General features: G+C 69.2%; 102 protein-coding genes, 1 pseudogene, 1 CRISPR repeat array and 1 riboswitch (1 of these 105 only partly in view). Of the genes and pseudogenes, 41 read left to right on the plus strand and 62 right to left on the minus strand.

What is annotated here, in order from left to right; translation table 11 throughout:
• Positions 1-538: 538 nt before the first annotated feature.
• A complete protein-coding gene (locus QC818_RS08250) occupies positions 539-1753 on the minus strand; it encodes an ABC transporter substrate-binding protein (RefSeq protein ID WP_309652555.1) in 1215 nt (404 codons plus the stop codon).
• Positions 1754-1976: 223 nt separating this feature from the next.
• Between QC818_RS08250 and QC818_RS08255 the strand changes: the two genes are divergently transcribed.
• The 3 genes from QC818_RS08255 (at position 1977) to QC818_RS08265 (ending at position 5222) form a co-directional block, all read left to right on the plus strand.
• Positions 1977-2714, plus strand: a complete 738-nt coding sequence (locus tag QC818_RS08255; protein WP_309652368.1) for a dienelactone hydrolase family protein — start codon at positions 1977-1979, stop codon at positions 2712-2714.
• Between the two features lie 118 nt (positions 2715-2832).
• Positions 2833-4089, plus strand: a complete 1257-nt coding sequence (locus QC818_RS08260) for a dicarboxylate/amino acid:cation symporter (RefSeq protein WP_309652369.1) — start codon at positions 2833-2835, stop codon at positions 4087-4089.
• A gap of 77 nt (positions 4090-4166) precedes the next feature.
• Positions 4167-5222 (plus strand): C45 family peptidase, encoded by a 1056-nt coding sequence (locus tag QC818_RS08265; protein ID WP_309652370.1) that lies wholly within the window; start codon positions 4167-4169, stop codon positions 5220-5222.
• On the opposite strand, the gene QC818_RS08270 is transcribed toward QC818_RS08265, so the two are convergent.
• Positions 5193-5468 (minus strand): hypothetical protein, encoded by a 276-nt coding sequence (locus tag QC818_RS08270; RefSeq protein ID WP_309652371.1) that lies wholly within the window; start codon positions 5466-5468, stop codon positions 5193-5195. The two genes, QC818_RS08265 and QC818_RS08270, sit on opposite strands and share 30 nt — an antisense overlap.
• A 219-nt stretch (positions 5469-5687) precedes the next feature.
• Between QC818_RS08270 and QC818_RS08275 the strand changes: the two genes are divergently transcribed.
• Positions 5688-6056 carry a DUF6746 family protein gene (locus QC818_RS08275; protein ID WP_309652372.1) on the plus strand — a complete coding sequence of 123 codons (369 nt, stop codon included), beginning with the start codon at positions 5688-5690 and terminating at the stop codon, positions 6054-6056.
• A gap of 39 nt (positions 6057-6095) precedes the next feature.
• Here QC818_RS08275 and QC818_RS08280 read toward each other — a convergent pair whose 3' ends face one another.
• Positions 6096-6689, minus strand: a complete 594-nt coding sequence (locus tag QC818_RS08280) for a DUF4202 domain-containing protein (protein WP_309652373.1) — start codon at positions 6687-6689, stop codon at positions 6096-6098.
• A gap of 148 nt (positions 6690-6837) precedes the next feature.
• On the opposite strand from QC818_RS08280, the gene QC818_RS08285 reads away from it, so the two are divergent.
• On the plus strand, positions 6838-7764 hold the full coding sequence (locus QC818_RS08285) for a glycerophosphodiester phosphodiesterase (RefSeq protein ID WP_309652374.1): 927 nt from the start codon (positions 6838-6840) through the stop codon (positions 7762-7764).
• Positions 7765-7937: 173 nt separating this feature from the next.
• A CRISPR array of direct repeats spans positions 7938-10965; the repeat unit is 28 nt; unit sequence TTTCTGAGCTGCCTGTGCGGCAGCGAAG.
• A gap of 129 nt (positions 10966-11094) precedes the next feature.
• Here the strand turns inward: QC818_RS08285 and cas6f are convergent.
• From cas6f to cas1f, 6 genes are all read right to left on the minus strand, one after another.
• The gene (gene cas6f, locus QC818_RS08290) at positions 11095-11661 is read right to left on the minus strand and encodes a type I-F CRISPR-associated endoribonuclease Cas6/Csy4 (protein ID WP_309652375.1); all 567 of its coding nucleotides are present in this window, start codon (positions 11659-11661) and stop codon (positions 11095-11097) included.
• Between the two features lie 5 nt (positions 11662-11666).
• Positions 11667-12692, minus strand: coding sequence for a type I-F CRISPR-associated protein Csy3 (gene csy3, locus QC818_RS08295; RefSeq protein ID WP_309652376.1), 1026 nt, complete (start codon positions 12690-12692; stop codon positions 11667-11669).
• 18 nt (positions 12693-12710) lie between these two features.
• Positions 12711-13697: a type I-F CRISPR-associated protein Csy2 gene (gene csy2, locus QC818_RS08300; RefSeq protein ID WP_309652377.1), complete on the minus strand. Its 987-nt coding sequence runs from the start codon at positions 13695-13697 to the stop codon at positions 12711-12713.
• Positions 13690-15066: a type I-F CRISPR-associated protein Csy1 gene (csy1, locus tag QC818_RS08305; protein WP_309652378.1), complete on the minus strand. Its 1377-nt coding sequence runs from the start codon at positions 15064-15066 to the stop codon at positions 13690-13692. The genes csy2 and csy1 overlap by 8 nt, the downstream gene beginning before the upstream one ends.
• Before the next feature lie 158 nt (positions 15067-15224).
• On the minus strand, positions 15225-18593 hold the full coding sequence (gene cas3f / locus QC818_RS08310; RefSeq protein ID WP_309652379.1) for a type I-F CRISPR-associated helicase Cas3f: 3369 nt from the start codon (positions 18591-18593) through the stop codon (positions 15225-15227).
• Positions 18590-19564, minus strand: coding sequence for a type I-F CRISPR-associated endonuclease Cas1f (cas1f, locus tag QC818_RS08315; RefSeq protein ID WP_309652380.1), 975 nt, complete (start codon positions 19562-19564; stop codon positions 18590-18592). Before cas1f ends, cas3f begins: the two co-directional genes overlap by 4 nt.
• Positions 19565-19722: 158 nt before the next feature.
• On the opposite strand from cas1f, the gene QC818_RS08320 reads away from it, so the two are divergent.
• Positions 19723-20592 (plus strand): WYL domain-containing protein, encoded by an 870-nt coding sequence (locus QC818_RS08320; RefSeq protein WP_309652381.1) that lies wholly within the window; start codon positions 19723-19725, stop codon positions 20590-20592.
• 203 nt (positions 20593-20795) lie between these two features.
• Positions 20796-22322 (plus strand): alkaline phosphatase D family protein, encoded by a 1527-nt coding sequence (locus QC818_RS08325; protein ID WP_309652382.1) that lies wholly within the window; start codon positions 20796-20798, stop codon positions 22320-22322.
• A gap of 60 nt (positions 22323-22382) precedes the next feature.
• On the opposite strand, the gene QC818_RS08330 is transcribed toward QC818_RS08325, so the two are convergent.
• Complete coding sequence (locus QC818_RS08330; RefSeq protein ID WP_309652383.1) at positions 22383-22910, minus strand: cytochrome b; 528 nt, start codon at positions 22908-22910, stop codon at positions 22383-22385.
• Positions 22911-23101: 191 nt separating this feature from the next.
• On the opposite strand from QC818_RS08330, the gene QC818_RS08335 reads away from it, so the two are divergent.
• The 7 genes from QC818_RS08335 (at position 23102) to QC818_RS08365 (ending at position 28194) form a co-directional block, all read left to right on the plus strand.
• Positions 23102-23251: a hypothetical protein gene (locus tag QC818_RS08335; RefSeq protein ID WP_309652384.1), complete on the plus strand. Its 150-nt coding sequence runs from the start codon at positions 23102-23104 to the stop codon at positions 23249-23251.
• Positions 23251-23985, plus strand: coding sequence for a metal ABC transporter ATP-binding protein (locus QC818_RS08340; RefSeq protein WP_309652385.1), 735 nt, complete (start codon positions 23251-23253; stop codon positions 23983-23985). The genes QC818_RS08335 and QC818_RS08340 overlap by 1 nt, the downstream gene beginning before the upstream one ends.
• Positions 23969-24865: a metal ABC transporter permease gene (locus QC818_RS08345; RefSeq protein WP_309652386.1), complete on the plus strand. Its 897-nt coding sequence runs from the start codon at positions 23969-23971 to the stop codon at positions 24863-24865. Before QC818_RS08340 ends, QC818_RS08345 begins: the two co-directional genes overlap by 17 nt.
• A 15-nt stretch (positions 24866-24880) precedes the next feature.
• Positions 24881-25885, plus strand: coding sequence for a metal ABC transporter solute-binding protein, Zn/Mn family (locus QC818_RS08350; RefSeq protein ID WP_309652387.1), 1005 nt, complete (start codon positions 24881-24883; stop codon positions 25883-25885).
• 108 nt (positions 25886-25993) lie between these two features.
• A complete protein-coding gene (locus QC818_RS08355; RefSeq protein ID WP_309652388.1) occupies positions 25994-26911 on the plus strand; it encodes a LysR family transcriptional regulator in 918 nt (305 codons plus the stop codon).
• Between the two features lie 91 nt (positions 26912-27002).
• Positions 27003-27386 (plus strand): DoxX family protein, encoded by a 384-nt coding sequence (locus QC818_RS08360; protein WP_309652389.1) that lies wholly within the window; start codon positions 27003-27005, stop codon positions 27384-27386.
• Positions 27387-27456: 70 nt separating this feature from the next.
• The gene (locus QC818_RS08365; RefSeq protein ID WP_309652390.1) at positions 27457-28194 is read left to right on the plus strand and encodes a DODA-type extradiol aromatic ring-opening family dioxygenase; all 738 of its coding nucleotides are present in this window, start codon (positions 27457-27459) and stop codon (positions 28192-28194) included.
• A 75-nt stretch (positions 28195-28269) separates the two neighbouring features.
• Here the strand turns inward: QC818_RS08365 and QC818_RS08370 are convergent, their stop codons facing one another.
• Entirely contained in the window at positions 28270-29232 is a 963-nt protein-coding gene (locus QC818_RS08370; protein ID WP_309652391.1) for an ABC transporter substrate-binding protein, read from the minus strand.
• A gap of 164 nt (positions 29233-29396) precedes the next feature.
• Here QC818_RS08370 and QC818_RS08375 point away from each other — a divergent pair, with 164 nt between their 5' ends.
• Complete coding sequence (locus QC818_RS08375; RefSeq protein WP_309652392.1) at positions 29397-29762, plus strand: hypothetical protein; 366 nt, start codon at positions 29397-29399, stop codon at positions 29760-29762.
• Here the strand turns inward: QC818_RS08375 and gloA are convergent.
• Positions 29759-30298 carry a lactoylglutathione lyase gene (gloA, locus tag QC818_RS08380; protein ID WP_309652393.1) on the minus strand — a complete coding sequence of 180 codons (540 nt, stop codon included), beginning with the start codon at positions 30296-30298 and terminating at the stop codon, positions 29759-29761. The two genes, QC818_RS08375 and gloA, sit on opposite strands and share 4 nt — an antisense overlap.
• Positions 30299-30550: 252 nt before the next feature.
• Between gloA and QC818_RS08385 the strand changes: the two genes are divergently transcribed.
• The 13 genes from QC818_RS08385 (at position 30551) to thiE (ending at position 40584) form a co-directional block, all read left to right on the plus strand.
• Complete coding sequence (locus QC818_RS08385) at positions 30551-30895, plus strand: DUF6482 family protein (protein WP_309652394.1); 345 nt, start codon at positions 30551-30553, stop codon at positions 30893-30895.
• Between the two features lie 58 nt (positions 30896-30953).
• Positions 30954-31436 (plus strand): C40 family peptidase, encoded by a 483-nt coding sequence (locus QC818_RS08390; RefSeq protein ID WP_309652395.1) that lies wholly within the window; start codon positions 30954-30956, stop codon positions 31434-31436.
• Between the two features lie 81 nt (positions 31437-31517).
• Positions 31518-32150 carry a peroxiredoxin gene (locus tag QC818_RS08395; protein WP_309652396.1) on the plus strand — a complete coding sequence of 211 codons (633 nt, stop codon included), beginning with the start codon at positions 31518-31520 and terminating at the stop codon, positions 32148-32150.
• 142 nt (positions 32151-32292) lie between these two features.
• Positions 32293-32922, plus strand: a complete 630-nt coding sequence (locus tag QC818_RS08400) for a thermostable hemolysin (protein ID WP_309652397.1) — start codon at positions 32293-32295, stop codon at positions 32920-32922.
• Entirely contained in the window at positions 32919-34379 is a 1461-nt protein-coding gene (locus tag QC818_RS08405; protein ID WP_309652398.1) for an AMP-binding protein, read from the plus strand. The genes QC818_RS08400 and QC818_RS08405 overlap by 4 nt, the downstream gene beginning before the upstream one ends.
• 11 nt (positions 34380-34390) lie before the next feature.
• Positions 34391-35083 (plus strand): TenA family transcriptional regulator, encoded by a 693-nt coding sequence (locus tag QC818_RS08410; RefSeq protein ID WP_309652399.1) that lies wholly within the window; start codon positions 34391-34393, stop codon positions 35081-35083.
• On the plus strand, positions 35070-35900 hold the full coding sequence (locus QC818_RS08415; protein ID WP_309652400.1) for an SDR family oxidoreductase: 831 nt from the start codon (positions 35070-35072) through the stop codon (positions 35898-35900). The genes QC818_RS08410 and QC818_RS08415 overlap by 14 nt, the downstream gene beginning before the upstream one ends.
• The gene (locus QC818_RS08420) at positions 35897-36562 is read left to right on the plus strand and encodes a tetratricopeptide repeat protein (RefSeq protein ID WP_309652401.1); all 666 of its coding nucleotides are present in this window, start codon (positions 35897-35899) and stop codon (positions 36560-36562) included. The genes QC818_RS08415 and QC818_RS08420 overlap by 4 nt, the downstream gene beginning before the upstream one ends.
• 12 nt (positions 36563-36574) lie before the next feature.
• Positions 36575-37249, plus strand: a complete 675-nt coding sequence (locus QC818_RS08425; RefSeq protein ID WP_309652402.1) for a response regulator transcription factor — start codon at positions 36575-36577, stop codon at positions 37247-37249.
• Positions 37246-38622 (plus strand): ATP-binding protein, encoded by a 1377-nt coding sequence (locus QC818_RS08430; protein ID WP_309652403.1) that lies wholly within the window; start codon positions 37246-37248, stop codon positions 38620-38622. The genes QC818_RS08425 and QC818_RS08430 overlap by 4 nt, the downstream gene beginning before the upstream one ends.
• Positions 38623-38710: 88 nt before the next feature.
• Positions 38711-38998, plus strand: coding sequence for a hypothetical protein (locus tag QC818_RS08435; protein WP_309652404.1), 288 nt, complete (start codon positions 38711-38713; stop codon positions 38996-38998).
• 49 nt (positions 38999-39047) lie between these two features.
• A riboswitch (TPP riboswitch) is annotated at positions 39048-39145 on the plus strand.
• A gap of 28 nt (positions 39146-39173) precedes the next feature.
• Positions 39174-39980 (plus strand): hydroxyethylthiazole kinase, encoded by an 807-nt coding sequence (gene thiM / locus QC818_RS08440; RefSeq protein WP_309652405.1) that lies wholly within the window; start codon positions 39174-39176, stop codon positions 39978-39980.
• Complete coding sequence (gene thiE / locus QC818_RS08445) at positions 39970-40584, plus strand: thiamine phosphate synthase (RefSeq protein WP_309652406.1); 615 nt, start codon at positions 39970-39972, stop codon at positions 40582-40584. The genes thiM and thiE overlap by 11 nt, the downstream gene beginning before the upstream one ends.
• Positions 40585-40591: 7 nt before the next feature.
• Here thiE and QC818_RS08450 read toward each other — a convergent pair whose 3' ends face one another.
• The 15 genes from QC818_RS08450 to QC818_RS08520 all read right to left on the minus strand — a co-directional run bounded on the left by QC818_RS08450 (position 40592) and on the right by QC818_RS08520 (position 60858).
• Positions 40592-41467 (minus strand): DMT family transporter, encoded by an 876-nt coding sequence (locus tag QC818_RS08450; protein ID WP_309652407.1) that lies wholly within the window; start codon positions 41465-41467, stop codon positions 40592-40594.
• Positions 41468-41574: 107 nt separating this feature from the next.
• Positions 41575-42840: a D-alanyl-D-alanine carboxypeptidase family protein gene (locus tag QC818_RS08455; protein WP_309652408.1), complete on the minus strand. Its 1266-nt coding sequence runs from the start codon at positions 42838-42840 to the stop codon at positions 41575-41577.
• Between the two features lie 147 nt (positions 42841-42987).
• Entirely contained in the window at positions 42988-45873 is a 2886-nt protein-coding gene (locus QC818_RS08460; RefSeq protein WP_309652409.1) for an HD domain-containing phosphohydrolase, read from the minus strand.
• A gap of 98 nt (positions 45874-45971) precedes the next feature.
• Positions 45972-46733, minus strand: a complete 762-nt coding sequence (locus QC818_RS08465) for a TSUP family transporter (RefSeq protein ID WP_309652410.1) — start codon at positions 46731-46733, stop codon at positions 45972-45974.
• A gap of 97 nt (positions 46734-46830) precedes the next feature.
• Positions 46831-48198 carry a 2-oxoadipate dioxygenase/decarboxylase HglS gene (gene hglS, locus QC818_RS08470; protein ID WP_309652411.1) on the minus strand — a complete coding sequence of 456 codons (1368 nt, stop codon included), beginning with the start codon at positions 48196-48198 and terminating at the stop codon, positions 46831-46833.
• A gap of 143 nt (positions 48199-48341) precedes the next feature.
• Positions 48342-48722 carry a putative zinc-binding protein gene (locus QC818_RS08475; protein WP_309652412.1) on the minus strand — a complete coding sequence of 127 codons (381 nt, stop codon included), beginning with the start codon at positions 48720-48722 and terminating at the stop codon, positions 48342-48344.
• A gap of 24 nt (positions 48723-48746) precedes the next feature.
• Positions 48747-49490, minus strand: a complete 744-nt coding sequence (locus QC818_RS08480; RefSeq protein WP_309652413.1) for a Crp/Fnr family transcriptional regulator — start codon at positions 49488-49490, stop codon at positions 48747-48749.
• The gene (locus QC818_RS08485) at positions 49450-50706 is read right to left on the minus strand and encodes a molybdopterin molybdotransferase MoeA (protein ID WP_309652414.1); all 1257 of its coding nucleotides are present in this window, start codon (positions 50704-50706) and stop codon (positions 49450-49452) included. Before QC818_RS08485 ends, QC818_RS08480 begins: the two co-directional genes overlap by 41 nt.
• The gene (moaB, locus tag QC818_RS08490; RefSeq protein WP_309652415.1) at positions 50703-51272 is read right to left on the minus strand and encodes a molybdenum cofactor biosynthesis protein B; all 570 of its coding nucleotides are present in this window, start codon (positions 51270-51272) and stop codon (positions 50703-50705) included. The genes QC818_RS08485 and moaB overlap by 4 nt, the downstream gene beginning before the upstream one ends.
• A 263-nt stretch (positions 51273-51535) precedes the next feature.
• Complete coding sequence (locus tag QC818_RS08495) at positions 51536-52348, minus strand: peptidylprolyl isomerase (RefSeq protein ID WP_309652416.1); 813 nt, start codon at positions 52346-52348, stop codon at positions 51536-51538.
• Positions 52349-52491: 143 nt separating this feature from the next.
• Positions 52492-53169: a respiratory nitrate reductase subunit gamma gene (narI, locus tag QC818_RS08500; protein ID WP_309652417.1), complete on the minus strand. Its 678-nt coding sequence runs from the start codon at positions 53167-53169 to the stop codon at positions 52492-52494.
• Complete coding sequence (gene narJ / locus QC818_RS08505; protein ID WP_309652418.1) at positions 53166-53948, minus strand: nitrate reductase molybdenum cofactor assembly chaperone; 783 nt, start codon at positions 53946-53948, stop codon at positions 53166-53168. Before narJ ends, narI begins: the two co-directional genes overlap by 4 nt.
• Positions 53941-55506: a nitrate reductase subunit beta gene (gene narH / locus QC818_RS08510; RefSeq protein WP_309652419.1), complete on the minus strand. Its 1566-nt coding sequence runs from the start codon at positions 55504-55506 to the stop codon at positions 53941-53943. Before narH ends, narJ begins: the two co-directional genes overlap by 8 nt.
• Positions 55503-59258 carry a nitrate reductase subunit alpha gene (locus tag QC818_RS08515; RefSeq protein WP_309652420.1) on the minus strand — a complete coding sequence of 1252 codons (3756 nt, stop codon included), beginning with the start codon at positions 59256-59258 and terminating at the stop codon, positions 55503-55505. Before QC818_RS08515 ends, narH begins: the two co-directional genes overlap by 4 nt.
• 316 nt (positions 59259-59574) lie before the next feature.
• Positions 59575-60858: an MFS transporter gene (locus tag QC818_RS08520; protein WP_309652421.1), complete on the minus strand. Its 1284-nt coding sequence runs from the start codon at positions 60856-60858 to the stop codon at positions 59575-59577.
• Positions 60859-61004: 146 nt separating this feature from the next.
• On the opposite strand from QC818_RS08520, the gene QC818_RS08525 reads away from it, so the two are divergent.
• The 7 genes from QC818_RS08525 (at position 61005) to QC818_RS08555 (ending at position 68529) form a co-directional block, all read left to right on the plus strand.
• Positions 61005-62864, plus strand: coding sequence for a type IV pili methyl-accepting chemotaxis transducer N-terminal domain-containing protein (locus QC818_RS08525; protein ID WP_309652422.1), 1860 nt, complete (start codon positions 61005-61007; stop codon positions 62862-62864).
• Positions 62865-62890: 26 nt separating this feature from the next.
• Positions 62891-63553, plus strand: a complete 663-nt coding sequence (gene narL, locus QC818_RS08530) for a two-component system response regulator NarL (protein WP_309652423.1) — start codon at positions 62891-62893, stop codon at positions 63551-63553.
• A gap of 257 nt (positions 63554-63810) precedes the next feature.
• On the plus strand, positions 63811-65457 hold the full coding sequence (locus QC818_RS08535; RefSeq protein ID WP_309652424.1) for an MFS transporter: 1647 nt from the start codon (positions 63811-63813) through the stop codon (positions 65455-65457).
• A gap of 231 nt (positions 65458-65688) precedes the next feature.
• Positions 65689-67059 (plus strand): MFS transporter, encoded by a 1371-nt coding sequence (locus QC818_RS08540; RefSeq protein WP_309652425.1) that lies wholly within the window; start codon positions 65689-65691, stop codon positions 67057-67059.
• A 145-nt stretch (positions 67060-67204) separates the two neighbouring features.
• Positions 67205-67642, plus strand: a complete 438-nt coding sequence (locus QC818_RS08545) for a DUF4870 family protein (protein WP_309652426.1) — start codon at positions 67205-67207, stop codon at positions 67640-67642.
• A 2-nt stretch (positions 67643-67644) separates the two neighbouring features.
• Positions 67645-68217 carry a cytochrome c oxidase subunit 3 gene (locus QC818_RS08550; protein WP_309652427.1) on the plus strand — a complete coding sequence of 191 codons (573 nt, stop codon included), beginning with the start codon at positions 67645-67647 and terminating at the stop codon, positions 68215-68217.
• Positions 68218-68232: 15 nt separating this feature from the next.
• Positions 68233-68529 carry a cytochrome C oxidase subunit IV family protein gene (locus QC818_RS08555; RefSeq protein WP_309652428.1) on the plus strand — a complete coding sequence of 99 codons (297 nt, stop codon included), beginning with the start codon at positions 68233-68235 and terminating at the stop codon, positions 68527-68529.
• 112 nt (positions 68530-68641) lie between these two features.
• Here the strand turns inward: QC818_RS08555 and QC818_RS08560 are convergent, their stop codons facing one another.
• The 34 genes and pseudogenes from QC818_RS08560 to QC818_RS08720 form a co-directional block, all read right to left on the minus strand.
• Entirely contained in the window at positions 68642-69631 is a 990-nt protein-coding gene (locus QC818_RS08560) for a DUF6708 domain-containing protein (RefSeq protein WP_309652429.1), read from the minus strand.
• Between the two features lie 5 nt (positions 69632-69636).
• Positions 69637-70626: a DUF6708 domain-containing protein gene (locus QC818_RS08565; protein WP_309652430.1), complete on the minus strand. Its 990-nt coding sequence runs from the start codon at positions 70624-70626 to the stop codon at positions 69637-69639.
• A 5-nt stretch (positions 70627-70631) separates the two neighbouring features.
• Positions 70632-71621 (minus strand): DUF6708 domain-containing protein, encoded by a 990-nt coding sequence (locus QC818_RS08570; protein WP_309652431.1) that lies wholly within the window; start codon positions 71619-71621, stop codon positions 70632-70634.
• 13 nt (positions 71622-71634) lie between these two features.
• A complete protein-coding gene (locus tag QC818_RS08575; protein WP_309652432.1) occupies positions 71635-74238 on the minus strand; it encodes a toxin VasX in 2604 nt (867 codons plus the stop codon).
• Positions 74235-74756, minus strand: a complete 522-nt coding sequence (locus QC818_RS08580; protein ID WP_309652433.1) for a DUF4123 domain-containing protein — start codon at positions 74754-74756, stop codon at positions 74235-74237. Before QC818_RS08580 ends, QC818_RS08575 begins: the two co-directional genes overlap by 4 nt.
• Positions 74753-75061 (minus strand): hypothetical protein, encoded by a 309-nt coding sequence (locus QC818_RS18385; RefSeq protein WP_374710070.1) that lies wholly within the window; start codon positions 75059-75061, stop codon positions 74753-74755. The genes QC818_RS08580 and QC818_RS18385 overlap by 4 nt, the downstream gene beginning before the upstream one ends.
• Before the next feature lie 93 nt (positions 75062-75154).
• Positions 75155-75364: pseudogene (locus QC818_RS18390) on the minus strand (bacteriophage T4 gp5 trimerisation domain-containing protein); the annotation flags it as partial.
• A gap of 752 nt (positions 75365-76116) precedes the next feature.
• Positions 76117-76428 (minus strand): hypothetical protein, encoded by a 312-nt coding sequence (locus tag QC818_RS08590; RefSeq protein WP_309652434.1) that lies wholly within the window; start codon positions 76426-76428, stop codon positions 76117-76119.
• Between the two features lie 17 nt (positions 76429-76445).
• Positions 76446-77408, minus strand: coding sequence for a hypothetical protein (locus QC818_RS08595; RefSeq protein WP_309652435.1), 963 nt, complete (start codon positions 77406-77408; stop codon positions 76446-76448).
• Between the two features lie 86 nt (positions 77409-77494).
• On the minus strand, positions 77495-78544 hold the full coding sequence (locus QC818_RS08600; RefSeq protein ID WP_309652436.1) for a hypothetical protein: 1050 nt from the start codon (positions 78542-78544) through the stop codon (positions 77495-77497).
• Entirely contained in the window at positions 78541-81915 is a 3375-nt protein-coding gene (locus tag QC818_RS08605; RefSeq protein WP_309652437.1) for a toxin VasX, read from the minus strand. The genes QC818_RS08600 and QC818_RS08605 overlap by 4 nt, the downstream gene beginning before the upstream one ends.
• The gene (locus QC818_RS08610; protein ID WP_309652438.1) at positions 81912-84101 is read right to left on the minus strand and encodes a type VI secretion system Vgr family protein; all 2190 of its coding nucleotides are present in this window, start codon (positions 84099-84101) and stop codon (positions 81912-81914) included. The genes QC818_RS08605 and QC818_RS08610 overlap by 4 nt, the downstream gene beginning before the upstream one ends.
• A 240-nt stretch (positions 84102-84341) precedes the next feature.
• A complete protein-coding gene (locus QC818_RS08615; RefSeq protein ID WP_309652439.1) occupies positions 84342-84860 on the minus strand; it encodes an Hcp family type VI secretion system effector in 519 nt (172 codons plus the stop codon).
• Positions 84861-85152: 292 nt separating this feature from the next.
• The gene (locus QC818_RS08620) at positions 85153-85362 is read right to left on the minus strand and encodes a hypothetical protein (RefSeq protein WP_309652440.1); all 210 of its coding nucleotides are present in this window, start codon (positions 85360-85362) and stop codon (positions 85153-85155) included.
• 11 nt (positions 85363-85373) lie between these two features.
• Positions 85374-87317 (minus strand): nitric oxide reductase activation protein NorD, encoded by a 1944-nt coding sequence (locus QC818_RS08625; RefSeq protein WP_309652441.1) that lies wholly within the window; start codon positions 87315-87317, stop codon positions 85374-85376.
• 156 nt (positions 87318-87473) lie between these two features.
• On the minus strand, positions 87474-88283 hold the full coding sequence (locus tag QC818_RS08630; RefSeq protein ID WP_309652442.1) for a CbbQ/NirQ/NorQ/GpvN family protein: 810 nt from the start codon (positions 88281-88283) through the stop codon (positions 87474-87476).
• A 55-nt stretch (positions 88284-88338) separates the two neighbouring features.
• Positions 88339-89694: a cbb3-type cytochrome c oxidase subunit I gene (locus QC818_RS08635; protein WP_309652443.1), complete on the minus strand. Its 1356-nt coding sequence runs from the start codon at positions 89692-89694 to the stop codon at positions 88339-88341.
• A 39-nt stretch (positions 89695-89733) separates the two neighbouring features.
• A complete protein-coding gene (locus QC818_RS08640; protein ID WP_309652444.1) occupies positions 89734-90186 on the minus strand; it encodes a c-type cytochrome in 453 nt (150 codons plus the stop codon).
• A 158-nt stretch (positions 90187-90344) separates the two neighbouring features.
• Positions 90345-91115, minus strand: coding sequence for an amino acid ABC transporter ATP-binding protein (locus tag QC818_RS08645; RefSeq protein ID WP_309652445.1), 771 nt, complete (start codon positions 91113-91115; stop codon positions 90345-90347).
• 58 nt (positions 91116-91173) lie between these two features.
• Positions 91174-92283 carry an amino acid ABC transporter permease gene (locus QC818_RS08650; protein WP_374710071.1) on the minus strand — a complete coding sequence of 370 codons (1110 nt, stop codon included), beginning with the start codon at positions 92281-92283 and terminating at the stop codon, positions 91174-91176.
• A gap of 1 nt (position 92284) precedes the next feature.
• Entirely contained in the window at positions 92285-93463 is a 1179-nt protein-coding gene (locus tag QC818_RS08655; protein WP_309652446.1) for an amino acid ABC transporter permease, read from the minus strand.
• A 71-nt stretch (positions 93464-93534) separates the two neighbouring features.
• Positions 93535-94563 carry an amino acid ABC transporter substrate-binding protein gene (locus QC818_RS08660; protein WP_309652447.1) on the minus strand — a complete coding sequence of 343 codons (1029 nt, stop codon included), beginning with the start codon at positions 94561-94563 and terminating at the stop codon, positions 93535-93537.
• 127 nt (positions 94564-94690) lie between these two features.
• A complete protein-coding gene (locus tag QC818_RS08665) occupies positions 94691-95011 on the minus strand; it encodes a carboxymuconolactone decarboxylase family protein (protein WP_309652448.1) in 321 nt (106 codons plus the stop codon).
• A gap of 49 nt (positions 95012-95060) precedes the next feature.
• Positions 95061-95447: a SirB2 family protein gene (locus QC818_RS08670; RefSeq protein ID WP_309652449.1), complete on the minus strand. Its 387-nt coding sequence runs from the start codon at positions 95445-95447 to the stop codon at positions 95061-95063.
• A gap of 287 nt (positions 95448-95734) precedes the next feature.
• The gene (locus tag QC818_RS08675) at positions 95735-96931 is read right to left on the minus strand and encodes an NnrS family protein (protein ID WP_309652450.1); all 1197 of its coding nucleotides are present in this window, start codon (positions 96929-96931) and stop codon (positions 95735-95737) included.
• A gap of 107 nt (positions 96932-97038) precedes the next feature.
• Positions 97039-97482 carry a globin gene (locus tag QC818_RS08680; RefSeq protein ID WP_309652451.1) on the minus strand — a complete coding sequence of 148 codons (444 nt, stop codon included), beginning with the start codon at positions 97480-97482 and terminating at the stop codon, positions 97039-97041.
• A gap of 134 nt (positions 97483-97616) precedes the next feature.
• Positions 97617-99170, minus strand: coding sequence for a cytochrome D1 domain-containing protein (locus QC818_RS08685; RefSeq protein ID WP_309652452.1), 1554 nt, complete (start codon positions 99168-99170; stop codon positions 97617-97619).
• Positions 99170-100015 (minus strand): uroporphyrinogen-III C-methyltransferase, encoded by an 846-nt coding sequence (gene cobA / locus QC818_RS08690; protein ID WP_309652453.1) that lies wholly within the window; start codon positions 100013-100015, stop codon positions 99170-99172. Before cobA ends, QC818_RS08685 begins: the two co-directional genes overlap by 1 nt.
• Positions 100016-100026: 11 nt before the next feature.
• Positions 100027-101229: a heme d1 biosynthesis radical SAM protein NirJ gene (nirJ, locus tag QC818_RS08695; RefSeq protein ID WP_309652454.1), complete on the minus strand. Its 1203-nt coding sequence runs from the start codon at positions 101227-101229 to the stop codon at positions 100027-100029.
• A gap of 24 nt (positions 101230-101253) precedes the next feature.
• Positions 101254-101799: a siroheme decarboxylase subunit beta gene (gene ahbB, locus QC818_RS08700; protein WP_309652455.1), complete on the minus strand. Its 546-nt coding sequence runs from the start codon at positions 101797-101799 to the stop codon at positions 101254-101256.
• A 71-nt stretch (positions 101800-101870) separates the two neighbouring features.
• Entirely contained in the window at positions 101871-102329 is a 459-nt protein-coding gene (locus QC818_RS08705; protein ID WP_309652456.1) for an Lrp/AsnC family transcriptional regulator, read from the minus strand.
• Positions 102326-102850, minus strand: a complete 525-nt coding sequence (gene ahbB / locus QC818_RS08710) for a siroheme decarboxylase subunit beta (RefSeq protein ID WP_309652457.1) — start codon at positions 102848-102850, stop codon at positions 102326-102328. The genes QC818_RS08705 and ahbB (QC818_RS08710) overlap by 4 nt, the downstream gene beginning before the upstream one ends.
• On the minus strand, positions 102847-103338 hold the full coding sequence (locus QC818_RS08715; RefSeq protein WP_309652458.1) for an Lrp/AsnC family transcriptional regulator: 492 nt from the start codon (positions 103336-103338) through the stop codon (positions 102847-102849). Before QC818_RS08715 ends, ahbB (QC818_RS08710) begins: the two co-directional genes overlap by 4 nt.
• 53 nt (positions 103339-103391) lie before the next feature.
• Positions 103392-105116, minus strand: coding sequence for a cytochrome D1 domain-containing protein (locus QC818_RS08720; protein ID WP_309652459.1), 1725 nt, complete (start codon positions 105114-105116; stop codon positions 103392-103394).
• Between the two features lie 336 nt (positions 105117-105452).
• On the opposite strand from QC818_RS08720, the gene QC818_RS08725 reads away from it, so the two are divergent.
• The 3 genes from QC818_RS08725 to hmpA all read left to right on the plus strand — a co-directional run bounded on the left by QC818_RS08725 (position 105453) and on the right by hmpA (position 108275).
• A complete protein-coding gene (locus tag QC818_RS08725; RefSeq protein ID WP_309652460.1) occupies positions 105453-105779 on the plus strand; it encodes a c-type cytochrome in 327 nt (108 codons plus the stop codon).
• A 9-nt stretch (positions 105780-105788) separates the two neighbouring features.
• The gene (locus QC818_RS08730) at positions 105789-106997 is read left to right on the plus strand and encodes a cytochrome D1 domain-containing protein (protein ID WP_309652461.1); all 1209 of its coding nucleotides are present in this window, start codon (positions 105789-105791) and stop codon (positions 106995-106997) included.
• A 105-nt stretch (positions 106998-107102) separates the two neighbouring features.
• Positions 107103-108275 carry an NO-inducible flavohemoprotein gene (hmpA, locus tag QC818_RS08735; protein ID WP_309652462.1) on the plus strand — a complete coding sequence of 391 codons (1173 nt, stop codon included), beginning with the start codon at positions 107103-107105 and terminating at the stop codon, positions 108273-108275.
• A gap of 39 nt (positions 108276-108314) precedes the next feature.
• Here hmpA and QC818_RS08740 read toward each other — a convergent pair whose 3' ends face one another.
• The gene (locus QC818_RS08740) at positions 108315-108707 is read right to left on the minus strand and encodes a ribonucleotide reductase subunit alpha (RefSeq protein WP_309652463.1); all 393 of its coding nucleotides are present in this window, start codon (positions 108705-108707) and stop codon (positions 108315-108317) included.
• Positions 108708-108871: 164 nt separating this feature from the next.
• Between QC818_RS08740 and ubiU the strand changes: the two genes are divergently transcribed.
• The 3 genes in view from ubiU to QC818_RS08755 are tightly spaced (at most 10 nt apart) and all read left to right on the plus strand, a layout consistent with a single transcriptional unit that may run on beyond the window.
• A complete protein-coding gene (gene ubiU / locus QC818_RS08745; RefSeq protein ID WP_309652464.1) occupies positions 108872-109867 on the plus strand; it encodes a ubiquinone anaerobic biosynthesis protein UbiU in 996 nt (331 codons plus the stop codon).
• A gap of 10 nt (positions 109868-109877) precedes the next feature.
• On the plus strand, positions 109878-110798 hold the full coding sequence (locus QC818_RS08750; protein WP_309652465.1) for a U32 family peptidase: 921 nt from the start codon (positions 109878-109880) through the stop codon (positions 110796-110798).
• A protein-coding gene (locus QC818_RS08755; protein ID WP_309652466.1) for an anaerobic ribonucleoside-triphosphate reductase activating protein crosses the window boundary here: on the plus strand, positions 110792-111369 show its 5' portion. Its footprint extends 169 nt past the window's final position; the window shows 578 of its 747 coding nt (coding positions 1-578); the start codon lies at positions 110792-110794; its stop codon lies beyond the right edge, outside the window. The genes QC818_RS08750 and QC818_RS08755 overlap by 7 nt, the downstream gene beginning before the upstream one ends.

Here is a 111369-nt window from a genome sequence, read left to right on the forward strand (position 1 = left end):
ATGCTGTAGGAGCGCAGCTTGCTGCGCGAAAGGCGCCGCAGGCGCCCCGGCTCCGGCACCGCCGCTGGCGCGGCGGATCGCGCTCTGAAGAGCTCTCCTACAGGGCCCCCTCGGCGCCGAGGCCCGGCTGGCTGGCCGGAGAAATGCTGTAGGAGCGCAGCTTGCTGCGCGAAAGGCGCCGAAGGCGCCCCGGGCCCCGGCACCGCCGCTGGCGCGGCGGATCGCGCCCTGAAGAGCGCTCCTACAGGGCCCCCTCGGCGCCGAGGCCCGGCTGGCTGGCCGGAGAAATGCTGTAGGAGCGCAGCTTGCTGCGCGAAAGGCGCCGCAGGCGCCCCGGGTTTAGGCACCGCCGCTGGCGCGGCGGATCGCGCTCTGAAGAGCGCTCCTACAGGGCTCCCTCGGCGCCGGGGCCCGGCACCGCCGCTGGCGCGGCGGATCGCACTCTGAAGAGCGCTCCTACGAGTCGTCCCTCATACCTGACAGAAAAAGGCCCCGGCGGTGATCCGCCGGGGCCTCGTTGCGCCTGGGCGCGGGACGCTTACTCGTCGGCGTCGACGTAGCCCTGGATGGTGAAGGTGCCATCCTGCACCAGCATCTCCTGGACCACGCCCGGCACGTCGCCGTTGGCGTCGAACTCATGGGTGCCGGAGGCGCCCTCGTAGTTGATCTCGGTGCCGGCGGCGATCAGCTCCCGGGCCTTCTCCCACTCGCCGGGCAGCACCACCTCGCCCGGGGCGGTGGCCACGCTGCGCAGGGCCTCGTTGAGCCCTTCGCGATCGGCGCTGCCGTTCTGCTCGATGGCCAGGCCCAGCAGGAAGGCGGCGTCATAGGCCTGGGCGGCGAACACCGCGCTGGGGTCGATGTCGGCGGCCATGGCCTGCTGGTTGAACATGGCGGTGCCGGGCAGCTCCGGGCTGCCGGGGCGGGTGGCGATCATGCCCTCGAGCACGTCGGCGCCGATGGCCTCGACCAGGCTGTCGCCGACCATGCCGTCGCCGCCCACGTACTGGGTGAACATGCCGCTCTCGTAGGCCTGGCGCACCACCGTCTGGCCGGAGGTGTCGGCATAGGCCAGCACCACCAGGGTCTGGGCGCCGGTGGCGGCCAGCGAGCCCAGCTCGGAGCGATAGTCGGCGCGGTTGTCCTCGTGGGCGAGGTTCTCGAGCACGCTGCCGCCGCCGTTCTCGTAGGCCGCCACGAAGGCGTCCGCCAGGCCGCGACCGTAGTCGTTGTTGACGTAGGTGACGGCGACTTCCTGGATGCCCTTTTCGAGCAGCAGCTTGGCGAGCATCTCGCCCTGGAAGGCGTCGGAGGGCACGGTGCGGAAGACCAGGTCGTTGTCGTTCAGGTCGGTGACCGCCGGCGCCGTGGAGGCCGGCGAGACCATGGTCACGCCACCGGGAATGGCGGCGTTGTTGGCCGCGGCGACGGTGGCGCCGGTGCACAGGGCGCCGACGATGGCGGTGACCTGCTCGGTGTTGACCATGCGATCGGCCGCGTTGGAGGCCGCCGAGGCGTCGGAGCAGGTGGTATCGCCGGTGGGCATGACCACTTCCTGGCCGTCCAGCAGGCCGCCCTGCTCGTTGATCTGCTGCACCGCCAGGTTGGCGCCGTCGAAGATCGGCGGCGTCAGGCTCTCGATGCCGCCGGTGAAACCGCCCAGGAAGCCGATCTTGACCTCGGCCTGGGCCATGCCGGAGAGGGCCAGGCCGGTGGCGGCCACTGCCGTGGCTAGAACGCGTTTCTTCATGATTGTTGGTCTCGCTCTGGTTGCTCGGGAACACACCCCACCAATCTGGAAGGGCGCCCGGTAAAACACAACCCCGGGCTGCCAACGCTGCGGCGCCTGCGGCCGGCCGTAACCGCTTGATCGCCAAGCCGCCGTGGCGCCCCGGCGGCACTCGAACGGGCGCTTCAACGCTGCCCGGTTCCCGGTGCCTATACTGAAGAGCGCTCACGACCACCGGAGAGCCCCCATGACACGCGCCCCGATGCCCCTGCTGCTCGCCGCCCTGCCGCTGCTCGCCGAGGCCGGCCAGCCCCTCGACTACCGCGTCGGCGAGGAGGCCTTCACCGGTTACTTCGCCCCCGCGCCCGACGAATCGCGCGGCACGGTGCTGATCGTCCACGACTGGGACGGCCTCACCGACTACGAGCGCCGCCGCGCCGAGATGCTGGCCGACCAGGGCTATGACGCCTTCGCCCTCGACCTCTACGGCCGGGGCAACCGCCCCGTGGAGACGGCCGCCAAGAAGGCCGAGACGGCGCGGCTCTACGAGGATCGCGAGCGCATGCGCGCCTTGACCCTGGCCGGCCTGGCCGAGGCCCGGGCCCGGGGCGCAGCCCTGCCCACCGTGGTGATGGGCTACTGCTTCGGCGGCGCCGTGGTGCTGGAGCTGGCCCGCAGCGGCGAGGCCCGGGACGTCTACGGCTACGCCACCTTCCACGGCGGCCTGGCCACCCCCGAGGACCAGGGCTACGGGCCCGAGACCCCGCCGATCCTGATCGCCCACGGCGGCGCGGACGCGGCCATTCCCATGGCGGACGTGGCGGCGCTGTCCCGGGAGCTGGAGGCCGCCGGGGTCGCCTACGAGATCGAGATCTACTCCGGGGCGCCCCACGCCTTCACGGTCTTCGACAGCGGCCGCTACCAGGCCCGGGCGGACACCAAGTCCTGGGCGGCCTTCCAGGCGCTGCTGGACGAGGCCCTCTGACACAAGCTCCACAAGAAAGGGCGCATATCTGCAAGTGCCGCACCATTCCTTTCTGTAGAATCGCCGCTCGCTATAGAAATCCACTAGCAAAGCGCGTCGATACAGAAAGGAGTATCCCTTGTCCCATTCCGCGACGACCGCCGGCGAGAGCCTCTGGCGGCGCATTCCCCTGTGGCAGAAGATCCTCGCCGGCCTGGTGCTCGGCGTGCTGGCCGGCGCCCTGCTCGGCGAGGATGCCGGCATCTTCAAGCCGCTGGGCGACATCTTCATCAACGCCATCAAGATGCTGATCGTGCCGCTGGTGTTCTCCACCCTGGTGGTGGGCATCACCGCCATGCGCGACCCGCAGAAGATGGGTCGCATCGGCGCCCGCACCATCGCGCTGTACCTGGTGACCACGGCCTTCGCCATCGCCATCGGCCTGCTCGCCTCCTGGCTCTTCCAGCCCGGGGTCGGCCTGGACATGAGCTTCGAGTCCGGCGTCGAGGCCAAGCAGGCGCCGAGCCTGGTGGAGATCCTGGTCGGCCTGGTGCCGCGCAATCCCATCGACGCCCTGGCCAGCGGCAACATCCTGCAGATCATCGTCTTCGCCATCGGCCTGGGCGTCTCGCTGACCCTGATCGGCGAGAAGGGCGAGCCCGTGGTGCGCGTCTTCGAGAGCTTCGCCGAGGCCATGGTCAAGCTGACCAACATCGTCATGGCCTTCGCGCCCTTCGGCGTCTTCGGCCTGATCGCCCACGTGGCGGGCAACTACGGCCTGGAGGTGCTGCTGCCACTGGCCAAGGTGATCGGCGTGGCCTACCTGGCCAGCGTGCTGCACGTGCTGGTGGTCTACTCCGGCCTGCTGGCGCTGCTCGGCCGGCTGAACCCGGTGCGCTACCTGCAAGGCATCCTCGATGCCCTGGTGGTGGCCTACTCCTCGGCCTCGTCCTCCGGCACCCTGCCGGTCTCGCTGCGCTGCGCCCAGAAGAACCTCGGCGTCTCCGAGGGCGTGGCCGGCTTCGTGCTGCCGGTGGGCGCCACCATCAACATGGACGGCACCGCCATCTACCAAGGCGTGGTCGCGGTGTTCATCGCCCAGCTGCTGGGCGTCGACCTGAGCCTCATGGACTACGGCATGATCATCGCCACCGGCACCCTGGCCTCGATCGGCACCGCCGGCGTGCCGGGCGCGGGGCTGGTGATGCTGTCCATCGTCATGGCGCAGATCGGCCTGCCGCTGGAGGCCATCGCGGTGATCGCCGGCATCGATCGGATCCTCGACATGGCCCGCACCAGCGTCAACGTGGCCGGCGACCTGATGGTCACTACCCTGGTCGGCAAGAGCGAGGGCGAGCTGGACGAGAGCGTCTACAACGCCCCCCACAAGAGCTGAGCCGTGCCGCGCCGGCGCCCCCGGCGCGGCACCGCCATGCTAGAGTGACCGCATGATGCCGCAATCGTGAGGTCGCCATGCAGTGCAGCGTGCTCTCCGGGGAGCGGGGCGACATCGGCCGGGCCCACGGCCACCAATACGCCGCCCTGATCACCCGCAGCCTCGAGGTCTACGACCGGCTGTTCCAGGACTTCGTCGGCATCGGCTGGGCCGAGGCCCGGACCGCCGCCGAGCGCTTCCTGCCGATGATCGAGCGCGGCTTCCCGGCGATCCTCGAGGAGATGGACGGGATCGCCCGGGGCGCCGAGCTCGACTTCGCCGACATCCTCACCCTCAACTGCCGCAGCGAGATCTCGCTGACCCAGGCCAGCGGCGGCTGCACGGCCTTCTCGGTGAACCGCGACGGCACCCAGTGGCTGGCCCAGAACTGGGACTGGCGCAGCGACCAGCTGCACAACGTGGTGGCCCTGGAGCTACACCCGAGGCACGCGCCGGCCCTGGTCAGCGTCGGCGAGGCGGGCATGGTGGCCAAGATCGGCATGAACGACCGCGGGCTGGGCGTCTGCCTGAATGCCATTCGCTCGCGGACCTGCGGCGAGGGCCTGCCCATCCACGTGGCGCTGCGCAAGATCCTCGAGGCCGAGGACTTCGACCAGGCGCTGCGGGTGGCCACCCACGACCGGGTCTGCGCCCCCGCCCACTTCCTGGTCGCCGCCGCCGACGGCCGCGCCACCGGCCTGGAGGTGCACCCCGGCCTGCCGGGCCTGCTGGAGCCCCGCGGCGGCAGCGTCGCCCACACCAATCACCTGGTCGCCGAGACCGCCACCTGCCAGGTGGAGGACTTCCCCCGGGCGGATTCCCGGCCGCGGCTGTCGCGTATCGACCGGCTGCTGCGCGATCGCCTGCCGCTGGGGGCGACGGTCGACGCCGAGACCCTGTTCGCGATGCTCGCCGACCACGACGGGGCCCCGCTGTCGATCTGCCGGCACTTCAACCCCGACCAACCCGCCGATGAGCGCATGGAGACGCTGTTCGCGGTGGTGATGGACCTCAACGCGCGGCGCCTGACCCTGCGCCACGGCAAGCCCTGCGAGAGCGAGGACTCACTCGCGCTGCGACTGGCCCCGGCCTGAACGCCGCCAGGCGCCCAGGTGCGGCGGGGCCGCCAGCTCGCCCTTGAGGTAGCGTTCGGTGGTGCGCAGGAAACGCCGCAGGTGTTCGGCGATGGCCTCCTCGCGGCGCAGCGCCGCCAGGGTGGCGTCCTCGCCGCCGCCCTCGGCCGATCCCGCCCAGGCCATTCTGATCGAGCCCGCGCTCACGTCGCAGACCTCCCGTCGCGGCTGCAGGCCGCGAGATGCCCTGTCGATGCGATGGCTCATGCCGCCCTCCCGATTGGCGCAATAAATAATAACGATTATCAATTGCAAACATGGGCGACGAGACGGCCCCTGTCAAGGTGACCCCGTCCCACCCGGCCCCGCGATCCCGCCTCGAGATGACATGCATCAGCTTCGGCGCGACGCCCGCTTGCAGGCGGCGACGAGATAGGCCAGCATTTGCAGGCGCAACCAATTCTCATTTCACGGAAGGAGCCCACGATGATGCGTCACCTGCTGCCCCTGCTGCTCGCCGGCCTGATGGCCGCCCCCGCCCTGGCCGACGAGGAGCGCGCCGAGCACTTCAGCGGCAAGCCCGCCGACACCCTGGCCGAGGCCGTCACCAACGCCGACGAGGCCAACCGCGAACTGGCCAGCCTGCTGGATGGCGAGCTCAGCGATGCCGACCTCGCCAAGGTCCACCAGCTCTCCTACACCATGGAGAACGCCCTGGCGCGGATCCACGAGGAGGTCTACCAGCTGGAGGGCACCCTGGAAGAGGTCCACCTGGGTTCCGAGGCCTTCGACCGGGAGCGGGTACGTACCAACGGCGAGACCTACCTGAACGCCATGGACACCCTGCTGGACTGACGCACGGCGCCGGCGACCCCACGGGCCGCCGGCCCCCGCTCACCCCGCCAGGGCCTCTTCCACGAGCCCTCGGGCCGCGTCGCTCATCGGCAGCGCCAGGGCCAGCTCCCGGGCGCGCGGCGACATCTTGCCCCAGGTCTTCTGCACGATGCGGATCAGGTGGTCCCGCTCCACCTGCCGGGAGAAGTCCGCGAAGTAGTTCTCCAGGAACACCAGGCAGGCACAGTCCTCCACCGCCTGGGTGCCGGCGTCGCGCCCCAGGCCCTGCTTGCGGATCATCCGCGCCACCCGCTCGGCATCCTCCTCGGAATAGCCCGCCTCGCGCATGACGCGCGCCGCCTTCTCGCCGGCCCGCCGGCCCTGATCCCGCCGCCAGGTGAGATACCCCACCCGCCCCTCGGGATAGTCGCCCCGCGGCAGTTGCCAGCGCTGCAGGTGCTGACCCCGCACCGCCAGGCGCACCAGCTCGTCCGGCGCCGGCTCCAGGCGCTCCAGCCAGGCGCTCATGCGCCCGGCATGCCACAGCTCGCGGGGCTGCGACGCGCCGTCGACCTCCACCCGGCGGGGATCCTCGGCATGCAAGGCATCCAGCCCGGCGAGGGCGCGATCGAAAGGACTCGAAGGGGTCGTCATGGCATTCCTCTGCTGTCTCGGCCGTGTCATCCCCCCATGAAAGCATGTCGAGCGCGGCATGACAGCCGGCCCGCAATCGAACGAACGTTTGCCAGCCTGGCGCCCCAGGCGTTAGGTTATTGCACGGACATTCAACAAAAGGATCCCCATGACACTTCTCAGCCGTTCACCGTTCGCCGCCGCCCTCGCCCTGGGGCTCGCCGCCCCGCTGACGGCCCAGGCCGACGCCCTCGAGCAGCAGCTCGCCGACCTGCAGGACTTCCAGGTCATCGCCCACCGCGGAGCCAGCGGCCACGCCCCGGAGCACACCTGGCCGAGCTACGAGCGGGCCCTGGAGATGGGCGCCGACTACCTCGAGCTGGACCTGCACATGAGCGCCGACGGCGAGCTGGTGGCGATCCACGACGAGACCCTGGAACGCACCACCGACGGCGAGGGCCAGGTCAAGGACCACACCCTCGCCGAGCTCAAGGCCCTGGACGCCGGCTCCTGGTTCAACCAGGCCCATCCCGAGCGCGCCGACGACGCCTTCGCCGGGGCCGAGCTGCTGACCCTGGACGAGGTGATCGAGCGTTACGGCGACGACGTGCGCTACTACATCGAGACCAAGTCGCCCGAGCGCTACCCGGAGCTCCAGCGCGCCCTGGTCGAGACCCTGGAGGCCGAGGGGCTGGTCGCCTCCGGCTCGGTGGTCATCCAGTCGTTCAGCCGCGACAGCCTGCAGCAGGTGCACGCGCTCAACGCCGACATCCCGCTGGTGCAGTTGGTCTGGTACTCCCCCGCCGAGGACGGCGAGGGCCTGACGGAATGGACCGGCGTGACCCCGGCGCCCGCCGAGATCACCGACGCCGACTTCCAGGCCATCGCCGACTACGCCGTGGGCATCGGCCCCAACGTCACCTTCGAGGGTGAGGACGTCATCGACGCCGGCTTCGTCGAACAGGCCCACGCCAACGGCCTGCTGGTGCATCCCTACACCATCAACGAGCGCGACGAGATGCGCCGGCTGCTCGACTGGGGCGTGGACGGCATGTTCACCAACTTCCCGGACCGGCTCAGCGAGGTGGTGGAGTAAACTCCACGACGATGTGCTCTAAGCCGGTGACTCAAACGGCTATGATCGCCCGCACTTTATGAGCCGTCCAAGCACTAACAAGTGGGCCGCTCGCTAAGGCGGCCCGCTTCATTATTTACCAAGCTGCCTGCCCGCCAAATGGCTTTTGGTGTGGGCGCACGTCGTCCCCGATATTTCTAAGCGGCCTGTGCGGCAGCGGAGGGGCCGGGTTATCCCCGTGCCTGCGAGGATCTTTCTGAGCTGCCTATGCGGCAGCGAAGGCCGGCGCGCAGTTCTACGCCTACCTGCGCATTTTCTGAGCTGCTTTTGCGGCAGCGAAGGGCCAGCGCGCCACCTGCGCCTATAGCCCGATTTCCTGAGCTGCCTGTGCAGCAGCGAAGGCCCTGCAGCGCCCCCACGTTCAGCACCACAATTTCTGAGCTGCCTGTGCGGCAGCGAAGTCGCGATTGTCGAGCGGCCTCCGGCCGGTGACTTTCTGAGCTGCCTGTGCGGCAGCGAAGCGGGAGTTCCATGGGCTGTACCAAAGCGCCCTTTTCTGAGCTGCCTGTGCGGCAGCGAAGGTCCACACCGCCAGCCCTCACGCCTCGTTCGAGTTTCTGAGCTGCCTGTGCGGCAGCGAAGATCCAGTACAAGCTGGAACTGTCCTCACTCATTTTCTGAGCTGCCTGTGCGGCAGCGAAGCCGGGGGCTTTTGCGTTTCGGGGCGCCCATCTTTTCTGAGCTGCCTGTGCGGCAGCGAAGGCCGGGTAAGCCTCCTCGCCGCTCTCGCTGAATTTCTGAGCTGCCTGTGCGGCAGCGAAGTGCGGCCTGGTGCTCGCCGGGTGCAAGACGGATTTCTGATCTGCCTGTGCGGCAGCGAAGCTGGCCAGCCAGGGGTTGAGGATCAGCTGCGATTTCTGAGCTGCCTGTGCGGCAGCGAAGGCCCCGAAACGCAAAAACCCCCGGCCACGGCTTTTCTGAGCTGCCTGTGCGGCAGCGAAGGTGCGGATCCAGGTCACCAACGACACCGAGGATTTCTGAGCTGCCTGTGCGGCAGCGAAGGCTGGGCTCTGGCCAGGATGGGCATCCTGCTTTTTCTGAGCTGCCTGTGCGGCAGCGAAGACCGATCGCCCCTATGGCGCCGTTCAGCACTGTTTCTGAGCTGCCTGTGCGGCAGCGAAGGCCTTGTCGGCATCCCGCCCCGAGCATCCGGTTTTCTGAGCTGCCTGTGCGGCAGCGAAGCTGCTCGCGCGAGCGCTGGCGGAGCGTCTCGTTTTCTGAGCTGCCTGTGCGGCAGCGAAGAAGGCGCTTCCAGCCGTCCCGCGTCGTCACTCTTTCTGAGCTGCCTGTGCGGCAGCGAAGTTTTTGCCTCAATGTCGTTGATCTGTCCTTATTTTCTGAGCTGCCTGTGCGGCAGCGAAGGGCATGAGCATCAACGGCACCACCCTGGTCGTTTTCTGAGCTGCCTGTGCGGCAGCGAAGGTAGGTCGGCGTCATGCTCGCGACCGGCGAACTTTCTGAGCTGCCTGTGCGGCAGCGAAGCGGCTGGAGCCTTCGGCCAGCACCGGCTTGTATTTCTGAGCTGCCTGTGCGGCAGCGAAGTTCACCTGGTCGGCGATGGCGTCGAGCGAGCGTTTCTGAGCTGCCTGTGCGGCAGCGAAGATCGACGGCCTGAAGCGCCGCCTGATCGCCGATTTCTGAGCTGCCTGTGCGGCAGCGAAGGGCGCCGGCCCGCATCTCGGCACCCTGACGCTTTTCTGAGCTGCCTGTGCGGCAGCGAAGTGATCAGGTGGTAGATGATCAGCAGCCATACTTTTCTGAGCTGCCTGTGCGGCAGCGAAGGCGGCGATGACGAGGCTTGAGGAGCTGGAGGATTTCTGAGCTGCCTGTGCGGCAGCGAAGACAGTGGCCACGGGCTCGGCGAGCCTGGACCGTTTCTGAGCTGCCTGTGCGGCAGCGAAGACAACGCAGTCGCGGATGCCTTCATTGCTGCTTTTCTGAGCTGCCTGTGCGGCAGCGAAGATCAGAACATTGTCGTAGGTCGCCTTGCTAGTTTTCTGAGCTGCCTGTGCGGCAGCGAAGAACAGCTTCTTGAACATCTCCGGCATCACCATTTTCTGAGCTGCCTGTGCGGCAGCGAAGACCCATCAGCATGGCCTGATTGAGCTCGGTCATTTCTGAGCTGCCTGTGCGGCAGCGAAGTTCAACGAGACCGTTGACGACGTATTCTCGCTTTTCTGAGCTGCCTGTGCGGCAGCGAAGGCCTTGCACAACGCGGAATTGAATGCGTGCCGTTTCTGAGCTGCCTGTGCGGCAGCGAAGACGTCGCTGCCCAACCGGCATCGCCTGATCCTTTTCTGAGCTGCCTGTGCGGCAGCGAAGGACCGATACCTGCCCGGCGGTATCCAGGGTCATTTCTGAGCTGCCTGTGCGGCAGCGAAGCGGGTCGAGCCGCTGCACTTCATCCGCAAGGATTTCTGAGCTGCCTGTGCGGCAGCGAAGCTGATGCGATCGGAGGCGGCCAGAAGGACGGCTTTCTGAGCTGCCTGTGCGGCAGCGAAGTCTCTTTTTGTCCAGCATTCGCCGATGGATAATTTCTGAGCTGCCTGTGCGGCAGCGAAGCTGGCCCTGCCAGTCGTTGCCGTCGCCGAACATTTCTGAGCTGCCTGTGCGGCAGCGAAGCTCGCCGAGCGCAAGGCCGCGCTGCTCACCCTTTTCTGAGCTGCCTGTGCGGCAGCGAAGTTTTGTGGGGGGTGTGGCAAGCCCTGGATCAATTTCTGAGCTGCCTGTGCGGCAGCGAAGGAAGCGACTAGCTGTAGCGATTTCCGCTTCGATTTCTGAGCTGCCTGTGCGGCAGCGAAGTCAGGGTCGCCGGCATAGCGCACGCCCTGGATTTTCTGAGCTGCCTGTGCGGCAGCGAAGGCCGGCTCGTGGCGCCGAACGTCCTGGCTGATTTTCTGAGCTGCCTGTGCGGCAGCGAAGATCTGTCCTCCTTCCCGCTGGGAGTCCCAGTATTTCTGAGCTGCCTGTGCGGCAGCGAAGTCCATGCCGGGCACGATGCGGTGCTTCTTGAGTTTCTGAGCTGCCTGTGCGGCAGCGAAGGGACTGGTCGACAGTGGCGCCGGGGCCTGCCTTTTCTGAGCTGCCTGTGCGGCAGCGAAGCTCGGGGGGGGTCTTCGTCACAAATTGGATGTTTTCTGAGCTGCCTGTGCGGCAGCGAAGTAGAGCCAATTTAATCTAACATGCTGATTGTTAAAGAACTATTCGTAGATACAGCAACGCCTCCCTTTTCAGGAAGGCGTCACTAACTTATTGATATTCCGGATCAAAAAGGATATTGCTCAAAATGGGTCAAAACCAGGGCACGGTGGCTTCTTGGCTAAGCCCGTAGCTATTGAAGGAGCCAGCCACAGGCTCGTCCTGTATCTCGCCGTGTTCGATAAAGAGGCTGAAGGTCTGCCCAGTGCTATAACTGCGAAGTGTGGCGAACGGTAGATCCACCTTGCGCTCGACGCTGTCCGGGATGTGCTCCCTAGCCTGCTCCAGGGTTTCGTTATGCCGCTGGGCTCGCCTGCGCCTCAGTCGTTCCGCATTGGTCTTGAACTGCTTGCGGCGCACGACGCGATGGCGAGCCTTGATGGGCACCTCGGCCATATCCGATACACTGACATGGTCACGCATGCCCTTCAGCCAGCCGGCAGTCATCAAGCGATCCAGGGCCGCCGCGCTGCCATGAAGGCGAAGCCGCTGGCCGAGAGATCGTTTCGGGCCATGCCGGTGCTCCGGGAAACTGACGCCGAGATCGGCGGCCTGGAGTTCCACCAGGCTCCGATGGAGCTTCCCGAACAGCGCTCCCATTAGCATGGCGGCGGGAAACTCCGGATCAGGCAGGAGCCGAATATCGATGTAGTGGTCCATAGCGTTTACCCCGCGTCGCCGAACACACCGCCACGAATCAGGGTGGCCATCACGAAATGCTGCTGCTCGGTATCCGGCTCCTTGTCCTTCAGCAGCCAGTTATCCAGCAGGGAGTAGAAGTCCACCTTCTGCTTGGGCTGGCGATAGGCCTTGCCCTGGGTCGTCACCGAGCCATAAGGCTCGACCGCGATGGGACCGAGGCCACCTTCCTCGGGCTCCGGGTACCAGGTATCGATGGTGCGGATGGCATTACCCAGCTTCTGGGAGTGGATGGCGGCGACCTCTCCAACACTGTACAGCGTCTTGCTCTTGTCCCCCCGGCTGCGATCGAGGATCAGTTCCTGGGACGGGAAGACCTCCTGACCAGTGCCGACGCGGGCGAAGGCCACGATTTCCAACAACAGGTAACGCTCTCCTTCCAGGGCATCGGCAATCAGGCCGGCCAATTCGGCCTCATCCTGGCCACCATCGAAATTTCGCAGTGACCGCTCAAGGGCATCGAAGGTCCAGGAATTGGCTACCTCGCCCTGCTCCATCTGACGCACCTGGACTTCCACCGCTTCCGCACCGACCCGGTTACGCCACAGGAAACGACCATTGGCCAGGTTATGGGCATAGCGATTGGCGAGCTCCCGGAAGCCATGAGCGGTGACGTAGTCACGCACTACGCGCTTCAGTTTCGCCTGGTACTCGGCGTTGTTGCAGGCCGAAGGCATGCCGGCACCGCCCAGCACCCGCAGAGAAAAGCGAGCCATCAAGGTGTCGGCATCATGTGGCAGGGTCGCGACGTCGACCGTCTGCAAGTTGGGGTTCTGGATGGCCGCATCCAGCTTGGCGGGGTCCTGCTCCTTGGCCTTCAGGCGGTTAGAGATGGTGCCACGCACCGACTTCTCGCGAATGCCGATGGCGGGCCATTCGGCAGCATTCTCCCGTCCTTCCCATTGTCCCGCATAGAGCAGCGCATCGGAGGGGTCCAGCTTGCGCTCGAAGGCGAGGACAGAAGCAGTCTTGAGGGTGTCGTTCTTGGCCATGAGTCAATTCCTTCTTCTTCACTGGGTGGCGGTGTGGCGGGCCGGGAAGTCGTTAGCCAACCGATAGAGTCCGGCATCGAGATCGTTATCCACGTACCAGAGCAGTTCCTCCGGATTCGAGAGACGGTGTGGACTGACCCATTGCCCGATGGAATAGAGGCTCTCGACGAAACGGAACGGGGTGCTGGCATCGCGGGCACGGGTGACCTCGCCGGGCTCGAACAGCCGGGAGATCGCGCCATATCCGACGGGAATCGGCACAAGCCAGCCGGGCCGGCGACGGATCTCCCAACTCACCTCCTCCCGAGGCTTGCCTCCCTCGATCTCCACTTGCTTCACTCGGCATTCATGATTGAGCCGTGACAGGTCGAGCCAGGCATCCAGGACGTTGGCCTCGGGAGATTGTTCACGCATCCCCGCCAACCGCTGGGTCAGCAGATCATCACGAGAGACCAGCGCGAAGCCCGGCAACCAGCGGCGACGCAAACGCCTGAACTGAAGGGCACGGGCCTCGGGGTCGTCATCCAGCTGTTCCAGCCAGGGGCGCGGCCGCGATGCTTTTCCAAGCGAAGGTGGTACTACACTCCCCCCTGCGATACGCATGCCCGAGACGATCTCGGCAGTTTCACGCGCGACTCGCTGGGTTTCCTCATCAGCGCCATAACAGGACTCGCCACGGACGGCGAAGACCAGAGTGATCTCGAGATGAATCCGCCCCTCCTCCACAATAGCGGCCGTATTGCCCGATTTGTCGACAGGGTTTCGAGTCAGGTGAAAGCTGTGGGTAAAACCATTAGATGCCGCCTGCGCCTGATAGTCATGACAGATCACCCCGACCCCCTGGAACTCCAGATCGAGGTGTTCGGGCAGCTTTCGCTCCAGCGCATGCATCAAACCGACGAAGGCACTCATGGCGGGGAAACCCCATGTCATCGGGCTGGAAATCGCATTGGCGTTCTGCACACGCAGGCGAGGCAGGATTAACAGATTCTTGGTCTCACTCATGGCTCACCCCCTCCTGCCAGTCATCCAGTTCACGCTCCAGGGATTCCATCCAACGCCGGTCACGCTCCAGCCAGCGTTGAAAGCCGGGGTCGCGCTCCAGCATCTTGTCCCAGCGTCGGTGCTCGGCATCCCCCATGGGTAACTTGCGGTCGAGCTGTCGATTCAACCAGTTGGCGAAACGTTTTCTCACCTCGCTCGGCCAATCCGCCTCCTCTCGTGCCTGGCGGAAGGTTTCATCCTCCATCGCCCGTCCGGGGTCCAACCAATAGGCTTCCTCGACCGCCAGGCGACATTTAGAGTCACCGCTCCACCCTGGTGGAAGACGGTGTAACTCCATGCTGAAGACCATCAGCTCGTCCATCAGCGCGGCGTTCAGATCGTCCCGCAGGTCACGTGTCTCGTAATTCTGGCCAGGGTTTGACTCGAGAAATCGTCGCAGGTCGCTCACCAGCTGGCGCACCTCGCGGCGGCGGCCAAAGCGAGGAAAGACCGAGTCCGTACCCAGCGGCACCCGAACCTCCCGCGAAACCCAGTTGGGCGGCAACGAGGCCAGCAGGTAATTATTGCCGCCCCGCTCGCTGTTCAACTGGGAGATGTTCTGCGGCTTGGTGCCGCCCAGCTTCTGAACCGCCAGATTGGGGTAGTCCCGGTAGCCTGTCTCGGAGGCCAGGGTCTTGCGCCGCGCCTCTCGTGCCAGCTTGGCGGGTTCAGCGAAACGATCCTCGTTGATGGTCTGGAAGACACGATGCGTCAGCGAGGTGGCATATAGCGGCGCCAGCAAGTGGAAGCTCTGATCATCCGCAGGGTCGTCGTCCTTCGCCAACCAGTAGAGCTGCTTGGCATTGGCATGGGACGATGCCTCACCGCGGGGCTCGGTGATCGCGGCGAAGGCCCTCATCCATTCCTTCGCCTGCGCCGGATCCTGGCTCAAGGCGTTCGCCAGTTCGACATCCCCCTCGAGTACCCGCTCGAGCAGGGACTTGCCGTCATGTTCAAGCTTTAGGAACTTGTAGACATCCAATGCCGCCGCATTGCCGACCACATCGGCCTGGAAAGCCTCGGGAAGCGCATGGCTGCCAACCAGGCCATGGTTCGTCAGCGTCTCGGGTGGCACATAGAGATTGGTGCCCTTGGCATCGGGGTGGATCGGCTTGAGGGAGTGAGTCACGACCTGAAGCTGACTCACTCGCCGCGCGGCATTGTCGACCCAGGCCTCGAGCTCGAACTGCTCGGCCAAGGCCTCGCGTTTGGGATCGTCCTCGGCGAGTTTCTCGGCCTTGGTCTCGAAGCGCTCCTTCAGGAACGCTTCGATCAAGGCACGGATCGTCTGGCGAGTGGAGTTAGGCGTGGCCGAATTTTCATCCATCATTATTTTATCCTTAGGGTTAAGGGAAAAATGACCCTTCACTTAAACCTAGCTACTCTGGAGACCTGCCGCAAGGCAGCTCAGAAAATCATGATTTTTCCCTTAGGGATTACAGGCTGCCGCACAGGCAGAGGGGCCGGCGCCAGCCGGCCCAACTCGTTTCAGCGCCGCTTGCTGAACCCCACCACCGGATGAAAACACCACCCTTGGGTGCTATCCGGCATGGAGACCCATCCAAAGCGCCTGGCCGCCTCCTCCAGCGGCAGCTCCATGGCATCCGCCAGTGCCACCAGGGCTTCCAGGTAATCCGCCTCGGCCCAAGGACGAATACGCGGGCCGGCGTCTTCCAAGGGGTCGATACGCCGCAGCAGGCTGTCCTCGACCTTGACGTAGAGCGTCTCGCCACGCCTCTGCCCATCACGGATCTGGCGCAGCTCCCAGTCGTCACCGCTCTCATCAGGCAGCAGCACAAGCTCCACCTGCGGAGTGGTCTGACGCCGAAAGGGCTGGCACTGAGGCATGACGCCGACCAGGTTCACCCGCGGCATGGCATACCAGGTATAGGCGCCCAGTGGTGGTGCAGGCGGCTCACGTTTCAAACGCCGACGCTGGCGAGGCGTCAACTTGTCGAGATCGTCCGGCACCTCCGGCACTGGTTCCAACGGAGGCGCCACCATGTAGCGCTCGAGGCGGGCGTGTTCGAGGTCGACGAGGCTGGTTCGCGGCTGCAATGTCTCACGCTCGACGATGCGGGGTCGGGCATCGATCACCTCCCACTCCTCAGGGCGCAACAGTTCACTCAGCGCATGGCTGTCGAGGGGCCAGCCCTCTGTCTCGAAGCCGGGGCGACAGAAGGCCGGCCGATCGGGACTCTCCAGATGGCTCAGGTTGGTATCGAGCACCATGAGATTGGGCGTGTTGCATTCGCCGTCGCGATGGCGCCGTACCCGGCCGGCCAGTTGGATCAGCGAGCGCATCGAGGAAGGCTCGACGATGGCCCAGTCATAGTCATGATCCCGGCCGACCTCTGTCACGGGGCTCCCCAGCACGATAAAGAGCTGGTCTCTCTCGGCGGAGGCATCCAGGCGCCGGCGGATATCGGGAAGGTCGAACACGGCCTCGGCATCACGACGATCCAGAGCACGATCGAGACGCCGCTCGATGGCCGAGCGCATCAGCAGCGGATATTGGGAGTGGTAGACACAGAGGTGGATGCATTGGCCCTCGGCCACGCCCAAGCGGAACAGCGCCTGGGCAACATCGACGATCGGCTCGATATTGGCCATGCGAATCAGGCCGAAGCTGACCCGCTTGCCGCTATGGGGATCGACGCTGTAGTGCCGGCCATGCAGCGTGACGGCGTGGTCGCGCAACCGTGCGGCGAAGGCCTGGCGAATCTCCTCGCGGCGCTGACCGAGTCCCTCGAGTGGCGCCAGCTCGGCACGCCGAAGAACCGGGGCTTTCGCCAGCCGGCCATGGCGGCGGGTCGCGAAACGGTGATGCGCCTCGCCGAATGCCTTGCCATCGGTGCAGTCGGCATGCTGGCGATCGTGCTCATCGAACCAGGCACAGCAGATGTCTACCGGGCCTCCCGGCTCGCCACGGTTACGCTGATAATGCGCACGGCCATCCCGATAAGCCTCATATAGACCTCGCACCAGGGCCGGGGGCAAGGTCGCCGAGGACAGCAAGACCCGCGAGCCGAGCACCCCGGCCCAATGCACCAGGCGCGTCAATGCCGGCAAGTCATTAATATCGAAGTCGTCGATCTCGTCGAGCACCAGATCGCTGCCCATCAGGCGCAGCATGGGAGCGATCTGACGCCCGCCTCGCGCGCCCTCGGTGGCCGGCACCAAATGATCGACGGTACAGACCAGTATCGGCGCGGCGACCAGCGCCCTGCTCGAGGGATCTCCAAGCCGGCGCAATACCGGATGCCCCTCGAAGTCGCCCTCGTAGAGGACATGGCCATCGTCTTCCGTCAGCGCCTGGGCCGAGGCCGAGCCGGTGCGCTCCGCCTCGCGCTCATGGTGCTCGAAGAGGGCGCGGCTGGCACTGCCGCCCACGCGGATCGCCAGCTCGTCTTCGCCGAGCCGGAGACGTTCGCGATAGGCCTGCCCGGTCTGCAGGGTCAGGGTGCGCAGCCCTAGCGCCACGCTGAAGCGCGCGCCTTGCCGGGGGGCCGCCAGGGCATAGAGGATGCGGCCATTGGCCAGGGTCTTGCCACAGCCGGTGGACGCCATGTTGATGCCGAAAAACCCCTGACGTTCGCTTCGCTCGCGTAGCGACTGGGCCAGGTCGAAGGCCCGATCCTGCCAACGAAAGCGGGGATGGTCGCTGCGCTTGCGGAACCCCTTGTGACGCGCCAGGCGGGGCAGATGACGTGTCAGGCTGGGCAGGGCACGACAGATGGCGGCGCTGTGCTTCTCTACGCCCAGCAGGTGCTCGTCCAGGGGCTGGTTGAAGTGCCCTGTCTTGCGCACCGTATTGGCATGGAGCGGATAGTCGGGCTCACCGCGAACCCTCTGGCTGGGATCTTCCAGGCTGGAGTAGTGGTGATCCGCCAGCATCAGGCCGAGCCGCGCCAGGTGCATGACATAGGGGTTATCCAGCCAGGGCCCGGTATGTCGAGTCTGGCGCGCGAGCAGTCGCCGCGCGATATGTCGGGCCCGTTCCCCCCACTTCGCGGTGGTGACCGGCAGAGGATGATCAAAGGTCCAGTAGGGCGCCAGCCGGGTCACCTCTCGCGACTCGGCAATCTCGTTCCAGTCGGCGGTGATCATGCCGGGCAGGTCCCGCAACTGCTCGGCCTGAACCACCGGGCGCGCCTGACGATCGGCGCCATCGCGCCTCTCGCCAGGCATCATCGGCAGGCGGTGGTGGGTAACGACCAGCCAACCGATGGCGGCCGCCACAGGCGGCAGATGACGAAACGGCGGTGCCGGCTCGCCATCCAGGCCGTCACGCGCCAACCGCTCCAGCCAGTCGGCGTCCTGGAAGGGCTCGGAAGATGCCAAGCGTTCCAGCCAGCCGGCATCATCGTCGTCACCGACGAAGGCCGCGAACAGTCGCAGCGAGATCCACTCGTGGCGGTAGAGGTTTCGCCCTTCCAGCTTGCCTGCGAGCCGAAGCTGGAAGGCCTGACATGCCTTACCCAGGTCATGCAGCAAAGCGGCGAGCCCCGCCAGCAGCAAGATATCCTCGCCCGTATGCCAGTCGTTCTCGTCGCCGCCGCGCAGGATATCTCGCGAGGTGGTGTTGGTGGGCACCGCACCTTCCGGGTTGAAACGGCGAGCATCGCCGACGATCCACACCAGCTCGCTGTGATCGCGCCCCCGGATCCAGTGACAGGCTACGGCCGTGTTTTTGCGCGCCGTCTTGCGCAGCAGCCGGCGCAGGGTATCGAGCCCGGCCTCGGTGATCGGCGTCTGCCAGGTGCGGTCGCCGCGACGCTCGGCGAACTGATCGAGGATACGACGCGTCTCCACCAGAGCATTCTTGCTGCACTGGGATACCAGCAGCACGTTCATGCGCCCGGCCCTCCCAGGTCTTCGGCGACGGCCTTGAGGGTATCGATCATGAAGTCGAGGGACTCGGTGCGGGTCAGCCGCTCGATACAGGCCTGCCGGAACTCCTGCTCCTCGTCGCCACGCATGGCGGACAAGAATGCCTGAGGCAGAATGACCGCATCCTTGACCAGATCGGCCACATCGAATACCAGGCCACCGCGGCGTGTCTTGCCATGAAGCACCGCCAGGCCATGCGGTATTCCCAATACCCAGGTCGCGGTGGCGGCCAATCCATAGGCCAGATAATTGCCGTGATCGAGGAAACGGTTGGCAGGATCGGTACCGGTCCCGCGCTTGGCACGGTTGAAATCACCATAGTTCACCGCCTGGGAGGCGAGCTTGAAGAGGGTCTTGGTCAGGCGCGCCTCCAGCGTCAGCAGATCGGTCGTGCTGGGCGCCTCTCGGATGGCCTCGCGATGATGGCAGAGCGCATCCTGCAAGGCCTTAGCGGTCACGGAGAACCCCATCTCTTTGAGTGGCCGTCCGACCCATAACGCTTCGATCCTGGCCAGCCGCGCCAGTTGAAACGCCCGAGCCGCTTCCAGTCGCCGCTCCTCATCGAACCAGAACCGAACCCAGTGCTGAAGATACTCGGTCGGCCGGTATTCGCTCTGCGGTGTGAGCCAGGCCACATCCACATCGACTTCGTTGGCGGCGAACAATGGCGTGCCGCCACCACCACAGAAACCGACCAACACCCCAGCCTTGGCCAGCTCACGCATCGCCGCCTGGGTGATGGAGGTACCGGTGCCTAGCAGCAGCGACGTGGTGTTGGCGATGGGGATGTTCCAGTAGAGCGACTGGCGTCCCTCGTCGGTGACGTACTCGACGCGACCGCCGTTGACCAGTACCCGGCAGTGCTGAAGGTAGTAAAGGTTGGCCCGCTTGGAGTGCAGGATGGTCTTCAGTTCAGAGGGCGAGAAATCATCCATGGAGCCTGAGACCTCCCTGTGTCGCTTCTTGGCTGTCCCCCCATCCAAGCACGCCTAATTCGGCTTCGCCATCCCCTGAACGCCCATCCACCATACTCTTCAACCCGGTCCTGATTCGGGTCATCATCGAACGCACGGCAACCATGGAAGGAGGCCCCATGCCCGCCAATGCATCGCTCACCTGGGACACCCTGGCCCGCTATCGGCTGGTCGAGATCCTGGCGTTCTGGGAGGGCCGGGTGGTGGCCGCGCAGCTCGGCGAGGCCTTCGGCATCGGCCGCCAGCAGGCCCAGAAGGTGCTGCGGCGCTACCGGGAGCAGGCGCCGGGCAACCTGACCTACGACGAGTCCCGGCGCGGCTTCCTGCCCACGGCGGATTTCCAGCCCCGCTTCACCCGGGGCCGGGTCGAGGAGTACCTACAGCTGCTCGGCGCACATGCGGACCTGGACTCGCCCTTCGCGGGCCTGGGGTTGGGGGCGGCGGACACCGAGTCGCTGCCGCTGCCGAGCCGGGCGGTCGATCCACACGTGGTCCGCGAGCTGGTGAAGGCGGCCCGAGCGGGCCGCCGGCTGGAGGTGACCTATGCCTCCTTCCGTAACCCGGCCGGGGAGGAGCGCATCCTGGTGCCGCATACCCTGGTGTTCGCCGCCGGGCGCTGGCACGTGCGGGCCTACTGCGAGAAGCACCGCGACTTTCGGGACTTCGTGCTGAGCCGTTTCCGCGGAGTGCCGGAGGACGCCGGCGAGATGCTGGGCGAGCATGGCCGGAGCGGCGACGAGGCCTGGCAGACCCGCGTCGAGGTGCGCCTGATCCCCGATCGCCGCCTGCCCGCCGAGGAACGCGAGATGCTGGCCGTGGACTATGGCATGCAGGACGGCGAGCTCGCCCTTCACTGCCGCGGGCCGCTGGTGCTCTATGCCCTGCGCGAGCTCGGGGTGAACCCGCACCATGTGGAGGCCGAGCCGCGCGCCCAGCAGATCGAGGTCGCCAACCGCGAGGCCCTGGCCGAGTGGATCCTGTGGGCCTGAGGCGGCCGACGCCGAACGACGGCGCGCGCCCGGCGGTTTCTTCGCCGATTGCCGCCTCCCCCGCCGCCCTGCGCGCCGCCGTGTGGCAGCACGGTCACGAAGCGTAGCTGTCACCTGGCCGCCAAGAGGCTGTCATGGCGCCCTGCCAGGATGCCGGGGTCTTCCATCCTCAGGAGTGCCCCATGCGTTTGACGCGACGGAATGTGTTAAGCCTTGGCCTCAAGGGCGGTGCCGCCCTGGGCGCCACCCTCGCCGCCCCCTCCATCATCCTGGCCGAGGGCCGCCGCCCCCGGATCCCCTCCGGGGTGATGAGCGGCGACATGCTCGCCGACCGCGCCATGCTCTGGTCGCGGGTCGACCGGCCGGCGCGGATGCTGCTCGAGATCGCCGACAACCCCGAGTTCCGCGGCGCCCGCCGGCTGCTGGGCCCGGAGGCCCTGCCGGCCACCGACCTGACCGCTAAGCTGGACGCCACCGGGCTGGCCGGCATGGATACCGCCCACTACCGTATCCGCTTCGAGGCCCTGGGCGACCACCGCGCCGTCAGCGAGCCGGTCACCGGCCAACTGCGGCTGCCGCCCACGACCCGCCGCGACGTGCGCTTCGTGTGGTCCGGCGACACCGCCGGCCAGGGCTGGGGCATCGACGAGTCCCGGGGCGGCATGACCACCTACGACGCCATGCTGCGCCAGCAGCCGGACTTCTTCATCCACTCCGGCGACACGGTCTACGCCGACGGCCCCCTCCAGGAGCGCGTGGAGCTGCCCAACGGCGAGCTGTGGCGCAACCTGGTGACGCCCGCCAAACGCAAGGTGGCCGAGACCCTCGACGAGTTCCGCGGCAATCACGCCTACAACCTGCTGGATGCCAACGTGCGGCGCTTCAATGCCCAGGTGCCCATGCTCGCCCAGTGGGACGACCACGAGACCACGAACAACTGGTATCCCGGCGAGATCCTCGACGACGCGCGCTATACCGAGAAGAATGTCTCGCTGCTCTCCGCCCGGGCCCGGCGCGCCTTCCTGGAGTACATGCCGCTCCGCCAGCGCCCCGAGGCCCCCGGGCGGATCCATCGGCGCTTCGCCTATGGTCCCGGCCTGGAAGTCTTCATGCTGGACATGCGCAGCTTCCGCGCCGCCAACAGCCGCAACCGGCAAGACGGCGGCGACGCGGCCAGCCTGCTCGGCTCGGAACAGTTGCGCTGGCTGCTCGACGGCCTGCGCCGCTCCCGGGCCACCTGGAAGGTCATCGCCTCCGACATGCCCATCGGCCTGAACGTGCGCGATGGCGACCATTTCGAGGCCGTCGCCAACGACCATGCCGGCGGCCCGCTGGGACGCGAGCAGGAGATCGCCCGGCTGCTCCGGGCCATTCGCGACGAGGCCATCCACAACGTGGTGTGGCTGACCGCCGACGTGCACTACACCGCCGCCCACCACTACTCGCCGGAGCGGGCCAGCTTCAAGGAGTTCGCCCCCTTCTGGGAGTTCGTCAGCGGCCCGTTGCACGCCGGCACCTTCGGCCCGGGGGAGCTCGATGCCACCTTCGGGCCCGAGGTGGTGTTCCAGAAGGCGCCGCCCGAGGGGCGCGCCAACATGTCCCCCGCCGAGGGCTACCAGTTCTTCGGCCAGGTGGACCTGGACGGCGACAGCGAGACCCTCACCGTCACCCTGATGGATGCATCGGGGGCGGCCCTGCACCGGCAGGTGCTCGAGCCGCAGAGAGGCTGAGTGCCCCTCCCCTGGCCGACCGCCGCGCGGTGGTCGGCCAGGGCCTGTCGCGGCCGGGGATCAACGGGCCCGCATGCGCGCCAGCACGTCCTGCCCGCCCGCGCGACGGTGCCACACGACCATGCCGATGTGGCCCAGGATCAGCGCCAGCAGTGCCCAGCCCAGCTCGCCGTGGAGCAGCCCGCCCAAGGCCGTCAGCCCTTCGATCTCGTCGCCCTCGAAGCCCGGCATCAGCGGGATGCCGAAGGGCGAGAAGGGCCGCCCGGAGCCGTACTGGCGCAGCAGCGCCAGGGCCGGCACGGCGACCATCAGGGCATAGAGCGCCAGATGGCCAAGGGGAGCGGCGCGGTTCCATGCCGCCGGCCGGCGCGGGCGATCGGCCAGCGCCCACAGGCCCCTGAGCACTCCGGCGACGGCCAGCAGCACGCCGAGCGGCACGTGCGCGCCCCACACGGCCTCTTCCAGGGCGGTATCCGGAAACACGAAGTGCACGCCGGCGGTGATGAACTGCGCGGCGAACAGCGCCGCCATGCCCCAGTGCAGGAGGCGGCTGATCCGGCCGTAGCGGTCGGGGGTCGATGAGTTCATGGCACTCGCTCCTTGTGGCCGATGAAAGGGGAAGGCGCCATGATAGCGAGCGTCGTCGGCGCGGAGATGACGACAACGCGCAAGGATTATGCAAATCCGCCGGCGTCCCGCTCGGCCATGCCGGCCGGGCATTGGCCGGCATCCCGACTGTTATGTTATAACTTTCTGCAGTTTTCCGGAGACGCATCACCATGGCACACCGACCCCATCGCCATCGCCCCGAGGGGCCCTGCCACTTTTCCCTGATGTCGCTGTCGGCGCCGCGCCGGCTGCTGCTGGTCGCCGCCCCGCTGGCGGCGCTGTGGCTGGCGGTGGCCTGGGCCGCGGGGGGCTGGCACTGATGGCGCGGCTCCAGCTCCACGACCTGCAGCTCGCCCGGGGCGGCCAGACGGTGCTCGAGCACCTGGACGGCCGCTTCCAGGACGGCGCGGTGACCGCGCTGATCGGCGCCAACGGCGCCGGCAAGAGCACCCTGATCGCCGCCATCATGGGCATGCTGGCGCCGGTGGCCGGGCGGGTCGAATGCCGGGTGCCCAAGGAGCGCTGCGCCTGGCTGCCCCAGCAGCTGGCCCTGGATCTGTCCTTCCCGATGAGCGTGGAGGAGCTGATCATGACCGGCACCTGGCCCAGCCACGGCGCCTTCAAGGGCTACTGCGGCCCCCACTACCGGCGCGGCCGCGAGATCATGGCCCGGCTGGGCATCTCGCGGCTGGCCCACCGCCAGCTCGGCGAGCTCTCCGGCGGCCAGCGCCAGCGCGCCCTGCTCGGCCGCACCCTGATGCAGGAGGCCGAGCTGCTGCTGCTCGACGAGCCCTTCGCCAACGTCGACGGCGAGACCGTCGAGGTGCTGATGGAGGTGCTGCGCGACATGGCCCGCGAGGGCGCCACCCTGCTGGTGGTGCTCCACGACATGGAGCAGCTGGCCCGCCTGGCCGACGACGTCCTGCTGCTGTCCGGCGGCCATGGCCGCTGGGTCTCGCCCGAGTCCCTGCTCGAGCGCCAGGCCGGCCTGGCGCCCCGCGCCCCCCGGCTGCCCATCGACTTTCCCGAGGCCTCCCATGCTGGCACTGCTTGACGCCTGGCTCGTCGCCCCCTTCGAGTACGGATTCATGAAGCGCGCCGTGGTCGCCGGCCTGGCGCTGTCGCTGGCCGCCCCGCCGCTGGGCGTCTTCCTGATGCTGCGGGGCATGAGCCTGATCGGCGACGCCATGGCCCACGCCATCCTGCCCGGCGTGGCCCTGGGCTTCCTGTTCGCCGGCTTCTCGCTGCCGATCATGAGCCTGGGCGGCATCCTCTCGGGGCTGCTGGTGGCGGTGCTGGCCGGCAGCGTCTCGCAGATGACCGGCCACCGCGAGGACTCGGCCATGGCCAGCTTCTTTCTGATCTCGCTGGCCGCCGGGGTGATGCTGGTGTCGCTGGGCGGCAGCAGCGTGGACCTCACCCATGTGCTGTTCGGCTCGATCCTGGCCGTGGACACCACGGCCCTGCTGCTGATCGCCGGCATCGCCAGCCTGATCGTCGTCGCCCTGGCGGTGATCTTCCGCGCCCTGGTGGTGGAGTGCCTGGACCCGCTGTTCCTGCGCGGCCAGGGCGTGCGCGGCGGGGTGGTCCACGGCGTCTTCCTGGGCCTGGTGGTGCTCAACCTCACCGCCGGCTTCCAGACGCTGGGCACCCTGATGGCGGTGGGCCTGATGATGCTGCCGGCCACCACCGCGCGCTTCTGGAGCAACCGCCTGGAGGGCCTGATGGCCATCGCCATCGGCATCGCCCTGGCGGCCAGCACCGGTGGCCTGCTGATCTCCTACCACCTCGGCCTGCCCTCGGGGCCGGCCATCATCCTGCTGGCCGGCCTGGGCTATGTCGTCTCGGCGCTGTTCGGCCGCCAGCACAGCCTGTCCGCGCGCTGGCGCCGCCGCGCCGCGCCGCTGGCCGCCGCCCCTTCTTCCGATGGATGACCCGGAGTGATCTCGATGCCCCTTGCTACCCCCCGCGCCCTGCTCGTCGGTGCCGCCGCCCTGCTGTCCCTGCCCGCCGCCCAGGCCGATGATCGCGTCCGGGTGCTGGCCAGCTTCAGCATCCTCGCCGACATGGTCGAGGAGATCGGCGGCGAGCACGTCGACGTCACCGCCCTGGTGGGAGCCGACAGCGACGCCCACGTCTATACCCCGCGGCCCGGCGATGCCCGCGCCCTGAGCGAGGCGGACCTGGTGGTGTTCAACGGCCTGCGCTTCGAGGGCTGGATGGAGCGGCTGACCGGCGCCGGCGACTACGCCGGCCCGGTGGTGGTGGCCACCGACGGCATCGAGGCCGCGCTGGCGGCCGGCGAGGAGGACGCTCACGAGGAGCACCACCACGACGACGAGAGCCGTGACCATGAGGCGCATGAGCACGGGGCCCACGAGGGCGAGCATGATCACGACCATGGCGGCCTGGACCCCCATGCCTGGCAGGACCTGGGGCTCGGCCCGCTCTACGTCGGCAACATCCGCGACGGTCTGATCGCGGTCGATCCGGCCCACGAGGCCGCCTACCGCGAGCGTGCCGACCGCTATCTCGAGGAGATCGCCGCCCTGGACGCCGAGATCCAGGCCCGGCTGGCGACGCTGCCCGAGCACGCCAGCGTGATCACCGGCCACGACTCCTTCGGCCACTTCGCCCGGGCCTACGACGTGGACTTCCTGTCCCCGGTGGGGCTCTCCACCGAGGCCGAGCCCAGCGCGGCCAACATGGCTCGGCTGATCGACGTCATCCGCGAGCGCGACGTCCAGGCGCTGTTCCACGAGAACATGACCAGCCCGGCGATGATCGAGCAGCTCGCCGAGGAGACCGGCCTGCCGGTCGCCGGCACCCTCTATGCCGACGCCCTGGCCGGCGAGGGCGAGGCCAGCAGCTGGCTGGGCATGATGCGCCACAACGCCGGGCTGCTGCACGAGGCCCTGGCCGGCGAGGACACGCATGCCGACCACGACCACTGAGCCGCTTCCCCGGCACGCTTGGCACGGCGCCGCCCTCGGGCGGCGCCGTCGTCGTTTCGGGACGGCCGTGCGAAGATAGCCCCGTCGGCCACGCCAGGGAGCGCCCTCATGAACCTGCTGGATGCCATGACCGTCTTCGTACGGGTCGCCGAGCTCGGCAGCTACACCCGCGCCGCCGAGGCGCTCGACCTGTCGCGCACCCGCGCTTCACGCCAGGTGATGGAACTCGAGGAGCATCTCGGCGTGCGCCTGCTCCAGCGCACCACCCGGCGCCTGCACCTCACCGAGGCCGGCGAGCGCTATCTGCTGCGCGCCCAGGGCATCCTCCAGGCCCTGCAGGACGCCGAGGCCGAGGCCGGCGCCGGGCTCTGCGAGGTCCGCGGCCGGCTACGCCTCAACGGCCCGATGAGCTTCGGCATCCGCCACCTCTCGCCGCTGGTCGCCCGCTTCATGGCCGAGCACCCCGACCTGGAGGTCCGCCTGGACCTCAACGACCGGCGCGTCGACCTGCTGGAGGAGGGCTACGACCTGGCGATCCGCATCGGCGCCCTGCCGGATTCCAGCCTGGTGGCCCGCCGCCTGACCCGCTGCCGCATGGTGCTCTGCGCCTCCCCCGACTACCTGGCGGCCCACGGCGAGCCGCGCACGGTGGAGGAACTCGCCGACCATCGCTGCCTGCGCTATCTGACCTCGCGGGGCGGCGACTGGCGGGTGGACGGGCGACGCCTGACGGTCTCGGGGCCGCTGGACACCAACAACGGCGACGTCCTGACGCCGGCCGCCGAGGCCGGCCTGGGCATCGCCCAGCAGCCCAGCTTCCTGGTCGCCGACAGCCTGCGCGCGGGCCGGCTGGTCCCCGTGCTGCCCGAGGCCACGCCGGAGGTGCTGGGGGTGTACGGCGTCTACCCGGCCCGGCGCTACCTGCCCGCCAAGGTGACGGCCTGCCTCGACTTCCTGGCCGAGGCCTGGGGCGACCCGCCGGTGTGGGAGCGGAACCTGGAATTGTCGCCTATTTCGCAACAGTGATGTTCATAACCAGCAGATTATCCCGACCTCCTCCGGGGCTAGAGTACGCCCATACCCTGACAACACGACAACGCCCCTGGAGGTTTCCCCCATGCAGAACAACGCCATCACCCTGCTCCGCCTGACCCTCGGCGTCTTCACCCTGGCCCACGGCCTGCTCAAGGTCTTCGTCTTCACCGTGCCGGGCACCGTGGCCTTCTTCGAGTCCCTGGGCCTGCCCGGCGTGCTGGCCCACCTGACCATCCTGGCGGAGGTCGGCGGCGGCCTGGCGCTGATCCTCGGCGTCTACACCCGCTGGGTGAGCCTGGCCCTGGTGCCGGTGCTGCTCGGCGCCGCCTGGGCCCACGCCGGCAACGGCTGGGTGTTCTCCAACGAAGGCGGCGGCTGGGAATACCCGGTCTTCTGGGCCCTGGCCCTGCTGGCCCAGGCCGGTCTCGGCGGCGGCCGCCTGATCCTCAGCCCCCGCGTCGCCTGATCCTCCTCTCACCCTCTCGCCGGCCACGCCCTCGGGCGTGGCCGCCTCGCGTCCCGGAGCCCCACTCACCATGCTACCCAGCCTCTTCCTCTCCCATGGCTCGCCCATGCTGGCGCTGACGCCGACCCCGGCCCACGAGTTCCTGCGCGAGCTGGGCCGGCGCCTGCGCCCCGCCGCGGTGGTGGTCGTCTCGGCCCACTGGGAGAGCCGGCGCCTGATGGTCAGTACCAGCGAGCGCCCCGAGACCCTCCACGACTTCGGCGGCTTCCCCCGCGCGCTGTTCGAGTGCCAGTACCCGGCCCCGGGCGAGCCCCACCTGGCCCGGCGCCTGGCCCGCGAGCTCAACGCCGTGCCGGTGGAGCGCGGCCTGGATCACGGCGCCTGGGTACCGCTGTCGCTGATGTTCCCCGAGGCCGATATCCCGGTGGTCTCGCTGTCGCTGCCCACCGCCTGGTCCAACGCCGAGCTGGTGGCACTCGGAGAGAAGCTCGCCGCGCTGCGCGAGGAGAACGTGCTGATCGTCGGCTCGGGCAGCCTGACCCACGACCTGATGGCCCTGGACGCGCTCGAGGCGCCGGCGCCCGACTGGGTCACCGCCTTCGGCGACTGGGTGCACGAGCGCCTGGCGGCCGACGACCGCGACGCCCTGCTCGACTGGCAGGCCGCGCCCAGGGCGCGGGACAATCATCCCTCGCCCGAGCACTTCCAGCCCCTGCTGGTCGCCATGGGCGCCGGCGGGCCCGCCGAGCGGCTGCACCACAGCGTCGAGCACGGCGTGCTGGCGATGGATCTCTACGCCTTCGCCTGAACCAGACTCGCCGGCCCAATAACGCAAGAGGCCGCCCTTCGGGGCGGCCTCTTGCGTAGGGGCGCATCGCGCGCATCAGGCGTCCGGAATCTCCAGCGCCTGCTGGACCACCGGCCAGGCCGGCTCGCCGTCACGGGTGGTCACGCCGTCCAGGAAGGCCTCGACCCGCGCGGGGTGCTCGCGCAGCCACTCCAGGGCCACCACCTCGGGATCGCGCTCCTCGTAGCTGAAGCCGCGAATCATCGCGCTCTGCTGCTCGGCGGTGAACTCCAGCTGGTCGAGCAGCCGGGTGGCGTTGGGGTTGGACTCGGCGAACGCGCCGGTGACCAGGGTGCGAACGTCGCTGCGGCCGCCGTCCGGGCCCCACATGTCCTGGGTGTCGTCGAGGTAGCGCACGTCATACTCGATGTTCATCCAGTGCGGCGTCCAGCCGGCGAAGACGATCCACTCCTCGCGGTCGATGGCGCTGTTCACGGCGCTGAGCATGCCCGGCGTGGAGGTCTCGGACAGGGTCCAGTCGCCCAGGCCGTAGGTGTCGTCGTCCACCGCCCCGTTGAGGGTGTCGCTCATGCCGGAGCCGACCTCGATGGAGTAGATGGTGCGGTTCAGCCTGTCGGCGAACTCGGCCTTGTCCAGGTCCTCGGCGGAGGTCAGGCCGGCCTCGTAGACGTAGGTCGGCACGGCGAAGCCCAGGCGGGCGCCGTCGACGTTGTTGCCCAGATCGACGAGCTTGACGTCGTCTCCCTCGAAGCTGGTGTCGTACATGCCCTGCTGGGCGGGCAGCCAGGCGGCGAGGAAGGCGTCGAGCTCGTTCTGGTTCAGCGCCTGATAGGTGATGGTGGAGCCGAGCTCGGCCTGCTGGGGGGCGTAGCCGAGGGTCTCGAGCAGCGTGGAGGCGAGGGTCGTCTTGACGGTCACGCCGGGCCAGGCGGGGACCGAGAAGCGGACCTGGGCCGGCTCCTCGGCGTGAGCCAGGCCGCTGACGGCCAGCAGGGAGCCGGCCAGGGCCAGCGACAGGGGGCGATGGGACACTTTCATCGGGACTCCTTGGCGGGATGCGCCATCGTGAAACACGCGGCGACCTTATCGGCCGCATCGCGGGGCGACAAGGACGCCCGCTCCACTCGACGTCAACGCTAGGCGCGTAAGCTCGCCGCAGCGCGCGCGACACAACGGCATCCTCCTCGCCAAGGGACGCCGCCATGTCGCCGACGCCTTCCGATGCCGCCCGGGCCGAGCCCTCGCAGCGTGACTACGCCATCGAGGTGCTGCTGATGCTGCTGGCCACCCTGCCGGTGCTGGCCTCCGCCTACGCCAGCCACGCGACCGGCGACGGCCAGTGGTTCCAGCGCTCCGGCGCCCTGATGGTGCTGTTCTCGGTGGGGGTGCAGTATCACCGCACCTACTGGTTGCGCTGCGTGGAACGCCAGGGGCCGCGGGCCGGCCGCGGCCCGGCCCGCTGGGTGCGCGTCATCGGGCGCTTCTGGCACTCGATCCCCTACGTCTGCTACCTGGCCATCGTCATGGGCACGCTGATCTGGAGCTACGGGGACCTGATGTTCGGTTAGCGACCGTCGCCCTTGCCCACCATCCGAGCCGCCTCGACCACCTCGATCCAGTAGCCGTCGACGTCCTTGACGAAGACCACGTCCTTCATCTTGCCCTGGTCGGGGCGCTTGACGAACTCGACCTCGTTGGCGTCGAACCAGGCCACGGCGGCGTCCAGGTCCGGCACCGAGAAGCAGATGTGCCCGAAGCCCTGGGGCTCGGCGTTGCCGTCGTGGTAGGCGAAGTCGGCCTGGTCCTCGGTGCCCCAGTTGTGGGTCAACTCCAGCAGCCCCTTCTGGCCGAAGGTCCAGACGGTGCGCTCCTCGGTGTCCTCCGGCACACGATCGCCTTCCTCGAGCCGGGCCAGGAAGTACAGCGAGAACTGCATCTCCTCGAAGTCGAGGCGACGCAGCACGCGCATGCCGAAGACCCGCGAGTAGAAGGCCAGGGCCGCCTCGGGATCCTTGACGCGCAGCATGGTGTGATTGAGGCGGAAGCCTTCGGTGTCGGCGGTGGGCGTCTTGACGCCGGGATGTTGCTCGCCTTGGAAGCTCATGGGATCTCCTTTTCCGGGTGTCGATCGTCGGATACCGGGTATGGAGGCGGCGGGGCGACTTTTCCACCCCCGACGCCATGATCGCCGCCCGAGCATTGTGATACAACACCTATACACGCAATGCTCGGCATCACGCCTCGCGGTGCGGAGCCGGCATACCGGGATGCAACGAGCGTGCAGAATCCGCATTGGCGGGATCCCGGGCAAGACTCTACATTATCTGTACAACCCGCCAACCAGGAGGCCGCGCCCATGACCTCGATCGACATGAGCCTGGGGGATCACATCACCCTCAAGCAGCTCGCCCATGCCCTGTCCCACGGGCTCTCGCCCATCGTCGAGGTGGAGTCGATGGACGGCATCTACACGGTGCGTTTCCACCATGCCAACGGCATCTCGGTGCTCTCCGACAAGGACGGCAAGACCTGCACCTTCCTCGGCACCGGCGAGATCCGCGACCTGCTGGGCGACCTGGGGCTGACCCATGGGGTGCTGACCTGGGCGGATCAGTGCGGCGACGAGATGATCGGCGTGCCCGGCCACGCCATGACCCCGGACGAGATGCTCACCCACGGCACGCGCATCGCCTTCCGCTGATATTCACAAGCCCCGGGCGAGGGACTAGAGTGGGAGGCGGTCCCCGTGGAGGCATGACGTGCCCAGACTTCCATCCCTCGACCGCGCCCGCTGCCTGCTGTGGCTGGCGCTGCTGATCCTGAGCGGCTGTGCCGGCCCGCCCCTGGCCACCCAGGACGGTGACGGCCTGTCGATGGACCGCGCCCTGGTGCTGGCCGAGGCGCGGCAGTCGCTGGGCATTCCCTATCGCTACGGCGGCACCGACGAGGCGGGGCTGGACTGCTCGGGACTGGTGCAGCGCGCCTATGCCCGGGCCGGCATCCCCCTCCCCCGCACCTCGCGGCGCCAGCACGAACGCCTGCCCCCGATCGAGCGCGCCCGCCCCGGCGACCTGTTGTTCTTCGACACCGCCGGCGGCGGCGAGGCCAGCCACGTGGGCATCTACCTGGGCGACGGCGAGATGATCCATGCCCCGGGACGCGGCCGCGAGGTGAGCGTCACCTCGCTGTCGCTGGACTACTGGCAGGAACGCTTCCTCGGCGCCGCCGCCCCGGCCCCCTGAGGCTCGGGCACAGGCGACGAGGCCCTTGGCGACACTTCACGGCATCGGCCGCGATGCCCCACTGCGACACAGGAGGCCACCATGTCACTGCGACTCGGCGATACCGCGCCCGACTTCACCCAGGAAAGCACCGAAGGGCCCATCCACTTCCACGACTGGGCCGGCGACAGCTGGGTGATCCTGTTCTCCCATCCCAAGGACTTCACCCCGGTGTGCACCACCGAACTCGGCGAGGTCTCGCGCCTCAAGCCGGAGTTCGAGAAGCGCAACACCAAGGTGATCGGCCTGTCGGTGGATCCGCTGGACGACCACAAGGCCTGGGCCGGCGACATCCAGGAGACCCAAGGCTGCGCCCTGAACTTCCCGCTGCTGGCCGACGCCGACCGCAAGGTCAGCGACCTCTACGACATGATCCACCCCAACGCCAACGACACCCTCACGGTGCGCAGCGTCTTCATCATCGACCCGAACAAGAAGATTCGCCTGACGCTGACCTACCCGGCCAGCACCGGGCGCCACTTCGACGAGATCCTGCGGGTGCTCGACAGCCTGCAGCTCACCGACCGCCACAAGCTGGCCACCCCGGTGAACTGGTGCCACGGCGACGACTGCATCATCGTCCCCGCGCTGAGCAACGAGGAGGCCGCCAAGCTGTTCCCGGACGGCTGGGACGAGCAGAAACCCTACCTGCGCCTGGTCAAGCAGCCGAAGTGATCGCGCCCCCACCGAGACGACGCCGGCCTCCGGGCCGGCGTCCTGCCGTCTCTCCCGTGCCGCCGCGCGAGGCGTTGCGGGGTTAAGCCTGCGTTAAGTTGCGCCTCCCACACTATCGGGGAACCGTCACGGAGACGCCCCGATGCCCCTGCCCGCCGCCCGCCTGTCGCCCGCTGCCTCGCTGGACTGGCGCGAGGCTCGCCACTGGAGCGAGCGACGCCGCCTGGCGCGGCTGATCCAACGCCGCTTCGCCGCCGAGCATGACGCCCGCATCACCCGCTTCCTGCCGCGCCTGTTCGGCCTGTGGCAGCAACAGACGCCGCTGGCGGCCGTCGGCGTGCGCCACGCCCACCGGGCCCCGCTCTTCCAGGAGGGCTACCTGGATGCCCCGGCCGAGGTCCACCTCGGCCGGCGACTCGGTGTCGAGGTGCCGCGTGCGCGCATCGCCGAGATCGGCAACCTCGCGACCGCCCGCCGCGGCCTCCAGGGCGGCCTGTTCCTGCACCTGATCGCCCAGCTGGCCGCGGAGGGCGTGGGCTGGGTGCTGTTCACCGCCATCCCCGAGGTGGCCAACGGCATCCGTCGCCTGGGCATCGAGCCGTTGCCGCTGTGCCTCGCCGACCCGCGCTGGCTGGACGACGCTGCCCGCCGGGACTGGGGCCGCTACTACGACCGCCACCCCTGGGTCATGGCCGGCGACCTGCAGGCGGCCTGGCATCGGCTCCAGGCCGACGGACGACGCCCCACCCTGTCCGGGAGCGCCGCGCGATGACCTCGCGACGCGACGCCTTCCTGGCGCGGCTGGCCGAGCACGCCGCGGCGCGCCCCGGGGCCACGGCCCTGGACGACGGACGCCGGCGCCTCGACTACGCCGGCCTGCTCGCGGAACTCGAGCGGCGCCGCGCGCGCCTGGCGACCTGCGGCTGCCGGCGGGTCGGGCTGGCGCTGGACAACGGCCTGGAGTGGGCGCTCTGGGACCTGGCGCTGCTCGCCGAGGAGCGGGTCGCGGTGCCGGTGCCGGCCTTCTTCCACGCTGCCCAGCGCCGCCACCTGGTGAGCGCCGCCGGCCTGGACGCCTGGATCGGGCCGGGGGCCGAGCCCCTGGGCTTTCGCGCCGGCCGGGACCCGTCAATCGCCACCCGCGCGGCACCGATCTTGCCGGCGCTGCACCCCGGCACCACCCGCATCACCTTCACCTCCGGCACCAGCGCCGCGCCCAAGGGCGTATGCCTGGACACCGAGGCGGTGCTGACGGTGGCGACCAGCCTCGCCGAGGCGATCGCCCCGGCACGCATCGAGCGCCATCTGGGGATGCTGCCGCTGGCCACCCTGCTCGAGAACCTCGGCGGACTCTACCTGCCGCTGTGGCTCGGCGCCGGCGTCGCCCTGCCCGGCGCCGCCGAACTCGGCTGGCAAGGCGCCAGCGGCTTCGACGCCGCGACGGCACTGGCCGCCATCGAACGCTACCGCCCCCACAGCCTGATCCTGGTACCCCAGCAGCTCCAGGCGCTGGTGGACGCCGCGCCCGCCGCCCCGGCGGGGCTGCGCCTGGTGGCGGTGGGCGGCGCCCGGCTCGCCGAGCCGCTGCTCGAGCGCGCCCTGACCGCCGGCTGGCCGGTGGTGGAGGGCTACGGCCTCTCCGAGTGTGCCTCGGTGGTGTGCCTCAACCGCCCCGGGGAGACGCCCCGCGGCGTGGGCCGCCCGCTGCCCCACGCCCGGATCCGCATCGGCGACGACGGCGAGGTCGAGGTGGCCGGCGCCACCATGCTCGGCTATCTAGGCGAGCCCCCGGCGTCAAGCTGGCACGCCACCGGCGACCTGGGCCGCCGGGAAGGCGACGCCCTGGTGCTGGAGGGCCGGCGTCGCGAGGTCTTCGTCACCGCCTACGGGCGCAACGTCGATCCCCAGTGGGTGGAGGGCGTGCTCGCCATCCGGCCGGGCATCGCCCAGGCCATGGTCCACGGCGAGGCCCTGACGCATAACCGGGCGCTGATCGTGCCCGCGGCCGCAGGGCTCTCCGACGACGTCATCGACGCCGAGATCGCCGCCGCCAACGCCACCCTGCCCGACTACGCCCGGGTCGGCGAGTGGCGCCGCTGCGCGCCCTTCACGGTCCGCAACGACCAGCTGACGGCCAACGGCCGCCTGCGCCGCGCCGCCATCCTGGCCGTCCATCGCGACTGGCTGTGCGGTGCCACGGCCGACGCCCCGACGCACCACAACGGCTGAGGAGTGAACCCATGAGTGCCTATCAACGCCTGCAGGATGCCACCCGCGCCGAGCGCGACTGGCTGCTGGCCACGCCCATGATGACCCGCGCCACGCGGGGCGAGGTCGGCCGGGACGAGTACCTGGCCTTCCTCGGCCAGGCCTACCATCACGTGCGCTTCACGGTGCCGCTGATGATGGCCTGCGGCGCCCGTCTGCCCAACCGGCTGGGCTGGCTGCGCGGCGCCCTGGTGGAATACATCGAGGAGGAATACGGCCACGAGCAGTGGATCCTCGACGACATCCGCGCCGCCGGCGGCGATCCCGAGGCGGCCGCCGCCGCGACGCCCGACCCGGCCACGGCGCTGATGGTGGCCTACGTGCGCGACCGGATCGAGCACGGCAATCCGGTGGCCTTCTTCGGCATGGTCCAGGTGCTCGAGGGCACCAGCACCGCGGTGGCCACCCGCGCCGCCGAACGGCTCCAGGCGAGCCTCGGGCTACCCGACGACGCCGTGCGCTACCTGAGCTCCCACGGCAGCCTCGACGTCGGCCACCTGGCCTTCTTCGAGACACTGATCGACCGCCTCGACGAGGACGATCTGGACGCGGTGATCGAGGCCGCACGCATGGTCTATCGCCTCTACGGCGCCATGTTCCGGGGCATCACCGCCCGCTGCACGGGGGGCGAGGCCGCCCGGGAGCTCACCGATGCCCTGGCCTGATCGCAAGCACTTCGCGGAGGGCTGGCTCGGCCAGCGGGTGCTGATCACCGGCGCCAGCGGCGGCATCGGCCAGGCGCTGGTGGACGAGCTCGCCGGCGCCGGCGCCCGGCTGCTGGTCACAGGCCGCGACGCCGCCACGCTGGAGGCGCTGTGTCGCCGCCACCCGGGGCAGGTCACCGCCCAGGCGGCCGATCTGACCCGCGCCGAGGATCGCGACCGGCTGGCCACGATCGCCGAGCGGCTGGACTGCACCATGCTGATCAACGCCGCCGGCGCCAACCGCGCCGAGCTGTTCGAGGACAGCGACGATGCCACCCTCGAGTGGCTGGTGACCACCAACCTGACCGCCACCCTGCAGTTGACCCGCGCCCTGCTGCCGCTGCTGCGCCGCGCCGAGCCGGGGCGGGTGGTCAACCTGGGCTCGGCCTTCGGCCATATCGGCTATCCCGGCCAGGCCGCCTACTGCGCCACCAAGTTCGCCCTCCACGGCTTCACCCAGGCGCTGCGCCGCGAGCTGGCCGACACCCCGGTGCGGGTGCTCTACGTCGCGCCGCGGGCCACCCGCACCGCCATGAACGCGCCGGCGATGGAGGAGCTGAACCAGGCGCTGGGCAACGCCATGGACGACCCGGAGACGGTCGCCATCCAGGTGCGCCGGGCCATCGAGCGCGGCCGCAAGGAAACCCGCCTGGGGGGCGCCGAGCCGCTCTTCGCCCGGCTCAACGCCCTGTGCCCGGGGCTGATCGATCGTGCCCTGCGCCGCCAGCTGCCGACCATCCGCCGCTTCCTCGCCCCCGCCAAGGGAGACATGCCATGATGCGCCGTTTCGCCCCCCTGCGCCTCGCCGCGTTCTCGACGCTGGCCGCCCTGGTCGCCGCGCCGGCGACATCCGCCCTGGCCATGGAGCCGGCGGTCGCCGACGCCCTGTCGGGCCTGCAATCGCGCTGGGCGGCGATCCGCTACGACCTGCCCGAGGACCAGCGGGAAGACGCCTATGCGGCGCTGGCCGAGCGTGCCGAACGGGCCGTCGCGGCCCACCCCGACGCCGCGGCGCTGCATGCCTGGGCCGGCATCGTGCGCTCCACCCAGGCCGGAGCCCGCGGCGGGCTCGCCGCGCTGAGCCTGGTCAAGCAGGCCCGCGAGTCGCTGGAGACCGCGCTGTCGCTGGATCCGCTGGCGCTCGACGGCGCCGCCTACACCAGCCTCGGCGCGCTCTACTACCGGGTGCCCGGCTGGCCGGTGTCCTTCGGCGACGATGAGCGAGCCGAGCGCTACCTGCAGCGCGGGCTGGCCGTCTCGCCCGACGGGCTCGACAGCCTCTACTTCTGGGGCGACTATCTGCACGAGCAGGGCCGCGACCGGGAGGCCCGCCAGGCCTTGCGCCACGCCCTCGAGGCGTCGCCGCGCCCCGGCCGCGAGCGCGCCGACGCCGGACGCCGTGCGGAGGTCCGCGCGCTGCTCGATACGCTGGATGACTGACAAGGACCGGCCATGCGCATACTGCTGGTGGAGGACGACCCCAGCCTGGCGTCGGGCATTCGCCTGGCGCTCAAGCCCGAGCACTATACCGTGGACATCCTGGCCGATGGCGCCAGCGCCCTGGCCGCCCTCCAGGATCAAGAGCCCTTCGATGCGGTGATCCTCGACCTGGGCCTGCCCCGGCTCGACGGCCTCCGGGTACTGGAACGGCTGCGCCGGGCCGGCAACCGGGTCCCGGTGCTGGTGCTGACCGCCCGCGACGGGGTCGAGGATCGCATCCAGGGGCTGGACGCCGGCGCCGACGACTACCTGATCAAGCCCTTCGAGGTCGACGAGCTCAAGGCCAGGCTCCGGGCCCTGCTGCGCCGCAGCCAGGGTCACGCCAGCAGCGAGCTCCGCCATCGCGGCGTCTGCCTGGACCCGGGAACCCGTCGAGTCACCTGCCGGGGCGAGCCGGTGGCGCTGTCGCGCCGCGAATTCACCCTGCTGCAGGAGTTCCTGAGCCACCCCGGCCGGGTCTTCACCCGGGACACCCTGACCCGGCTGGTCTATGGCTGGGAGGACGATGTCGAGAGCAACGCCATCGAGGTGCACGTGCACCACCTGCGCCGCAAGCTCTTCCCCGAGCTGATCCGCACGCTGCGCGGCATCGGCTACGTCATGGACAAGGCGGACGAGGCTCCATGACCTCGATCCGCCGCCGTACCCTGTGCATCGTGCTGGGCGTCTTCGTGGCGAGCATGCTGGCGATCGGCATCACCAGCTACCGCGACGCCGCCCATGAGGTGGAGGAGCTGTTCGATGCCCGCCTGGCCCAGAACGCCCGCCTGCTGGAGGGGCTGATGCGCGCGCCGCTGCCGGAGGCGCGTCGCGATGCGTTGCTGGCCACCCTGGACAGCGCCCTGCAGCGCGCCGAGCAGGCCGATCAGCGCATCGCCGGGCATCGCTACGAGGGCAAGGTGGCCTTCCAGGTCTGGCGGGGCGAGCGGCTGCTGCTGCGCTCGTCCAGCGCTCCCCGCCGCCCCTTCACCGCCCGCCAGGACGGCTACGGCGACGTGACCCTGGCCGATCGCGAATGGCGGGTCTTCGCCCTGAGCCCGCCGAACGACGGCCTCCGGGTGCTGGTCGGCGAGCGCGAGGACGTACGCGGCGAGCTGGTCACCGCCATCGCCCTGCGTACCCTGCTCCCCGACCTGCTCGGCCTGCCGGCGCTGGCGGCGCTGCTGTGGTGGGCGATCGGCTGGGGGCTGCGCCCGCTGTCGCGCCTGGCCCGCCAGATCCAGAATCGCGATCCCCACAACCTCCAGCCGATCGCGGCCGAGCCGTTGCCGCGCGAGCTGTCGACCATCGTCGGCGCCCTCAACCGCCTGCTGGCGAGGCTTCGCGACCTGCGTCAGCGCGAGAAACGCTTCATCGCCGATGCCGCCCACGAGCTGCGCACGCCCCTGGCGGTGCTCGACCTTCATGCCCAGAACGCCCTCGCCACCCGGGACCCGGATGACCGGCGCGAGGCGCTGACCCAGCTGCGCGACGGCGTGGCCCGCGCGACCCGACTGGTCAGCCAGCTGCTGACCCTGGCACGGCTGGAGCCCGACCAGGAGTCGGCGGCCGTGCCGCAGGACGGCGACCTGCTCCACGAGACCCGCGAGGCGCTGGCCGAGCTGCTGCCGCTGGCCGCCGAGCGCGGCCAGGACATCCGCCTCGACGCCGACGAGCACGCCGACTGGCGACTGCGCGCCGAACCCGGGGCGATCCAGACGCTGCTGCAGAACCTGGTCGGCAATGCCATGCACCATTCGCCGGCCGGCAGCCGCATCGACCTCGCCCTGGCGGCCGAGCCGGCGGCCCTGACCCTGCGGGTGGACGACCGGGGCCCCGGCATTCCCGAGCACCAGCGCCGCCAGGTGCTGGAACGCTTCCACCGTGCCGGCCCCGGGGCCGGCGCCGGGCTCGGCCTATCGATCGTCGATCGCCTGGTCCAGCGCCATCGCGGCCGGCTGTGGCTGGACACCGCGCCCGGGGGCGGGCTGCGGGTCAAGGTCCGGCTGCCCCGCGCCTGACATCGTCCTGTCATCGTTATTTAAGCCGGCGTTAAGCCAACGCCGCTAGCGTGGTTTCATCGACCGCGACACAACAACAGGATGCACCATGATGACGACCCCGAACCCGATGCCGCTCGACGACCGCCTGCGCCGCACGGCCTGGCTGACGGCCGCCGGCCTGCTGGTGCTCGCCGCGGGCTGGACGATCGCCTGCTGGGGGGTGGCCGGCCTGCCGCTGGGCCTGGCCAGCCTCGCCGCCGCCGCCCTGGCGCTGCTGCGCCCGGAGGCCCCGGCGGCCAGCCCCGAGGACGAGGCCCGTTGCCCGGCGGCCGGCCTGCGCCACTTCACCCAGGCCGGCCTGCTGACGCTGGTCGCGCTCCAGCTGGCCGCCTGACCCGGCGGGCCGGCGCTTTACAAGGGCGGGCCCGCCGGGGGATAGTGACGCCAGACGACAGGGGCGTCGGCGGGAGCCGCCGGCTGAGAGGCACCCTCACCACCTGACCCGGATAATGCCGGCGGAGGGAGTCGTGCCGGCCCCACGCCCGCGCCTCCCCTCGCCAGGAGGCCCGATGCATTCCCTCGATCCCGCCGCGCACCTGACCCGCGTGCGCGCGACCACCCCGCTGGTCCACAACATCACCAATCACGTCGCCATGAACCCCATGGCCAATGTGCTGCTCGCCCTGGGCGCCTCGCCGGCCATGGTCCATGCCCGCGAGGAGGCCGCCGAGTTCGCGGCCCTGGCCGGCGCCCTGACGCTGAACATCGGCACCCTCTCGCCCCACTGGCTCGACGCCATGGACGATGCCGCCCGCGCCGCGACGGCGGCGGGCACCCCCTGGGTGCTCGACCCGGTGGCGGTGGGCGCGACCCGCTTCCGTCGCGAGGCCGGCGACCGCCTGCTGGCCCTGGCCCCGAGCGTGATCCGCGGCAACGCCTCGGAGATCCTGGCCCTGGCCGAACGCACCGGCGGCGGGCGCGGGGTGGACAGCACCGCGGCGCCCGAGGGCGCCGAGGCCGCCGCGGCGAGCCTGGCCCGCCGGAGCGGCGCGGTGGTGGCGGTCACCGGCGAGCGCGACCTGGTCACCGACGGCACGCGCCTGGCCCGCGTGGCCGGCGGCCACCCCCTGATGCCCCGGGTCACCGCCCTGGGCTGCTCGCTGAGCGGGGTGGTGGGCGCCTTCCTGGCCGGTGCCGAGGATCCCTTCGCGGCCACCGTGGCGGCCCTGGCGAGCTATGCGGTGGCCGGCGAGCAGGCCGGCGAGGCCGCCCGCGGCCCGGGCAGCTTCGCCGTGGCCTTCCTCGACGCCCTGCATGCCCTCGACGCGACCACCCTCACCGAGCACGCCCGCCTGGAGCTGACCGATGCGCCTTGATCTCTCCCTCTACCTGGTGACCGATCCCGAGCTGTGCGCGGCCCATGGCCTGGAGGCGACCGTGCTCGCCGCGGTGCGCGGCGGGGTCAGCGTCGTCCAGCTGCGCGACAAGCACGCCCCCGACGCCGAGCTGATTCCGCTGGCCCGCCGGCTCAAGGCCGCCCTGGCCGGCAGCGGGGTGCCGCTGATCATCAACGACCGCCTCGAGGTGGCCCTGGCCAGCGGCGCCGACGGCCTGCACATCGGCCAGGACGACGGCGAGGTGGCCGAGGCCCGGGCGGCCCTGGGTCCCGAGGCCATCCTCGGCCTGTCGGTGCAGACTCGAGCCCAGCTGGCCCGCCTGGAGGCGGGCCGCCTCGACTACCTGGGCCTGGGCCCGGTGTTCGCCACCCCCTCCAAACGCGATCACGCCGAGCCGCTGGGCTTCGAGGGGCTGGCCGAACTGGCCGCCGCCAGCCCACTGCCCACGGTGGCCATCGGCGGGCTCAAGGCCGAGCATGTCGAGCCGGTGCGCCAGGCCGGGGCCGACGGCCTGGCGGTGATCTCGGCGATCTGCGGCACCCCGGACCCGGAGGCCGCGGCCCGCGCCTTCCCGCGTCGCTGACGCGGGGTCAGGCGCTGGGGCGGCGATTCAGCGCCGTGCGGCGCTCGTGATAGGCGATGGCCAGGCCGCTGGCGATGATCAGGGTGCCGCCGGCGAAGACCCAGAGGTCGGGCACCTCGTCCCAGAACCACCAGCCCAGCAGCACCGCCCACAGCAGCGCCGTGTAGTCGAAGGGCGCGGCCAGCGCCGCCGGCGCGTAGCGGAACGCCAGGGTCAGGCCGGTCATGGCGCCCACCCCGAGCACCCCGGCCACCAGGAAGGCGGGCCAGTGCAGCGGCGCCGGCGTCTGCCACACCCAGGGCAGGGTCAGGGTGGAGATCACCAGCGGCACCAGGGTGGTGTAGAAGACCATGGCCCAGAGGTGCTCCCGGTCGCCGTAGCGGCGGGCGGTGATCATGGTCAGGGCGTAGAAGATCGCGGCGGCCACCACCACCAGGGCCCCGGGCTGGAAGCTCTCGCCGCCGGGCCGCACCACCACCAGCACCCCGACGAAGCCCAGGGCGGTGGCCAGCGTGGTGGGCAGGTCGACCCGCTCGCCGAGCAGCGGCACCGACAGCAGGGTGACGAACAGCGGGGCGGCGAAGGCGATGGCGGTGGTCTCGGCCAGGGGCAGCAGGGTCAGCCCCCACATGAAGCAGATCATGGTCGCGGCGAAGATCAGCCCGCGCAGCAGGTGGATGCCCGGCCGCCGGGTCCGCAGGGTGCGCAGGCCGCCGTTGTAGCGGGCGATCAGGGCGATCAGCGGCAGCGAGACCAGGGTGCGGAAGAAGATGATCTGCAGCGGCGAGTGGGTCTCGCCCAGCCACTTGGTGATCGCGTCCCCCAGGGCGAGGCACAGCACACCGCCGCACATGAAGAGGATTCCCTTGAACGACGCTGACATGGCGGCCGCCTCCCGGTGGTGATGCGCATGGACGGAAACCGCCCCGTCGGCGAGCCGACGGGGCGGGAATCCTCCACGCTAATCGGAATGAGGAAGGGCGGCAACCCTCAGCGGCTGCTGACCACCATGCAGTCCATGCCCTGAGCCTCGAGGCGACGGCAGGCGCTGCGCGCCTGACCCTCGCGCAGGTCCACCAGGCGGGCGCGGTAGACGCCGGCGCCCTCGGCCAGGGGCACGGCGACCCGCGCCTCGGCCAGCTCCGCCGCCAGGCGCGCGGCGGCGCGGTCGGCCAGTCGCCGGGCGTCGCCGGGGTCGCGGAAGGCCCCGACCTGCACGCCCCAGCCGCCGCCGGCGACCGACGCCTGCTCGGCGATCAGCGAGCGCAGCGGATCCGCCTCGGCGGCGGCCACCACCACCTCGTCGCGCGAGGGCGCCACGCCGCCGCCCTCGGGGGCGGGCCGAGCCGCGGCCTCGGGCGCCGGCGCGTCGGCCTTCCGGGCGGCCAGCATCCCGCCGGTGGGCGGCGGCATGGGCGCGGCGCGGCGCGGCATCAGGCGCTCGTCGGTGATGGCGGTGCGCGCCAGCCAGCCGGCGCCGTCGGACAGCGAGGCCCGCACGAAGCCGCGATCCAGCAGGTCGGCCATGTGCTCGTCCCGGGAGGCGGCGGTGAAGCCGCCCATCACCACCGACAGCATGCGGCGGCCGTCGCGAACCGCCGAGGTCGCGACGTTGAAGCCGGAGGCGCGGATGAAGCCGGTCTTGAGGCCGTCGGCGCCGGGATAGTCGGCCAGCAGCCGGTTGTGCCCGCGATAGGTCTTGCCCCGCCAGGTGAAGCGCTGCAGCGAGAAGTAGGGGTAGTACTGGGGGAAGTCCAGCATCAGCCGGCGGGCCAGCACGGCCATGTCGCGGGCGGTGGTGACCTGGGCGTCGTCGGGCAGGCCGGAGGCGTTGCGGAAGGTGGTGTCGCGCATGCCCATCTCCCGGGCCCGGGCGGTCATCATCCGCGCGAAGTGGCGCTCGCTGCCGCCCAGCGCCTCGGCCACCACCACGGCCACGTCGTTGGCCGAGCGCACGATCAGCGACTCGATCGCCGTCTCCACCGGGATGCGATCCCCGGGCTGGAGGTAGAGCTTGGTGGCCGGCATGGCGGCGGCCGCCCGGGACACCGGCAGCGGCTGGTCCAGGCTCAGGCTGCGCCCCTCCAGCGCCTCGAACAGCAGGTAGAGGGTCATCATCTTGGTCAGCGAGGCCGGGTAGCGCGGCGCCTCCGCGTTCTCGGCATAGAGGATCTCGTGGCTGTCGGCATCGATGACGATGCCCGCATAGCGGGGATTGCCGGCCTGCGCCACGCTGGCCAGCAGCAGGGCGGTCATGGCGAGAAGGACGACGGCGAGGGCTCGCCCGCCTGGAACCGGGTTGGGCTGCATCGGAGTTCCCCTGATGAATGACACGCTACATGAGAGCATTATGACCCACGACGATGCCCTGTACAGGGCGAATAGCGGCCGTCACGGGCATTTTCATCTTCTATCGTCGTCGGCGAGCCCCGCCGCGGCCTTGAGGGCCGCGACATCCACCGCATCCCGCTGGTCCGGCGCCAGGAAGCGCTCCGCGTAGCGGCGCCAGACCCCGCTATCGAGGAGCAGCGCGAAGACCTCGGGATCCAGGTGTCCCTCCCGGGCCATGCCGGCCAGGATCGACAGCGCCCGGGAGACCGGCATGCCGGGCTTGTAGGGGCGGTCGGCGGCGGTCAGCGCCTCGAAGACGTCCGCCACCGCCATGATGCGCTCCTCCAGGCTGGCCTCGGCCAGCACCAGGCCCCGGGGGTAGCCCCGGCCGTCCATGCGCTCGTGATGGTTGCCGGCGATCGCCGGCACCCGGCGCAGGTGGGCCGGCCAGGGCAGCGACTCGAGCATGATGATGGTCTGGACGATGTGCTCCTGGATGCGGAAGCGCTCCACCGCGTTCAGGGTGCCGCGGGCCACCCGCAGGTTGTAGAGCTCGCCGCGGTGCCCCGCCACCTCGGGGGGCCGCATGTCGAAGCCCCAGCGGTTGGCGGGATCGTCCGCGGCCACCGGCGGCGGCCGGGCCGTCCATGCGATGCGATGACGGGGGCGGTCGGCGAGCAGCGGCTCCTCGGCGGGCAACGGCGGCGCCGGCTCCCGGGCCAGGCGCTCGGCCTCGTCGTCCGAGACGCCCAGGCGGTCGTCGAAGTGCCGCCACCAGCGCCACTCGGCGATCGCCTCGAGGCGCCGCGCCCGGTCGTCGTCCAGGGCCGCCCCGCCCCGGTTGAGCTCGGCGATCAGCCGGAAGGCCTCCTGCAGTTCGTCGCGCCGCCGCGCCCGGGCCTCGGCGAGGACCGCCTCGTCGCCGCCCTCGGCGCGGCCCCGCCAGTAGGCGATGTCGGCATCGCGCCACAGCACCTCGAAGCGGGTGCGGATCTCGTGGATGCGGTCGTAGTGGGTCTCCAGCTTGGTGGCCTTCTCCATGACCTCGTCGGGGGTCGTCAGCTTGCCGCAGTCGTGGAGCCAGGCCGCCAGGTGGAAGGCCGTGCGCCGGTCGTCGTCCACGACCTCCGCGGCGAAGGGCCCGGCGGCGGCCTCATGGGCCCCCTCGAGCAGCATCTCGGCCAGCTGCGGCACCCGGGAGCAGTGCCCGCCGGTATGCGGCGACTTGGCATCGGTGGCCCCGGCGATCAGCTCGACGATGGCATCCAGCAGGCGCTTCTCGCCCTCCAGCAGGCGCCGCGTCTCGATGGCCACCGCGGCCGCCCCGGAGATCTCCTCGACGAAGCGGCGCCAGGGCCGGTCCTCGCCGTCCGCCGCCTCGTCGCGCCGGGCCAGCAGCAGCAGCCCCAGGCGGCGTCCGCCGCGGTGGCGCAGCGGCTGCACCAGGTAGCCCCGAGCCTCCAGGTCGCGGCTCAGGTCGGCCAGGCCATCTTCCTCGGGAGTGCTGAGTGCCAGCCGCTCGGGCAGGGGCCGGCCCTCGCCGTCGCGGCGCTGCTCGGCGAGGCAGGTGAAGCGGGTGGCATCGGCCTCGTTCTCCAGGTAGATGGCGCCGTGCCGGCTGCCGGTGATGCGCAGCAGGTCCTCGAGGACGCCGTCGAGCATCGCCTCCAGGCGCGGCTCGGCGCTGAGCGTGCGGGTCAGGCGCTGGAAGTCGGCGACGCTGCCGGCCATGCCCTCCAGGGCGCTGCCCAGGCGCTCCACCTCGCGTACCGGCGAGCGCACCCCGCGATAGGCGGCGAAGTCGAAGGCCGCCAGGGCACGGACCTGTTCGGCCAGGGAGCGCAGCGGCCGGCCGATGCGATGCCCGGCCCAGACCCCCAGCGGCAGCAGCGCCAGCACCAGGCCGCCGGCCACCAGGGTCCGCTGCCACAGCAGGCGGCGGGTCTCGGCAAGCAGCTCGACCTCGGGCACCGCCACCAGCAGCCGGGCGCGCTCGGCGCCCAGGGCGCGGAACGGCAGGCGCATGCCGAACCAGGCCTCGCCGGCCTCCCGGAAGCGCAGCGTCTCGTCGGCCTCGCCGCCGGCCCCGAGCCGGCTCAGCACCGGATCGCCGAGCTCCTCGAGGGTCGCCAGGCGCATGCCGCCGGGCCCCTCGACGGTCAGCCGCTCGACCTCGGGGTGCGCCAGCAGCCGCCCCGCCGGGGAGATCACCGCCAGCCGGGTGCCCGGCGTCAGCTTGAGGGAGGCCATCTCCTGGCCCAGATCGACCAGCGAGGCGTCCAGGCCCACCACCGCCCGGCCGTCGGCGCTGCGCCGCGAGAGGGTCACGCCGACCTGGCGGCTGGTGAAGAACACATAGGGGTCGGTCAGGCGCTCGCCGTCGCCGTCCAGGGCTCGGCGATACCAGGGCCGGGTGCGCGGATCGAAGTCGAAATCGGGCATGGCGCGGCGCGCCAGCAGCACCAACCGACGGTCGTAGAGCCGCCACTCCTCCCGCGCCGGCCCGTCGCCGTCCCGCGTCACCATCTGCACCAAGTAGGCCGCCCGCTCCAGCGCCGGCATCTCCGGCGGCCAGACGCCGGACAGCCGGGCCGACAGCGGGCGCAGCGACAGGAAGTCGCCGTCGTCGTAGCCGATGTAGACGGCGCTGGCCACCGGGTGGGCCTCCAGGGCCGCGGCCAGCAGCGGCAGGTCGGCCAGGCGATCGGCCAGGCGACGGTCGGTGGCCAGGTCGTCCCGGGCCAGCAGATGCACCACCACCCGGGCCGGGTCGACGAGCCGCCGAGCGCGCTCCTCGGTGGTGAGCGCCAACTGGCGGCCGGTATCGCGTACCGCGCCGACCAGCAGCTGGTCGGCGCCGCGGGCGCCGTGCCACAGCAGCACGCCCGCCAGCACCAGCATCAGGCCGACGATGGACAGGGCGGTCAGCCACTGGAGCGGCAGGGTACGACGCGACATGGAGCCACCTGGGGACGGCCGGGCCGTCATCGTTCGGGGATGCCTTCCAGCATATGCCAAGCCGTATCGCCGCGATGGCGAGAATTCAACGCCCGGGCTCAGCCGGCCAGGCGCTGCAGGCCCAGCCAGACCAGGCGCAGGGCCAGCAGGGTCAGCACCGCGCGGAACAGGCCGTCGAAGTGGCGGTCGGAGAGGCGCCGCAGCAGGCGCAGGCCCAGCCAGGTGCCGAGGAAGCCGGCGGCCACCATGGCCAGGATCAGGCCTAGCCAGTCGTGGAACACGAAGCCGGCCACGCCGAACACGAAGGCCTTGGTGAGGTGCTGGGCGACCATGCAGGCGGAGAAGGTGGCCACCTTGGCCAGCCGCCCGGACTGGCGCTGCTTGATGAAGGCCGCGACCATGGGGCCGCTGGCGCCCACCAGGCTGGACAGCAAGGTGGTGACGGCGCCGAGCAGCAGGGTGCCGAGCCTACCCAGGGCGCGCTTCGGCAGGCCCGGCCCCCAGAGGGTGAAGAGCACGAAGCCGGCGATGCACAGCTCCAGCACCCCGGCGGGCAGGCGGAGCAGCAGCCAGGCGGCGGCCAGGGCGCCCAGCGCCACGCCCGGCAGGAAGGCCAGCAGGGTGACCCGGTCGACGTGGCGCCAGGTCATGGCCACGCGGCCGACGTTGGAGCCCAGCTGCACCATGCCGTGCACCGGGATCAGCGCCGTGGCCGGCATCACCTGGGCCAGGGCCATGATCATCAGCACCCCGCCGCCGACGCCGAAGGCCGCGGTGAAAGCCGAGGTCAGCACCGACAGCAGGATCAGCAGCAGGTCGAGGCCGCCGTCGAGGGGCGAGAGGGCATCGAGCAGGGGCATGGCGGGTCCCGGTCCATGGGCGAGCCGCCATCATAGCCGAGAGACGCCGCGGCCGGCCAAGGGGCGGCCGCGGCGTGACGCTCTGGCGCGGCCGCGCTCAGCCGGCCAGGGCGGCGAGCACGGCCTCCCGGGAGGCGCGCTCGCGCTCGGCGTAGAGGGCCAGCTCGTCGGCGACCGGGGCCCCCAGCGCCGCCTCGAAGGCCTCGCGGTTGGCGTTGCCGGCATAGGCCTCCCCGCCGCCGTCGCCCAGGTTGGACTGGAAGATCCCCGCCGCGCTGACCGGCAGGAAGTCCTCGTAGGTGATCGGCCGGGCGCTTACCAGGCCCGCCTCGATCAGGGCCTCCAGGTCACGCTCGTCCACGGCGCCGGCCGCGCGCCCGGCGTCGGTGAGGCGGTACTCGAAGAACGCCAGGCCCTGGCGACGCAGTTCGGCCTCGTCGTCGGGGAAGTCGGCGAACACCTCGGCCAGCACTCGCTGGTGGGCCGCGTTGTCGAGGCCGGCGGTCTGCTCCCGGGAGGCCGTCAGCAGGCGGTCGTAGAGCGCCCGCCCCGCGGCGGTCAGGGCCACGCCGCGCTGCTCGATCTCGCCGAAGCGGGCGGTGTGGGTGCCCGGATCCTCGCCGGCGAAGCGCACCGCCTCCTCCAGCGCCTTGAAGCTGGTCTGGCGCAGCAGGATCGGGCAGTCGCGACGGGGCGGGCCCTCGATGACGGCCTTGGGGTTCATGCCGGCCGCCGGCATGCGCCGCTGGACCTCGTCGATGTCCAGGGTGCGCGGGGTCAGGTGGTTGATGTGCGGGCCGCGGAAGCAGACCACGTCGGCGATCAGCCGGTGCTCGGCTTGCAGCGCCTCGTAGGTGGCCAGGTCCACGGTGGCGTCGCGATGCCAGCGGAAGGTCTCCAGCGCCTCGGCGACGAAGCGGTCGGCCTGGTCGTCGGTGAGCCCGCCCTGGGCCTCGGCCAGGGCGATCAGCTCGCGCACGCCGGGCGTGAAGATGTCGCGCGCCTCGAGGATGGCCGCGGCGCGCTCGCGCAGCGGCGCGCTCTCGATCAGCTCCAGGCGCAGCAGCGAGGTGAACAGGCGGAAGGGATTGCGGGCCAGGGCCGCGTCGTCGACGGGGCGGAAGGCGGTGGAGTGCACCGGCACGCCGGCCTCGGAGAGGTCGTAGTAGCCGACGGGGTGCATGCCCATCACCGCGAACAGCCGGCGCAGCATCGCCAGCTCCCCGGCGCTGCCGACGCGGATGGCGCCGTGGCGCTCGACGTTGAGCCGGTTCAGCTCATCATGGTCGGCCAGCCGCTCGGCCAGGGCGGGGTCGCGGTCGAGGGTCTCGCGGTTCACCTGCTCGACCAGCTCGAGCAGGGTCTCGTACTGGGGCACCTCGGCCTGGTACATGGCCGACATGGCGCGGGAGAAGCGGTCGCGGATCGCGTCGGGGGAAACGACGGCCGTGGCGGTACTGTTCATGCGGGGTCCTTGGCAGTGGGTCCTGCGATGGCGGAGACCCTTGAGGGTCGTTGACCCCTCTCATGAAAGCAGAGTCGCCGCGGGCGGCCTACCGAAAAGGCGACCCGCTTTTTCATCTCTTCGCGGGTCCCGCCGCCCCGGGCTCAGTCGTCCACCGGCAGCCGGGCGATCAACTCGCCGACCTCCTCGGTCACCGTGGCGATGGTCGCCTCGTCGTAGAGCTTGCCCTTGCGCTTCTTGAGCCCCCGCTCGTAGAGGCGGACGTGTTCGGTGGGCGCCACGCCGGCATTGTCCAGGCAGTGGCTGGCGCAGTGCATCTGGCAGCCGTCGATGGCCACCAGCGGCCGGCCGGAGCGGGCCAGGCGCACCAGCCCGGGCACGCCGCCGCCCACGCCGGCGATGCAGGACATCTCGGCCACCCCGCCGTGGTCGAGCCGCAGGGCCACCTCGTTGGCCAGCTGAGCCACGTCGGAGCATCCGGAGCAGGAATAGACCAGCGGACGGGTCGGGGTCGATCGGGCCATGTCGCCTCCTCGGTTGCGGAAATCTCAGTCGTCGGCGAACAGGTAGGCGCGCAGCTCGCGCTCGTCGCGCACCACCAGGCGGTGTCGCTCGACCTCGATGACGCCGGCCTCGCGCAGCCGGGCCAGCAGCCGCGACAGGGTCTCCGGGGTCATCGCCAGCTGGGCGGCGAGCCAGCGCTTGGGGATGGTCAGGCGCACCACCCGCGGCTCGCCGGCCCGGCCCGGCGGCAGCTGGCGCAGCAGGTAGCTGACCAGCCGCGCCATGGCGTCGGCCTGGGTGGAGCGCGCCAGGTCCTCCAGGCGCTCGGTGAGCTCCAGCGCCATGCGGCTCATGAACTCGGCCCGGCAGGCGGGCTCGGCGTCCAGCAGCTCGCGACAGCGCGCCGCGGGCAGCGCCAGCAGCTGGGTCCGGCGCAGGGTCTCCGCGGAGTAGAGGTAGCGCCCCTCCCCGGACACCATGCTCAGCTCGCCGAGGGGGCCGCCGCGCTCCACGCAGCGGATGGTCGCCTGCTGGCCGTCGCCCACGGCGCGCACCAGCCGCACCACGCCGCTGATCACGATGTACAGCCACTGCGCCGGGGCCTCCTGGTGGAACAGCCACTCCCGGCTTCCCAGCCGCTGCACCCGGGCGGCATCCAGCAGCTGGGCCACGGCGGGATCGCCGAGGCCCTGCAGCCAGGGCACGCCGCGCACCAGCTCGACGAGGCGGCGGGGGCGCAGCAGGGGTTCAGTCGAGGAACTGGGCGACGGGGCAGTAGCCGTAGGCATGGCCTTCCTCCACGGGCGTATCGGGGTCGACGATCAGGTAGCCGTGCGCCTGGCGAGCGGCGCTGAGCATGTGCGAGCCCTGGCCGCCGGCCAGGCGGGCCACGGGGGTCGCGCCCTGCCAGTCGAGGGTCACTCGCAGCAGCTCGCGGCGTCCGCGGGGCGCCGGACGCGAGAAGCCGGCGACGATCGGGAAGCGCTGCAGCGGCGGCGGGGTGCGGCCCTGAAGGCCCTGCAACAGCGGCAGCGCCAGGAACTGCCAGCCCACCAGCGAGGCCACCGGGTTGCCGGGCAGGCCGACCAGCGGCGTGCCGGTCGCCGGGGACGCCCCCAGGTAGCCCAGCGCCACCGGCTTGCCGGGCTTCATCGCCACGCCATGGAAGACCAGGCCGCCGAGGCGCTCCAGCACCGGCCGCACGTGATCCTCCTCGCCCACCGAGACGCCCCCGGTGCACAGCACCAGGTCGGCCTCGTCCCGAGCCCGGGCGAAGGCCGCGGCCAGGGCCTCGGGGTCGTCGGCGACCACGCCCAGGTCGAGCCGTTCGACGCCCTGCTGGTCGAGCAGCGTCTTGAGCATGGCCCCGTTGCTGTCGTAGACGGCGCCGGGCGTCCAGGGCTCGCCGGGGGCGATCAGCTCGTCGCCGGTGCCGATCAGCGCCACCCGCGGCCGGCGGCGCACGCTCACCTCGGCCAGCCCCTGGCTGGCCAGCTGGGCGATGGCGGCGGGCGTCAGCCGGATGCCGGCGGCCAGCAGGGCGTCGCCCTCGCGCAGCTCCTCGCCGCGGCGCCGGATGTTGGCGCCGGGGACGATCGCCTCGGGGAAGCGCACCCGGCCGGCCGCGTCGAGCGTGACCCGCTCCTGGGGGATCACCGCCTCGGCGCCGGCGGGCACCGGCGCGCCGGTGAAGATCCGCGCGCAGCCGCCCTCGACCAGCCGCTGCACCCCGGCGCCGGCCGGGATCCGCTGGCGCACCGGCAGCACGCCGTCGCCGGCCTCGAGGTCGGCGAGACACAGGGCATAGCCGTCCATGGCGCTGTTGTCGACGCCGGGCAGGTCGCGGGCCGCCGGGACGTCCTCGGCGAGCACGCGCCCGGCGGCCGCCGCCAGCGCCACGCGCTCGACGCCGGCCACCGCCGCGCCGGTGGCGATCATCCGGGCGCGGGCATCGAAGAGGTCCAGCAGCCCGGCCTTGAGGGGTGCGTCACAGCCGCAGTTCATGCCGGCACCTCCGTGTCCTGGCCCTGCCGGGAGGCGCAGCGCGGCGCCTCGGGGCGCACCATGGCGACGAAGTTGCAGGGCCGGGTGCGGGCGTCCAGCTGGGGAGCCAGGATGCCGTCCCAGGCGGTAGCGCAGGCCTTGGGCGAGCCGGGCATGGCGAACACCAGGGTGCGGTCGATCAGCCCGCCCACCGCCCGGGACTGGACGGTGGAGGTGCCGATGCTGTCCAGCGACAGCCGGCGGAACAGCTCGCCATAGCCGTCGATCGCCTTGTCGAACAGCGGCGCCAGCGCCTCCGGGGTGGTGTCCCGGGCGGTGAAGCCGGTGCCGCCGTTGACCAGGATCGCCTGGATGTCGTCGCGCACCACCCAGGCCGAGATCACGGCGCGGATGCGGTAGACGTCGTCGGGGACGATGCGGCGCTCGGCCAGCGCGTGGCCGGCCTCGGCGAGGCGCCCGGCGAGTAGGTCGCCGCTGCCGTCCTCGTCGGGGCCGCGGGTGTCGGACACGGTCAGCACGGCGATGCCCAGCGGCACGAAGGGGGCATCGGCGGAAACATGGGACATAAGGGCCTCCTCGCCGCCCGACGGCGGGCGGCGGACATCTTGATTCAGGATTCGGGATCAGCCTCTGGCAGACCCTCTAACTTTTCTCGGCGCTGGCGACACCTTCCTGCAGAAGCCGCCTCTCGTGCCGACATGGGGTCAGACCCCGGCGGCGGTGACAGGGCTGGTGAGGCGCACCATGATGGACTTGGTGGCTTGGCCGGGGTCTGACCCCATGGAAGCCGCCTGTCGTGGCTGCCGCAGCCCGCCGTCTCCCCCGAAAGTCACTGCATCAGGGCGCCGGCGGCATCCTCGTCCAGGGCGATGCCGTCCACGCCGAACTCCGCCTCCAGCGCCAGCAGGTAGTGGCGCAGGGCACGCCGGGTGGCCTGCTCGCGCAGGCTGTGGCGCACCCGGTCGGCCACCTCCTCGTAGGGCAGCTCGCGACCTTCCTCCCGGGCATCGATGCTCACCACGTGCCAGCCGTAGCGGGAGGCCAGGGGCCGACCGTGGAGGCCCTCGGGCAGGTGCTGCAGGGCGCGGTCCAGCTCGGGCACCGTCTGGCCGGGCGCCAGCCAGCCCAGCTCGCCGCCCTGCTCCCGGGAGGGGCAGGCGGAATGCCGCTGGGCCAGCTCGGTGAAGCGCTGCGGGGCCTCGCGCAACTGCTGGATGAGCTTCTCGCCCTGCCGATAGCCGCCGTCCCGGCGCTCGGGATCGTCCGGCGCCGCCGTCAGCAGCACATGGCGCACCCGCACCCGGGTCGGCTCGCTGAAGCGCGCCGGATGGGCGGCGTGGAAGCGCCGACAGTCGGCCTCGTCGGGCTCGGGCACGTCCAGTTCGCGGTCGAGCAGCTCGGCGATGGCCGCCTCGACATCCGCCTCCTCGTCCACCGCCAGGCCCAGCCGGGCGGCCCGCTGGCGCAGCAGCTCGCGCACCGCCAGGGCCCGGGCGGCCTTGCCCCGGGCGTCGCCGGCGCTGTCGGCCGGGTGGTACTGCATCTCCCGGGCGATATCGGCGTGATCGATCAGCGCCTCGCCGACCCGGATGGGGGGCGGGGTCGCGCCCCCCGGGACCATCTCGATATCGATCTTCTGCATGGTGAGAAATCCTTGGTGCACCTGCACTGATGCTTGAGGGCGCCGGGGACAGGCCGAAGAGGGGGGCCTATGCCAGGAGGGGGTCACGGCGCCCCCTCGACGGCCTGTCGCCGGTCAGAACCCGGCCCCGTTTCTGCTCGATCTCAGGCCCGACGACGGACGATCTGGTAGCGCCGGGTCACGTAGCCCAGCGGCACGCTCCAGACGTGGACCAGTCGGGTGAAGGGGAAGACCAGCACGATGGTCAGCCCCACCAGGATGTGCAGCTTGTAGATCAGGCCGATCTCGGCCAGGTGCTCGGCGGCGCCGCCCTGGAAGAAGACGATGGACTGGGCCCAGTGGGCGAGCTCGAGCATCACGCCGCCGTCCAGGTGGCCCAGGGCGGGGATGATGGTCAGCAGCCCCAGGGTCACCTGCACCACCAGCAGCAGGATGATGACGGTGTCCATCGGGCTGGAGGACGCCCTGACCCGCGGGTTGGTGAGCCGGCGGTGGGCCAGCATGGCGCCGCCGACCAGGCACATCACCCCGGCGATGCCGCCCACCAGGATGGCGATCAGCTGCTTGGTGCCCGGGCTCATGAAGGGCGCATAGACCCAATGGGGGGTCAGCAGGCCGACCAGGTGGCCGAAGAAGATCACGATGATGCCGACATGGAAGAGGTTGCTGGCTCGCCGCATGTTGCGCGACGAGAGCATCTGGCTGGAGCCGGTCTTCCAGGTGTACTGGCCGTGATCGAAGCGCAGCAGGCTGCCGATCAGGAAGACGCTGCCGGCGAGATAGGGATAGAGCCCGAACAGCAGGGTGTTGAAGTAGCTCATGACTGATCTCCTTGGTGCCGCGGGGCGCTGGGGTCGAGGACCCGCACCGCCTCGCTGTGCGTCACGTTCTTGCGCTCGGCCAGGCGCCGGCCTTCCGCCGACTGCAGGGCACAGTCCTGATCGGAGGCGGCGGAGAAGCGCACCGCCTCCTCCTCCCAGACGGCGTCCAGGGCCTCGGGGGTGTCGTCCCGTTCCTCGTCCTTCACGTCCTCGCGGTGCTCGTCCACGTCGGCCTCGGCGCCGATCAGCGCCAGCAGCGCCAGGGGCACCAGGGCATGGTCGGCCTCGCGCTCCTCCAGGCGGGCGGCGAGCCGCGCCAGGATGTGGCGGATCTCGCCCAGCCAGCGGCCGATCTCGGCCGCGGGACGGGTGGAGAGGTACTCGAGGAACAGCGGCAGGTAGTCGGGCAGCTCCCGGGCATCGATCTCGAAGCCGGCGGCGCGGTACTCGGCCAGCAGGTCGACCATGGCCTGGCCGCGGTCGCGGGACTCGCCGTGGACGTGCTCGAAGAGCAGCAGCGAGGTGGCGCGGCCGCGATCGAACAGCGCCACGTACTCGGCCTGCAGCTCCATCAGCTCGGCCTCGGCCAGGCGCTGGCACCAGTCCATCAGGGCGGTGCGCTGCGCGGTCGACCAGCGGCGCTCGGCGTCGAGGATCTCGATCATCTCCCCGGCGGCGGCCTGGAGCTCCTCGCCGGGATAGTCGAGCAGGCGGGCCAGCACCCGCAGGCTCAGCATGTCGTCCGCCGGCTCGGGCAGGACGCGGGCGGCATCAGCCATGACGGGCCTCCTCGCTCTGGGCATGGGGATCGAAGACCGCCACCGGCTGCACCAGGGTGGTGGTCTGCTTGCGGCCGCCGAACAGGCTCTCGCCGCTGTCGCCACCGTGGCAGCCGTCGCCGAAGCTGAAGCCGCAGCCGCCGCGCTCGGGGAAGGCCTCGGTGGCCATCTCCCGGTGGCTGGTGGGGATCACGAAGCGATCCTCGTAGTTGGCGATGGCCAGGTAGCGGTACATCTCCTCGACCTGGGCCTCGGTCAGCTCGACCTCGTCGAGCACCGCGGCGTCGGCGGCGCCCTCGACGTGCTTGCCGCGCATGTAGAGGCGCATGGCCATCAGCCGCTTGAGGGCCAGCACCACCGGTTCCTCCTCGCCGGCGGTGAGCAGGTTGGCCAGGTACTTCACCGGGATGCGCAGCGACTCGATCTTCGGCATCACGCCGTCGTACTCCACCTTGCCGGCCTCGGCGGCGGACTGGATGGGCGACAGCGGCGGCACGTACCAGACCATCGGCAGGGTGCGGTACTCAGGGTGCAGCGGCAGCGCCAGGCCCCAGTCCATGGCCAGCTTGTAGACCGGGCTCTCCTGGGCGGCCTTGATCACGTTGTCGGCGATGCCGTCCTTCCTCGCCTGGGCGATCACCTCGGGATCATGCGGGTCGAGGAAGATCTCGCGCTGGCGGTGGTAGAGGTCGCGCTCGTCCGGGGAGCTGGCCACCTCCTCGATGCGGTCGGCGTCGTAGAGCAGCACGCCCAGGTAGCGGATGCGCCCCACGCAGGTCTCGGAGCACACCGTGGGCTGGCCGGCCTCGATGCGCGGGTAGCAGAAGATGCACTTCTCGGACTTCCCGGTCTTCCAGTTGTAGTAGATCTTCTTGTACGGGCAGCCGGAGATGCACATCCGCCAGCCGCGGCACTTGTCCTGATCGATCAGGACGATGCCGTCCTCCTCGCGCTTGTAGATCGCCCCGCTGGGGCAGGACGCCACGCAGGTGGGGTTCAGGCAGTGCTCGCACAGCCGCGGCAGGTACATCATGAAGGTGTTCTCGAACTGGCCGTAGATGTCGGCCTGCACCTGCTCGAAGTTGGCGTCCTTGCGGCGCTTGGCGAACTCGGTGCCGAGGATCTCCTCCCAGTTCGGGCCCCACTCGACCTTGTTCATGCGCTGGCCGGAGATCAGCGAGCGCGGCCGGGCGGTGGGCTGGTGCTCGCCCTGCTTGGCGGTATGCAGGTGCTGGTAGTCGAAGGTGAACGGCTCGTAGTAGTCGTCGATCTCCGGCAGGTCGGGGTTGGCGAAGATGTTCGCCAGCACCCGCCACTTGCCGCCGATGCGCGGCTCGATGCGGCCGTCCTTGCGGCGCAGCCAGCCGCCGTTCCACTTCTTCTGGTTCTCCCACTCCTTGGGATAGCCGATGCCCGGCTTGGTCTCGACGTTGTTGAACCAGGCGTACTCGACGCCCTCGCGGCTGGTCCAGACGTTCTTGCAGGTCACCGAGCAGGTGTGGCAGCCGATGCACTTGTCGAGGTTCAGGACCATGCCTACCTGGGAACGAATCTTCATTTCACGGCCTCCTGCTCATAGTCGTTGCCCTCGCCGTCCAGCCAGTCGATCTTCCGCATCTTGCGCACGATGACGAACTCGTCGCGGTTGGAGCCGACGGTGCCGTAGTAGTTGAAGCTGTAGGCCAGCTGCGCATAGCCGCCGATCATGTGGGTCGGCTTGGGGCACACGCGGGTGACCGAGTTGTGGATGCCGCCGCGGGTCCCGGTGACCTCGGAGCCCGGCATGTTCAGGATCCGCTCCTGGGCGTGGTACATCATCGCCATGCCGTTCTTGACCCGCTGGCTGACCACCGCCCGGGCGGCGATGGCGCCGTTGGCGTTGTAGAGCTCGATCCAGTCGTTGTCCTCGACGCCGATCGCTTGGGCGTCGTCCTCGGACATCCAGACGATGGGCCCGCCCCGGGACAGCGTCTGCATCAGCAGGTTGTCGCTGTAGGTGGAGTGGATGCCCCACTTCTGGTGCGGGGTGATCCAGTTCAGGGCGATCTCCGGATTGCCGTTGCCCTTGTCGTCGGCCAGGCTGACCGCCGCCTTGGTGTCGATCGGCGGCCGGTAGACCAGCAGGCTCTCGCCGAAGGCGCGCATCCAGGCGTGATCCTGGTAGAACTGCTGGCGGCCGCTGACGGTGCGCCAGGGGATCAGCTCGTGGACGTTGGTGTAGCCGGCGTTGTAGGAGACGTGCTCGTCCTCGAGGCCGGACCAGGTCGGGCTGGAGATGATCTTGCGCGGCTGGGCCACCACGTCGCGGAAGCGGATCTTCTCCTCTTCCTTGGGCTCGGCGAGGTGGGCGTGGTCGCGGCCGGAGATCTTCGACAGCGCGTCCCAGGCCTTCACCGCCACCTGGCCGTTGGTCTCCGGCGCCAGGGTCAGGATCACCTCGGCGGCGTCGATCGCCGACTCGATGCGTGGACGGCCCTTGGCCGGCCCCTCGGTCTTGACGTAGTTGAGCTTGCCGAGCAGCTCGACTTCCTTCTCGGTCTTCCAGCTGATGCCCTTGCCGCCGTTGCCCAGGTTGTCGAGCAGCGGGCCCACCGAGGTGAAGCGCTCATAGGTGGCCGGGTAGTCGCGCTTGACCTCGATCAGCGCCGGCATGGTCTTGCCGGGCACCGGCTCGCACTCGCCCTTCTTCCAGTCCTTGACCTCGGGCTGGGCCAGTTCGGCGGGGGAGTCGTGCTGGTGCGGCAGGGTCACCAGGTCGGTCTCCTCGCCCAGGTGCCCCACGCAGGCCTGGGAGAAGGCCTTGGCGATGCCCTTGTAGATCTCCCAGTCGCTGCGCGACTCCCAGGCCGGGTCGGTGGCCGCGGTCAGCGGGTGGATGAAGGGGTGCATGTCCGAGGTGTTGAGGTCGTCCTTCTCGTACCAGGTCGCGGTGGGCAGCACGATGTCCGAGTACAGGCAGGTGGTCGACATGCGGAAGTCCAGGGTCACCAGCAGGTCGAGCTTGCCCTCCGGGGCCTCATCGTGCCACTTGACCTCTTCCGGCTTCTGGCCGCCGTCCTCGCCCAGGTCCTTGCCCTGGATGCCGTGGCGGGTGCCCAGCAGGTACTTGAGCATGTACTCGTGGCCCTTGCCCGAGCTGCCCAGCAGGTTGGAGCGCCAGATGAACATGTTGCGCGGGAAGTTCTGCGGGTCGTCCGGATCCTCGGCGGCGAAGGCCAGCTCGCCCTTCTTGAGCTGCTCGACGGCGTAGTCCTTGGTGGACAGGCCGGCGGCCTCGGCGGCCTTGGCCAGGCGCAGCGGATTGGTGGCCAGCTGCGGGGCGGAGGGCAGCCAGCCCATGCGCTCGGAACGCACGTTGAAGTCGATCAGGCTGCCGGAGTAGTCGGCCGGGTTGGCCAGCGGCGAGAGGATCTCCTTGATCTCGAGCTTCTCGTAGCGCCACTGGCTGGAGTGGTTGTAGAAGAAGGAGGTGGAGTTCATGTGCCGCGGCGGACGCTGCCAGTCCAGGCCGAAGGCCAGCGGCAGCCAGCCGGTCTGCGGGCGCAGCTTCTCCTGGCCCACGTAGTGGGACCAGCCGCCGCCGCTCTGGCCGATGCAGCCGCACATGACCAGCATGTTGATCAGGCCGCGGTAGTTCATGTCCATGTGGTACCAGTGGTTCATCCCGGCACCGACGATGATCATGGAGCGACCCTGGGTCTTGTCGGCGTTGTCGGCGAACTCCCGGGCGATGCGCAGGCACTGCTCGGCGGGCACGCCGGTGATCTTCTCCTGCCAGGCCGGGGTGTAGGGCTTGACCTGATCGAAGGAAGTGGCGCCGTCGTCCTCGCCGAAGCCGCGGTCGATGCCGTAGTTGGCGCACATCAGGTCGAACACGGTGACCGCCAGCACCTGGCGGCCGTCGGCCCGGGTCATGCGCTTGACGGGCAGGCTGTGGAACAGCAGCTCGTCGCTGGCGCCGCCGCTCTTAACGTGGTCGAAGTGCTCGTGGGCGATGCCGCCGAAGTAGGGGAAGGCCACCTTCGCCACCTCGTCATGGGCCTCGGCCAGGCTCAGGCGCGGCTGGATCTCGCCGCCCTCGGCGTCGAGGGACTCGAGGTTCCACTTGCCCTCCTCGCCCCAGCGGAAGCCGATGGAGCCGCGGGGCACCACCAGCCGGTCGCGGGTCTCGTCCCAGGCCACGGTCTTCCAGTCGGGATTGTTGTCCTCGCCCAGGTTGTCGGCGAAGTCGCTGGCGCGCAGCTGCTTGCCGGGCGCGTAGCTGCCGTCCTCCCGGGCCTCGAGCTCGACCAGGCAGGGCATGTCGGTGTAGCGCCGCACGTAGTCGGTGAAGTAGGCGCTGGGCTTGTCGAGGTGGAACTCCTTGAGGATCACGTGCCCCATGGCCATGGCCAGGGCCGCGTCGGTGCCCTGCTTGGCGGACAGCCACTCGTCGGTGAGCTTGGAGACCTCGGCGTAGTCCGGGGTGACCGAGACGGTCTTGGTGCCCTTGTAGCGCACCTCGGTGAAGAAGTGGGCGTCCGGGGTACGGGTCTGGGGCACGTTGGAGCCCCAGGCGATGATGTAGCCGGAGTTGTACCAGTCGGCGGACTCCGGCACGTCGGTCTGCTCGCCCCAGGTCTGAGGGCTGGCCGGCGGCAGGTCGCAGTACCAGTCGTAGAAGCTCATGCAGACCCCACCGATCAGCGACAGGTAGCGGCTGCCGGCGGCGTAGGAGACCATCGACATGGCCGGGATCGGCGAGAAGCCGATGATCCGGTCCGGCCCGTACTGCTTGGCGGTGTAGACGTTGGAGGCGGCGATCAGCTCGTTGAGCTCGTCCCAGTCGGCGCGCACGAAGCCGCCCATGCCCCGGGCGCGCTTGTACTGCTTGGTGCGGGCCGGATCCTCGACGATGGACGCCCAGGCATCCACCGGATCGCCCTTCTCGGCCAGGGCCTCGCGCCACAGCTTGAGCAGCGGCTTGCGCACCAGGGGGTGCTTGAGGCGGTTGGCGCTGTAGATGTACCAGGAGTAGCTGGCGCCGCGCGGGCAGCCCCGCGGCTCGTGGTTGGGCAGATCCGGACGGGTGCGCGGATAGTCGGTCTGCTGGGTCTCCCAGGTGACCAGGCCGTTCTTGACGTAGATCTTCCAGCTGCACGAACCGGTGCAGTTCACCCCGTGGGTGGAACGCACGACCTTGTCGTGCTGCCAGCGTTGGCGATAGCCGTCTTCCCAGCCCCGGGACTCGTCGCGCAGCTCGCCATGCTCGTTGGCGTAGGGCTCGCGGGCCTTGCGGAAGAAGTTCAGCCGATCGATGAAGTGACTCATGGTCGCTCTCCAGGCTCCTCGAAAGATGCGTGACCTCTCCGGGTCACCCGTCTTGTGCCGGGCGAGGCCGAAGGGGCCGACCGCCTCGGTCACGGTCTTTGAGGAGGATTCTGGGGGATTGAGACGCCGCTGACTGCCCGGTTACCTCCATATACCCTGCCGCTACCCCCAAGGGGATAGATGCCGCCCTCGCCTGGGGATAAGCCCCTGGCGGGAGGGGCGAAACGCAACCGGCGGGCGCACGAGGCGTACCCACGAGACGGGGTTGCGAAGGGCGCCCGGCGACCGGGCGGCGAGCAGGCAGGATGCCGGGACGTCAGGGGCGTCGGGCATGGTCGGCGAGCATCAGCAGCATGCAGACCACCAAGGCGGCGTAGAGGAACATGAAGCCGGCGGTGCCGATCCCGGTCCAGGCGCTGCCCAGCACGAACGCCGGCGGCAGCAGGGCGGCGAAGACCCCGCCCAGGGTCAGCGCCAGGCCGCCCACCAGCGCCACGTCTTCGCCGTGATCGCGGTGGATCAGCCGCATCAGGCTCCCGAGCCCCAGGCCCATGGCCAGCCCCATGGGAATCAACAGGGCCTCGAAGCCCCACAGCGGCGCCGTGTAGCTCAGGGTCATGGGCCCCTGCACGCCATGGATCACCATCTCGAAGGGCGGGTAGGAGAGCAGGAAGAGGCAGACCAGCACGAAGGCGCAGACCCACCAGCGCAGGCTGCGGAAATCGCGATGATCGGCCAGGGCGCCGCCGATCACCTGTCCCGTTCCCACCGCCAGCGGGAAGGGCAGCGCCCAGAGGGCCGCGGCCTGCAGGGAGAGGGTATAGCGGCTCGCCAGCTCGCCGGGCAGCCACAGCGCCAGGCCGACGAAGGCGCCGAAGAAGAAGCCGTAGGTGATGGCCAGGCGCCATGGCCGCCAGTCGCGCAGGCGACGCAGGCCGCCGGCCAGGGCGGCCCACAGGCGAGGCCCGGCCGGGCGCGAGGCCTCGGCGTCGTCGGCGAACAGCCACAGCAGGGCGGCCACCAGGGCCACCGGCATCAGGTAGAGCAGCGGCGCGAGCCGCCAGCCGTAGGCCTGGCTGACCAGCGGCAGCAGCAGGTAGCCGAGCCCGGCCCCGACCATGCCCGCCCCGTAGAGCCCCAGCGCCAGCCCCGCGTGGCGGGCCGGCCCCAGGGTCGCCACGTGCACCAGGCCGGCGGCCAGGGCGCCCGCCCCCAGGCCCAGCCCCAGGCCGGCGAGCAGGAACTCCAGGTAGTGGTCGGCATGGCCCATCCACCACAGGAAGGGGCAGATCAGCACCAGGCAGCCGAGCATCACCCGCCGCCCGCCGAGCCGCCGGGCCGCCAGTCCCGCCGGCAGGCTGGCCAGGGCACCGGCCAGCAGCGGCATGGCCAGCAGGGTGGCGAAGGCCAGCGGCGACAGCGCGAGCTCCCGGCGCAGCTCGATGCCGAGCACGGCGAACAGGGTCCAGCAGGCGAAGACCAGGGCGAAGGCCAGCGGCGACAGCACCACCACCACCAGGGTGCGGTAGCCCAGCGACGGGGGCGGCGACTCCGGCACGGGCGCCCCGTGGGGGGAGCAGGCAGGATCCTTGGCGTTCATGGGCGGCTCTCGCGGGACGATACCGGAATTCTCGTGAGCGCCACGCAGAGCGTCAAAAGGGCATGGGAGGTACGCCTTTGTAGCGATACACCGCTACCCAGTAGGGTATAGTGACGTACTGGATCCCCGCGTTTCCGGAGGGAAACATGAAACTGCTGCAGCGCTCCCTGGTGGCCCGCATCACCGCCTCGCTGCTGGCGATCAGCGCCATGGCCCTGGTCAGCATCGCCGTGACCATGGGTGTGGCCGGCAGCAGCCAGGGCGATGCCGCCGCCATCAACCTGGCCGGCTCGCTGCGCATGAACACCTACCAGGTCGTCGCCGCGCTGCAGCGCCACGACCGGGCCCCGAGCGCGGCGCACCACCGCGACGTCGAGGCGCTGGCCGGGCGCTTCGCCGAGCGCCTGGCCAGCGCCGAACTGACCGGTGCCCTGCCCGAGGCCGAGGACCACCCCTTGCAGACCCAGTACCGGCGGCTGGCCAGCCGCTGGGACGAGACCCTGGCCCCGGCCATCTCGGCGGCCCTGGCCGGAGAGGCGGCGATCGCCCCGCTGAACCGCCGCCTGGAGGGGCTGGTGGACGAGATCGACCGCCTGGTGACCCTGCTCGAGCAGAACAGCGAGGCCAAGATCCGCCTGCTCAGCGCGCTGCAGATCCTGTTCCTGGCGCTGACCGCGGTGGTGGTGGCGATCGCCCTCTACGATATCCGCTACAACCTGGTCCGCCCCCTGCACCAGCTGGTGGTCCTGGCGCGGGAGGCCGGCCGGCGCAACTTCCGACACCGCAGCCGGCTGGCCGGCAGCGACGAGCTGGCGCTGCTGGGCCGCACCCTGGACACCATGGCCGCCGAGCTCGGCGCCAGCTACGCGGCCCTCGAGGAACGGGTCTCGCGCAAGAAGCAGGAGCTGGCGCGCAGCAACGAGGCCATGCAGATCCTCCACGACGGCAGCCGAGCCCTCTACGGCGGCGGCAACGACCTCTGCGCCAGCGCCGCGCCCATGCTGCGTCGCCTGGAGACGCTGCTCGACATCGGGCCGATCGGCCTGTCGCTGCACGATCCCTTCGACCAGCGCGAGGTGCCGATCCTGGCTACCCATTCGCGCAGCCGCCCCACCTACTGCCGCGATCACGACTGCCACGCCTGTCTGATCGACCCGGAGCCCCTGGCGCTGGCCGAGAACGGCGACTCGGAGTGCCTGCTGCTGCCGGTGAGCGTCGGCGAGACGCTGCTCGGCACCCTGGAGGTCTGGTACGACCGGAAGGCGGGCCTCACCGACAGCACCCGCCGCCTGCTCAACACCCTCACCGACCAGCTGGCCACGGCGGTCTACCTGCAGCGGCGCATCGAGGAGGAGCAGCAGGTGACGCTGATGAACGAGCGCACCATCATCGCCCGGGAGCTGCACGACTCCCTGGCCCAGTCGCTGTCCTACCTCAAGATGCAGGTCGCCCGCCTGGAGCGCATGCAGGCCAAGGAAGCACCCCGGGAGACCCAGGCGCCGGTGTTCGACGAACTGCGCACCGGCCTGGACAGCGCCTACCGCCAGCTGCGCGAGCTGCTCACCACCTTCCGGCTGCGCCTCGAGGGCCCCGGGCTCTCGAGCGCCCTGCGCCAGACCACCCTGGAGTTCAGCGAACGGCTGGGCTTCCCGGTCGAGCTGTTCTTCGACGTGCCCCCACACCTGCTCAACCCCAACGAGGAGATCCACGTGCTGCAGGTGGTGCGCGAGGCCCTGGCCAACGTGCACAAGCACGCCCGGGCTCACTGGGCGGCGGTCACCGTGCGTTTCACCGAGGCCCGCCTGGAGGTGATGGTCGAGGACGATGGCATCGGCCTGGAGGACGACAGTTCGCCGCCCATGCACTACGGCCTGGTGATCATGCGCGACCGGGCCGATACCCTGAGCGGCGACTTCCAGGTGCGCAATCGCGACGCCGGCGGTACCCTCGTGTCGCTCGGCTTCACCCCCCAGACGGCCCGGCTGATCACCCAGCAGCCGGCCTGATCCACCAGCCACAGGGATCCCGCAGCATGACCCGGACGCCCCAAGACACCGCCTCGATCCTGATCATCGACGATCATCCCCTGCTGCGCCGAGGGGTCACCCAGCTGCTGGAGCTGGAGGACGACCTCGTGCTGGCCGGCGAGACGGGCACCCCCGAGGAAGGCCTGCGCCTGGCCGGGGAGCTGGACCCGGATCTGATCCTGCTCGACCTCAACATGCCCGAGATGGACGGCATCGAGACCCTCACGCGGCTGCGCGCCGACGGCTTCGCCGGGCGCATCGTGATGTTCACCGTCTCCGACCACGAGGAGGACGTGGTGGCCGCCCTGCGCGCCGGCGCCGACGGCTACCTGCTCAAGGACATGGACCCGGACGACATGGTCCACCAGCTGCGCCAGGCGGCGCTGGGCCGGATGGTGATCAGCGACAGCCTCACCGCCCTGCTCGCCGAGGCGCTGCGCAACCAGCGCAGCCAGCCGGCGACCCCGGATATCCACAGCCTGACCCAGCGCGAGCGGGAGATCCTCCGCGAGCTCGCCGCGGGGCTGTCCAACAAGCTGATCGCCCGCAAGCTGGACATCACCGAGGGCACCGTGAAGGTCCACGTCAAGCACCTGCTCAAGAAGCTCAACCTGCGCTCCCGGGTGGAGGCGGCGGTATGGGCCGTGCAGGAGGGTGTGGACAAGTAGCGCCCGGCGGCGCCGGTTCTGTGTGGATACCTCCAATGCCCTCGGCGCCCCGCCGAGGGGCCGCCCTCGCCGGGGCCGCCTCTTCCAAGTCCTTGATATGCCGGGCGCCCGCCCCCTACCCCCGCCTACCCCCCTGGTGGTATCCCGCTGTTTTTGCGGCACTTTCGCCCCGTTTCCCGGCGCCGCCACGCGGCGTATCTTTCGCGACAAAGCCCCATGACGGGGCCCCGTCGAGAGACCACCAAGGGGGACACACCATGAGCCGAGAGAGTGCCGATTCCGCCCGCTGGGAAGGCGAGCCGCAGCGCCCGCCGGGCCGGGCCAGCGCCGATATCGACCACTGGGACGTCGAGGATCCGACGTTCTGGGAACGCACCGGTCGCCGCATCGCCAACCGCAACCTGTGGATCTCCATCCCCAGCCTGCTGATGGGCTTCGCCGTCTGGCTGATGTGGGGCATGATCACCACCCAGATGACCAATCTGGGCTTTCCCTTCACGGTGGACCAGCTGTTCACCCTGACCGCCATCGCCGGGCTGTCCGGCGCCACCCTGCGCATCCCGGCGTCCTTCATGATCCGCATCGCCGGCGGGCGCAACACCATCTTCCTGACCACCGCCCTGCTGATGCTGCCGGCGCTCGGCACCGGCCTGGCGCTGATGAACCCGGGCACGCCCTTCTGGGTCTTCCAGGCGCTGGCGCTGCTCTCGGGGATCGGCGGCGGCAACTTCGCCAACTCGATGAGCAACATCTCGACCTTCTACCCGAAGAAGCAGCAGGGCTATGCCCTGGGCATGAACGCCGGCCTCGGCAACTTCGGCGTCACCACCATGCAGATCCTGATCCCGCTGGTGATGACCGTCGGCATCTTCGGCGCCCTGGGCGGCGAGCCGATGGAGCTGCAGAAGGCCAGCGGCACCCTGATCGGCCGCATCGAGGCCGGCACCGACACCTGGATCCAGAACGCCGGCCTGATCTGGCTGGTGTTCCTGATCCCGCTGGCCGTCGCCGGCTGGTTCGGCATGAACAACATCCGCGCCATCACGCCCAACCCCGGCTCGCCCCTGCAGGCCTTCGGCAAGATCCTCGGCCTCTACGGCGTGGGCCTGATCACCGCGGTGATCGGCGTGGCGGCCCTGGGCTGGCTGAACATGTGGCTCGCCCTGCCGCTGACCATCGCCCTGACCCTGGGGCTGCTGCGGCTGATTCCCGGCGACATCAAGCCGAACATCCAGAAGCAGTTCGCGATCTTCTCCAACAAGCACACCTGGGCGATGACGGTGCTCTACATCGCCACCTTCGGCTCCTTCATCGGCTTCTCCGCCGCCCTGCCGCTGTCGATCACCGTGATCTTCGGCAACATGATGGAGGTGGCCGCCGACGGCAGCGTCACGCGCGTCGCCAACCCCGACGCGCCCAGCGCCCTGACCTGGGCCTGGATGGGCCCCTTCGTCGGCGCCCTGATCCGCCCGGTGGGCGGCTGGATCTCCGACAAGGTGGGCGGCGCCATCGTCACCCAGGCCATCTCGGTGGTGATGGTCCTGGCCTCCGCCGCGGTGGGCTACGTGATGATGCTGGCCTACAACGCCACCGACCCCAACCAGTACTTCTGGATGTTCCTGGTGCTGTTCATCGTGCTGTTCGCCGCCAGCGGCATCGGCAACGGTTCCACCTTCCGCAGCATCGGCTTCATCTTCGACCTGCAGCAGAAGGGCCCGGTGCTCGGCTGGACCTCCGCGGTGGCCGCCTACGGCGCCTTCATCGCCCCGCGGGTGATGGGCGAGCAGATCAAGGCCGGCACCCCGGAGATGGCCATGTACGGCTTCGCGGCCTTCTACGCCCTGTGCCTGGTGGTCAACTGGTGGTTCTACCTGCGCGGCAACGCCTACGTGAAGAACCCCTGAACCGGCCCATCCCGACCTCGCCATCCGCGACCGGGCCCCGAGCGGGCCCGGTCGCTTTCGTTCCGGCTCCGGCCAGGCGCCGAAGGAGGCAGGCCGCGCCTACCTCCAAGGAGATAGGCCCCGGGAATCAAGGGGTAACGGCCAGCGAGGCTTGATGCAGGTCAATATCGGCGTCGCCAGGCCTGCCAGGCTGGAAGGCAACCACTCAGGCATCGCCGAAGGAGGCACGACATGAAACACCTTGAGGGAGTGACCCGGCCACAGCAGTACCGGGCGCTGACGCTCAGTACCCTGGCGTTCACCACCTGTTTCGCGGTGTGGACGATCTTTTCCATCATCGGCATCAAGATCAAGCAGGACCTGGGCCTCAACGAGACCCAGTTCGGCATCCTGGTCGCCACGCCGATCCTCACCGGCTCGATCAGCCGCATCTTCCTGGGCATCTGGACCGAGCAGTTCGGCGGCCACCGGGTGTTCAGCGTGCTGATGCTGGTCACCGCGGCCTGTGTCTTCCTGCTGTCCTTCGTCGAGTCCTACGCGATGTTCCTGGTCGCCGCCCTCGGGGTGGGCCTGGCCGGGGGCTCCTTCATCGTCGGCATCGCCTACACCTCCTACTGGTTCGAGAAGGAGAAGCAGGGCACCGCGCTGGGCATCTTCGGCGCCGGCAACGCCGGCGCGGCGGTGACCAACTTCGCCGCGCCCTTCCTGCTGCTGGCCCTGGGCTGGGAGCAGACCGCCGTGGTCTACGCCATCGTGCTGGCGGTGGTGGGCGTGGGCTTCTGGGTGTTCGCCTCCGAGGATCCGCTGACCCGGGCACGCCGCGGCGAGGGCACCAAGGCCACCTCCGCCAAGGCCCAGCTGGAGCCGCTCAAGCACCTGCAGGTATGGCGCTTCGCCCTCTACTACTTCTTCGTCTTCGGCGCCTTCGTCGCCCTGGCCTCCTACCTGCCGCGTTACTACGTGGGCGCCTATGACGTCAGCATCGCCGTGGCCGGCTCCCTGGCCGCCCTCTACACCCTGCCGGCCAGCGTCTTCCGCGCGCTCGGCGGCTGGATGTCCGACCGCTATGGCGCCCGGGCGATCATGTACCTGACCTTCATCGCCTCGCTGGTCTGCCTGTTCCTGCTCGCCTATCCCGAGACCCACTACGTGGTGGAGGGCAAGGAGGGCCAGATCGCCTTCTCCCTGGCCATGCCGCTGTGGGGCGTGGTGGTGCTGACCGTGCTGCTGGGCTTCTTCATGTCCCTGGGCAAGGCCGCGGTCTACAAGCACATCCCGGTCTACTATCCGGAGAACGTCGGCTCGGTGGGCGGCCTGGTCGGCATGATCGGCGGCCTGGGCGGCTTCTTCCTGCCGATCGTCTTCGGCGCGGTGCTCGACCTCACCGGCGTCTGGACCAGCTCCTACATGGTGCTGTTCGTGCTGGTGGCCGTGTCGCTGATGTGGATGCACGGCGCCATCCGCCGCATGGAGCGCCGCCGGGTGCCGGAGCTGGGCGAGGAACGCTATCGCTACCTCCCCGAGATCCAGGACGTCGGCCGCGCCGCCGAGCGGGCCCCGCAGGCCGATCGCCGGGCCCCCGGCCGGGAGGCCGAGGCCTGATCCCGAGCACAGGCCCTGCACCGCGGATGCCGCCTTCGGGCGGCATTCGCGTTTCCGGTCGACGACTTGATCCACGACAGGGCAAGGGCTCCGCACCCGATCTATAGTGGCATATTAAATACACCTTTATATCAGGAGGTGCATCATGGCCTCGACGCCCGCGACCGCCGATCCTCAGGCTCCCCTGCACAAGGCGCCCGGCCGGGGAGCGGCCATCATCGTCTACGGCCTCTTCCTGGGCAGCGTCATGGGCGTGGTCACCGCGCCGATCGGCGCGGCCATCGCGCACCGGCGCCGCGGCCGGGTAACCGGCTGGGTCGACAGTCACCTGCGCTTCCAGATCCGCACCTTCTGGCTGGGCCTCGCCTTCGGCCTGCTGGGCCTGGGCGGCTGGCAGCTGCTGGGCGTCGCCGGCCTGCCGCCGTCGTTCTCCTGGACCTACGGCTATCTGCTGTTCACCGTCGGCCTGATCTGGATGGTGGGACGCTGCGGAGTCGGCCTGCACCGGCTGCTCGCCAATCGGCCCATCGCCCGCCCCGCGAGCCTGGCCTTCGGCGGCGCCGCCATCACCCTGGAGGATTGAGCGTGTCGAACGACCGCGCCCTGCCGAATCCCGGCTGGGGCCCGCTCGCCGCCCTGCCCGGCAACCCCTTGATGTGGGTGCTGATCCTCAGCGAACTGCTGGTGTTCGCCGCCTTCTTCGCGCTCTATGCCTGGCAGCGCGCCGCCGACCCGGCGCTCTTCGACGCCGCCCAGCGCCAGCTCGACCCGCTGACGGGCGGGCTCAACACCCTGGTGCTGCTGACCAGCGGGCTCGCCGCCGCCCTGGCCGTGGAGGCCATCGCCGCCGGCCGGCGACGCCGGGCCCGCCGCTGGCTGGGCGCCGCCCTGGGGCTCGGCGCGGTGTTCTGCGCGGTCAAGGGGGTGGAATATGCCGACAAGCTGGGGGCCGGCCTGACGCCGGAGACCAACCTGTTCTTCGGCTTCTACTACGGCCTGACCGCCTTCCACTTCGCCCATGTGCTGTTCGGGATGGCGCTGCTGGCCCTGGTCACCTGGCGGCTGTCCACGGCCAACGTGGAGACCGCCGCGGCCTTCTGGCACCTGGTGGACCTGATCTGGGTCCTGCTCTATCCGCTGCTCTACCTGTTGCGCTGAACCGACGAGTTGACCATGACGACACTGCCCGGTCCCCGCCGCCTGCTCATCACCTGGGCCAGCCTGATGGCCCTGACGCTGATCTCCATGGCCTCGGCCCGCCTGGACCCGGCGGCCCGGGCCCAGGCCCTGCCGCTGTGGTCCGCGGGCCTGGTGCTGCTGGCCGGCGGCTTCAAGGCCCATCGGGTGCTGATGGTCTACCTCAACCTGCGCGCCGCCGGCTCCGCCTGGCGGGGCGCCTTCGTCGGCCTGCTGGCCCTGACCCTGACGCTGATCGCCGGCGGTTACCTCGCCGCGCGCTGGCTGGGCTGAAGCTGCCCAAGACCGGCCTAACGGCGGCACGGCGCGAGGCGGATGATCTCGCCGGCCAGGCCCGCCTTTTGGGACAGGTCGGCGAAGAAGGTCCGGATGCGTGGCATGGCCATTATCGCGCGGCGGCCTCCGGGAGACCCTCTGAATCGTCCCGATGCAGCCCTTCCTCGACTTCCAGGTCATAGAGCCGGGTAGTGGGGCCACCCGAGCGGCAGCGCTCCCGCACCCGTTTGTCCCACTGGTTCTTCTCGGCGCGGCGACGGGCCACGGCGGTGGTCCAATCTTGGACCAAGGCAGCAGGATAGAAGCCAACTTGGGAGAGCATAAGCAAGTAGCTACCAAGCTTGGTAGCTATGCCAAGTTCCATTTCTTTCTCACAGGCTTGCCAACTCCCTCGAAGATCGGCCTTTTTCCCCCAGCGGTTTTTCAGTACCGCCTCCCGGTTGGAAATCGTCAGCGGCTCGCCATGTTCATCGAACCAGGGACCTTTTTCCATATAACAGCGCAGGTATTCCCAGAGCATGGCCTGGACCTCCGGGGTCTTGCCCATGGGCAGCGAGAGCTGCAGGGCGATCACCTCGTCCGGCCGCCGGAAACGCTGCAGCAGCACCTGAAGGGAGGTCATGCGGGTGGCGCCGGTGTGCTGGGTCACCTGACGGGTCTGCTGCATCCAGGCCACCGCCTCGTCCCAGGGCACATGGTAGAGCTTGCGGCGGTCCTGGAAGTAGATCTCGCGGGTGCGGCGGTTGAAGCGCACCGGCATGGGAAAGGGCAGCAGCACCTCGATCAGGAAGCTGATAAAGGCGATGCCGAATAGCGCCCCGAAGAAGATCAAGTAGTTATCGACTTGATCTGGCTGTCCCAGCAGGGGGGACACCAGCAACGCCATGTAGAAGAAAATCATCACCATGGTCCCGGTGAGTCCGCCCTTGCTGAAATCGGCGCCGGTGGCCAGGTCCAGGTAGACCGCGTTCTGCTCCTGGACGTCGCCGAGCTGATAAGGCTTGGCGGCGGCGCGGCGGCGTGGCGAGAGCCGGATGACCTCGTCGGCCAGGCCCGCCTTTTGCGACAGGTCGGCGAAGAAGCTCTGGATGCGCTGCATGGCCATTATCGCGCGGCGACCTCCGGGAGAGCGCCTGAATCGTCCCGATGAAGTCCTTCCCCGACCTCCAGGTCGTAGAGCCGGGTGGTGGGGCCGTCCGGGCGGCAGCGCTCGCGCACTCGCTTGTCCCACTGGTTCTTCTCGGCGCGGCGCCGGGCCACGGCGGTGGTCACGTCCTGGACGAGCATCGAGGGATAGAACAGCAGCTCCCAAACGATCCAGAAAATAGAAGTGCCGATAGTATCGTACCCATCGGCTCGACACTCCTTTAAGTGCTTCCACGTGCGCTTTAGATCGGCCTTTTTCCCCCAGCGGTTTTTCAGGACCTCCTCCCGGTTGGAAATCGTCAGCGGCTCGCCGTGTTCATCGAACCAGGGGCCTTTTTCCATATAGCAGCGCAGGTATTCCCAGAGCATGGCCTGGATCTCCGGGGTCTTGCCCATGGGCAGCGAGAGTTGCAGGGCGATCACCTCCTCTGGCTGCCGGAAGCGCTGCAGCAGCACCTGAAGGGAGGTCATGCGGGTGGCGCCGGTGTACTGGGTCACCTGACGGGTCTGCTGCATCCAGGCCACCGCCTCGTCCCAGGGCACATGGTAGAGCTTGCGACGGTCCTGGAAGTAGATCTCGCGGGTGCGGCGGTTGAAGCGCACCGGCATGGGAAAGGGCAGCAGCACCTCGATCAGGAAGGTGATAAAGGCGATGCCGAAAAGGATGCCAAAGGCAATAAAGAAATTATCGACCTGCCCTTCTTGGCGCAATGCTGGTGAGCCGATGAGCGCCATGTAGAAGAAAATCATCACCATGGTCCCGGTGAGCCCGCCCTTGCTGAAATCGGCGCCGGTGGCCAGGTCCAGGTAGACCGCGTTCTGCTCCTGGACGTCACCGAGCTGGTAAGGCTTGTCGGCGGCGCGGCGGCGCGGCGAGAGCCGGATGACCTCATCGGCCAGGCCCGCCTTTTGGGAAAGATCGGCGAAGAAGGTCTGGATGCGTGGCATGGCCATTATCGCACGGAGGCCTCCGGGAGAGCGTCTGAATCGTCCCGATGAAGTCCTTCCCCGACCTCCAAGTCGTAGAGCCGGGTGGTGGGGCCGTCCGGGCGGCAGCGCTCGCGCACTCGCTTGTCCCACTGGTTCTTCTCGGCGCGGCGCCGGGCCACGGCGGTGGTCACGTCCTGGACGAGCATCGAGGGGTACATCAGGACGTTCCAAGTCATGAAGAAGACCACGAAGCCTTTGGTATCGTAACCTTTTTCCAAGCCCTCTTTGCATCCCGCCCAGGCTTCCCGCAGGTTGGCCTTCTTGCCCCAGCGGTGTTTTAGAATCTCGTGACGATTGGAAGTGGCCAGTGCCTCGCCCTGCTCATCGAACCAGGGGCCTTTTTCCATATAGCAGCGCAGGTATTCCCAGAGCATGGCCTGGATCTCCGGGGTCTTGCCCATGGGTAGCGAGAGCTGCAGGGCGATCACCTCCTCCGGCCGCCGGAAGCGCTGCAGCAGCACTTGCAGGAAGGTCATGCGAGTGGCGCCGGTGTACTGAGTGACCTGACGGGTCTGCTGCATCCAGGCCACCGCCTCGTCCCAAGGCACATGGTAGAGCTTGCGACGATCCTGGAAGTAGATCTCGCGGGTGCGGCGGTTGAAGCGCACCGGCATGGGAAAGGGCAGCAGCACCTCGATCAGGAAGGTGATAAAGGCGATGCCGAATAATATGCCGAAGAAGATCAGATAGTTATCGACTTGATCTGGCCGCCCCAGCAGGGGGGACACCAGCAACGCCATGTAGAAAAAGCCCATCACCATGGTCCCGGTGAGTCCGCCCTTGCTGAAATCGGCGCCGGTGGCCAGGTCCAGGTAGACCGCGTTCTGCTCCTGGACGTCGCCGAGCTGATAAGGCTTGGCGGCGGCGCGGCGGCGCGGCGAGAGCCGGATGATCTCATCGGCCAGGCCCGCCTTTTGGGACAGGTCGGCGAAGAAGCTCTGGATGCGTTGCATGGGGCCTCGGCATTCAGTCGATGGAAAGCTCGATGGGCGACAGCGTCAGCCCGGGACGGGGACGATAGTACAGGGTGCCGCTCAGGCCTTGCAGCGTCGCGCCCTCGGCCTCCTCATGGAAGATGCGACGATAGACGGGGCGATCGCCAGACCGGCCGCCGATATCCAGCGCCAGGTCCTGCTCGGTGAGCACTACCTCACGGGTCTCGCCGCCGAACCAGCCGGCGCTCCAGGTCGCCTTGGCTTGCCAGGTGAACATGCCGGGAAACGGCGGCGCGGCGCCGGGGAACTCCACCAGCAGCCAAACGGACCGATAGCGGGTGCCGAGCCGGTGGTTCCACTCGTCGCGACGCTCCAGGCGCACCCGGGGCGCGTAGAGCAGGCGAAACAGGCGGTCGAGCTCCTGCTCAAGGTCGCCCGCCCAGGCGGCGGGATGGCGGCCGAAGCGGGTATTGCGCAGCCAGTCCTGCAGCGGCGTCTCGTGGGTGAAGTGCAGGCTGATGGCGCCGCCGATGACCAGGATCACCAGGCCGAGCATCATGCCCGGGGTGCCGGCCCGGCTGGCAAGGGCCGCGGCCTCGGCCGCCTGCTTCGCCGCCAGAGCGACCCGGGCCCGGCGGTAGAGCCAGAAGGCGCGCGCCGCCAGGGCGGCCTGGCCGGTGCTGGCGGCGCTCATGCCCGCGAGCACGGCGGTGGAGTCGGCGTCTCCCTTGTGCCAGCGATCGAGGGCCTGGCGGCCGAAATAGATGGCATCGAAGCTAGTGGCCAGCCCTAGCGAGAAATTGGTCGCTTGCCCGGCGATCAGGAAAGCCCCATAACGACTCTTCCAGGCAGCGGACATGCCTTGTGTGGCATGAATGCGTTCCGCATTAAGCTCCAATACCTGCTGGGTAATCGCCCCCCCCACGGCGGCGGTGCCAAAAAAGCTAGAACCTAGCGGTAAACCTGTCTCGATAGATAGGTCTTTCTCCAATACATCAGTGACGGCATCTTTTAGCATCCAGCCATTCAGCACCAGCAATAGGCTCTTGAGCTTTGCGTCCTCGAGAGTATCGACGAAGGGATTGCCCCGCGGCGGGGCGGTGGCGTCGTTGGCGGCCAGGCGCAGGGTGGTGATGCGCTTGCCCTCCAGCTCGGGCAGCAGGTCCGGGCGCAGTCGGGCGAGCGAGGCCGGGGCACCAACGGCCCGGACGGCGGGCTCGTTGAGCCAGTCGATCACCTGCTTGGCCGCGACTGGCTCGGCGGCCAACCGCTGGCCGCTGCGGGCCAGGGCGGCGGCGAAGTAGCCCGCCACCAGGGTCTGGTGGGCCGACATGGCGCCCTGCTGCTTGAGCAGCGGGCCCACCACCGGCCCGATGGCGATGAACAGCCCCTCACGCAGGGCGGCGGTGCCCTGACCGAGGCCCGTGGCGAGCTGGTTGAGGTTGGCGGTCCAACCCTGCCAGTCGTTTTCCGCGGCCAGGTCGCCGGCGGTCAGCAGCCGCGCCACATCGGAGAGCGACAGCGAGCGGGGTTGGCTGAGCAGCACAGCCCAGAGGGAGTGCCCGGCCTCCTCGACCTGGGGACCACGCTGCGGATCCATCAGGCGCTCGACCAGCTCGGCCCCGGCCTGGCTCTGGGTGGGCCCGAGCAGGCCGGCGGTCCAGAGGGTCTCCATGGCGTCATGATGCTCCGGCTCGGCGGGGTCGAAGTGCACCTGGGCCGCGGCCAGGCTGGCGACCTCTCCCTGCGTCCAGAGCGTCTCCATCCAGGCCTGCCAGTCCGTCACGATCCCACTGAGCCTCGCTTCCAGCTCGGCGATCTCGGCATCGTAGCGCCGGGCGGCTTCCTCGATGCGTGGCTGATCGGCCAGGTGAGGCAGCTCGGCCCAGAATTCCCGGTTCTGCCTGGCCAGCGCCAGGATATAGCGGGCCAGGGTGCGTTCCTCGCCCTCCTCGGCGAACCAGGCCTCGCGGCGGGCATAGCCCCGGCGCACGAGATGAGCGAGATCGATGACCACGCCCCAGGGATCGTCGACCACGGCCACGGCCTGAACCTCGGCCTGGGTCAGGGTCGGCATCAGGGTCTCCCAGCGCGGGAGGTCGAAGTCCGGCTCGCTGCTCCAGGCGAAGGTCGTGTCGGGAGCGCCCGCCAGTTCCGGCACCTGGGTCGCCCATGCCAGGGGCCCGCTGGCCGGCCCCTGCCCCGGCGTGATGGCCCGCATCAGCGCATGGCGCCGGTCCGCCCTGGCCGCAAGATCGGCATAATGCGCCTCGCTCCAGCGAACGGGTGACCAGGCCAGCAACACGGTCTCACCCGCCGGCAGGAAGAGGTTGGGGCCGCCGCCCGGCATCACCACCGGCCCGCCCCGGGAGGTCTCCTCGAGCCTGCCTCCCTCCACTGCGTATTCCACCAGACACTGCTGGGCTTCCAGCCATGCATAGCACCAGCCGTCCCGCAGCGGTCGCGCCACATAGCGCAGGGGGCGGGCTTCCGATGTCGCGTTATCACTCAGGCAGGTGCCTTCGAGGGGCGGCAGAGAGAGGCCATCGAGGAAGTCGCTGGTCAATGCCTCATGGCCGACGGCATAGCGCACCGGGATGAGAGCGGCGAGCAAGGGACACTGGGCGGCGCTCATGCGACCTCCTCTTTATCGGACGGCGCGGCGAGGGCCGCGAGTCGGCGCTCGCTGAGGACGAAGGGCGGTGAGTCGGGATGCTGTCGTTCCCAGGGACTGAACGCTCCCGCGCCGGGCAGTTGAACGCTGACCGTGTGCTGCCAGAAGCCGGGCGGCATGGCCTCCCGCTGGAGCGCCCGGGCGATGACGCGGGCATCGGCGAAGCGCAGCCAGACCTCTCGCTCGTGGGGAGCGCGCATGAACAGGCGTGCCTGCCAGTGACGCACCGCCTCGTCGGGTGGCAGATCGCTGCTCCATCGCCAGGCATGGCGACATGGCGGCTGCTGGTCTTGCCACTGACGGTCGACGGAGCTATCCGGCTCGATAACGGCCAGCAATGGCCCCGAGGCAGCCAGGGCGGCATAGGGCGTCGCGTGGAGCAACGGCCAGACCTCGAGTGCCATCTCCGGCGCATAGAGGGCCTTCATGGCCTCGGGATTGAGGCTGCCATCGATCATCAGGTAGTGATAGGCCGTCATTCGCTCGCTCCCTGGTCGCTTGCCGCCTGACAGACCTCGCAGACGCCCTCGCCGAGCTGTGCCGCCTCATGCAGCACATACTGCTGCTTGAGCAACGCCGCGGGCGGCGTGAACGTTACGTCCTGGCTCGTTTCCGGCTCGGCATGCCCCGGCCGCAGCGGCGCCTGGGCGCCCTGTCCGGTGCCGCTACCCGGGCTGCCGCCGGCGTTGACCTTGACGCTGGGGCCGACGATGGTGATGCCGCCGCCGTCGACCTTGAGGAAGCTGCCGCCGGCTTTGAGTGCCAGCTCGCTGCCGGCTTCCAATACCACCTTCTGGCCGGCCTTGATGTGCAGCTCGCGGCCGCTCTCGGTGAGCCAGGCCTGGCCGGCGCTGAGGTGCAGGCTGCCGTCGATGGTCAGGTGCTGGGCGCCATCGCTCTTCTCTCGCCGCTCGCCGTGGACGCTGTGATGGTCGTCGCGGTCGATCTCGGCGATGCGGTCGCGCTTGACCTTGAGATCACTGTCGCGGCGAATCTCCTCGGTGCGGTCGTTCTCGGTCAGCAGCTCCAGGTCCTTCTGGGCATGGACCCAGATCTGCTCCTGGTCGCGCTGGTCCTCGAAGTGCAGCTCGTTGAAGCCCTCCGCCCATTACACCTCGGCTTACGCCATGACAGCCGCTCGCTGTTCCCGATACGCTGTCAACTCGATCTTCCCGAGCTGCGGTGTGAGCCGACACTGCTGCTGCTCCCATGGATAGTCCGTCTGCGCCTTGAGCAAGGCGGCCCCCTCTCCCTCCTTCCAGGCCTCGATATCGAGATCACGCCAGTAGCGTGGATCACGCCCCGTCTGGCGATCATGCTCCGCGGTCACGGGGTCACGGTCCCGGAAGGGCTCAAGCCGAGGCACATCAGGCAGGGGCTGGGAGACATCCATATAGCGCTGCAGCATATCCCACTGGGCGTGGACCTCCTGCTTGTGCGTCACCGTCTGGCTGAACGAGGTGTGGTGGAACTCCTTCCCCGTGTAGCGGTGCACCAGCATCAGCTTGTAGAACACCCCGCCGCGCTGGACCACGCGCTCGATATAGCCATCGAACTCGATAAAAGGGGCGACAATGGGCTGCTTGCCCCTGCCCCGGGAAAAACGTACCAAGCCGGTTTGACGATTGAATTCGCTACACCGATCCTCGGTGTAGCGGTCGAGGCGTCTCTCGAAAAAGGCCTGGAAAGGTTTAAGTAGCCAAGCAATACATTTCATAATCCATTGTGTAGCGGGGTGGGCCACAAACCCTATAGATGGCACGCCTATCAAAACGACAAGAATCCCAAGAAAAAAACCTATCCCCGGGTCATTTTCGAAAAGCTCCGACAAGCTCATCCCTAAAAAATAATTATTGCGAAAAGTGATATAAAAACAAAAACAGGAATCGCCATTAAAAGAGAGGAAACTCCACCCTGGCTCTTCAGAAACCGAATCCGCTGGTGATTCCACCACCAATCCTGGGATTGATAGAAATTTGGATCCTGTGTCTCCTGATACTGCACCAGTTCGGCATCTTCACAGAGCTGTTGGTAGGGATCGATACCCGCGTAATCACCAAACGACAGCAGGTCTTCTCCCGTAAGCTCACGAGCTTTGGGGGAAGCAGGCAGCGGCGGGATGGCTTCGGCGCGATAGGCGCCAGAGGCCAAAGTAGGAGCTGAAACCGTTATACCGCCCCCTCAGCAAGCTGCACTCGATACTCCGACATCTCGATTTTCCCGAGCCTGGGCGTCAGTCGGCACTGCTGCTTTTGCCAGGGGTAATCCATCTGCGCCTTGAGCAATTCGGCACCTTCGTTGTCTTTCCAAGCCTCGATATCGAGATCGCGCCAATAACGCGGATCACGCCCCGTCTTACGGTCATGCTCCGCGGTCACGGGATCGCGAGCCCGGAAGGGCTCCAGGCGCGGCACATCGGGCAGGGGCTGGGAGACATCCAGGTAACGCTGCAGCATATCCCACTGGGCGTGGACTTCCTGCTTGTGCGTCACCGTCTGGCTGAACGAGGTATGGTGGAACTCCTTCCCCGTGTAGCGGTGCACCAGCATCAGCTTGTAGAACACCCCGCCGCGCTGGACCACGCGCTCGACATAGCCATCGAACTCGATAAAGGGGGCAACGAGAGGTGGCTTGCCCTTTCCTTGAGCGATGCTGACACGGCCACTTTGGCGATTGAACTCGCTGCATCGATCTTCGGCATACCGGCCGAACCAGCGATTCAAAAAGTCGTGCAATGGCTTGAAAATCCACACGATAAAATTCATGACACTTTGAGTTGAGTAGACGGCAATCACCATGGCAGCCAAGGAACCAAAAAGTGCCATTAAAACCGTTACAGCAGCGCCAAGCGCTTCCCTGCCAAAAAGCAGAGAAGGAACATTAATTGTTAAATATAAAACAACTCCCAGCAAAGTCATAAGCCAGATAACAGGTACGCCCATGAGCAGAATGGATAGCCCTACCTGACTCTTCAGAAAGCGAATCCGCTGATGGTCCCACCACCAATCCTGGGATTGATAGAAATTTGGATCCTGTGCCTCCTGATACTGCACCAGTTCGGCATCTTCACAGAGCTGTTGGTGGGGATCGATACCGGCATAGTCACCGAACGGCAGCAGGTCTTCCCCCATCCGCTCACGAGGTTTGGGAGGCTCGGGCAGTGGCGAGATGGCCCCGGCGCGATAGGCGCCAGAGGCCAAAGTAGAAGCTGAAACCGTTATACCGCCCCCTCAGCAAGCTGCTCTCGATACTCCGACATCTCGATTTGCCCGAGCCTGGGCGTCAGTCGGCACTGCTGCTTTTGCCAGGGGTAGTCCATCTGGGCCTTGAGCAAGGCGGCCCCCTCTCCCTCCTTCCAGGCCTCGATATCGAGATCGCGCCAATAGCGCGGATCACGCCCCGTCTTGCGGTCGTGTTCCGCTGTCACGGGGTCACGGTCGCGGAAGGGCTCCAGGCGCGGCACGTCGGGCAGTGGCTGAGAGACATCCATGTAACGCTGCAACATGTCCCACTGGGCGTGCACCTCCTGCTTGTGCGTCACCGTCTGGCTGAACGAGGTATGGTGGAACTCCTTCCCCGTGTAGCGGTGCACCAGCATCAGCTTGTAGAACACCCCGCCGCGCTGGACCACGCGCTCGACATAGCCATCGAACTCGACAAAGGGCGCGACAAGAGGTGGCTTTCCCTTTCCTTGAGCCATGCTGACAAACCCGGTTTGACGATTGAACTCGCTGCAGCGGTCCTCGGTGTAGCGATCAAAGCGGTGTTCGACATAGCCTCGCAAGGGTTTTAGTAGCCAAGCGATACCACTCATGAGCCACTGGGTGGAGGATGGCCCAACAAGACAGATGGAAAATAAGCCAACGGCAAGTGTTGCCAGCGATGAGAATGCTGCAAGGTACTCATTTTCAAAATAAAGTGCGACTTTAATCCCAGTAATAAGCACCAAGAGAAGCAAGATGGAGAACCATATAAATGGGACAGCCATTAGCAGTATAGACAAGCTGGCTTGACTTTTTAGGAAACGAATGCGTTGGTGATCCCACCACCAATCACGGGATTTATAGAACTCCGAATCCTCTTTTTCCTGATACTGCACCAATTCGGCATCGTCACAGAGCTGCTGGTAGGGATCGATATCGGCATAGTTGCCGAACGGCAGCAGGTCTTCCCCTATCCGTTCGCGGGCCTTGGGTGGTGCGGGCAGCGGCGGGATGGCCTCGGCGCGGTAGGCATCCGTCTCATAGGACGCTGTGTGTGAGCTCATAGCCGTACCTCCACCTCGGTGATCGACCAGTAGGGAGTCGTCTCATTCCCCATGAAAAGTGATGCCATCATGTCCAGGATCGGGCTTTTATGGCCTGTTTCGACTTCGGGCGGCTGACCGTGATCACCGGCTTGATAAGCTTCATATTTCTCCAGAGAGGGAGTCGGTAATACCATCGAGCCCAGTTCGGTATCGATATGGGCCTGCACGGCCACTCTGAGTGCACCATTACGCATCTTGCTACCAAAGATATCGGAACTGTGCGAGGGCATCACCTCGCGACGCGCCAGGAAGCGAACTGCACTCCGTTCGGGCAACACCTGGCGCTTCTCGACTCGGCGCAATTCCCGCACCTTGTCGACGAACAGCGAGCTCGTGGAGCTATAGCCGGCACTGGTAGTCGTCAAGCTGTATTCCAGTTCCTGAACCTGAAGATGCAGCGAGTCCCCGATACGAAAGCGGCTGATCAACGGTGTGGTCACCGTTACCACATAGTCCTGAGGCGAGACATCTCCGAAAGATCCAGCGTCGGCATTACTCAGTGCGGAAAGCTCTTCTCGAGGCATCTCGGCCACGCTCTGTACCTGTACCTGGATGGGGCAAAATTGTGTCAGTAACTGAGGGTAGTAAGCCTGATCGTCAACGCCCACGACGTCTTGATCAGGATAGGTGCCAAGCGGCCCCTGCTTGAGCAGTCGCTCTAGAGGATTGTCTCGAGCATAACTGGCATAGCTACCGCCCCCCAGGGCCATCCCCAGCCCAAGTAGTACCCAGCCCCAGCCGGGCACCATCAACAAACCGGCCATCAAAGGCGAAGCCAAGAAGAGAGCACCACCTGCCATGGCGATGCCATGCCCCCAGGCGGCATCGCTATCGCCTTGAGAAAGGCTGTTGCGAAGCTCCCAGACGCTGATACCTACAGTTATCAACCCAGCACCAAAATTGACTAGACCTATTGTCCTGGCGATGGTGCCAGCGCCAATTCGAGTCAGCCTACCGCCGATCAGCGGCCAGCGTTTCATATCGAACCAAGCTCTCTGAACAAATCTCCCTGTAGTCGATAGGCTTCCTGGATAAAGCACAGTATGCAACTTCATACTTGCTGCACTTAAATCCAAAAGGCAGCCAGTCATCTTGGTAACTTGCAACGCGATAGACCCATCATCACGCAAAGCTCGTATTAAGCTTGATGTTTCAGAGAGTAAGTTGTAAACCGCTAGCCCCACCAACGCCCCGGACATCGCCGGTCCATCGACCACAGTCCTGGCGCCTTCAGCCATCCGCAGGCGGAGGGCACTGAACTTGAGCGCCTCAGGATGGCCTGCCGGCAGCACAAACACCAGGGTATGTCCCGCCGCCTTGCGAATGGCTCCTTCCAACTCATCGGCCATACGAGAAGGGCTGGTGGAGGCCATCAGCCGGCCTCCCGCTCCACGCTGATCGGCATACAGATAGTGCTGGTTGCGGGTCATGGCACTGCTGTGGCGATCGGAGGGAGTAAGCCCCCAGCGCAGATTCTCGCCGTGCACCCCCACGATGCTATAATGCGTGTGATCCACGGCACCGCGAGGCATGATCTGAAGCTCACCGTCCAGACGACGATTGATCAGATTGGCATGTGCCCCGATGGCCGTGAACACACGCTGAAACCTGATGGCCTCGACATCCTCCACCAGCGCCTGGGCGGCTTTCAGCACCGCCTGGCTCCACTTGTCCAGCACATTGTTGAGCAACCCGCTCACCTTGCCGGCATGGACGACGGAAACATGGGCAAAGGGAGAAACCGACGCCTCTTCTTCCCCTGGCGACTGCGCGATGATACCCAATGACTGCAGGCCAAGACCCTCAACCTGCTTGTCATCTATCTCGCTATCATCATTGGCCAACATCTCGAGAAAATCGGGGCGGAAGCTACCGCTGCCATCGTTATCAGTTTCTTCTTCAGAGTCTTCCTGCGATGTTCCCGGCTCGCTCCACAGGGCCAGCATTGATTCGTCTGTCAATAATCTCTCGAGCAGACTCGGAATCCTACCCGCTATGTCTCGATCTCCCTGGTCACGCAGGATACCCGGCAATTGCTGCAGGACGCCCAGCAGATCCCCACAAAGGGCATAGTTTTCACAAACCCCAAGCCCCTCGTGGCTGGTGAAGTCACACAGTATCGTGGCTATTCGACTCTCTTGGACCAGCGCTTCGATAGCGTCGATTCGCTGACCGACCATGGTTATTGTCCGGTCGCGCTCGACCTGATCCAGCACCTCGTCCAGTTTAGCTTGGTCGACGGCCTCTCGATATTTCTCAATCTCACTGGCTTGTTCATTCGGGCGTTCATGGAAGAGTGCCTGACGAACTAGCTTGGCCGAGTGGCCCAGCGGCTTATCCTGCAGGATACTGTCCAGGCCATCCAGGTAGTGCATGGCCAGGTGGAGCTGAACCAAGGCGTGGCGCAACTGGAACAGGGGGTCGGGCAAGGCCAACGCCACGATACCGGGTGATGAGCGCAAATCCTCGAGCAGGTCCTCATCGGCGGCAGCATCAAGCGTGAGGCTCTCTGCACGCTGGGTTTCACCGGCTTGCTCCCACAATGCCTTCAGACGCTGGCAGAGATCATCTTCGTTCGGCGTGGTGTAATCTGGCGTGAAATTTGCTGGATCGGTGAGCATCAACTCGATGCCGAGATCGCGCTGACGCATCGCTGGAACTGACTCGACACGTTGAGCGGAAGACCCGTTGGCAAAGGTCAAAGCCGGCATCAGGGCGGCGGGATAGGCCTGGTCGACGGGTACGGTGCGTTTCGCCAAGGCTCCTTCATGCCGCTCGAGCCATTCGATCCGCGGCCAGCTCCAGGCGATCTCGCTATAGGCAATACGTACCTCGTTCAGGGTCGCCTGGCCCTGCAGCAGAACTGGCACCAGTATGTCGGTGAGCCACTGCCCCTCACTCTCACGATCGTTGGGAACACTGCCGTTTTCGGCCTCACGACGATACCGAGCGACATCGATGTCGCTCAGCTGCCCCATGACATCGACTTCGAGCTCTCGCCACAGCTTGCCGCGCAGGAACACGTAGAGATATCCAGGCCGCAGCATGGCGACTGACTTGCTCGTGTAGGTCGTGACGCCCTCATGGGTGGAGGGAACTTCCCCGCTCAGCTCTGCCAAAGGGCGCACACGCAGCAGCGTATTATCCTGGTGGCTGTCTTTTTCTTGAGTGGTTCTGGCCCCTTCCAGCAAGGGGATGAGGATCTCGCCTCCCTGACGCTTGGGAATCGTCAGCACCAGGGAGCCGTCCTCATCATCCCGGTATTCGGTGCGGCGTCGGGTGCCGAGGTCGATCTCTTGGTCCTCGAGCGGTTTCAATTCTTCGCTCATGTCGGCTCTCCTTCGCCATGCGAGCGGCCCTTGTGCAGTCGTACCTGCCCGGCGGGTTGGCCTCCGCCAATGACATCGACGATCAGCTCCTTCGGGCCCAGTTCCTCGAAGGGTACCAAGTCGCTTTCCTCGGTGGGCGTCTGGCTAGGTGCCATGATGCGATCGTGTCCGACCTCAGTGGCTTCTCCCGGCAACAGCGGCGCCTGGGCGCCCTGCCCGGTGCCGCTACCCGGGCTGCCGCCGGCGTTGACCTTGACGCTGGGGCCGACGATGGTGATGCCGCCGCCGTCGACCTTGAGGAAGCTACCGCCGGCCGCCAGGGTCAGTTCGCTGCCGGCCTCCAGCACCACCTTCTGGCCGGCCTTGATATGCAGCTCGCGGCCGCTCTCGGTGAGCCAGGCCTGGCCGGCGCTGAGGTGCAGGCTGCCGTCGATGGTCAGGTGCTGGGCGCCGTCGCTCTTCTCGCGCCGCTCGCCGTGCACGCTGTGGTGGTCGTCGCGGTCGAGCTCGGCGATGCGATCGCGCTTGACCTTCAGGTGGCTGTCGCGGCGGATCTCCTCGGTGCGGTCGTTCTCGGTCAGCAGCTCCAGGTCCTTCTGGGCATGGACCCAGATCTGCTCCTGGTCGCGCTGGTCCTCGAAGCGCAGCTCGTTGAAGCCCTCGCCCTGGTGGGTCTGGGTGCGCAGCACGGTGCGCGTCTTGTGCTCCGGCAGCGGGTACGGCGGGGTGTTGACGGCGTGGTAGGTGCGCCCGGTGATCAGCGGCTGGTCCGGGTCGCCCTCCAGGAAGGACACGATCACCTCGTGGCCGATGCGCGGGATCGCCATCATGCCGTAGCCGCCCCCGGCCCAGCCCTGGCTGACGCGAATCCAGGCGCTGGCGCTCTCTACAGCGGCTTCGCCGCTCGCCCCGGCGGTGTTGGCTCCGGCATAGCGGTCCCAGGGGAACTGGCAGCGCACCCGGCCGTGGGCGTCGCAGTGGATCTCCTCGCCCTCGGGGCCGACCACGAAGGCCACCTGGGGGCCGTCGACCCGCGGCTTGGGTTGGGGCACCGGGCGCCAGGCGGCGTCGTCCGGGGTCAGCACCAATTCGTTGTGGTAGCGGGTCATGGCTTCCGAGCCTGCCCGCCCCTGCAGGCCATCGCGATCCCCGGCGGTCACGCCCACGGCGTCTTCCTCCAGCGCCTGGGGCTGCTCGCCCTTATGGACCAGATTGACGACCTGCCAGCCGCGGTTGAACGCGTCGACGTCGTGGTCGGCCAGGGTGAAGCGCGTGCCCGGGGCGAGCTCCGGCAGGTCGCTCTCGCCGGCCAGGGTCAGGGCGTCGCTTCTCAGGTGCTCCAGGCGGTGACGGGTGAAGGCCTGGCCCGAGGCGTCGGCCTTGTAGCGGCCCGGGTAGTCGTAGTGCTCGTAGTCCGCCCGCTGGCTGTGCTGCTCCAGCCCCTGGCCTTGATGATCGTGGAGCTGAGCGTACGCCGGCTGCTTGAACGAATAGTCCTTGAGCTGGGCGCGGGCCGGGCGCACCCGGGCGGTCTGGGTCAGCCGGCGCAGGTGACGCTGGGGCGCGCTGCCGCCGGCACGGTGGTGATAGGTCCGCTCGCCGAGGGCGGCGAGCACCTGGGGATCGTCGGCGAACACCAGCCGGTGGGCGCCGAGGTCGGCGTCCTCGAACTCATGGAAGTAGAACAGCCCCTCCTCGGCGGCCAGGCGCTCGAGAAATTCGAGATCGGTCTCGCGGTACTGCACGCAGTACTCGCGCTCCTCCGGCTCGCGGGTCACCGCGAAGGCCACATCACGCAGGCCGCGCTCCTCGCACAGGGTGTTGAGGATCGTCAGCGGCGAGACGCGCTGGAAGATGCGCGAGTTCTGGCGCAGCGAGAGCCGCCACAGCGCCGGGCGGATCACCGCCTCGTAGTGGCTGCGGCGATGGCCGCGGTCGCCGCGGCCGAACTCGGCGACGATGCCGTGGACCCGGCGCTGGGCCACACCATCCTGCCAGACGGTGAGGCTCGCCGGGCGGTCGAGCAGCGCCTCCGGCGCGAGGTCGCCGGCGCGGCTGGCGAAGCGCACCCGCAGGTGGAAGGGTGCCGACAGCGCCTCCTTATGGGTGAAGTCGATCACCGCCAGCTCGGCCTCGCCGGCCCCGGCGAGGCTCAGGGTGAACTGCAGTCCATTGGCCTGGGTCATGGCATCCCTCCTGGAGGCCGTGTCCGTTCCTGGTCCCGCCGGCGCGGAGCGGCCAACGGCAGGGGGTAGGTTACGCGAGCGCGTCGCCGAGACAAGGCGTCGGCGGCATGCGTAAGCGATCGCTTACAGAATGAATCGACAAACGCTGACGCATGCCGCCGCCAGGGCCGAAGCCCTGGCGGCGAACACGGTGCCCGCCGGCGCGAGCATTGGCTGGGGCACCGTCGGTGGCGCGGGGCCTCAGGCCTCGATCGGGGCGCGCCAGTCGTCGGAACCGGAGGTGCCGGCGACGGTGTGTTCCCAGTCGATCTTGCGGTAGGCCAGGGAGACGTCCATCAGCTGGGTGAATTCAGAGCTGTTGGAATCCTGGGCGTGGGGCATGCGCAGGTTGATGTCGACGATGGTGGCGTCGGTCAGCGCGGTGGTGAAGAAGTGCTCCTGCTTGCCTTCGACGGAGGTGCGGTACCACTTCAGCTCGACGTTGGGCAGCATCTCCCCGGAGGCCAGGGCGTTGTACAGCAGCGGCACGGCCTTGTTCAGGGCCACGGTGAAGATGAACGGCTTATGGGCGCGCTGGCCGGAGGGCTGGCCGGACTGCGGGTCGGTCGGCACGGTGACGATGTGCTTGAACTCCTGCACCAGCATCTCGTCCTCGTGGCCCTCGACGTAGATGTTGCCGACGGACTCGGGGGTGAAGGCACCGGCGGTGATGTTGCCCTGGGTCTGGCCTTCGATGCTGATATAACACGGCGTAGGCATGGGTCTGCTCCTTGACGTTGAATGACGGTGTCCGATGGACGCCCTATAGGAGCAGATCGCGTGCCACTCTTATTGATTTACTTTTATTTCAATATCTTACCAAAACACCACCTCAAAAACCCCACTATGCTTAGGCAACAACTTGCCCAGAGCGAGCAAGTTGTTGCCCGGCAGGCAAAAAGTCGCCTAACCAAATTATGCGGCAAGAGCCACCTTCCCACCCGGGTGATCCTGTTGTGCCTCTCTCGATGCGCCGGAAGATACCCGCCGAGGGCCGCCACCATACGCTTCCTCAACTTTCTTCCGAGGGCGGCGCAGTGCGGACCCAGCCCTCCAGGCGCCGGCCCAGGCGCAGCAGGCCGTAGACCGCGACGGGCACGGCCAGCATCAGCGCCACCCCCCAGTCCCGGGTGTTGATCAGCCAGGCCAGCGGCAGCACCACCGCCGTGGCGGCGCCGAACCAGGCGGCCACGGCCAGGGCGAGTCGGGGCGTCGGTGTCATGGCGAGCCTCCTCAGCGGGCGATGATCTGGCGGTAGATCCCCGGCAGCGCCAGGGAGAGGTGCTCGGGGCGCTGGACGATGGCGTAGCCGCCGCGGCCGAACAGGTGGGGAATGTAGCGCCCCGCCTCGCCGTCGATGGTCACCCCGAACACCCGCACCTCCTGGCGCCGGGCCTCGAGCACCGCCTTGCGGGTGTCCTCGATGCCGTAGCGTCCCTCGTAGTAGTCGGTGTCGTTGGGCTTGCCATCGGTGAGCAGCAGCAGCAGGCGATGGCGGTTGGGCCGCTCGGCCAGCTCGCCGGTGAGGTGGCGGATCGCCGGCCCCATGCGGGTGTAGTGGCCGGGCCGGAGGGCCGCGACGCGCCGCTCCACCCGCTCGCCCATGGGCTCGTCGAAGCCCTTGAGGGTGTTCACCCAGACCTTGTGGCGGCGGTGGGAGGTGAAGGTGTGGATGGCGTAGTCGTCGCCGCAGCCGGCCAGGCCGTGGCCCAGCACCAGCAGTGCCTCCTTGGCCACGTCCAGCACGCGGCGGTCCTGCAGCCAGGCCTCGGTGGACAGCGAGACGTCCACCAGGATCGACACCGCCAGGTCCCGGGCCTGGGTGCGGCTGTCCAGGTAGCAGCGGTCGCTGGCCTCGCCGGTGGCGGCCAGGTCGCAGCGCGAGCGGATCAGCGCGTCCATGTCCAGCTCATGGCCATCGAGCTGGCCGCGCAGGGTCTCGCGCCGGGGCCGCAGCGCCTCGAACTCGCGGCGCACCCGGCGGATGCGCCGGCGGGTGGCCTCGTCGGGCGACCAGTCCTCGCCCTCCTCGTCCTGCAGGCCGCTCAACACCACGCAGTGATCGGGCAGGTAGGCTTGCTTGCGATGGTGCCATTCCGGGTAGGTATGGCGGCCGCGCAGCCGCCCGCCCTCGACCGCGTCCGGCGCCAGGTCCAGGTCGAGCTTGAGCCGCGAGCTGGCCCGCCGACGGTTGGGGGTCAGCACGATCTCGTCGATCTGATCGGCGGCCTGGCGCGCCTCGTCCTCCTCCTCGTCCTCCACGTGGCGGTTGAGGTTCACCATCTCGGCCCAGGAGAGCATCTTCTCGGAGGCGTTGAGGATCAGCGGGTCGTCGCGGTCGGCCTGGTCCTGCTCGCGGCGATCGGCCCGGCGCTTGCCGTGATCGTCCTCCCGGGCGTCCGGGCCCGTGCTCGGCGCCTCGTCGTCCGCCGGGGCCTCGCGCGCCCCGTCCCGGGTGCCCAGCCGCAGGGCCCGGCCCCACAGCGGCACCGGCAGCGGCGGGCGATAGCCCCGCGGCGCCTGGAAGCTCGCCAGGTCCAGCGTCGCGTCGTCGAGGGCGCGGCGCATGGCCCCGGCCCAGCCATCTGCGGGCGCCGGCGCGCCGAGCTCGGCGCGCAGCACGTCCTCCAGCGCCGCCTCCAGGGGCGGCAGGCGCTTGCGCCGCGGCCGGATCGCCAGCAGCGTCCGGCACAGCCGGGCGTGGCGTTCGGCGAGGCCGGGGAAGCGGGCCAGGGCGGCGGCGGTGGCGCGACGCGCCTCGCGCAGCTGCCAGAGGTCGGCCTGGAGGGGATCGGACGGCGGCTCGGTCGTCCGCGCCTCGGCCAGGTAGGCGGTCAGCCACAGGTAGAGGTCGCGGTTCAGCGCGGCCTCGTCGAACAGCGCGATGCGCGGCGGCAGCAGCAGGTGCTCCTCGTCGCGGCGCGCCTGGTCGAGGGCCTCCTCGTCGAGGCCGAGGCGCTGGCGCAGGCTCAGGCGATGGGAAGAGGCGCGGGCGGCGATGGCGCCGACCTCGATGCCGGCCTCGCCGCCACCGGCGCGGAAGAAGACGCCGAGCATGGGACGCAGCGTCTCCAGGTGCACCGCCGCCTCGGGGTGGTCGGGGTAGCTCGCCGCGCCGGAGGCCCACCGGTGCCAGTGCCGGCCGACGAACTCCTCGACCTCCAGAAAATCCAGCATAGATGTTCTCCCGAAGGAAGCGCTGACACATGTCGCGAGCGACGAGAGGCTGGCCGCCGCCGGAGCGCAGCTACCGGAGTTGACTGGCTGCTCAATGAGGATAGCGAGCACCGCCGGCGGCCAGGATATCGATCGCAGTAATGTGTCAGGGTTTCCTCAGCCGAAGGTGGCGTGGATGGCTTCCAGCAGCCCCTCCTGGACGTCGGCGTCGTCGGAGAGCGGCTCCACCAGGGTGGCCCGGGCCGCCTCCAGGATCGGCATGCCGCCCTGGATCAGGGTCGCGCAATAGACCAGCAGCCGGGTGGAGACGCCCTCCTCCAGGTCCTGGCCCTTCATGGCCCGCAGGCTGGCGGCCAGGTTGACCAGGGCCGCGCAGCGCTCGGCGGCCAGGCCGCTCTCCCGGGCGACGATGTCGCGCTCCACCGCCGGGGGCGGGAAGTCGAAGGCCATCGCCACGAAGCGCTGGCGGGTGCTGGGCTTGAGCGACTTGAGGATGTGCTGGTAGCCGGGGTTGTAGGAGACCACCAGCATGAAGTCGTCCGGCGCCTCGAGCAGCTCGCCGGTGCGCTCCAGCGGCAGCAGGCGCCGGTCGTCGGTGAGCGGGTGCAGTACCACGCTGACGTCCTTGCGCGCCTCCACCACCTCGTCCAGGTAGCAGATGCCGCCCTCGCGCACCGCCCGGGTCAGGGGGCCGTCGACCCAGCGGGTCTCGCCGCCCTGCAGCAGGTAGCGGCCGGTGAGGTCGGCGGCGGTCAGGTCGTCATGGCAGGCCACGGTGTACAGCGGCTTGCCGAGCTTCGCCGCCATGTGGTGGACGAAGCGGGTCTTGCCGCAGCCGGTCGGCCCCTTGAGCAGCAGCGGCAGGCGCTGGCGAAAGGCCTGCTCGAACAGGCCGCACTCGTTGCCCACGCTGCGGTAGAAGGGGATCTGCGGCTCGTGGCCGGCGGCCATCGGGGAAACAGCCATGGGATCACTCCCGAATTCGATGAGGGAATAGGCGGCCCCGCGGGGCCGCCCGTCATCAGAGGCGCTCGGCCCCGGCGGTCAGCTGGGTGCCGCCGGCCGGCACCTGCTCGCGGACCCGACCGAAGAAGGACACGATCAACAGCACCGCGCCCACGGCCACCGCCGCGCCGGCGCCCAGGCGCATCAGGTAGAAGAGGTCGAGCTGGCTCTGCACTTCCATGTAGTTCATGCCCAGCACCCGCTGCAGGTGGGTCTGCACCACCCCGGCGAAGGTCAGGGTGAAGGTCATGAAGCACATGGCCGAGGTCATGATCCAGAAGCCCCACATGTTCATCACCTGGTTGTAGGGCTGGACGCGGCGCAGCTGCGGCATGGCGAAGGTCATCACCCCGAGGATCAGCATCACGTAGGCGCCGTAGAAGGCCAGGTGGCCGTGGGCCGCGGTGACCTGGGTGCCGTGGCTGTAGTAGTTGATGAACGACAGGGTGTGCATGAAGCCCCACACCCCGGCGCCGAAGAAGGCGATGGTCGGGCAGCCCAGGGACCACAGCATGGCCGCCTTGTTGGGGTGGTTACGGGAGCCCTTCCAGAACATGGTGAAGGCGAACACCACCATGGCGAAGAAGGGGATCACCTCGAGAGTGGAGAAGATGCTGCCGATGGGCTGCCAGTAGCCCGGCGCGCCGATCCAGTAGTAGTGGTGGCCGGTGCCCAGCAGGCCGGAGAACAGCGACAGGCCGACGATGACGTAGAGCCACTTCTCGATCACCTCGCGGTCGACACCGGTCATCTTGATCAGCAGGTAGCCGAGCAGCGAGGCCATGATCAGCTCCCAGACGCCTTCCACCCAGAGGTGCACCACCCACCACCAGTAGAGCTTGTCCACGGCCAGGTTGGTGGGGTTGTAGAAGGCGAACAGCCAGAACACCGCGGCCAGCCACAGGCCCAGCATCAGCACCAGGTTGATGGCGGTGCGGCGGCCCTTGGCGAGGGTCATGCTGGTGTTGAACAGGAACATCAGGAAGGAGATGGTGATCAGCACCTTGACCCAGAACGGCTGTTCCAGGAATTCGCGCCCCTCGTGGATCCCGAACTGGTAACCGACCAGGGCGGCGGCGCCGGCGAAGGCGAAGATCGCCAGCTGCAAGTAGGCCAGCCCGGGGCTGTGGATCTCCTGCTCGGCCTCCTCGGGCATCAGGTAGTAGGTGCAGCCCATGAAGCCGACCAGCAGCCAGACGATCAGCAGGTTGGTATGGCTGACGCGCATGATGTTGAAGGGCATCAGCTCGGCCATGAAGTTCGGCCAGGCATAGACGGCGGCGGCCAGCAGGCCGAAGACGATCTGCAGCGCGAACAGCGCCATGGCCACCATGAAGAAGGGCAGGGCCACCCTCTGGGTCTCGTATTTCATCGCGGTGATTCTCCTTGGGTCATCCGAAGCGCTCGCGGCTCAGCCGGCGGGGTGCGGCGGCCAGTCCTGAGCGTCGATGCCATCGGTCCACTCCAGGAAGTCGACCAGGGCGTCGAGCTCCTCGTCGCTGAGATCGAACTGCGGCATCTGGCGCCGCCCCGGGGTGCCCAGCGGCTGTGCCTTCATCCAGGCGATGAGCCCGGCCCGGGCCGCCTCGGGGTTCTCGCGGCCGCCGTAGCGCGTCCAGACATTGCCCAGCTCCGGGGCGAAGTAGGCGCCCTCGCCCATGATGCTGTGGCAATTGATGCACATGTTCTCCTCCCACACCTCCTTGCCGTGCGCCACGGACTCGGTGAGGCCGGCGCTGTCGGTGGAGTCGGTGACCATGTACCAGTGGCTGTGGGCCGTCAGCGCGGCGAACAGCAGAAAGAAGAACAACGACCCGCCATAGAAGATGTTGCGGGCCGCCGACTTGGTGAGACCCTCGGCCATAGATCTTACCCTCCTCGCTCGCTAGGCGCCCGGAGGCTGCCGTGCTTATTAACATGTATTAAAAATGCATGTTAAGGGTAGCGCCCCCGGTCGTTGCCCGCCATGACATCGATCAAGTCCGGCGAGATCGGCGGGGGCGCCGGCGGGCGCCCCCACGCTCAGTGGCCGAGGATCTGGCTGAGGAAGAGCCGGGTCCGCTCGGACTCGGGGTGGTTGAAGAAGGTCTCGGGAGGGGCCTGTTCGATGATCTGGCCCTGATCCATGAAGATCACTCGATCGGCCACCGTCTTGGCGAAGCCCATCTCGTGGGTCACGCAGAGCATGGTCATGCCATCCCGGGCCAGCTCGACCATGACGTCGAGCACCTCCTTGATCATCTCCGGGTCCAGCGCCGAGGTGGGCTCGTCGAACAGCATCACCTCCGGGCGCAGGCACAGCGCCCGGGCGATGGCCACCCGCTGCTGCTGGCCGCCGGACAGCTGGCCGGGGTACTTGTGCGCCTGGTCGGCGATGCGCACCCGTTCGAGGAACTCCATGGCGGTTTTCTCCGCCTCGGCCCGGGGCTTCTTCTGCACCCAGGTCTGGGAGATACAGCAGTTGTCGAGCACCGAGAGGTGGGGGAAGAGGTTGAAGTGCTGGAAGACCATGCCCACGTTGCGGCGGATCTGCTCGATGCGCTTGACGTCCTGGGTCATGGTCACGCCGTCGACGACGATGCGTCCCTGCTGATGCTCCTCGAGGTGGTTGAGGCAGCGTATCAGGGTCGACTTGCCGGACCCCGAGGGGCCGCAGATGACGATGCGCTCGCCCTTGGCCACCGTCAGGTCGATGTCGCGCAGGACGTGGAAGTCCCCGTACCACTTGTTGAGCCCCCGGACCTCGATCATCGGGGCGTCGGCGGGGGCGCTGGCCGTGTTGGTGGTCGCCATGGCGGTGTTTCCTTGTTGTTAATTGCTGTCGTTGCTGCTGATTTACCAGGCTTGCTGATCAGTGCCTGTGGCCGGTATGCAGGCGCCTCTCGATGTACTGGCTGTAGCGCGACATGCTGAAGCAGAAGATCCAGAACATCAGCGCCGCGAAGACGTAGCCCTCGGTGGCGAAGCCCAGCCAGTTGCTGTCGGTGAGTCCGGCGCGGATGATCGCCAGCAGGTCAAACAGGCCGATGATCAGCACCAGCGAGGTGTCCTTGAACAGCGCGATGAAGGTGTTGACGATGCCGGGGATGACCAGCTTCAGCGCCTGGGGCAGCACGATCAGCCCCATGCGCCGCCAGTAACCCAGCCCCAGCGCCTTGGCGGCCTCCTCCTGGCCCCGGGGAATGGCCTGCAGGCCGCCGCGCACCACCTCGGCCATGTAGGCGCTCCAGAAGAACATGATGCCGATCAGCGCCCGCAGCAGCTTGTCGAACTCCACCTCGGTGGGCACGAACAGCGGCAGCATCACCGAGGCCATGAACAGCACCGTGATCAGCGGCACCCCGCGCCAGAACTCGATGAACACCACGCACAGGCCGCGTACCAGCGGCATCCGGGAGCGCCGGCCCAGGGCCAGCACCACGCCCAGCGGCAGCGAGCCGACGATGCCCACGGTGGCCACCGTCAGGGTCAGCATCAGCCCGCCCCACTCCCGGGTCGGCACCGCCGCCAGGCCGAAGTGACCGCCCAGCAGCAGCACATAGGCCACCGCCGGGAAGCCCACCAGGGCGAACAGCCCCACCCAGCGCTTGGCCGGCAGCCGGGGGATCGCCAGCCAGGCGATCAGCAGCGCCAGCAGGGTGAAGACCAGGTCCACCCGCCAGCGCGCGGCCTCGGGATAGAAGCCGTAGACGATGGTCTCGAAGCGGGCGCTGATGAACACCCAGCAGGCTCCCTCGCCCGAGCAGGCCTCGCGGGTCGAGCCCAGCCAGTCGGCGTCGATCAGCGCCCATTGCACCAGCGGCCACAGCCCCCAGCCCAGCCCGGCCAGGACGAGCAGGGTGATGACGCTGTTGATCGGTCCATTGAAGAGGTTGGCGCGCAGCCAGCCGAGGGCGCCCCGCCGCAGGTCCGGCGGCCGGCGCGCCTCGATCATCTCGATTCGTGTCGCCATCTCGGCCATGTCATCGCTCCTTGAGCAGGGTCCGGGCGTTGTAGAGGTTCATCAGCGCCGACACCGCCAGGCTGATCAGCAGGTACACCGCCATGGTCATGGCGACGATCTCGATGGCCTGGCCGGTGTTGTTGAGGGTCGTGCCGGCGAACACCGCGACCAGGTCCGGGTAGCCGATGGCCGTGGCCAGCGAGGAGTTCTTGATCAGGTTCAGGTACTGGCTGGTGAGCTGGGGCACGATGACCCGCATGGCCTGGGGAATGACCACCTTGCGCAGGGTGATGTCGCCGGGGAGGCTGATCGCCCGGGCCGCCTCGATCTGCCCCCTGGGGACCGACTGGATGCCCGAGCGCACGATCTCGGCGATGAAGGACGCCGTGTAGATCGACAACGCCAGCCACAGCGCCATCAGCTCGGGAATCACGGTCACGCCACCCTCGAAGTTGAAGCCCGCCAGGCTGGGCAGGTCCCAGGCGAGCGGCCGGCCGGTGGCCAGGAAGGTCGCCAGCGGCAGGCCGACCAGGATCAGCGCCCCCAGCCGGTAGACCGGCAGGGCCCGGCCGGTGCGGGCCTGCAGGCGACGGGCGTAGAGCGCCAGGCTCGCCACCAGGACCACCCCCAGGGCCAGCGCCCAGAGCGTCGCGGCGAAGCCCGGCTCGGCCACCGGGGCCGGCACGATCAGGCCGCGTACGTTGAGGAAGAAGGCCTCGAACAGCGACAGGCTCTGGCGCGGGCTGGGCAGCGCCTGGAGCACGGCGAAGTACCAGAACAGGATCTGCACCAGCAGCGGGATGTTGCGGAAGATCTCCACGTAGGCGGCGGCCAGCCGGGCCAGCAGCCAGTTGCTGGAGAGCCGGGCGATGCCCACCGCGAAGCCGATGAGGGTCGCGGCGACGATCCCCAGGCCGGACACCAGCAGGGTGTTGAGTAGCCCCACCACGAAGGTGCGGCCATAGGTGCTGTCGCCGCTGTAGTCGATCAGGGTCTGGGGGATGGAGAAGCCGGCCCGCTCCTGGAGGAAGCCCAGGCCGGTGGTGATGCCGCGGGACTCCAGGTTGGCCAGGGTGTTGGACACCATCATGGCGATCAGCGCCAGCAGGCCCAGCAGCAGCACCGCCTGGACCGCCAGCGCACGAACGGCGGGGTCCCGCCACAGCGGGCCCCGCTCGGAAGACGAAGAACGCAGCATGTCGAGCCTCGAATACGGTGAAACGGCCCGTCACCCCCGGGCGGGGGCGACGGGAAAGGGAGGGTCGATGCTCAGCGGACGGGCGGGGCGTAGAGGATACCGCCCTCGTTCCACAGGGCGTTCATGCCGCGGCCGATGGCGAGCGGCGACTCCTCGCCCACGGTCTGGGCGAACACCTCGCCGTAGTTGCCCACCTGGGCGATGACCTGGTAGGCCCAGTCGTTGTCGAGGCCGAGCTGTTCGCCGTAATTGCCATCGCTGCCCAGCAGCCGCGCGACCTGCGGGTTCGGCGGGTTCTGCTTCATGGTGTCGACGTTGTCGCTGTTCACGCCCAGCTCCTCGGCGTTGACCATGGCGAAGACCGTCCACTGGACGATGTCCAGCCACTGATCGTCGCCCTGGCGGACCACCGGCCCCAGCGGCTCCTTGGAGATCAGCTCGGTGAGGATCTCGACGCTGTCCGGCTCGGGCAGCTGCAGGCGCAGGGCGCTGAGCTGGGAGGTGTCGGAGGTCAGGACGTCACAGCGGCCGCTGGCGAAGCCCTGGGCGGTCTGGTCCGGGGTATCGAAGGTCACGGTGTTGATGTCGATGCCGCGGGACGGGAAGTAGTCGGCCAGGTTGAGCTCGTGGGTGGTGCCGGACTGGATGCAGATCGAGGCGCCGTTGAGGTCCTCGAGGCTCTCGATGCCCAGGTCCTTGGCGACCATGAAGCCCTGGCCGTCGTAGAAGGTGGTGGTGGTGAAGTTCAGGCCCAGGGAGTTGTCCCGGGTCGCCGTCCAGGTGGTGTTGCGGGACAGCACGTCGATCTCGCCGGACTGCAGGGCGGTGAAGCGCTCCTTGGCGGTCAACGGGGTGAAGACCACCTGCTCCGGGTCGCCGAAGATGGCCGAAGACACCGCCCGGCAGGTCTCGACGTCCAGGCCCTGCCAGGTGCCGCCTTCGTCCGGCGAGGAGAAGCCGGACAGCCCGACGTTGACCCCGCAGCGCAGGTTGCCGCGCTCCTGGACCTCGTCGAGGGTGGCCGCCGAGGCCTGGCCGGCCAGCCCCAGGGCGAGGGTGGCGGCGGAGAGGGTGATCAGCGTCTTGTTGTTGTGGCGCATGCCTTGATCTCCATGGCGTTGTTATGTGGTTTGTGCCTTGTTTCAGCACTTTCGAACATAACAGACCATGGAGGCCGGGGCGCCGGATTGCCATTAAACGTTTGTCTCGCCCCGGTGCCGGACGCGCTCAGCTCTCCTCGGTGAAGTCCTCGATCCAGGTCAGGGCGGCCACGCTGGCCGGCAGCCCCAGGGTCGGAATGCCCAGCATGGCCACCTGCTTGAGCGCCTCGGGAGACTCGCCCTCTGCCAGGGCGCGACGCACATGAGAGTGCACCGCGCCTTCGGAGCCGGCACCCACGGCCAGGGCCAGCTTGATCAGGCGACGGGTGCGGGCGTCCAGGGGCCCGGTCTCGGCACAGGCCTTGCCCAGCGCCGAGAAGGCCTGCCAGACCTCGGGATACTGCTCGGCCACCTGGCCGGCGCCGGCGGGAAGCGACGGTTTCGCCATGGGGATCTCCTCACGATGAATGACGGCCCCCAGTATAGGAAGCCGTCGCTCAGGCCAGCCAGGACAGCGGGCTGTGACGCACGGCGGCCCCCACCATGTAGGCGAAGACCGCCAGCGCGGCGAGCGCCGCCAGCCCTCGCGCGCGCGGCGTGGGGCCGCGCTTGATGGCCAGGGTGCCCAGGCCGATGTAGGCCAGCAGGCCGAGCAGCTTGGCGGCCAGCCAGGGCTGCTGGTGGGGCCACAGCGCCAGGCTCGCCATCAGCCAGACGCCGAGCCCCAGCAGCAGGGTATCGATGAGGTGGGGCAGCACCCGCACCCAGCGCCGGGCGAGCCGCGGCGAGCCCGTCACCGACCACCAGGCCCGCACCAGGAAGAGCGCCAGGCTGGCCCCGGCGGCGGTCATGTGCAGGTGCTTGACGAGCAGATAGTGTTCCAACGGCGGCCTCCGGCTTCGGTGAACGCTCCAGAGCGGCTGCGAGCTGCGGGCTGCGGGCTACGGGCTGCGGGCTACGGGCTGCGGGCTGCGGGCTGCGGGCTGCGGGCTGCGGGCTGCGGGCTGCGGGCTGCGGGCTGCGGGCTGCGGGCTGCGGGCTGCGGGCTGCGGGCTGCGGGCAGTCTCCATCCTGCTCGGACTGGCTTCCTACCCCTCACCCCTCACTCCTCACTCCTCACCCCTCACTCCTCACTCCTCACTCCTCGCCCCTCGAACCTCGCCCCTCGCCCCTACCCGTCCTGGCCGTCGACCCTGGGCGTGGTCAGGGGCACCACATAGTGAAGCAGGAAGATGGCATAGGCCAGGCACCACAGGATGATGCCCAGGCTGTAGGTCAGGTGGGTGATGGCGGGAAAGAGCGCCAGCACCGGCGCCCGGACCACGGCGGCGACCAGCAGCATGCCCAGGGCCACGCCGATGCCGGGCAGGCAGGCGATGGGGCGCCCGGTATGGCCCAGCGAGACCCGTGCCATCATCGCCAGCATCATGGTGCCCATGCCGCCGATGGTCAGCGCATGTACCGCCAGCTCGACCCGGAAGGCCCCCAGCGCCGCCAGGGCCCACATGGCCAGCCCCAGGGGGATGGCCGCATAGCTGGCGTGCAGGCTCCACAGCAGCGGCTCGCCCAGGGTGCGGTGGCCGCCCCAGCGAGCCAGGCGCAGGCCGTTGGCCAGCGCCGCCAGCCCCAGCAGGCCGGCATGCAGCCCCCCGGGCAGCGGTGCCCCCGCCATCACGGCGAGCTGGACCAGCACCAGCGCCAGCAGGCTGCCCAGGGTCAGGCCCTCCAGCCGCGGGCAAGGCGCCGGCTTGGGCCGCCCCAGGCGATTGGCGGTGAACATCGGGATCACCCGCCCGCCCAGCACCACCATCAGGCCGGCGATCAGCAGCACCGCCAGGTGCGCCCCTTGGCGGACCAGGGCGGCGTCGCCGTTGGCGACCCCCAGGTGCATGGCCAGATTGGCCAGGGTGAGCAGGCCCAGCGCGGGCAGGAAGACCAGATTGCGCCAGCGTCGGGCGGCGATCACCAGTCGGGCCAGAACCGCCGCCACCAGCGGCAGGAAGAGCAGGTCGACGGCGGCGATCAGCGCGGGCGGCAGCCCCTGGGGAAAGGCCAGCAGCCCGCGCCCGGCCAGCCACAGCGCCACCAGCCCCAGCAACGGCCAGCCCCTCAGGCTCGGCCGGCCGGTCCAGTTCTGCACCGCGGTAAGCAGGAAGCCCGCCACCACGGCGGCGGCGAAGCCGAACAGCATCTCGTGCTGGTGCCACCACAGCATGCCGCCCAGGGGGCGCAGCAGGATGTCGCCGTGCCAGAAGGCCAGCCAGACCAGCAGCGCGGCCATGCCGAACAATGCGGCCAGCAGGAAGAAGGGGCGGAAAGCCAGGCGCGCCAGGGGCAGCCGGGCCGGGGAGAGCGAGATGGCGGTCATGGCGGAATACCCGACGTCGAGACTGGGATATCGCCATTGTGCGCCAGTCGGCGACGACGGACCATGACAGGCATCAAGAATGCTACTTTATGCCGCAGGCGGCCGCCTCAGGCGTCATCGCCATGCTCGACCGGGGCGTCGCGGTCGTAATGGAACTTCATGTAGGCGATGCCCGGCGCCATCACCAGCCGCCAGGCCAGCTCCACCTCCTCGCTGCACTCCGGGTCGTAGTCCCGCAGGGTGGCGATCAGGGCTTCCAGCCAGAGGTCGTAGAGCCCCGGGCGGATGTCCAGGTGGCGACGGCCATGGCGAATCGCCACGCCCTCCAGGTAGTAGTCGACGTGGCCGGCGGCATAGAAGGTCAGCAGGTGGTAGAAGGCCTTCTTGAGCATGGCCTGCTGGTGCGCCATGTCGGTGTGGCGGAACTTCTCCGCCACCTCCGGCGAGGCCGCCAGGAAGCGCGCGTAGAAGGCCTCGAAGAAGCCCGCTCCGCGGATCTCGCGCGCCAGGGCGCGCGCATAGCTGGCATCGAAGACCGCCGTGATGTCCACGCCTGTCCCTCCCCCGACGCGTCCGGGATCGCGCGGTCCCGTGTCCGCCCTCTCCTTCAGGGTAGGCGCGCTCCCCGCCCCGGGCGGCGCGAACCGGCCGCGCCTTGATCGACATCAAGCCCGGCGCGACGACCTCAGTGGCTGGTGCCCTCCTCGTAGCGGGTCTTGTTCCAGACGTTGTACTTGCCCGAGGGCTTGTCCATGGGCAGCCGGCGGCGCTCCTCGAGGGTCTCGGCGTCGTAGACCACCACCGCCCCCTCCCGATCCCAGATGCTCAGCAGGGCGTGTTCGCCGTCGCGATCGAACTCCACATGGGCGGCGGTCTTGCCCGGCGCCGGGGTCAGCGTCTCGACGATCTCCAGGCTCGCCTTGTCGATGACGTGGACCCGGTCGCGATGGGGACCGAAGAAGACGTCCACCCAGGCGTAGGGCGAGTCGGCATGGCTGCGCATGAAGAAGCCCGGGCCGTCGGTCTCCAGGGTCTCGAGCAGCGACCAGTCGCTCATGTCGATGATCGACACCGCCGCCCGGGACAGGTGGGGCATCGCCATCACCCGCCGCCCCCGATACTCCCAGGTGATGCCCGCGCCCAGGTGCGGCATGCCCTCCAGCGGCAGGTCGGCGACCCGCTCGCCGCTGTCCAGGTCGATCACCATGCCGCCCTCGCCGCCCCGGGCGGCGCCGATCACGTGGCGATAGCCGGGATCGAAGAAGAAATCGTCCAGGTAGTCGGGAACCGGAATGCGCCGCACCTCGAAGCTCGGGGTGTCATGCCCGTGCCGAGGCGCGAGCGGCGTGGCCATATGCCCGGTGGCCACCACCGGTTCCGAGGGTTGCGGCCAGGGGATCTCCCAGACCTCCCGGAGGTCCTTGAGGGCGGCGATGAAGCTGCCCCGGGGCGGGGCGGCGTAGACGGCGCTGACCCGGGAGCTCTCGCCGGCCGCGTCGGCCACCGGATAGACCCGCATCGGGTCTAGGTCGTGGGCATCGAACAGCACCAGGCTGTGCGGCAGGTAGTTGGCCGCCATCACGTAGCGGCCGTCGGCGGAGACGGCGATGTTGCGCATGTTGAGGCCGGCGCGCACCTCGGCCACCACCTCCAGGTTGTAGAGGTCGAACTTGGTGATCCAGCCGTCCCGGGAGCCGAAGAAGACGTAGCGGCCGTCCGGGGTGTACTTGGGCCCGCCGTGCAGGGCATAGCGGGTCGGGAAGCGGTGGATGCGCTCGAAGTCGTCGCCGTCCAGCACGCTGGCGTGATGGTCGCCGCTCTCCACCACCACGAAGAGGTTCAGCGGATCGGCGTCGAACACCGGGACGTCGGGCAGGCTGCCGAAGGGGTGCGGCACCCGCTGGCTGGCGACGATGTCGGCCATCTCCCAGGTCGGCGGCTCGGCCGGGGGGCGGCGCACCCAGTCGGCCAGGGCGTCGATCGCCTCGTCGCCCAGGGCATCGCCGAAGGCCGGCATCTGGGTGGCGGCGCGGCCGTCGCGGATCACCGCCCGGGTGGCCTCCGGCGACAGCCGCGACAGGTTGCCCGGCAGCAGCGCCGGGCCCATGCCGCCGAGCCGGGCCTGCCCGTGGCAGGCGGCACAGTGCTCGGCGTAGAGGTCCGCCGGACCCGCTGCCGCATCGGCGGCGACGGGCCCGGCCAGCAGCAGGGTCAGCAGCAGCAGGCAGACACGAGGCATCACAGCGCGATTCGCTCCCTGTCGGCGTCATGATCCGGCGCGCCGGCCAGGGGCATGGCGGCCGCCTCGGCGGGCGCCAGGGCATCGGCCAGGCGCACCACCTCGCCCACCACGATCAGCGTCGGCGGGTCGAGCCGCTCGCGGTCGATGGCCGCCACCAGGTCGTCCAGGGTGGTGACCACCCGGCGCTGGTCCGGGGTGGTGCCGCGCTGCACCAGGGCCACCGGGTGATCGCCCGGCAGGCCATGGCGCTTGAGCTGGCGCTGGATCAGGCCGGCATTGGCCAGGCCCATGTAGAACACCGTGGTGTGGCGGGGCACGGCCAGGGCCCGCCAGTCCAGGGCCAGCTCGCCGTCACCCTTGCCGTGGCCGGTGACGAAGGTGACGCTCTGGGCGTGGTCACGATGGGTCAGCGGGAAGCCGGCGTAGGCCGCGCAGCCCTGGGCCGAGGTGATGCCGGGCACGGCCCGGAAGGCGATGCCGTGGGCGATCAGGACCTCGGCCTCCTCGCCGCCGCGGCCGAAGATGTAGGGGTCGCCGCCCTTGAGGCGCACCACCCGCCGGCCCTCGCCGGCCAGGCGCACCAGCAGGGCATTGGTCTGCGCCTGGGTCAGGGCGTGACAGCGCGCCGCCTTGCCCACGTAGTGGCGCTTCGCCCGGCACGGGGCCAGGGCCAGCACCTCGGCGGAGACCAGCCGGTCGAAGACCAGGCAGTCGGCCTGCTGCAGCAAGGCCAGCGCCCTGAGGGTCAGCAGCCCCGGATCGCCGGGCCCGGCCCCGACGATGGCCACCTCGCCCGGGGCCAGGGGCGCCTCGGCGAGCTCACAGGAGATTCGATGGGTCATCACGGCGTTCCTCAGGTCAGCTCGACGGCCTGGATGGCCTGGTAGGGGGCGGCGATGCGCCGCGACGACGAGGGCTCGACGCCGATCTCGGCGTTGGTCAGGTAGCAGCCGGGATCCTCCTCCCAGGGATCGCCGGTGACCTGCCAGGCCCGCACCCGGGTGTTGCCGTTGCAGATGGCCAGGAAGCGGCAGCCCGCGCAGCGCCCCTTCAGCGGGCGCGGACGCCGGCGGAAGCCCTCCATCAGCGGATCCCGGGGATCGCGCCAGATCTCGGAGAAGGGCCGCTCGCGGACGTTGCCCAGCCGGTGATCCCACCAGAAGGTGTCCGGATGCACGTTGCCGAGGTTGTCGATGTTGGCGACATGCTGGCCGGAGGCGTTGCCGCCCCAGTGCTCCAGCCGCCGCCGCAGCGCCGGGACCTGCTCGGGGAAGTGATGGGCGGCCCACTGCAGCAGGAAGGGGCCGTCGGCGTCGTTGTTGCCGGTGACGTACTCGCGGTCGATGCCCCGCTCCAGCTCGCCCCGGCAGTGGTCGAACAGCCGGGTCATGGCGTCGCGGGTCATGCGGTGCCAGGCGTCGCGGCGGCTGTGGCGGCGACCGCGCCCGCCGTAGTTGAGGTGCGAGAGGTAGAACTTGTCCACCTCGTGCTCGGCGAGCAGCGCCAGGATATCGTCGAGCTGGGCGTGGTTCTCCCGGGTCAGGGTGAAGCGCAGCCCGACCTTGATGCCGTGGGCCTTGCACAGCTCGACGGCGCGCATCGAGTCGCGGAAGGCGCCGCGGCGCTGCCGGATGGCGTCGTGGGTCTGCTCCAGGCCGTCGATGCTGATGCCCACATAGTCGTAGCCGCAGTCGGCGATCGCCGCGATGTTGGTCTCGTCGATCAGGGTGCCGTTGGTGGAGAGGCCGGTGTAGAGGCCCAGCGCCTTGGCCCGTCGCGACAGCTCGAAGATGTCCGGGCGCATCAGCGGCTCGCCGCCGGAGAGGATCAGCGCCGGCACCCGGAAGCGCTGCAGGTCGTCCAGCACCCGGTGGGCCTCGTCGGTGCTCAGCTCGCCGGCGAAGTCGATGTCCGCCGAAGTGGTATAGCAGTGCTTGCAGGTCAGGTTGCAGCGGCGGATCAGGTTCCAGATCACCACCGGCCCCGGCGGCGTGCGGGGCGGCGGCACCGGGGCCGGCTCGAGCAGCGTCCTGATGTAGCGGGTGACTCTGAACATGGCGGTCTCTCCTCGGCGGGCGCGTCAGGCGCGCCTCTCGGTGTCCTGGCGCTCGCGGCCCTCGGCCAGCCGCAGGCCGGTCTTCTTGAGGATCCGCGAGCTGTAGAGGATGCGATGATCGCGACAGGCCGCGCCCAGGCGCTCGCGCAGCCGCTCGGCCTGGGCCTCGACCTCGGCCCGGCTGTGCCCGTGAAGCATGGCGAACAGGTTGTAGGGCCAGCGGGGCGGGTGGCGCGGCCGCCGGTAACAGTGGCTGACGCCCTCCAGGGCGGCGATCTCGCGGCCCAGGCGATCGATCTCGGCGTCGTCCACGTCCCACACCGTCATGCCGTTGGCCACATAGCCCAGGCGATAGTGGTTGGGCACCGCGGCGACGCGGCGGATCACGCCGCGGGCCTGCATGGCCTGCAGGCGGCGGCATACCTCCTCGCCGCTCATCCCGGTGGCGCGCCCCACCGCGTCCCAGGGATCGGGCACCAGCGGCAAGCCGGCCTGGGTGGCCACCACGATGGCCCGATCCCGGGCGTCGAGCCCTCCCGCGGCGTCAGGCACGCAGGTAGCGACGGACATGGCATTCCTCCTCCGTGAGCAGGTGGCGGGGGCGGCAGATCGCGGCAGGCCGGTCGCCGCCGACCCTGCGCTCAGACGGGCAGGTGCAGGCGGACATGGAACTCCTCCTCCTTGGGCAGGTTGAACACCTGCAGGCCGGTCGCTTCCTCGATCTCGGCCAGCGCCGCCTCGAGGCGGGCCGGGGTCTCGGTGGCCAGCACGAACCACATGTTGAGCTCGTGCTCGCGCCGGTAGTTGTGCGCCACCTCGGGGAAGGCGTTGACCGTCTCGACGACCCGCTCGAAGTCCGCCTCCGGCACCGCCAGGGCGGCCAGCGTCAGGCCGCCGCCCAGGCGCTCGGCGTGGTACATGGGGCCGAAGCGGGTGAGCACGCCGTCCTCGCTCAGGCGTTCGAGGCGGTAGATCAGCTCGCCCTCGCCGAGGCCCAGCTCCTCGGCCACCGCGGCATAGGGCCGCGGCACCAGCGGCAGGCCCGCCTGCAGGCGGTTGATCAGCCGGCGGTCGACGGCGTCCAGCGCGGACGGGGTCATGACGCCGCCTCCGGGGCGTAGCGCCCGCCGCACTGGCGATAGGCCCGCTCGCTGAACAGCACCCGGTGATCGAGATCCGCGAGGCCGAGGCGGGCCACGATCTCGTCGAGCTGGGCCAGCACCCGCTCGCGGCGGGTGCCGTGGATCATGCAGAACAGGTTGTAGGGCCAGTCCGGCGGCCGCCGCGGGCGCCGGTAGCAGAGCGTCACCGCGATCTCCCGGGCCAGGCGTCGGCCCACCTCGGCGACCCGCGCGTCCGGCACGTCCCAGACCACCATGGCATTGGCGCGAATGCCCAGCCGGCGGTGACGCACCACCAGGCCGAGGCGCTTGATCAGCCCCTCGGCCTGCCAGCGCCGCACGCAGGCCATGGCCTCGTCCTCGCTCAGGCCGCAGCGCTCGCCCAGGGCCTGCCAGGGGCGCGGCGACAGCGGCAGTCCCTCCTCGAGCAGGGCGCGCAGGCGCCGTCGGGCCTCGGCATCGCCGGGCAGCGGGTCGGGAGACAGGGCGGCATGGGTCATGAGGCCTCCAGCTCGAACCAGGGAATCGGGAACGCCAGGTCGATGTGATAGCCCTCCTGCATGGGCAGGCGCAGCAGCGGGCGGCCCAGCTCCGCCTCCAGGGCGTCCAGGCGCGCCGCCAGGCAGCCCTCGTCGGGGGCGGTCATGACGAACCACAGGTTGTAGTGGTGATCGCGGGCGTAGTTGTGGTTGACCCCGGGGGCGCGATTGACGCGCTCGGCCCAGGCGTCGCGCTCGGCCGGTGGCACGGCCACCGCCGCCAGCAGGCTGGCGCCGGCCCGGGCATGATCGAAGACCGGGCCCACCCGGCCGATCACGCCCAGCGCCTGGAGGCGCTCGAGCCGGGCGATCACCTCCGCCTCGTCGAGCCCCAGGCGTTCGGCCACGCGGGCATAGGGACGGGCGCACAGCGGCAGGCTGCGCTGGTAGCCGTCGAGCAGTCGACGGTCCAGGGCATCGAGGTCATGGTCGGTATCCGGCCGGGACATGGCGCACCTCCGTGAATTCGGGGCGGGCCGCCGCGCGGCCCGCCGGTGACGCCTCAGTAGACGTCGTGCTGGGTGTTGTAGACGTTGAACTTGCCGGTGGGCGTGACCAGGCGCTCGTCCTTGATCACCGCCTCCAGCTCGCGGGTCTCGTCGTCCACCACCACCAGGGCGGAGGTCTCGTCCATGGTGTTCCACACCGAGAACCACACCTCGTCGCCGGCGTGGTTGTACTCCGGCTGCACCACGCGCTTGGGCCCTTCGCCCAGGTCCGCCCACTCGGCGATCGGCAGCACCTCGAAGCCGGCCTCCGGGTCGTTGATGTCGTACACCGCCACGCTCTGGCTGATGTCCTCGCCCGGGTTGAGCGGCGTGTCGACGTAGAGGTTGTCGGACTCGGGGTGGGTCTTGATGAACAGCGAGCCGCCGCCCTGGCCCTCCAGGGTGCGCACCACCTGCCAGGCGTGGTCGGGGTGGCCCTCCGGGTCGGTGCCGATCAGCTGGATGGTGTTGTCGCCCAGGTGGCTGGTGGCCCAGACCGGCCCGAACTCGGGGTCGACGAAGTTGGCGCCGCGGCCCGGGTGCGGGATCTTGCCCACATCGACGATGGCCTCGAGCTCGCGCTCCTGGGCGTCGATGACCACGATCTGGTTGGACTCGTTGGCGGCGGTCATGAAGTAGCGCCCGGTGCTGTCCCAGCCGCCGTCATGCAGGAAGCGCGAGGTGTCGATCTCCACCGTGGACAGGGCGTCCAGGTCCTCGTAGTTGACCAGCTGGACCTTGCCGGTCTCCTTGACGTTGACGATGAACTCGGGGTGCTGGTGGGAGGCCACGATGGCCGCGACCCGGGGCTCGGGATGGTATTCCTGGGTATCCACGGTCATGCCCCGGGTGCTGACGATCCGCCGGGGCTCCAGGGTCTCGCCGTCCATGATCACGTACTGCGGCGGCCAGTAGGTGCCGGCGATGGCGAAGCGGTCCTCGTAGCCCTCGAACTTGGAGGTCTCCACCGAGCGGGCCTCGAGGCCGACCTTGATCGAGGCGACGATGCTCGGCTCCTCCATCCACAGGTCGATCATGTCCACCTTGGCGTCGCGGCCGATCACGAACAGGTAGCGCCCGGAGGCCGACATCCGCGAGATGTGCACCGCATAGCCGGTCTCCAGGATCCGCACGATCTCCTTGGACTCGCCGTCGATCAGGGCGATCTGGCCGGCGTCGCGCAGCGTCACCGAGAACAGGTTGGCCAGGTCCAGGTCGTTCATCTGCTCGGTGGGACGCTCCTCCGGCGGCACGACCAGCTCCCAGGTCTCCTCCATCTCGGGCAGGCCGAACTCGGGGGGCACCGGCGGCTCGTGCATGATGTAGCGCGCCATCAGGTCGACCTCTTCCTCGGAGAGCTCGCCCGAGGTGCCCCAGTTGGGCATGCCGGCCGCGGACCCGTAGGTGATGAAGGCCTTGAGGTACTCGAAGCCGCGCTCCTGGGTGATGTCGGTGGTCAAGGGCTTGCCGGTGGCGCCGTTGCGCAGCACCCCGTGACAGCCGGCGCAGCGCTGGAAGTAGATCTCCTTGGCGCGCTCGAACTCGGCCTCGGTGAGGTCCGGCGCGCCGGGGGTGGTCACGACCCGGGCCGACTCCGCCGCCACGGCCGACTCGGTGCCCTGGTAGGCGGCCTGCGACTCGTCACTCTCTTCCTCGAATGCCTGGGCCACGCCGAGCCCGAGGGCGGCCGAGGTCACGGCCACGGCGAGCGGCCTGAGAAATCCGTGTTGCGTCTTCATCGTTCACCTCTGTGATGATCCTCGAATGCACGTTCGCCAGGCCTGAAATTCGTTGTTGTCGTGACGGAGCGTCCGCCGACGCCGAGCGGACGGCGGGTCTCCTGGTCGCCAAGCGTGGCGTAATAAGGCGTATTTTTCATGCCCCTTCATCGCCATCAGCGAGGATTTCCCCGGCGCGTTGACCTGCATCAACCCCAGGCGGCTCGCGGCGTCGCGTCCCGGGACAGGCTGCCGCACCCGTCACCCGTCCACGGCGTCGTTTGACGCGCGTCAAGGCAGGACGCACCGCCAACCCCGACACTGGCGGTATCCGACACCGCTGCACCGCGAGGTCCCATGTCCCGACGCCTGCTGATCGCGCTGCTGGTCGCCGTCCCCATGACGGCGGCCCTGGCCGCGCCGCCCGACGCCGCCCGCCGGGCGGAGCTCGAGACCCTGCTCTACCAGGACTGCGGCTCCTGCCATGGCATGACCCTGCGCGGCGGCCTGGGGCCGGCGCTGCCGCGCTCGCGCATGCAGGCCTACGACCGTGACGCCCTGGCGGCGCTGATCCTCCAGGGCATTCCCGGCACCGCCATGCCGGGCTGGGCCCCGCTGCTCAGCGAGGACGACGCCCGCTGGCTCGCCGACCACCTGCAACACGACACGCCCCTGGACCGCTGAGGACCCGACATGATGTCCCATCCCCTGCGCATGCCCCTGCGAGCCGCCGCCCTGGCCGCCCTGGTTTCCCTGGCCGGCTGCCAGGCGTCGCCGCCCGACGCCCTGCGCGGCACCGGTGATCTAGGCGTGGTGGTGGAGCGCGCCACCGGTAGCCTGGCGCTGGTCGACACCGGCGACCGGGCGATCCTCGAGCGCATCGAGGGGCTCGGCGACCTCTCCCACGCCTCGGTGAAGTTCAGCCGCGACGCCCGCTACGCCTTCGTCTTCGGCCGCGACGGCGGCCTGACCAAGGTCGACCTGCTGCGCGGCGAGATCGCGGCCCGGGTGATGCAGTCCGGCAACAGCATCGGCGGGGCCGTCTCCCAGGACGGCAGCCTGGTGGCGGTGGCCAACTACGAGCCGGGCGGGGTCCGGGTCTTCGACAGCGAGACCCTGGCCCCGGTGGCCGACATCCCGGCGACCTGGGAGGACGCCCGGGGGCGGCGGCAGCGCGCCAAGGTGGTGGGGCTGGTCGACGCCCCCGGCAATCGCTTCGTCTACAGCCTCTTCGAGGCCGGCGAGATTCACCTGCTGGACATGAGCGGCGCCACCCCGGCGGTGACGCGCTTCCCCGACATCGGCGCCCAGCCCTACGACGCCCTCATCGACCCCACCGGACGCTACTACCTGGCCGGGCTGTTCGGCGAGGACGGCCTGGCCCTGCTGGACCTGTGGCATCCGGAGGCCGGCGTGCGCCGCATCCTGCCGGACTACGGCCGCGGCGAGCGGCGCCTACCGGTGTACAAGATGCCGCACCTGGAGGGCTGGACCCTGGCCGGCGGCCGGGCCTGGCTGCCGGCGGTGGGGCGCCACGAGGTGCTGGTGGCCGACGCCGACGACTGGTCGCTGGTCGACCGGGTCCCGGTGCACGGCCAGCCGATCTTCGTCATGAGCCGCCCGGACGAGCGCCAGCTGTGGGTCAACTTCGCCCACCCGGACAACGACGTGGTCCAGGTGATCGACACCGAGACCCGGGAGGTCGTCCGCACCCTGTCCCCGGGCGAGGCGGTGCTGCACATGGAGTTCACGCCCCGCGGCGAGCACGTCTGGGTCTCGGCCCGGGACAGCGACCGGATCACCGTCTACGACACCCACACCTTCGAGGCGCTGGCCGAGCTGGACAGCGAGTCGCCGAGCGGCATCTTCTTCACCGACCGGGCGCATCGCATCGGCCTCTGAAGGCGCTGCGACAATTTGCATCAGGGGCGGGGCTTCAGGAGGCACCATATAAGATGCAAAATAGATGCAAAATAGATGCACCTTAAAAAGACCGGAGCCCCCGACATGCTGACACCCGACCAGGAACGCCTCATCGATGCCACCGCGCCGGTGGTGGCCGAGCACCTCGACGCCATCACCCGGCGCTTCTACCCGCTGATGTTCGACCGCTACCCCGAGGTCCGGTCGCTGTTCAACCAGGCGCACCAGGCCGACGGTGGCCAGCCGCGGGTGCTCGCCGGCGCGGTGCTGGCCTACGTGCAGCTGCGCCGCGACGACCCCCGCCGGGTCCGGGAGAGGCTGGCCACGGTGGTCAGCAAGCACGTCTCGCTGGATATTCGGCCCGAGCAGTACCCCATCGTCGGCGAGTGCCTGATGGCCGCCATCGGCGAGGTGCTGGGCGAGGCGGTGACGCCGGAGATCGCCGGCGCCTGGGGCGCGCTCTACGAGGAGCTGGCCGGGCTGCTGATCGAACTCGAGGAAGCCCGCTACCGGGACTTCGAGGCGCGCGCCGGCGGCTGGCGCGGGCCCCGCGAGTTCCGCATCGCCGCCGTGCGCCAGGAGAGCGCGGTGATCCGCTCCTTCGTGCTGGTGCCGACGGACGGCGGGCCGGTGGCCGATCACGCCCCGGGGCAGTACATCGGCGTGCGCCTGGACATCGACGGCGAGACGCTGCATCGCCACTACAGCCTGTCGGCCCTGCCCAACGGCGAGAGCTACCGGATCTCGGTCAAGCGCGAGCCCGAGGGGCAGGCCAGCCGCCACCTGCACGACGCCATGGCGGTGGGCGACACCCTGGCGCTGCTGCCGCCGGCCGGCGACCTGACCCTGGCGGACGGCGACGAGCCGCTGCTGCTGGCCAGCGGCGGCGTCGGCCAGACGCCGATGCTGCCGATCGCCCGCCAGGCCCTGGCCCAGGGCCGGCGCGTGGTCTACCTGCACGCCGCCCTGGACGCCGAGCATCACGCCTTCAGCGAGGAGGTGACGACCCTGGCCGCCGAGCATCCCGAGCGGCTGACCAGCGTGACGGTCCACGAGACCGGTGACGCCGCCGATCATGTCGGCCGGGTGGATCGCGACCTGCTGGCGCGCCACCTGCCCGAGGGCGCACGCTGCTACTTCGTCGGGCCCCAGGGCTTCATGACCGCGGTGAACCGGGCCCTGGCCGAGCTGGGCGTCCCCGACGAGCGCCGCCACTACGAGCACTTCGGCCCGTCGCGCCCGCTCGACGCCGCCTGAGCCACCGCGCCCGGCCCTCCGGGGCCGGGCGCTCGCGCCTCACCGGAAGCTCACCACCTCGCCCTGGCGATCGAAGGCCAGGAAGCGATCGATCTCGCCGCGCTTCACCGACTCCACCATTCGCTGCAGCGGCGCCTCCACCTCGGCGCGCCCGTCCGGGTCCGACAGGGCCGCGACGAAGGCGATGTCCCAGTCCATGCCCGTCTCCCGGGCCTCCGCCGCCAGTGCCGCCATGTCCTCGAGCTCGTCGGGGCGCTTGTCGACGCACAGCACCGGCGTCAGCACGCCGCCCTCGCCGGCCGCGAAATCCGCCCGCTGCGCCTCGCTGGGGTGGTCGGGCAGCTCGGCGCGGGTCATCACGAACAGCAGCCGCTGGGGCTCGGGCTGGCGATGGGCCTCGCCGAGCAGATCGGTGAAGCGATGGATGGACATGCGGCCTCCTCGGGCGTGATGGCTCTCGATGCCCGCAGGGTAGCCGCCGCGCCGGCCGTCGGGAAAGCCCGCCGCCCTTGAGTCGGGGCCGCCATGACCCGCGTCAAGGGCCGATCCCGCATAGGCGACTAGCATGGTCGGGTATTCATCGCCAGGAGACCGCCATGGAGCTCGTCTGCCCCGCCGGCAACCTGCCCTCGCTCAAGCGTGCCGTCGACGAGGGCGCCGATGCCGTCTATTTCGGCTTCCAGAACGCCACCAACGCCCGCCAGTTCGCCGGCCTCAACTTCTCCGACAAGCGCGCCCGGGACGGCATCGCCTATGCCCGGGCGCGCGGCCGACGGGTGTTCTGCGCCATCAACACCTACCCCCAGCCGGACGCCTGGCCCCAGTGGACCCGTGCCGTGGACCAGGCCGCCGAGCTGGGCGTCGATGCCCTGATCCTGGCCGACATGGGCCTGCTGGAGTACGCCGCCCGCCGCCACCCCGACCTGCCTCGCCACCTCTCGGTGCAGGGCTCGGCCACCAGCCACCAGGCCCTGCGCTTCTACCACGAGCACTTCGGCATCCGCCGCGCGGTGCTGCCGCGGGTGCTGTCGATCACCCAGGTCCGCGACCTGGCGAAGCACAGCCCGGTGGAGCTGGAGGTCTTCGCCTTCGGGAGCCTGTGCATCATGGCCGAGGGCCGCTGCTACCTGTCGTCCTACCTCACCGGCGAGTCCCCCAACACCCGGGGGGTGTGCTCCCCGGCCGGGCACGTGCGCTGGGAAGAGACCTCGCAGGGCCTGGAGTCGCGCCTCGGCGGGGTGCTGATCGACCGCTACGCCGAGGGCGAGCGGGCCGGCTACCCGACCCTGTGCAAGGGGCGCTTCGCGGTGGACGGCGAGACCTATCACGCCATCGAGGAACCCACCAGCCTCAACACCCTGGAGCTGCTGCCGGAGCTCGCCGAGCTGGGCATCAGCGCGGTGAAGATCGAGGGCCGCCAGCGCAGCCCGGCCTATGTCTCGAAGGTGGCCGGCATCTGGCGCCGGGCCCTGGATCGCCTCGGCCGGGACCCGGCGCGCTTCCATGCCGACCCCGCCTGGCTGGCCGGCCTCGGCGAGCTCTCCGAGGGCACCACCACCACCCTGGGCGCCTACGAGCGCCGCTGGAAATAGGAGACCTTCCATGGGCGAGACACCACTGGAACTGAGCCTGGGCCCGGTGCTCTTCTACTGGACCCGCGAACGCTACCAGGCCTTCTACCGCGACGCCGCCGACTGGCCGGTGGAGCGGGTCATCCTGGGCGAGAGCGTCTGCTCGCGGCGCCGCGACATGAAGCTCGACGACTGGCTGGGCATCGGCCGCGAGCTGAGCCAGGCCGGCAAGCGGGTCGCGCTGGCCAGCCAGACGCTGATCGAGTCCGAGGCCGACCTGCGCGACCTGCGCCGGCTGTGCGACAACGGTGAGTTCATCGTCGAGGCCAACGACCAGAGCGCCCTGCAGGGCCTGATCGAGCGCGGCCTGCCCTTCATCGGCGGCGCGGCCCTCAACCTCTACAACCGTCAGGCGATCGGGCTGCTGACCCGTGCCGGCATGCAGGCCTGGCAGGCCCCGGTGGAGATGTCCCGGGAGGCGCTCGCGGCCCTGCTCGAGGACGGCCGCGCCCACGGGCTCGACACCCCCTGCGAGGTGTTCGCCCATGGCCACCTGCCGCTGGCCTGGTCGTCGCGCTGCTTCACTGCCCGGCGCCACCGGCGCCCCAAGGACCGCTGCGGCTTCGTCTGCCAGGAGCACCCCGAAGGCCTGGCCCTGCATTCCCAGGAAGGGCAGGGCGTGTTCACGCTCAACGGCATCCAGACCCTCTCCGGGGCCTGCCAGGACCTGCGCCACGAGCTGCCGGCGATGCGCGACATGGGCGTGGCGGCGGCCCGCCTGAGCCCCCGGGCCGAGGGCATGGCGGAGGTCGTGGCCGCCTTCGACGCCGCCCGACGCGGCGAGCTGCCGCCCCCGGATCCGCTGCGCCTGGTCGATGCCAGCCTCTGCGACGGCTACTGGCACGGCCGGGCCGGCATGGCCCGACACGCCGAGGAGATGACGCCATGCTGATGCCCGCCCGCCCCCTGGAGGACGCCCTCGAGCGCCACCTCCGGCTGCCCCTGGCCGGGCTCACCACCCGGGACGCCGAGGCCTTCCCCGGACGCCGCGCCGCGGTGATCTACCTGCAGGGCTGCCCGCTGCAGTGCGGCTACTGCGAGAACGGCAGCATGATGGCGGCGCGCCGGGGCGATCCCGGGGAGTGGGACGCCGTCCAGGACTATCTGGAGAGCCGCCTCGACAGCCTGGAGGCGGTGGTCTTCAGCGGCGGCGAGCCGACCCTGCACGCCGACCTGAGCGGCGCCGTCGACCGGGCCCGGGAGCTGGGCCTGGCGGTGGGCCTGCACACGGCGGGGCCCTACCCGGAGCGGCTGATCGAGCTGCTGCCTCGCCTGGACTGGGTGGCCCTGGACGTCAAGGGCCGGGGCCCCGACTTCGACCGCATCGGCGGCCGGCCGGGCATCTGGCGCCGCCATGCCGGCAGCCTGGAGGCCCTGCTGGCCGGCGATGCGGCCTTCGAGTGCCGCACCACGGTGCACTGGCGCGACTTCACCCTGGACGACGTGGAGCGCCTGGCCCTGAC

It is taken from the genome of Halomonas koreensis (assembly GCF_031451675.1).
GTDB lineage: Bacteria > Pseudomonadota > Gammaproteobacteria > Pseudomonadales > Halomonadaceae > Halomonas > Halomonas koreensis.

What these genes read in the sequence shown, in the direction of transcription:
- QC818_RS08255 (WP_309652368.1), top strand. Translation starts at nt 1,977, where the DNA reads ATGACACGCGCCCCGATGCCCCTGCTGCTCGCCGCCCTGCCGCTGCTC.
- QC818_RS08265 (WP_309652370.1), top strand. Translation starts at nt 4,167, where the DNA reads ATGCAGTGCAGCGTGCTCTCCGGGGAGCGGGGCGACATCGGCCGGGCC.
- QC818_RS08270 (WP_309652371.1), bottom strand. Translation starts at nt 5,468, where the DNA reads ATGAGCCATCGCATCGACAGGGCATCTCGCGGCCTGCAGCCGCGACGG.
- QC818_RS08275 (WP_309652372.1), top strand. Translation starts at nt 5,688, where the DNA reads ATGATGCGTCACCTGCTGCCCCTGCTGCTCGCCGGCCTGATGGCCGCC.
- QC818_RS08280 (WP_309652373.1), bottom strand. Translation starts at nt 6,689, where the DNA reads ATGACGACCCCTTCGAGTCCTTTCGATCGCGCCCTCGCCGGGCTGGAT.
- QC818_RS08285 (WP_309652374.1), top strand. Translation starts at nt 6,838, where the DNA reads ATGACACTTCTCAGCCGTTCACCGTTCGCCGCCGCCCTCGCCCTGGGG.
- cas6f (WP_309652375.1), bottom strand. Translation starts at nt 11,661, where the DNA reads ATGGACCACTACATCGATATTCGGCTCCTGCCTGATCCGGAGTTTCCC.
- csy3 (WP_309652376.1), bottom strand. Translation starts at nt 12,692, where the DNA reads ATGGCCAAGAACGACACCCTCAAGACTGCTTCTGTCCTCGCCTTCGAG.
- csy2 (WP_309652377.1), bottom strand. Translation starts at nt 13,697, where the DNA reads ATGAGTGAGACCAAGAATCTGTTAATCCTGCCTCGCCTGCGTGTGCAG.
- csy1 (WP_309652378.1), bottom strand. Translation starts at nt 15,066, where the DNA reads ATGATGGATGAAAATTCGGCCACGCCTAACTCCACTCGCCAGACGATC.
- cas3f (WP_309652379.1), bottom strand. Translation starts at nt 18,593, where the DNA reads ATGAACGTGCTGCTGGTATCCCAGTGCAGCAAGAATGCTCTGGTGGAG.
- cas1f (WP_309652380.1), bottom strand. Translation starts at nt 19,564, where the DNA reads ATGGATGATTTCTCGCCCTCTGAACTGAAGACCATCCTGCACTCCAAG.
- QC818_RS08320 (WP_309652381.1), top strand. Translation starts at nt 19,723, where the DNA reads ATGCCCGCCAATGCATCGCTCACCTGGGACACCCTGGCCCGCTATCGG.
- QC818_RS08330 (WP_309652383.1), bottom strand. Translation starts at nt 22,910, where the DNA reads ATGAACTCATCGACCCCCGACCGCTACGGCCGGATCAGCCGCCTCCTG.
- QC818_RS08335 (WP_309652384.1), top strand. Translation starts at nt 23,102, where the DNA reads ATGGCACACCGACCCCATCGCCATCGCCCCGAGGGGCCCTGCCACTTT.
- QC818_RS08340 (WP_309652385.1), top strand. Translation starts at nt 23,251, where the DNA reads ATGGCGCGGCTCCAGCTCCACGACCTGCAGCTCGCCCGGGGCGGCCAG.
- QC818_RS08345 (WP_309652386.1), top strand. Translation starts at nt 23,969, where the DNA reads ATGCTGGCACTGCTTGACGCCTGGCTCGTCGCCCCCTTCGAGTACGGA.
- QC818_RS08350 (WP_309652387.1), top strand. Translation starts at nt 24,881, where the DNA reads ATGCCCCTTGCTACCCCCCGCGCCCTGCTCGTCGGTGCCGCCGCCCTG.
- QC818_RS08355 (WP_309652388.1), top strand. Translation starts at nt 25,994, where the DNA reads ATGAACCTGCTGGATGCCATGACCGTCTTCGTACGGGTCGCCGAGCTC.
- QC818_RS08360 (WP_309652389.1), top strand. Translation starts at nt 27,003, where the DNA reads ATGCAGAACAACGCCATCACCCTGCTCCGCCTGACCCTCGGCGTCTTC.
- QC818_RS08365 (WP_309652390.1), top strand. Translation starts at nt 27,457, where the DNA reads ATGCTACCCAGCCTCTTCCTCTCCCATGGCTCGCCCATGCTGGCGCTG.
- QC818_RS08370 (WP_309652391.1), bottom strand. Translation starts at nt 29,232, where the DNA reads ATGAAAGTGTCCCATCGCCCCCTGTCGCTGGCCCTGGCCGGCTCCCTG.
- QC818_RS08375 (WP_309652392.1), top strand. Translation starts at nt 29,397, where the DNA reads ATGTCGCCGACGCCTTCCGATGCCGCCCGGGCCGAGCCCTCGCAGCGT.
- gloA (WP_309652393.1), bottom strand. Translation starts at nt 30,298, where the DNA reads ATGAGCTTCCAAGGCGAGCAACATCCCGGCGTCAAGACGCCCACCGCC.
- QC818_RS08385 (WP_309652394.1), top strand. Translation starts at nt 30,551, where the DNA reads ATGACCTCGATCGACATGAGCCTGGGGGATCACATCACCCTCAAGCAG.
- QC818_RS08395 (WP_309652396.1), top strand. Translation starts at nt 31,518, where the DNA reads ATGTCACTGCGACTCGGCGATACCGCGCCCGACTTCACCCAGGAAAGC.
- QC818_RS08400 (WP_309652397.1), top strand. Translation starts at nt 32,293, where the DNA reads ATGCCCCTGCCCGCCGCCCGCCTGTCGCCCGCTGCCTCGCTGGACTGG.
- QC818_RS08405 (WP_309652398.1), top strand. Translation starts at nt 32,919, where the DNA reads ATGACCTCGCGACGCGACGCCTTCCTGGCGCGGCTGGCCGAGCACGCC.
- QC818_RS08410 (WP_309652399.1), top strand. Translation starts at nt 34,391, where the DNA reads ATGAGTGCCTATCAACGCCTGCAGGATGCCACCCGCGCCGAGCGCGAC.
- QC818_RS08415 (WP_309652400.1), top strand. Translation starts at nt 35,070, where the DNA reads ATGCCCTGGCCTGATCGCAAGCACTTCGCGGAGGGCTGGCTCGGCCAG.
- QC818_RS08420 (WP_309652401.1), top strand. Translation starts at nt 35,897, where the DNA reads ATGATGCGCCGTTTCGCCCCCCTGCGCCTCGCCGCGTTCTCGACGCTG.
- QC818_RS08425 (WP_309652402.1), top strand. Translation starts at nt 36,575, where the DNA reads ATGCGCATACTGCTGGTGGAGGACGACCCCAGCCTGGCGTCGGGCATT.
- QC818_RS08430 (WP_309652403.1), top strand. Translation starts at nt 37,246, where the DNA reads ATGACCTCGATCCGCCGCCGTACCCTGTGCATCGTGCTGGGCGTCTTC.
- QC818_RS08435 (WP_309652404.1), top strand. Translation starts at nt 38,711, where the DNA reads ATGATGACGACCCCGAACCCGATGCCGCTCGACGACCGCCTGCGCCGC.
- thiM (WP_309652405.1), top strand. Translation starts at nt 39,174, where the DNA reads ATGCATTCCCTCGATCCCGCCGCGCACCTGACCCGCGTGCGCGCGACC.
- thiE (WP_309652406.1), top strand. Translation starts at nt 39,970, where the DNA reads ATGCGCCTTGATCTCTCCCTCTACCTGGTGACCGATCCCGAGCTGTGC.
- QC818_RS08450 (WP_309652407.1), bottom strand. Translation starts at nt 41,467, where the DNA reads ATGTCAGCGTCGTTCAAGGGAATCCTCTTCATGTGCGGCGGTGTGCTG.
- QC818_RS08455 (WP_309652408.1), bottom strand. Translation starts at nt 42,840, where the DNA reads ATGACCGCCCTGCTGCTGGCCAGCGTGGCGCAGGCCGGCAATCCCCGC.
- QC818_RS08460 (WP_309652409.1), bottom strand. Translation starts at nt 45,873, where the DNA reads ATGTCGCGTCGTACCCTGCCGCTCCAGTGGCTGACCGCCCTGTCCATC.
- QC818_RS08465 (WP_309652410.1), bottom strand. Translation starts at nt 46,733, where the DNA reads ATGCCCCTGCTCGATGCCCTCTCGCCCCTCGACGGCGGCCTCGACCTG.
- hglS (WP_309652411.1), bottom strand. Translation starts at nt 48,198, where the DNA reads ATGAACAGTACCGCCACGGCCGTCGTTTCCCCCGACGCGATCCGCGAC.
- QC818_RS08475 (WP_309652412.1), bottom strand. Translation starts at nt 48,722, where the DNA reads ATGGCCCGATCGACCCCGACCCGTCCGCTGGTCTATTCCTGCTCCGGA.
- QC818_RS08480 (WP_309652413.1), bottom strand. Translation starts at nt 49,490, where the DNA reads ATGCCTACGGCTACTGCCCCGTCGCCCAGTTCCTCGACTGAACCCCTG.
- QC818_RS08485 (WP_309652414.1), bottom strand. Translation starts at nt 50,706, where the DNA reads ATGAACTGCGGCTGTGACGCACCCCTCAAGGCCGGGCTGCTGGACCTC.
- moaB (WP_309652415.1), bottom strand. Translation starts at nt 51,272, where the DNA reads ATGTCCCATGTTTCCGCCGATGCCCCCTTCGTGCCGCTGGGCATCGCC.
- QC818_RS08495 (WP_309652416.1), bottom strand. Translation starts at nt 52,348, where the DNA reads ATGCAGAAGATCGATATCGAGATGGTCCCGGGGGGCGCGACCCCGCCC.
- narI (WP_309652417.1), bottom strand. Translation starts at nt 53,169, where the DNA reads ATGAGCTACTTCAACACCCTGCTGTTCGGGCTCTATCCCTATCTCGCC.
- narJ (WP_309652418.1), bottom strand. Translation starts at nt 53,948, where the DNA reads ATGGCTGATGCCGCCCGCGTCCTGCCCGAGCCGGCGGACGACATGCTG.
- narH (WP_309652419.1), bottom strand. Translation starts at nt 55,506, where the DNA reads ATGAAGATTCGTTCCCAGGTAGGCATGGTCCTGAACCTCGACAAGTGC.
- QC818_RS08515 (WP_309652420.1), bottom strand. Translation starts at nt 59,258, where the DNA reads ATGAGTCACTTCATCGATCGGCTGAACTTCTTCCGCAAGGCCCGCGAG.
- QC818_RS08520 (WP_309652421.1), bottom strand. Translation starts at nt 60,858, where the DNA reads ATGAACGCCAAGGATCCTGCCTGCTCCCCCCACGGGGCGCCCGTGCCG.
- QC818_RS08525 (WP_309652422.1), top strand. Translation starts at nt 61,005, where the DNA reads ATGAAACTGCTGCAGCGCTCCCTGGTGGCCCGCATCACCGCCTCGCTG.
- narL (WP_309652423.1), top strand. Translation starts at nt 62,891, where the DNA reads ATGACCCGGACGCCCCAAGACACCGCCTCGATCCTGATCATCGACGAT.
- QC818_RS08535 (WP_309652424.1), top strand. Translation starts at nt 63,811, where the DNA reads ATGAGCCGAGAGAGTGCCGATTCCGCCCGCTGGGAAGGCGAGCCGCAG.
- QC818_RS08540 (WP_309652425.1), top strand. Translation starts at nt 65,689, where the DNA reads ATGAAACACCTTGAGGGAGTGACCCGGCCACAGCAGTACCGGGCGCTG.
- QC818_RS08545 (WP_309652426.1), top strand. Translation starts at nt 67,205, where the DNA reads ATGGCCTCGACGCCCGCGACCGCCGATCCTCAGGCTCCCCTGCACAAG.
- QC818_RS08555 (WP_309652428.1), top strand. Translation starts at nt 68,233, where the DNA reads ATGACGACACTGCCCGGTCCCCGCCGCCTGCTCATCACCTGGGCCAGC.
- QC818_RS08560 (WP_309652429.1), bottom strand. Translation starts at nt 69,631, where the DNA reads ATGCAGCGCATCCAGAGCTTCTTCGCCGACCTGTCGCAAAAGGCGGGC.
- QC818_RS08565 (WP_309652430.1), bottom strand. Translation starts at nt 70,626, where the DNA reads ATGCCACGCATCCAGACCTTCTTCGCCGATCTTTCCCAAAAGGCGGGC.
- QC818_RS08570 (WP_309652431.1), bottom strand. Translation starts at nt 71,621, where the DNA reads ATGCAACGCATCCAGAGCTTCTTCGCCGACCTGTCCCAAAAGGCGGGC.
- QC818_RS08575 (WP_309652432.1), bottom strand. Translation starts at nt 74,238, where the DNA reads ATGAGCGCCGCCCAGTGTCCCTTGCTCGCCGCTCTCATCCCGGTGCGC.
- QC818_RS08580 (WP_309652433.1), bottom strand. Translation starts at nt 74,756, where the DNA reads ATGACGGCCTATCACTACCTGATGATCGATGGCAGCCTCAATCCCGAG.
- QC818_RS08595 (WP_309652435.1), bottom strand. Translation starts at nt 77,408, where the DNA reads ATGGGGGAAGACCTGCTGCCGTTCGGTGACTATGCCGGTATCGATCCC.
- QC818_RS08600 (WP_309652436.1), bottom strand. Translation starts at nt 78,544, where the DNA reads ATGAGCTCACACACAGCGTCCTATGAGACGGATGCCTACCGCGCCGAG.
- QC818_RS08605 (WP_309652437.1), bottom strand. Translation starts at nt 81,915, where the DNA reads ATGAGCGAAGAATTGAAACCGCTCGAGGACCAAGAGATCGACCTCGGC.
- QC818_RS08610 (WP_309652438.1), bottom strand. Translation starts at nt 84,101, where the DNA reads ATGACCCAGGCCAATGGACTGCAGTTCACCCTGAGCCTCGCCGGGGCC.
- QC818_RS08615 (WP_309652439.1), bottom strand. Translation starts at nt 84,860, where the DNA reads ATGCCTACGCCGTGTTATATCAGCATCGAAGGCCAGACCCAGGGCAAC.
- QC818_RS08620 (WP_309652440.1), bottom strand. Translation starts at nt 85,362, where the DNA reads ATGACACCGACGCCCCGACTCGCCCTGGCCGTGGCCGCCTGGTTCGGC.
- QC818_RS08625 (WP_309652441.1), bottom strand. Translation starts at nt 87,317, where the DNA reads ATGCTGGATTTTCTGGAGGTCGAGGAGTTCGTCGGCCGGCACTGGCAC.
- QC818_RS08630 (WP_309652442.1), bottom strand. Translation starts at nt 88,283, where the DNA reads ATGGCTGTTTCCCCGATGGCCGCCGGCCACGAGCCGCAGATCCCCTTC.
- QC818_RS08635 (WP_309652443.1), bottom strand. Translation starts at nt 89,694, where the DNA reads ATGAAATACGAGACCCAGAGGGTGGCCCTGCCCTTCTTCATGGTGGCC.
- QC818_RS08640 (WP_309652444.1), bottom strand. Translation starts at nt 90,186, where the DNA reads ATGGCCGAGGGTCTCACCAAGTCGGCGGCCCGCAACATCTTCTATGGC.
- QC818_RS08645 (WP_309652445.1), bottom strand. Translation starts at nt 91,115, where the DNA reads ATGGCGACCACCAACACGGCCAGCGCCCCCGCCGACGCCCCGATGATC.
- QC818_RS08650 (WP_374710071.1), bottom strand. Translation starts at nt 92,283, where the DNA reads ATGGCCGAGATGGCGACACGAATCGAGATGATCGAGGCGCGCCGGCCG.
- QC818_RS08655 (WP_309652446.1), bottom strand. Translation starts at nt 93,463, where the DNA reads ATGCTGCGTTCTTCGTCTTCCGAGCGGGGCCCGCTGTGGCGGGACCCC.
- QC818_RS08660 (WP_309652447.1), bottom strand. Translation starts at nt 94,563, where the DNA reads ATGCGCCACAACAACAAGACGCTGATCACCCTCTCCGCCGCCACCCTC.
- QC818_RS08665 (WP_309652448.1), bottom strand. Translation starts at nt 95,011, where the DNA reads ATGGCGAAACCGTCGCTTCCCGCCGGCGCCGGCCAGGTGGCCGAGCAG.
- QC818_RS08675 (WP_309652450.1), bottom strand. Translation starts at nt 96,931, where the DNA reads ATGACCGCCATCTCGCTCTCCCCGGCCCGGCTGCCCCTGGCGCGCCTG.
- QC818_RS08685 (WP_309652452.1), bottom strand. Translation starts at nt 99,170, where the DNA reads ATGCCTCGTGTCTGCCTGCTGCTGCTGACCCTGCTGCTGGCCGGGCCC.
- cobA (WP_309652453.1), bottom strand. Translation starts at nt 100,015, where the DNA reads ATGACCCATCGAATCTCCTGTGAGCTCGCCGAGGCGCCCCTGGCCCCG.
- nirJ (WP_309652454.1), bottom strand. Translation starts at nt 101,229, where the DNA reads ATGTTCAGAGTCACCCGCTACATCAGGACGCTGCTCGAGCCGGCCCCG.
- ahbB (WP_309652455.1), bottom strand. Translation starts at nt 101,799, where the DNA reads ATGTCCGTCGCTACCTGCGTGCCTGACGCCGCGGGAGGGCTCGACGCC.
- QC818_RS08705 (WP_309652456.1), bottom strand. Translation starts at nt 102,329, where the DNA reads ATGACCCCGTCCGCGCTGGACGCCGTCGACCGCCGGCTGATCAACCGC.
- ahbB (WP_309652457.1), bottom strand. Translation starts at nt 102,850, where the DNA reads ATGACCCATGCCGCCCTGTCTCCCGACCCGCTGCCCGGCGATGCCGAG.
- QC818_RS08715 (WP_309652458.1), bottom strand. Translation starts at nt 103,338, where the DNA reads ATGTCCCGGCCGGATACCGACCATGACCTCGATGCCCTGGACCGTCGA.
- QC818_RS08720 (WP_309652459.1), bottom strand. Translation starts at nt 105,116, where the DNA reads ATGAAGACGCAACACGGATTTCTCAGGCCGCTCGCCGTGGCCGTGACC.
- QC818_RS08725 (WP_309652460.1), top strand. Translation starts at nt 105,453, where the DNA reads ATGTCCCGACGCCTGCTGATCGCGCTGCTGGTCGCCGTCCCCATGACG.
- QC818_RS08730 (WP_309652461.1), top strand. Translation starts at nt 105,789, where the DNA reads ATGATGTCCCATCCCCTGCGCATGCCCCTGCGAGCCGCCGCCCTGGCC.
- hmpA (WP_309652462.1), top strand. Translation starts at nt 107,103, where the DNA reads ATGCTGACACCCGACCAGGAACGCCTCATCGATGCCACCGCGCCGGTG.
- QC818_RS08740 (WP_309652463.1), bottom strand. Translation starts at nt 108,707, where the DNA reads ATGTCCATCCATCGCTTCACCGATCTGCTCGGCGAGGCCCATCGCCAG.
- ubiU (WP_309652464.1), top strand. Translation starts at nt 108,872, where the DNA reads ATGGAGCTCGTCTGCCCCGCCGGCAACCTGCCCTCGCTCAAGCGTGCC.
- QC818_RS08750 (WP_309652465.1), top strand. Translation starts at nt 109,878, where the DNA reads ATGGGCGAGACACCACTGGAACTGAGCCTGGGCCCGGTGCTCTTCTAC.